Below are 114484 nucleotides of genomic sequence, written 5' to 3'. Positions count from 1 at the left end.
CCGTAGCCGAACGCCAAGTGGTCCTTGACCTTGCGGGTGACGTCGAAGGTGTCGGCGTCGGGCCCGTGCCACTCCGGGTGACGGTTGGCGGCGGCGTACGCGGCGAGGATGGGGTCCCCCGCGGAGATGGTCTGCCCGTCGGGCAGGTCGATGTCGGTCACGGCGAAGCGCATCGGCAAGTACTTGATGGCGGGCTCGATGCGCAGGGTCTCCTCCACCACGTCATCCCAGGCGGCTTGGCCGGTGCGGACGAGGTGAAGCTGGTCGGGCGAGGTCAGCAAGGCGAAGACAGCCTGGTCGATGACGTTGACGGTCGTTTCGTACCCGGCGTTGATCATGAGGATCAGCGTGTCGCGCAGTTCCACATCGGTGAAGCCCGAGCCGTCCGATTCCTCGTCGCGGGCCGCGATGAGGAAAGAGGTCATGTCGTCACCGGGGTTGCCGCGCTTGGTGGCGATCAACTGGTCGGTGCTCTCGAAGAGACGCGCGGTATTGGCCTGGGCCTGCTCAGGCGTGAGCGTACTGTCGAAGACGTTGTCGACGATCTGCCGGAAATCGTCCCGCTGGTCTTCCGGCACGCCCATCAGGTGGCCGATCACGTTGATGGGCAGCGGGTAGGCCAGTCGCTGGCGCAGATCCACCGCCTGGCCGGCCGGCACCGCGGCAAGGTCGTCGATCAGTTCGGTGACCATGGCCTCGACGGTCGGCTTCAGCTGGGCGATGCGACGTGCGCTGAAGGCGGGGGAGACCATCCGCCGTAATCGGCGGTGGTCCGCGCCGTACGCCGTGAGCATGCTCTGCACCTCGATCCACAGGGCGAGCGGCCACGTTTGGGTCGTCTCCTCGAAAGCCGGGTAGTGGGCGCGGCCGTTCTTGGAGACATCAGAGCTGGTGAGCAGGGTCTTGAGGAGGGCGGGGTCACTGACCGCCCAGGCGGACAGGCCGAGGATGTCCACGCGGGTGGCCGGACCACGAGCCCGCAGAGCCTGGTGTTCCGTGTGCCGGTCGGCGCCGTGGGGATCGATGACGAACGGGAGGGGCAGAGACATGTGTCTTCTCCTTCAGGCCTCGGTAGCGCGGTGGAGGGAGCCTCGGATACACAGTGATGACCGGGACAACCGGCTGTGTGTGACAGGAAGAGCGCACGCCGGCCCGCAGACGCGCCGCACGGCGGTTTGCCCGTCACCCGGATGGGCCAAGGCGGCATGTCCCTCATCCGCGCAGGCAGCACCGTGCGGCCCGGTGAGCCGCAGGTGGTACCGCCCCGGCTCGCCGGGCGATCCCGGCGTGGATCCCACAGGATGGTGCCGGTTGCCCAGCCATGAGAATCCGCAGGGCAGCCGCTTGCCGTATGCGGCGGACTGCCGCCCCATTCCTCACTCAGGAGCACCTCATGGCAGTGATGGCGGAAGAACTCGTACCGGTGCTGGAGGATGCGCGCCAGGCTCATGTCGCGGTCCTCGACCGGTTCCGGGCGGATGTGACGGTCACGCCGCCGGGCCCGTACCGGCAGATGCTCGAGCGCCAGGCCGCCGAAGTCCAGATCAGCGTGCAGCGCATTCGGCGCCAGGAGCGCGAACTGCACCGCCGGGGCCTGATGGGCACCGCTGTCGGTGTGACGCGGTCCGTCTCGCGGGGTGCGGTGCGCACGGTGATGCTGCCGCTGACGATCGGGTCGGTGGTGGTCCGGGGAGTGCTGCCCGGCGGGGGCCCGGCCGATGCGCGACGGCTGCTGAGGAACGCGGAGGACGAGTACGCCGCTGCGGCGCGGGCACTGGCGGCGTGCCGGGCCGGGGAGGTCCTCGCCGAGCAAGCGGACGACGAGCCCACCGCCGACCTGCTCGGCGCGCTGCGCCGCCAGGACGAGGAACTGCTTCAGGTGCTGGAGGACAGCCTCGCCGAACAAGCCCGCGTCATGGCGGCATCCACCAACGGCTTCGGCCCGGCTGAGAGCCGGAACGGCGGTTTGGCCGGCGCGGCGGCCCAGACGATGCGGACCGTCTTCGATCAGGCACAGGACGTGGCCCAGCGCGGCGTCCGGTGGGCCCGGGGTGCGGCCGAGGGCGGGGTGCGGGAGACACCCCACGCCGGTCCCATGGCCGAGGAAATCCTGGGAGCGGTCAGGCGGGAGGAGGATCTGCCGATTCCCGGGTTCGGCCGACTCGGCACGCAGGAGATCGAGAGGCGGCTGCCCTCGCTGTCCCAGTTGGAGCTGACGGTGATCGAGGGCTACGAGCGCGCGCACGCGAACCGGAAGCGCATCCTGGACGCCATCGAGCAACTGCACGAAGAACAGCCGTGGCTCGGCTACGACGCCATGGCCCCGGACGAGATCAGAGCGAGCCTGGAGGACGCTCCGTCCCACCAGGCCCGCCAGGTGCTGGAGTACGAACAGCGCCACCGGCAACGGCAAGCAGTGCTCTCCGCCGCCAAGGCGCACATCACCGGCTGACCGCGAAAGACCGTCCGTGTGTCCTCACGTCCCCGCGGGCTCCGCATCCGGGGTCGGTGCGGTCAGGTACTCCTCCGAGATCTCCTTCGGTCCGAAGGGCCACACCTTCTCCAGGCGCGCCCAGATGACGTAGGCGATACAGCCGAGGGCGAGCCACGCAAGGGACCATTCGATGGGGTGGCGGCCCGGGGAGTTCTTGTCCGCGTATCCGTAGATGGTGAGCCAGCCCGCGAGGGCGAGGAAGCTCGGCAGCGGATACAGCCACATGCGGTACGGGCGATGGAGGGTCGGTTGGCGCTTGCGGAGGACCGAGAGGGCGAGCACCTGGGCCAGCGCCTGGACGATCACCATGACCGTGGTGAGGAGTTGGATGAGCGTGGCCAGGTCGGTGTGGCGGCCGATCAGGAAGCCGATCGCCGTGATGACGCCCATGGTCGCCAGGCCCAGCGTCGGGAAGCGGTGCCGGGCGTGCAGTTTGGCGTAGGGGCGGAAGAAGACCCGGTCACGGGCGGCGTCGTAGGGAACGCGCGAGCCGCCCAGCAGACCGGTGAAGACCGAGGCGAACGCGGTGATGAGGATCAGGACGGTGACCGTGTCCGCGGCGCCCTTGCCCCAGGTTTCCTCCATGACCGCCGAGGCCACGGACGTGGAGGCGATGTCGCCCGGGTCGGTCATCCGGTGCCAGTCGATGACGCCGAGGGTGCCGATCTGGAGGAGCAGGTAGATCGCCATGATGCCGAGGATCGAGAAGACGATGGAGCGGGGCAGCGTACGGCCCGGGTCCTTGATCTCCGCGCCCATGTACGCGGTCGTGTTGTAGCCCAGGTAGTCGTAGATACCGATCGTCAGGCCGGCGGCGAAGCCGATCCAGAAGTGGTTGCTCGCGAAGTCGAAGGCGTGCGCCGGGTAGGTGAAGGCCAGGTGCGCGCTGAAGTCGGTCGCCGCGGCCACGATCACCAGGACGACCGAGGTGATCATGACCGTCCACATGACGGCGGTGATGCGGGCGATGTGCTCGATGCCCCGCCAGAGCAGGACGACCACCAGGGCGATGATGCCGAGACCTATGAGATCGCCCGTTGTCCTGCCCATGTCGGGGGCCAGGTAGCCCAGGTACTGGACGAAACCGACCACGCCCGTGGACATGATCAGCGGGATGAAGAGCATCGCCGTCCACACGAACAGGAACGGCATGAGGCGGCCGGTGCGGTACTGGAAGGCCTGGCGCAGATACACGTAACTGCCGCCCGAGCCGGGCATCGACGCGCCCAGCTCGGCCCAGATGAGTCCGTCCGCGAGCGCCAGCACGGCGCCCGCGACGAAGCCGATGATCGCCTGCGGGCCGCCGAACGCGGCGATCATCAGCGGGATCGTCACGAACGGCCCGATGCCGCACATCTGGCTCATGTTGATGGCGGTGGCCTGGAACAGGCCGACGCTGCGGACGAAACCACCGTTGGGTGGCGGACTGCCGGACATGGGTCCTCCTGAAGCAAGACGCGGGGAGAAATACGACGTGAGGGCCGACGTCTGTTGGCGGCCTTCGGACAAGGGCGGCGGGTGACCGGCCGGCGCTGGGCTCCCCTTGGCTCGCCCGGCGAGGCTTACTGGGCGATAAAGTTAAGTACCCTTACTAGATGCGTCAAGTGGGTGTCATGAATGCGTGAGAATGGTGCGATGTCCGCCGACGACGACTCCGAGCAGCCGGAACAGCCCTGGAACCGCCAGCGGTTGCGCAGCACCAACGAGCGACTGCTCCTCGACCGGCTGCGCACCGGCGCCGCCTCGCGCGCCCAACTCGCCCGCGAGACAGGCCTGTCGAAGCCGACGGTCTCCAGCGCCCTCGCGGCGCTGGAGGAGGCCGGGCTCGTCCACGAGGTGGGCACCCACGCACCGGAGCGCGGCCGGGTGGCCGTCCTGTACGCCCCCGATCCCGCGGCCGGATACGCCCTCGGGGTCGACATCGGCCGCGGCTGGCTGCGCGTGGCCGTCGCCGATCTGGACGGCGCCCTGGTCGCGCGCGCCGATGTGCGCAACCGGGCGCGCAGCTCGGGGGCCATGGCCGACCTGGTGGTCTCCACGGCACAGCAGGTCGTCGCCAACTCCGGTGTCGGCGCGGACGAGGTGGCGCACGCGGTGGTGGGCACGCCCGGCGTGTACGACGAGAAGCAGCGCCGGGTGCGGTACGCGACGCAGCTGCCCGGATGGGGCCGGGCGGGCCTCTTCGACCGGATGCGTGAGGAACTCGGCATCCCGCTGGAGGTGCACAACGACGCCAACCTCGCGGCCCTGGGTGAGTACGCCTTCGGCGTCGGCGCGGGCAGCCGCCTGTTCACGTACATCATGATCGGTACCGGTCTCGGCATGGGCGTCGTCAGTGAGGGGCGGCTGTTCACGGGCGCGCACGGCTTGGCCGGGGAGATCGGCTTCCTGCCGTGGCCGGGGCAGCAGAAGCCCCAGACGCTGGAGGACGCGGTGGCGGGCGTGGCCGTCGTCGAGGCGGCGCGGCAGTTCGGGATGACCGGGCAGCAGCTCACCGCGAAGGCCGTGTTCGACGCGGCACGGCAGGGAAATCCCCCCGCGGTGCGGGCGGTTCAGCTGGAGGGCGAGCGGATCGCCCACGCGGTCGCGTCGGCCGCCGCGGTGCTCGACCCCGATCTGGTGGTCCTCGGCGGGGGCGTGGGCCACAGCATCGACCTGCTGCTGCGTCCGGTGCGCGAGACCCTGCGTACCCTCACGCCGCTGCGGCCGAAGATCGTGCCCAGCCGGCTGGGCGAGGATGCGGTGCTGCTGGGCGCGGTGGCGACGGCGCTGGGGACGGCGCGGGACGTGGTGTTCGAGCGGCGCTCGGCGTCCTGAAGCCGGGCTGCTCCCCGCCCCCGCTCCCGCTCCCGCGGGCAAGGAAGACGCCGTCGCCGCTTTGTTTCAGGACGGCGATGCGGCACCGGGCGAGTACCGTTCTCGGCTACGCGAGTAAGGTGGCCGTCCGCTCACTGATCCGCGTTGCTCAGCCGACCGGTCCCGTCATCGCGTGCGGCCGTACCGCCGGTTCGAGCAGTGACAGTGTCCGCTGCCGCGTGTCCAGGCCGACACGGATGCCGACCGGCATCGGCAGATTCGGGCCGGCATGTCCGAACTCGACGTTGCCCAGGACCGGGATGTCACGGTCGCCGAGGACGTCGAGGACTATCTCGGCGAGGGTCGGGGACGCGTCCTGCCCCCCGAGCCCGTCGATCTCGTGCGGGACGCCCACGACCATGCCGGAGATCCGGTCGAGGATGCCGCAGTGCCGCAGTACCTGTAGGTAGTTCCACACATACGACGCCTGGCCGCCCATCTCCTCCCAGAACAGCACCGCGCCGTCGAAGCATTCGAGCGGCAGCGCGTAAGGCGTCGCCTGCGCCAGCACGATGCGATTGATCACCCCGCCGATCAGCCGGCCTTCGGCGCGACCGGCACGCCAGCACTCCCACGACGGGGTGGCCGGCAGCGCACCGATCGCCTCGTCGCCGGTCAGCAGCGTCGAGTAGAGCTTCTCAAGCACCGCTTGGCGCGCTGCGGGCGCAGCCTGCCAGTGCCCGCCGAGTCCAGGGGTGGCCACGTCGGTATGGAAGCCGACCAGGCCCGTGCGCGCGTAGAGCACCAGATGCAGCAGCGAGATGTCGCTGAAGCCGAGGATCGGCTTGGGGTCGGCAGTGATCGCCTCGAAGTCGATCAGGTCCAGGTAACCGAGCGCCGCCTGGCCGCCGTCATGCGCGATGATCGCGCGCACCTCGGGATCACGCAGGAGTCCATTGAACTCCTCGGCGATCTCCGCCGGCCGAGCCGCGCTCCACCAATGGTGCCGCCCTGCTTCGAGGAGCGGGGCCCGACGCACGCGGAATCCCATCCGCTCGAGCACGACCACCGCCTGCTCGAGGTCGGGCTCGTAAGCGGCATGGAGCGGGCCGGACAGCGAGGCGATGACGACGAGATCTCCGGGCCTCAGGGCACGAGGTCGAAGCAGTTGAGGCAGTGCGGAACCGGTCACCGGCGCAGTATCCCGACCCGCGCGACGACACGCGACACATTTACCGCAGTGCCTCGCCCCCCGGAAGGCCTGCCCTCCCGAGGGCCAAGACGCACCGTCACGCATACACGGTCTGCGTCTGCTGGTAGGCCGACAGCCCCTCGGGCCCCAGTTCACGGCCGAGGCCGCTCGCCTTGACGCCGCCGAACGGGGCCGCCGGGTCCGGGATGGAGCGGTTGACGCCGATGGTGCCGGTGCGGACCCGGTGGACGACGGCCGCGCCGCGCTCGGGGTCCGACGTCCACACCGTGCCGCCCAGGCCGAAGTCGGAGTCGTTGGCGATGCGGACGGCGGCGTCGACGTCGTCGTGCGGGATCAGGGAGAGCACCGGGCCGAAGATCTCCTCCTGGGCGATGACGGAGCTGTTGTCCACGTCGGCGAAGACGGTCGGCTGGACGAACCAGCCGCGGTCCAGGCCGGCGGGACGGCCGCCGCCGGTGGTGAGGCGGGCGCCGTCGCCGCGGCCCTTGGCGATGTACGTCTCGACGCGTTCACGTTGACGGGCGGTGGCCATCGGTCCGATCTGGGTCGCCGGGTCGCTCGCGTCGCCGATGTTCAGTGAGCCGGCCAGGGCCGTGAAGGCGTCGACGACCTTGGCGTACCGGCTGCGCGGGGCGAGGACGCGGGTGCCGAGGAAGCAGGTCTGGCCGTTGTTGAGGAGGGTGGCGCCGAACAGGCCCTCGCCGATCTTCGTCAGGTCCAGGTCCGCGTCGTCGAGGACGATGGCCGCGGACTTGCCGCCCAGCTCCAGCGTGACCGGGCGCAGCAGGCGGCCGCAGACCTCGGCGATGGCCCGGCCGGCGGCGGTGGAGCCGGTGAAGGCCACCTTGTCCACGGCGGGGTGGGACACCAGGTACGCGCCGGCCTCGCGGCCTGCCTGCACCATGTTGATGACGCCGGCCGGTACCTCGGCCTCCTCGACGGCCTCGGCGAGCAGGTAGGCGTCCAGTACGGTCTCGGGGGACGGCTTGATGACGAGGGTGCAGCCGGCCGCCATCGCGGGTGCGATCTTGAACATGGTCAGGGCCTGCGGGAAGTTCCACGGCACGATGGCCGCGACGACCCCGACCGGCAGCCTGCGGACCTCGATCGAACCGCCGAAGAGCCCGGCCGTGGTCTCCTCGAAGGCTGCCTCGCGGGCCAGCCCCGCGTAGTACCGCAGCACGGCGCTCGGGTAGCCGACCTCCAACTGCCGGGCGACCGCGACCGGCATGCCGTTCTGGGCGCTGACCCGCTCGACGAATCCGTCGGCACGCTTGTCGATCGCGTCCGCCAGCCGGTCCATCACCTCGGCGCGCCGCGCCGGCTCCCAACTCGCCCAGCCCGTGGGGTCGTCGAAAGCGGCGCGGGCGGCGGCGACCGCCGCGTCGATGTCGGCCTCGGTACCCTCGGGCACCTGGCCGAGGGGTTGTTCCGTGCTGGCGTCGACCGGGGTGATGGACGCTCCCGTGCTGGGGCGCACCCACGGCGTGGACGACGTGGCCGACGCCGGGGATGACCTCCGTGCGACGGTTCCGGTCCGTCAGGCGATGGGCAGGACCGGCTTGAGAGTGGTGCCCTTCTCGGAGTCCTCGACCGCCTGGTTGATGTCCTCGAAGGCGTACGTCTTCACCAGCTTGTCGAAGGGGAAGCGGCCCTGCTGGTAGAGGTCGACGAGCTTCGGGATGAACAGGCGCGGCACGCTGTCGCCCTCGACGATCCCGCGCACGCCGCGGCCGAAGAGCAGCGAGGACATGTCGAGCTTGGCTCGGTGCCGAGCGCGGCGGCGCCGATCAGTCCGCAGGTGCCGCCCTGGTTCAGCGCGTCGACGGCCTGCCGGAGCACGGCCGGGACCGCGGTGATCTCCAGGGTGTAGTCGACGCCGAGCCCGCCGGTGAGGTCCCGCAGTACGGCCACCGTGTCGGCGGCGGCCCCGTTGATCACATGCGTGGCGCCCAACTCCTGTGCCAGCGCGAGGCGCTCGTCCTGGAGATCGATGGCGACGACGGTCGTACAGCCCGCGACGACGGCGGCCATGACGGCGCTGATGCCGACCGGGCCCGCTCCGAAGACCGCGATGCTGCTGCCCGCCGCAGGCCTGAGTGAGTTGAGGACCCCGCCCGCGCCGGTCTGTATGCCGCAGCCGAGCGGGCCGAGCAGTTCCAGGGGCGCCGCCCGGTCCACCTTCACCACGTTGCGTTCGGTGGCCAGGGCGTACGTGGCGAAGGACGACTGCCCGAAGAAGACACCGTGTACGTCGCCGGCCTCGCGGTGCAGGGGAGTACTGCCGTCGGTGCGCGACCCCGCGAAGTTGTACGCGAAGAACTGGTCGCAGTACGCAAAGGGCGATTTCCGGGCGCTGTCCGGTCTCCTGTGAGGAGCTTTCGCTCCATGTGGCGGTGGAACGCACGGCGGCCTCCGGCGGGTGGTGCTTACGTGGTCACGCGGCACTGAGACGCGCGCTCAGCGCTGCCTGTGCGGCGTGGGGCTGTTCGCCGCCTTGTCCATCACGCCACGACCTCACCGGCGGCCAGGTCGGACGGGTGCTGAGCCAGCGGTGTCACGTCCACCTTCATGTAGGGGAAGAGGGGGAGGTTCCACAGGAGGCGGTGCAGCGCCTCGTTGTCGGCGACGTCGAAGACGCTGATGTTGGCGTACTGCCCGACGCACCGCCAGATGTGCACCCACTCCCCCGACTTCTGAAGTTCGTGGCAGTACGCCTTCTCACGTGCCACCAGGTCCGCGCGAACCTCGGGGTCGAGGTCGCGCGGAATCGCGACGTCCATCCGTACCGCGAACAGCACCGCGCATCACGCCTTGTCGAGGACGAAGTCGTACGTGACCTCGTTGCCGCTGCCGTCTCCCACAGGGGTGGGGGCCAGGATCAGTTCGGGCTTCACGGCCTGCGCGATGTCGTCCTCGACATGGCTGCCACCCTGGAAGTAGAGCTGCGTGGTGATGAGTTGGTGGCCCGGCGCCGACACCTTCAGGTGGAGGTGCGCGGGGCGCCACGCGTGCCAGCCCGCGGCGGCGATGAGCCTGCCGCAGGAGCCGTCGGTCGGGATCTGGTACGGCGCCGGCTCCATGGTGTGGATCTTGAAGTTGCCCTGGTCGTCGGCTACGACGTGGCCGCGCAGGTTCCACTCGGGCAGGCCGGGGGCGAACTGCGAGTAGTAGCCGTCGTTGTCCGCGTGCCAGATCTCCACCGCGGCGCCGGGCAGCGGTGTGCCGTCCACGCTCGTCACCCGGCCCTGGAAGAGCAGCGAGGTGCCCTCCTCGCCGTCCCGCATCGGCAGGGTCGCCTCGGCGGGCAGGCGCGGGGCGTCGGGGACGTAGTACGGGCCTTCGATGGTGCCCTTGCTGCCCTCGCGGTTCTCGCTCGCGACCTCCTCCACGACGTGCTCGACCCACACGTCCAGGAAGAGCGGCCACTCGCCGTCCTGGCCCACCTGGATCAGCCATGCCTTCAGCGCGTCGTACTCGGCGTAGGTGACCTTGTGGCGGCGGACGACATCGTGGACGGCGGTGATGAGTTCGGTGGCGAGCGTGTCCACGCGCCGGGTGTCGACGTCGGCGGCGCCGGAGTGCCGCCGGGTGCGGAACCGCTCGGTGGCGGCGGCGCCGGAGGCCGCGGCGGTGGCCTGCTCGGTGATGATGTCGGTCATTGTCTTCCCGTCCCAATCGGTGAGTTCAGCGGTCCTCGCGGTAGCGAGCCAGCTTGTCGGGGTCGATGTCGATGCCCAGTCCGGCGCCCTCGCGGATGCGCAGGGTGCCGGACTCGATGGTCAGCGGCTCGGTGAGGAGGTCGTCGGTCATGTCGAGGAAGTTGGACAGCTCGCCGGCCTGCCGGGTGGTCGTGCGATGCGCGGCGCCGAAGGCGACCGCGCACAACGTGCCGACCTGGCCGTCGATCTGATTGCCCATCACCACCTCGACACCCAGCCCCTCGCACTCGTGCAGGACGCGCTGGGAGGCGGTGAAGCCGGTACGGGCGGTCTTGATGCTGATGGCGGTGGCGGAGCCGCCGAGCAGTTCGCGGGTCACCTCGGCGGCCCGGGTGGCACTCTCGTCCGCGATGAACGGGATGGGGCTCTGGGCGACCAGCCAGCGCCTGCCCAGCACGTCGTCGGCGGGGCAGAGTTCCTCGGCGAAGGTCAGACCGAGGTCGGCCATCTCGCGCAGCGCCCGGGCCGAATCGGAGACCGACCAGCCTCTGTTCCCGTCGATGTAGAGGTCGACGTCCGGGCCGAGAGCCTCCCGCAGAGCCCGGCAGGCCGCGACATCGTCGCGGTACGGCTGGCGGCCGACCTTCACCTTGAAGGTGGTGATGCCGTACGTGTCCCGGATCCGCTCCGCCTCGGCGACCATCTGCTCGGCGGGCGCGAAGCCGACCATGTGGCTCACCCGCATGCGGTCGGTGTAGCCGCCGAGCAGTCCGGAGACCGGCATGCCGGCGGCCTGGCCGAGGATGTCCCACAGGGCCATGTCGACCGCGGACTTGGCGGCCGGGTTGCCGACGGTCCGGTCCAGGCGCTCGTGGACCGCCTCCCGCTCCAGGGCCGTCAGTCCCAGAACCTGCGGCGCGAAGATCTTGTCGATCACCGCGACGATCGACTCCTGGGTCTCGCCATAGGTGTACGGGCGCGGCGGTGCCTCAGCCGTCCCCGTCAGACCCTCGTCCGTGTGCACCCGGACCAGAACGTGGTCGGCGGTATGCACCTCACCGCTCGCGAATTTCAGCGGCTTCTTGTACGGAATGGCGAAAGGGATTGCCTCCACGTCGACGATCTTCATGCCGCTCCTTCGCCCCCCTCGACCGCTTGGGGCCCGTCAAGAAACATGTCGTTCCGCTCCAGCACTTTCAGGAGATTGAGCAGCAGGGGTGACTCGTCGTCCTCGCGCCAGGCCAGGTCCAGGCGGACGGACAGCGCGTCCTCGATTCCCTTGCACACCACTCCCTCGCGGGGCGCGGAGCGGATCGAGTCCGGGAGCACGGCGACACCGAGCCCCGCCGCGACCAGCGCCAGCGCGGCGGAGGTCTCGGTGACCTCGTAGGCGCGGTGCGGGTAGAAGCCGGAGGCGAGACAACTGCGCACGACCGCGTCGTTGACGACGGAGCCCAGCGAGGCGCCGTACATGATGAAGTTCTCGTGCCGCAGCTGCTCCACGCGGACGGAGTCCGCCTCGCCGAGCCAGTGCTCCTCTGGGACGGCGACGACCAGGGGCTCGTCGGCGATGGGGCGGTGGACGATCCCCTCCTGCCGTACCGGCGGGCGCAGGACGCCGACGTCGAGGCGCCGCTCGGTCAGCCCCGACTCCTGGGCGGGTGTGAGCATCTCGGTGTGCACCTCCAGCATCACTTGCGGCATCTCGCGTTTCACCAGCCGTGCGAGTAGGGGCAGTTGGCGGTACGAGGCGGATCCCGTGAGGCCGACCCTGAGCACCCCCTCCGTTCCCGACGCGAAGCGCCCGACCCTGGCCACCGCTTCGTCGACGGCCTTGAGGATGCGCTCCACGTCGGTACGGAACACCTCGCCCGCCCCGGTCAGGGCGACCTGCCGGGTGGTGCGGGTGAACAGATCCACGCCCAGTTCCGTTTCCAGGCGGCGTATCGCCTGGGAGAGCGGGGGCTGGGCCATGTGCAGATGTTCCGCTGCCTTTCCGAAATGACGCGTCTCGGCGACGGCCGCGAAATACCGAAGGTGCCTGAGCTCCATCGGGCTGCCCCTCTCCTGTTTCGGGGCCCTCGAATGCGCCTCAGCGTAGAGAGCGAGTCCCGTACACCACAAATACTTGATTGCAGCCTATTGAGACTCCAGGGATATCAATACCCCCCTGGGTCAACCCTGGGGAAATGCCTAGGGCCGACCTTTCATCTCGGTGTCATGGTGCTGAAAAGCAGCCGCAACACGCGGCGGTGAGCCAAGTCGCCGACACGATCCGGAAGGGACGGACCATGGCCGAAGCCCGCAGCCGTGCGCGGACCATCCTCGAAGACGCCCTCGTGGAGGACCCTGAGGACGGCGTGTACCGCGTCCGCCGCGGTGTCTTCACCGACGAGGAGCTCTTCGAGCTGGAGATGAAGCACATCTTCGAGGGGAACTGGATCTATCTCGCGCACGAGAGCCAGATCCCGGAGATCGGGGACTACTTCACCACGTACCTCGGCCGGCAGCCCGTCGTCATCTCCCGCGACAAGCAAGGCGATTTGCACTGTCTGGTCAACGCGTGCAGCCACCGCGGCGCGATGCTCTGCCGCCGGAAGACCGACAACCGCACCACGTTCACCTGCCCGTTCCACGGCTGGACCTACAACAACGCCGGCAAGCTGCTGAAGGTCAAGGACCCGCGGGACGCGGGTTACCCGGAACAGTTCAACAAGGACGGCTCGCACGACCTGACCAAGGTGGCCCGCTTCGCCAGTTACCGCGGCTTCCTCTTCGGCAGCCTCAACCCGGACGTCAAGCCCCTCACCGAGCACCTGGGCGACGCGGCGGTCGTCATCGACATGATCGTCGACCAGTCCCCGGAGGGCCTGGAGGTGCTGCGCGGCTCGTCGACGTACCACTACGACGGCAACTGGAAGCTCCAGGCGGAGAACGGCGCCGACGGCTACCACGTCTCCGCCACCCACGCGCACCACGAGGTCGCTGTGCGGGGTCATCTGGCAGGGCAGACCTCGCCGCAGGACGACTGACGGCACTCATCCCAGGAAGCTCAACGCCGACGGTCCTTTGCGCCGTACACGGTGCCGCACCATCACTCTTGGCGGAGCAGTCAGACCCTCGGCTCCGGCGACGTCGGCGCGCTGATCTCCCGCTTGAGGATCTTGCCGCTCGGCCCCATGGGCAACCTGTCCATGAGCCACACAGCCCGGGGGTACTTGTAGGCCGCGACCCGGTCCTTGACGTACTGCCGCAGTTCCTCGGCCGTGGCCTGCGCGCCCGGGCGCAGGACCACCGCGGCCGCGATCTCCTCGCCGAGCTCCTGATGCGGTACACCCACCACCGCGGCGAGGGCGACGGCCGGGTGCTCGTGCAGGACCTCCTCGACCTCGCGCGGGTAGACGTTGTAGCCGCCGCGGATGATCATGTCCTTCTTCCGGTCGACGATGTAGAGGTAGCCGTCCTCGTCCCGCCGGGCCAGGTCGCCGGTGCGCAGCCAGCCGTCCGGCATGGCAATCGCCGTCTCCTCGGGACGGTTCCAGTAGCCCTTCATCAGGTTGGGGCCACGCACGGCCAGCTCGCCGATCTCCCCGGGGGCGACGTCCTGGCCCATGTCGTCCAGCAGCCGGACCTCCACGTCCCGGATCGGAGTGCCGATCGAGCCGGCCTTGCGGGGCCGGTCGAGGTGGTTGAACGTCACCACCGGACTCGTCTCGGACATGCCGAAGCCCTCCAGCACCGCGCAGCCGAAGCGCTCCTCGAAGCCGCGCAGCACCTCCACCGGCAGGGAGGCGCCGCCGGAGACGCACATCCGCAGCGTCGACACGTCCGCGTCCGTCGAGTGCTGCAGCAGCGCCGCGTACATGGTCGGCACGCCCCCGAAGACCGTCGCCCGGTCACGGACGATGGCGTCCAGCACGGTCTGCGGATCGAAGCGCGGGATGAGCGTGAGCGAGGCGCCGCTGCAGACGGCCACGCTCATCGTGCAGATCTGGCCGAAGATGTGGAACAGAGGCAGACAGCCCACCACCACGTCGTCCGACGTCATCCGCTGAACGTGGACCTCATTGGCCTTTGTGTTGTGCCGCAGTCCGCCGTGGGTGAGCGCGGCACCCTTGGGCTTACCGGTGGTGCCGGAGGTGTACAGGAGGACAGCCACGTCGTCGTCCGCCGTCCGTGCGACCTCGGGCAACGGTTCGTGCCCGGCCAGCAGCGCGGCGAAGGAAGAAGGCTCCACCGCCGTGCGCCGTACCCCGGCGGCAGCCGCTCCCTGCGCGCCCTCCCCCGGCGCCTGGTGCCATTCGAAGAGCAGCACGGATCCGGAGTCGCTGAGGTGGTACGCGGTCTCCCGCTCCTTCAGCAGCGGGTTCAGCGGCACCACGATCGCGCCGGCGCGGAGCGCACCGTAGTAGAGCACGACGAACTCGGGGACGTTCGGCAGCATCAGGGCGACCCGGTCTCCGGGCCGTACGCCGTCGGCCCGCAGCAGCGCGGCCGCACGGGCGCTGCGTTCATCCAGTTCCGCGTAGGAGGTGATGTGCGATCCCAGCCGCAGTGCGGGACGTTCCGGCTGCCGTGCCGCAGTCCGCACCAGGAACTCCGCCAGATTCGCCATGACCTGCCTCCACGAACTCACCGTTGAAATCCGTTGTTCACGTGGCCGCCATCGTGCTTCGAACCACCGCCGACGCCTATGGACGGCGTGACACCATCACCCGCCCATAACTGTTCCCGCGAACAAGACAGGCGCATTAAGCTGCGGTGATGGACCTCCCAGAGGTGATCGCGGCGATCCACGACCGGCTTCCCGAGCTGGGTGAGCGGATCGCGGAACGCATTCGCGCGGACGTCCCCGCGTATGCGGATGAGTCGCTCATCCCGTTCGACTCGCTGCGCCGGTCCTGCACCGCCAACGCGGACCTGGTCCTGAAGCATCTGCGCCGTTCCGGCACACCGGATCCCGGACCGGCCCGGGAGACCGGCAGGATCCGCGCCGAGCAGGGCATGCCGCTGGCGGACATCCTGCACGCGTACCGGATCGGCTTCGAGTTCCTGTGGTCGGAGATTCTCACCCAGGCACGCACCCACACCACGGTCCCCGACACACAGCTGGTGGACCGATCAGCGGAGATCTGGCACCTGTTTGGGCTCTACGCCGAGGCTGTGGCAGCCGCGCACCGGGAGACCACCGCCGAGCTGGCCGTGCAACGCGGCGCCCGGCGCTCGGCACTGGTCGAAGCGCTGTTCTCCGGCGTGATCGCCGACCGCATCACGCTCTGGGACGCGGCCCGCGAACTGGGCCTGCCGGAACGCGGGCCCTACGCCGTCGTCGCGGCGGCGGCAGAGTCCCCCGGCGAGGCACCTCTGCCGGGCGTGGAAGCCTCGATGCGCCAGGCACAACTGCCCTCCGCCTGGCGGCTGTTGGCGGATCAGCAGATCGGCCTCATCGCCGTTGCCGCACCGGAGGCGGAGGCCACCGGCCTGCGCATCCTGCGCCGCGCCGGCGCCCGCGTGGGGGTCAGTCCCCGCTTCTCCTCACTGCGCGAAACACCGCAGGCCCTGCGCTTCGCCCGACTGGCCCTGGCGGGACTGCCGGGCGGCGGCCCGGGCGTCGCCCGCTTCGACGACAATCCCCTCGCCATGCTCGTCGCCGCCGCCCCCGTGGAGGCCGCCCACCTGATGAACGTGGTCCTGAAACCCGTACTCGACCTCCCGGGCCTCGAACGCACGCGACTCCTGGACACCCTGAAGCACTGGTTCGACGCCGGCGGCTCCGCCGCGACCACGGCGCAACGTCTCTACGTCCACCCCAACACCGTCCGCTACCGCCTGCGCCGCGTCGAGGAGCTGACCGGCCGTTCCCTCTCGGATCCCCATACAGTGGCAGACCTCGGAGCCGCGCTACTGGCTACTCGAAGCCCCGCAGCGGGTCGAAGCCCGGACGCCGACCCGGCGACATCGACTGCATGACCTGGCCCAGATCCTGCAACAGCGTCCGGTAGCTGAAGTGGCGCTCACCGACAGCTCCTGCGGTCCAGATGGCACGATCTTCCCAGTGAAGACTCATGCCCCCGGTAGCCGCCAGGAAAGAACATGCGACCGCGCGCAGCGCCTCGCTCACCGCATTCAGTCTTACCGGGCCGCGTCGTCCCAGACGCCTTTGACGTCGGCGTTCGCCTCCATGACGGCACCTACTGGCTGCTCTGCCCAGATGGTCTTTCCGCTGCGGTGGTAGCGGCTGCCCCACCGTCTGGCGAGCTGTGCCACGAGGAAGAGCCCACGCCCTCCTTCGTCACCTGCTTGTGCGCGACGCAGGCGGGGCTGGGTGTTGCTGGAGTCCGTGACTTCGCACACCAACGTGGTGTCGTCACGGAAGAGGCGGAGGCCGACCGCACCGCCTGCGTAGCGGATCGCGTTGGTGACCAGTTCGCTGACGATCAGCTCTGTACTGAAGGAGAGTTCGTCGAGACCCCACTCGACGAGCTGACGACCGACGCCACCGCGCGCTTCGGCCACGACCGCCGGATCGTCGGGAAACCGCCACTCCGCGATGTCGGACGCCGGCAGCGTGCGGGTACGTGCCAGGAGGAGCGCCATGTCGTCCCGGGGCGGGGAGGCGGCGGAGCGGGCCATGACCGCATGGCCGATGTCCTCGAGCGCTCTTCCCTCACGGCAGAGCACGGAAAGACGGTCCAGGAGTTCCCGGGCGCCTTGGTCAGTTCCGCCCGGATGGCGTTCCACGAGGCCGTCCGTATAAAGGGCGAGCGTCCCTCCGGGCCGCAGGTCGACCGTGGTGACCTCGAAGGGCATGCCGCCGACGCCGAGGAGAGGCCCCGGGGACACCTCGATCAGCCGGCCGGCGCCACCAGGTTCGATCACCGCAGGAGGCGGATGCCCGGCACTGGCCAGGGCACATGTGCCGGTGATCGGATCGTAGACCGCGTACAGACACGTGGCACCCATCGTGTCCACGTCCTGCGGATCTGCCTCGTCCGCGAGTTGCTGGACGAGGTCGTCGAGACGAATGAGGAGTTCCCCCGGCTCCAGCTCCAGGTCGGCCAGCGTGCGGATGGCGGTCCGCAGGCGCCCCATGGTGGCCGCGGCGTGCAGCCCGTGGCCGATGACGTCACCCACCACGAACGCCACCCGCAACGACGGCAGCGGGATGACGTCGAACCAGTCACCGCCGATGTCCGCCCCACCGCCGGCGGGCACATAGCTGCCGGCCGATTCGGCCGCCGTGGTCCTCGTCGTGCTCCGGGGCAGCAGACGCTGTTGCAGTGCGACCGCCGCCCGGTGCTCACGCGTGTACCGCCGGGCGTTGTCCAGGCTGAGCGCGCCTCGAGCGACGATGTCGAATAGAAGGTCGGCGTCCTTCTGCTCGAACCTCTCCACACGTCCCGTCCGCCAGACCGACACGAAACCGATGAGCCGCCCACGTGCGAACAGCGGAGACGACACCACAGCCTGAGCCTTCTCGGGCATCGTCAGCCGGATCAGATCCGGGTCCGCCAGGCGGTCGAGCACCTCCTGCCGGGACAGCTTGTAGAGCGCTTCGCGTTTTAGCACCGCCTCCCGTACCTCGGACATGTACGGCAGCGGTGGAATCGCGTCACCCGCCGCGAGGACGCCCTCCGGCCACACTCCATCGGCGGAGCTCACCGCCACCCGCCGCATGGGCAGCCACTCACGTGGATACATCACTTCCGGAGGCTCGTCGCCCTCCAGCAGGGCTTCGGCCACGTCGACGCTCGCCAGGTCTCCCAGAGCCGGAACCAGCACGTCGGCGATGGCCTGCGCGGTGCGGGTGACATCGAGCGAACCGCCGATCCGGGCCGACGCGTCGTGGCTGATCTCCGTACGGCGACGGGCCTTGTGCTGTTCCGTGATGTCGAGAAAGAGTGTCGCGACCCCCGTCGGGCGACCCCGCTCGTCCTCCAGCCTGAAGGCCGACACCGAGACCTGCCGCTCTTCGCCGGAGCCGTCCGGGAATCGCACGCTCTGCCGGTCGGCGATCAGCGGCACGCCGGTTTCCAGTACCCGGCCGAGCTTGGCCGCGTCGCTCTCCGCATCCTTGAGGAAGCCGGGGGTCCGACCATCGAAATCAGGGAGCGGAGGCCCTCCGCCGGTCTCCCCCGAGTGGGCATTGGTCCGTACGACATTGAGCTCGGAGTCGTGGATGGCCACCCCGATGTGTTCCTGAGCGAGCAGGGCGCGCATCAAGGACTGGGCGTGCTGCTGTTCCGCGACCTCGCGGACAGGCGCCGCCAGGAGCAGAACATCGGTGGAACCATTCACGCGCGCGGCGTCGAGCACGACCTCGACCTTCCGGCCGCTGCTGTGCCGCAACTCCGCCCGCGTACGCCGCAAGGACACCGCGTCGCTCTCCGCTTCCGGGAGACTCCAGCGCGACGGATCCACCAGCAGCGTCGAGATCGGACGACCGCAGGCTTCCTCCGCCGTCCGCCCCAGCAGATCCCTGGCGCCACTAGACCAGCTGCGGACGGTTCCTGCCGCGTCGACCAAGATGGCCGCAACGTATCCGGCGGAGGCCGGTCCCGGCTCATCGCGGTCGCCCAGGGCTACCATGTAACACCTCACGCGGGTGTGCGCGTCTCACAACACACTCACAAATAATATGGGCAAATTACGCATTTTTCTTGGGCTTGCAGAATTCTGGAGCATAGTCAGCACGACGTGCGGTCGCGGCCGCCAGAACCCAGTCAGCGGGTTCGCGTGGGCAGGCTGATGGTGGAGGGGTGGTCGGGGTCGTGGACTATCGTCTGTGTGGCGGGCTTCAGTTGGGTGGCGGTGTGCCGGGTTTCGCCGGTGCCGGGGTTGCGGTTGTACTGCGGGAACGCGCCGCTGGATATCTGGACGCGGATGCGGTGGCCGGTCCGGAACAGGTAGGCGGTGGGTGACAGCGCGACGGTGACGCGTGAGAGTTCGTCGGCCTCTGTGACGCCGGTGAGGCCGTCGCAGATGTTGGTGGAGCGGCCCGCGGGGTCGACGTCGCAGACGCGGACGAACACGTCGGCGTGGGGCAGGCTGGAGCGGAACCAGATGTCGGCGCTGACGTCTCCGATCATCTCGATGTCGTCGATGAGAGTGTCGCTGGTGTAGGTGAGGACGTCGGAGCGGGCTTCCAGTGCGGTGTTGTCGACGCGGCCGGCCTTGATGCCCGGCAGCATGCGTACTCCGCCGACTGCGGGGGTGGGGTCGGCCGGGTCGTACCGGTAGGAATCCGGTGCCGAGTCCGGCGGCGGGTCAAGGGCCAGGCGGCCGGCGGCGTGCAGGTGGAAGCGCTGCGGCGCATATTCCGGCGGGGGCCAGGCCGACAGGTCGCGCCACTGCTCCGCGCCCATGACGAACACGCGCACCGGCGCCCGGTCGGCGGGGGCTGTGCCGCGGGCATGGGCCATCCCGAACTCCAGGGTCTCCTCCAGCATGGTCTTCACGACCGGGACCGAGGTGTGCGACCAGGGGCCGATGGTGAGGCGAGGGCGACGGCCGGCAGCCTCCAGACGCGTGTAGTCGCGCAGCTGGCCGACCAGGAACACGTCGAACCAGCCGCCCACCAGGCTGGTGGGGATGGTCACGTCGGGGACTCGGTCACTGCCGTCGGTGGGGGCCCAGAACGGGGCGTCGGCGTCGTGGGCCAGGAAGTTCTGGATGATGTCGGACCGGTGGCCGAGGGCGACCTGATCGGCGCCGGAGAGAGGCAGTACGGCCTCGGCACGGCGGCGTCGGCGAGCGCCCAGCAGGAACCGGGCCATCGCCAAGCGTCGTTCCTGCTGTTCGACGAGCAGGCCCCATCCGAACAGCGATTCCAGGCCGAACGCTTCCCTTCGCAGGAACGCCAGGCCCAGCGCCGACTCGGTCACTGCGGGAATCATCGCTTTGACCTGTGCGGGCAGTTGGTCGGCCATCGCCCACTGGGTGTATCCAAGGTAGCTGGGGCCGCACAACACCAACGATCCGCCGAACCACGGCTGCTTGCACACCCATTCGACCGTGTCGATCCCGTCAAGCCGTTCACTGCGCAGCGGGTCGAAGTCCCCGCCGGAGCCGGCCGTGCCTCGACTGCTCTGCAACACCACCTGAAACCCGCGTTCGGCCAGCGGCCGGACCAGCTGCACAGCGACCACCCCGCGACGCCCGTAGGGGCTGCGCATCAGCACGGCGGGCAGGTTCTCACCTCCGGCGCGTGGCGCCCACCGGTCGGCCAGCAGCACAGTGCCGTCCCGCATCGGGACTTCGAGATCACGCTCGACCACGAGGTCCCGGGTCATCGGCGCCGGCAGACCCAGCGATTTCTGGAGGAGCAGACTGGTCACAGGCAGTGTTCTCACTGAGGTCCTCCGTGGGAGTGGGGGCAGAGCGCCGGTCGCGGTATGCGCCGGTGAGGACGGACTGGATACGCAGCAGGCGCTGGGCGAAGTCGTCGGGATCCAGCGGGTCCTGTCCGTCGACCAGCCACTCACCCAGCGCCATCGATGCCGCGCCGGTGAGGAAATCCGCCACCTCACCGGCGGCCTGCTCATCGAGGTCGCCGAAGAGCCGCCGGGCGCTGGCGAGTCGGTACGGGTGGAACAGACTGTTCACCGTCCTGATCGCGGCGTACGCGCACGAGCCGGTCAGCAGCGGACGATAGAACTCTCGGTACTCGGCGAAATGGCGGGCCAGCGTGAGCGTGGTAGGCGCGTCATCGAGATCCTGCGGCAGCCGCGGTAGCAGCTCCCGTGTCACCAGTTCGGCCGCGGCCGCGAGCAGCACTCCGTCGCGGTCTCCGAAGTGCAGGTACAGCACTCGACGGCTTACATCCGCGGCCTCTGCCAGGTCGGTCGCTGGCACAGCGGTCGTACCCCGCTCACTGACCAACCGCACGGCCGCCGACAACAACGCCGACCGGGATCGCCGCACCCGGCGGTCCCGTACCTCTGGGTTGCTTGGCAAATCGAATTCCACGACCAGATGATGCGCGCCTGTATCCGAATGCACAAGTGTTACTTTACGAGCCGATCCTCGAGCCTGGCTGCCGGGGGCACGGCCGATCACCCCCGGGGAGACGGCGGCATCTCATGAGCGGTCTCCGCGGCGGCGATTCTGAGGGCTCTTGGACGCTGCCTGGGAGAGACATGCGCTCGCCGCGGCCGGGGCACTAGGTTCGCTGCAACTCGATCACGGGGATGACCCGGCTGGTCTTGCGCTGGAACTCGGCGTACGCCGGTTGGACAGCGGACTGCTTGGCGTAGATCTCGTCCCGCTCGGCACCCGTGAGCACCCGCGCGACCACCGGGAAGGTCTCGGTGCCGAACTCGACGGTGGTCCTCGGGCGGGCCACCAAGTTGTGGTACCACGCCGGGTGCTCGTCGGCCCCGGCCTTGCTGGCGAAGACGAAAAGCCGGTCGTCCTGACGGAACGGGACCAGTGGCGCTATGCGTTCGATGCCGGACCTCACGCCGACGTGGTGGACCAAGACCAGCGACAAGCCCTCGTACACGCCGCCGACCTTCCCACCGTTCGCCCGGAACTCGGTGATCACGGCGCTGTTCCACTCGGGCGGGGAGAAGGCCCCCGGCCGGTTCAAGTCAATCGTCTCTTCCATGACACCGACCATATGAAGCATGCGTTGGTCGAATCGATGCCTAAAGCGACCATGAACATGTCCATCTGTAGCACTACGCTGGCGAGCGTGGACCTATTGGCAGAAACGCTCGCAGTAGGCGGCGTCCGAGGCACCGTCGGTGCACGGATCGAGGCGAACGAGCCGTGGGGAATCCTGTGGCCCGGAAGCGCCGGCGCGGCCTTCTACGCCGTCGCCTCTGGCACCGCCTGGCTGGAGCTGCCCAGCCACCCGCCCCGCCAGCTCATGCCGGGCGATGTCGTACTGCTGCCGAACGGGCCGGGGCACACGCTGCGCAGCGCCCCGGACGCCGCGGTGGTCCTCCAGCAGTGCACGGAAGCGGATGATGCCCGGGCCCGCGGCGGCGTGCTCCGCATTGGCTCGGGAGAGATGCATACCAATATCCTGGGTGCCTCCTACGACTACGACCCGGCGGTGTCCACACAGGTTCTCGCCACGCTGCCGGACGTCGTGCACCTTCGGGCGAACCACAGCGGCAGCGGTCTGGACGACACCGTCCGGCTGCTGTCCCGGGAACTGACCCAACCGCAGATCGCCACCGAGTTCGTCCTCAACCGACTCGTCGACATCCTCCTCGTCCAGTTGCTCCGCGTGTGGCTGACCGAGAAGCCGGCCGAAGCACGAGGAACCTGGCTCGGGGTCCTCGGGGACCCGCTGGTCAGCGTGGCTCTCACCAAACTCCACGAGGACCCCGCGAAACCGTGGACGACCGACCTGCTCGCGACGGAGTTGGCGACCTCCCGCAGTACGCTGACCCGCCGCTTCCGCGAAAGCACCGGCCGAACCCCCGGCGACTACCTCACCCGGTGGCGGATGGACCTGGCCGCCATCCGGCTCCGCGACACCAACGACACTGTGGACACCATCGCCCGCTCGGTCGGCTACACCTCCGTTTTCGCGTTCAGCCGGGCCTTCCGGCGCGTCCGCGGCGAGGCCCCCGGGCAGTACCGCCACTCAACCCGCTAGTACGACAGGGACTGGGACCGGTAGTGCCGCCAGCCGTCGATCGGGCGGAGGGGATCGTCGCCGAGGCTTGTCGCCGGCCACCGCTCGACGTCCGTGATGTGCACAGTCGCGGCGGAGACCGCGAGCAGCGCATCGCGTGCGTGGAACGCGCGGAGGATCTCCTCGTGGTCCCGGTGGGCACTGTCCAGCGCGGCACGGGTCCGGCTGCCTCGGACGATGCGTAGCCGCTGGGTGCGGGTGGAGAGCATCTGCAGAAGCATGGAGAGCACCAGGTTGCCGACCTTCGACGATGCGCAGGTGGAAGGCGATGTCGTGGGCGACGAACTCGTCGACAGTTGCGGCGGAGCGGCACCGGTCGAGGATGTCGCGGAGCTCCTGGAGGTCGTGAGGTTGCGGCACGGACGCGGCCAGTCCGGTCGCCTGGGATTCGAGCAGTCTGCGTACCTGGAGCAGTTGCAGGGCGGTACGCCCCTGCGAGACGCCGGCGGCGAAGGACAGGGTTTCGAGGAGGAGGTGGGGCTCCAGGCTGGAGATGTAGGTGCCGTCGCCCTGCCGGGTGACCCGGATCCGCATGCGGTCAGCGCCCGGGCCGCCTCGCGCAGCGAGTTGCGGGACAGCCCGAGCTGGCCGGCGAGGACGTCCTGAACCAGTTCCTCAACGGCGCGCGCCGGCCAACGTCATGACGTTGACGACGAGCTGGAGGGTGAGCACACCGGCCAGGGCGCCGAAGACGGAGCCCCTGCCGCCGTTGAGGCTCACACCTCCGATGACGGCCGCGGCGAAGACCCGGAAGATCCAGCCGCTGCCCTGAGTGGCGGAGATGGAGCCGTAGTGGCCGCTGTAGAGGATGCCGGCGAACGCGGCCAGCACGCTGCCGATGATGAGGATGATCCACACGATCCGGTCGACGCGGATGCCGAGTTTGAGCCGTCGGTACGGCCGGTCCGGACGGAACTCCGCATGCGCGACCGACGGTTGCGCCGAAGGAGCGGCGCCCGGCGGTCAGCCGATCTTGGTCATGGTCCACTGCTGAGGAGTGCCGCTGTTGGAGGTGTACTGGATCACCTTGCTGCCTTCAGTGGTGACGTTGCCGTTGTCCAGAGCCTTGCCGCTGCGGCGGTTGACGAGCTTGTACCGTCCGCCGCCCACCGAGGAGATGGCCCACTGCTGCGGAGTTCCCGTGTTGGAGGTGTACTGGATGACCGCGCTGCCCTCGGTGGCGACGTTGCCATTGTCCAGGGCCTTGCCACTGCGGACACACACCAGCTTGTAGTAGCCGTGCCCCGTGTAAGTGAGCCTCCACTGCTGGGGGGTGCCGCCGTTCTGGGTGTACTGGATGACCGAGCCGCCCTGGGTGGTGACGTTGCCGTTGTCCAGGGCCTTGCCGCTGTTGGCGGACACCAGCCGGTAGACACCCTCCGGCAGGACCGCGGGCATGCCGCTGACCTCGACGCAGACCACCGAGACGTCGGCGTTGGGCGCGGTGGCCGGCACGGTGACGTTGATGGTGCCGCCGCTGACGGTGTAGGAGAGCGAGGTGGAGGGGGCGCTCAGCAGGTAGACGCGGCTGATGGTGTTGTGGACCTCCGGGATCCGGAGCACGCCGTCCGTGGGCCAGGTGAAGACGTGGGCGAACAGCTTGCCGTCCTTCATGGTCACCTTGCCCCAGGACGGTTCGGCGGCGAAGGGGCTGCCGCTGGTGCCGTAGACGCTGTCACCGTAGGTGCTCATCCAGGAGGCGAAAGCGTTGAGGACGTTCACGGTGCCCGAGGTGAGCGTGCCGTCGCCCTTGGGACCGACGTTGAGCAGGTAGTTGCCGTCCCGCGAGACGACCGTGACGAACTCCCTCAGGAGGTCACGGACGGACCGGTAGGAGCTCTCCTTCGACTGGTTGTAGCCCCAGGCGCCGTTCATCGTGACGCAGGTCTCCCAGGGCCGGTCCATCGGTGCCGCGGGGACCTTCTCCTCCGGGCACGCGAAGTCGCCGAGGCCGAGGTCGCGCTTGACCCGCTCGTTCACTACGAGTTCGGGCTTGCGGCTGATCAGCCAGTTGTACAGGTCCTGGCCGTCCGACTTGATCCACCAGTCGTCGAGCGTGGGGGTGGACGGGTTGCCGCACCAGTCGCCGTCGAACCACAGCACGGCCGGGTCGTAGCGGTCCAGCAGTTCCTGCAACTGGGCCTTCATGTCGGTGATGTAGGCGGTGCGGGCGGACTGCGAGGCCATCGTGGAGAAGACGGTGCTGTGGTTGGCGGTCTGGGAGGAGTGGTTCCAGTCCATGATCGAGTAGTACAGCCCGAACTTGACGCCCCGGCTCTCGCACTCCGTCTTCAACTGCGCGAGCAGGTCGGGTTGGTAGCCACTGTAGTCGCGCAGGTTGTACTGCTTGGTGCCCGTGGTGTCGGTGAAGCTCGCCACGTCGGAGTTCCACATCGCGTAGCCCTCGTGGTGCTTGGCGGTGATCACGAGGTACTTCATGCCGGCGTTCTTGGCCAGCTCGGCGATGGTCGCGGCGTTGAAGGAGGTCGGGTTGAAGGGCTCGCTGACCTGGTTCTGGTAGTCGGCCTTGGCCCAGTTCTCACTGTAGAACGCCCACTCACCGTGGCCCAGGTAGGAGTAGGACCCGAAGTGGATGAACATCCCGAACCTGGCCTGGTACCACCAGTCCATCTTCGAGGGGACCGTGTACGCCTCGGCGGCGGAGGGCCACAGGGCCTGCGGCAGCCCGAAGGCCGCCACTCCTCCGGCAAGGGCGGCAGCCTTCATCAGAGAGCGTCTACTGAGGGAGGCAGAGGACATGGTGCGGCTCCATGTGTGAGGGGAGGGAGGGCAGGGCGTCAGGAGCGGAACGCCGACATGGCGCCCGTGCTCCGCGTCGCCGCCCCATAGAAGACATCGGATGGATTTATAGGAGCATGACGGCGCTCACGTCTACAGGTGAGACGAGATTGACCCAAAACGCAAAAATAAATGAGGAGTTCTGGGACACGTTCAAGCGTGAAAGGTCACCATCCGTGGGGGCCGATGCTATACATCGGAGCTCTTGAGGGGCGGCTTTCTCGATCAGAGACCCAGCACCCGGCCTCCATGGCTCAGTCGAGCTGCGGAACCTGCGGAGCGCCCCTTCCCGCCATCTGCGGGTATCCCGGCGAGCACCGGCATCCGAGAGTGGAGTGCACCCACCTCCCCCGCCGTTCCCAAAGGAGAGAGCGATGGCCGACCAGGCGGCCGGGTGCGGGTGGAGGAGCGCCAGGCATCCGGGCCTGAGGGCGCGCCGGACATCACTGTGATGACTCTCAGCCCCGTCGAGGACCGGGGCCCACGGGAGGCGGGTCGGCCCGACTCGTGGGTCTGGCTGGAGCGGGCGACCGGCGCGACGCCGTCAAGCGGCTGGGGCTCACCGGCGAGGTGACGGTCATCGCCATCGCCTCCCCCGGACCACTGGTGCCTCACCCCACCCGGGTCGGTCGGCACGCGGTCGCCCTGGTCGCCGGTACACCGGTCCCGCCCCCGGACCTGCGGGCCGGGACAGCGATCGCCCAGGAGTCGGCGCACCTGCCGACGACCCTGGAACGAGCCCGTCTCGCGCTCCGGCTGACCGACCGGGTGAACGGCCCCGGCCCGTCCCTGGTGGCGTATGACAACCTGGGAGCCCTCGCCGTCCTCGCCAAGCGGACCACGCCGCCGGAGGCGGCGGCCATCGCCGAAGTACGCCGCCTGGACCGCATTCTCGGCACCCGTCCCTGGGTGATCGACACCCTCCAGGCGGAACTCGACCATGCCAGCCCGCGGCGAGCGGCGACCGGCCTCCACGTACACCACTCGACTCTCCAGGAACGCCTGGTCTGGCTCGCGACCCAGCTCGGATACTCGGTCACGAAGCCGGGTGGACGTCAACGCGCCGCCGTCGCCGTACTTCTGTGGCGGATCGCCCACAGCGAGGACGAACTCGCCGACGACGACGGCTGAGAACTCCGACGCACCTGTCCCCCAGGCAGCCTCCGGGCATCATCCGCATCGACCGAGGGGAGGGGACCTGACCGGCGCCATCGCCGTTGCCTTCGGGCGTAGGCCGGCCGCGAGATCAGCTCTTCTTCCGCGGGTCCGGTGAGGTGGAGCATGGCGGGCCGGCGCGGAGCATGGCCTTGTAGAGGGCACGAGGTTCGGGTGAGTCGGGCAGCGGGCCGCGGGCGGGGGCCTGGAAGGACTGGAGCAACATGGCGACGACGCGGCGCCAGGCGTCGGGGGCGGCGGCGCCGGTGGCATTGACGACGCCGGCGTTGGCCATGTGGATCAGTACCAGATCCTCGGGGGTGAAGTCTTCGCGCAGACGGCCGGCGGTCTTGGCTCGGTCGATGAGCTGCACCATCGCCTCGTACGCCTCGTTGCGGCGTTTCTCCAGGGCCTTGGCGGTGGGGAAGGTCATGGTCAGCACGTCGGCGAAGCCGTAGTCCGCGGCCTGCATCGCGCAGACGGTCTCGATGAACCCGGCGAGCCCGTTCCAGGGGTCGGGGTCGTCGAGGGCGACGGCGACCGCATCGGCGTAGGCGTCCATGCGGTCGGAGAAGACGGCGTCGACCAGTTCACCCTTCGTGGGGAAGCGGCGGAAGAGGGTGGCGATGCCCACCTCCGCCTCGCGGGCCACGGATGACATGGAGGCGCCCAGGCCGTCGCGCCCGAACACCCTGCGCGCGGCGGTGACGACCCGCGCGCGGTTGCGCTCGGCGTCACTGCGCAGGAGCGGGGAAGCGGTGTCGTCGGTGTTCTGAGCGCCAGGGTTCATGGCACGCAGTCTAACGAATCGGAAGGGCCCTTCCAGTTTTGGTGTTACGCTGCCGAGACGGAACTGGAAAGGCCGTTCCACATCAGGGAACCGGAAGGGCCGTCTCAGATTGTTGGGTCGATTTGTTGATCGGACTGTCAGGAGTTGATGACCATGCGAGCCGTGACACTGCCGCGGGTGCCGGGCACTGTTCAGGTGACCGAGGTGGAGACACCCCGCCCGGAGGCCGGTGAGCTGCTGGTGAAGGTGGCCGCGTCCTCGGTGAACGGGTTCGACCTCGGCACGGTGGCCGGACACCTGCAAGGCATGATGGAGCACCGCTTCCCGCTGATCCCGGGCAAGGACTTCGCCGGCACCGTCGAGGAGGTCGGCGAGGGTGTCGAGGGCTTCACCGCCGGCGACGCCGTGTTCGGTGTGGTGACCAAGGCACACCTCGGTACCGGTTCGATGGCGCAGTACGTCGCCGTCCCCGCCGCCATCGGCATCGCCCACCGGCCCGAGCGGGTCTCGGTGCGTGACGCGGGCGCGCTCGGGCTGGCGGGCACCGCCGCCTTCGACGGTCTCGCCCTGCTCGGCCCCCTGGAGGGCAGGACGGTGCTGATCTCGGGTGCCACCGGCGGTGTGGGCGCCATCGCGGTACAACTGGCCGCGGCCCGGGGCGCGCGCGTGATCGCCACGGCCAAGCCGGGTTCCCAGGCCGACTTCGTCGCGGCACTGACCGATGCCGAGGTGACTGTCATCGACTACACCCTGGACGTGAGCGCGCAGGTCCGGGCCATCTCCCCGGACGGAGTGGACGCGGTGCTGCACCTGGCGGGCGACATGGCCGAACTGACCGTGCTCGCGCGCGACGGCGGCGCCGTCGCCTCCGCCCTGGGCGTCCCCGACGCCCCGGAGCACCGCAAGCTCCAGACCGCCATGATCCGGTCCGACCCGAGCGCCGACACCCTGTCCACGCTCGCCGGACAAGTCGCCGCGGGTGCCCTGAAGGTGTCGGTGACCTCCGTCTACGACCTTGAGCGGGCCCCCGAGGCATTCGCCGCGTTCGGCGCCGGCACCGTCGGCAAGATCGCCCTCACCGTCGCCTGACCCACCCCTTTCCCAACAGCCTTGACCGAGAAGGATTCACTGTGCCCAGCATCGCCATCGTCGGAGCCGGCCCCGGAATGGGCGCCGCCATCGCCCGCACCTTCGGCACCCGCGGCTTCGACGTCGCTCTCATCGCCCGCAACCGCGCCAAGCTCGACATACTGGCGGGCGAGCTCGCCGCCGACGGCATCACCGCCGTCGCGTTCCCCGCGGACGTACTCGACCACGACGCGCTCACCCAGGCACTCAAGGACGCCGCCACGCACTTCGGCGGCATCGACGTCCTGGAGTACTCCCCGGCCGGGACGGTCACCTCCATGACCCTCACCACCCCGTCCCGGACCAGCCCCTCCGATGTGCAGCGGGAGATGGACTTCCTGCTCTACGGCGCCATCGCCGCCACCCGGGCCGTGCTGCCCGCGATGCGCGAGGCCGGCACGGGCACCCTGCTCTACACCAGCGGCGCCGGCTCGCTCGACCCCATCCCGATGCTCGGCAACGTCAACGCCGCCCAGGCCGCGCTGCGCAACTGGGTGATCAACCTGCACAAGGAGCTGGCCGACACCGACATCCAGGCCGCGCACGTCGCCATCGGCGTATGGATCGGCGCGGGCGGCCCTCCCGGAGCGCCGACGGCCACGGCCGAGGAGATCGCCCCCCTCTACTGGGATCTGCACACGCAGCGCGACGAAGTAGAGCGCGTCTTCACCGTCTGACGCCGCGTCGGCTCCACCCATCCCCACCCGTCGTTGACCCCTGATCCGATGCGGCGTCCCCCGCCGCAGCGCGACCAAAGTAAAGGTTTCCGCTCCGATGAACGTGTTCCTGTGGATCCTGCAAGCCGTCCTGGCCGCGCTGTTCGCGGCAGCCGGCATCACCAAGACCACCCGGCCCCGCGAAAAGCTCATACCCCAGCTCCCGTGGGTCAGTGACGTCTCGACCCCTGTGGTGCGTCTCATCGGTACCGCCGAACTCGCGGGCGCCCTCGGGCTGATCCTGCCGGGTGCCTTCGACATTGCCGCTGTGCTCACGCCCCTGGCCGCCACCGGCCTGGCCGTGATCATGGTCCTGGCCATGGGTGTCCATGCCCGCCGCAAGGAACCCCAGGCCATCGGCTTCAACGCGATCCTGCTCATCGTCGCGGCGGTCATCATGTGGGGCCGGTTCGGGCCTCACGCCTTCTGACCGCCTCCCCGCCCGCCGGAGACGACCGTGGAACTGGGCATCCTCTCCCTGTCCGACCTGCAGACCGACCCCACCACGAAGGCGCTGCATGACCCGGGGCGCCGCACCCGCGAGATCGTGTCCTACGCCGTCGCCGCCGACCGGGCCGGCCTGGACGTCTTCGGCCTCGGCGAGCACCACAGCTGGGACTTCGCCGTCGCCAACCCCGCTGTCCCGCTGGCCGCGATCGCCCAGGCCACCAGCCGTATCCGCCTGGCCAGCGCCGTGTCCGTGCTGTCCACCGTCGATCCGGTCCGCCTCCACCAGGACTTCGCCTCCCTCGACCTGCTCAGCGACGGCCGCGCCGAGATCATCGCCGGTCGCAGCGCCTTCACCGAGGCGTTCCGCCTTTTTTCGGCGTCGGCCTCGACGACTACGACGAGGTGTTCGCGGAGAAGCTGCGGTTGCTGCTCGCCATCCGCGAAGACCCCGATCACGTCACCTGGAACGGTCGATTCCGTCCGGCGATGGAGGACTTGTCCGTCCCGCCGCGGCCGCGGCAGGAGAAGCTGCCGCTGTGGCTCGGGGTGGGCGGCACCCCGTCCAGCGTGGAACGTGCCGGGCGCCTCGGCCTGCCCATGGTCCTCGGCCTCATCGGCGGCGACCTCCGCCGCGTCCGTCCGGTCGTCGAGCACTACCGTGCTGTCGGCACCGCCGCCGGCCATCCCTCCGAACGGCTCGAACTCGGCATCTCCAGCCACTTCTACGTCGGGAGGACCTCCCAGGGCGCGCGCGACGACCTTTTCCCCCATTACCGCGAATACGTCCGCCCCAAGCCACCCACCGGCCGCGGCTTCCACATCTCACGCGCCGACTTCGACGCCAACTCCGGGCCGTTCGGGGCACTGGTGGCCGGCAGCCCCCAGGAGATCATCGACAAGATCCTCACCAAGCACGCGCTGTTCGGCCTCGACCGGTACCTCGGCCAGGTGGACTTCGGCGGCATGCCCGCCCCGATGGTTCACGCGTCCATAGAACTCCTCGCCACCGAGGTCGCCCCCGCCATCCGCAAGGAACTCGGCGTCCCGGCAGGACCGGCCGCATGAACAGCGCCACAGACGTGTCCATCCGCGCCCCACCGCTCCGCTCACGTCTACGGCCGGCTCATGCCCCCTCAAGCACCATCCCCCACCCTTGCGAGGAGCAGACCCCCCATGACCACCATCACCGACCCGTCCTACGTCGACCCGGCACTGATCAACCCCCGCGCGGTACGCCTCGTCGAGGCGTTCAAGGACGCCCTGATCCGCCTCCGCGACGAAGAGGGGCTGACCTTCGACGACCTCAAAGCGGGCGCCGACGTGCTGCAGAAGATCCAGGCGGTCACCGGCGGCCCGCTGGCGCTGATGGCCATGCCGCTGTACAGCGAGCTCTTCCAGGACGGCCGGGACGGCTACACCCCCTCCGACGACGTCGACAGCCCCACCTACATCCCCGGCTCCCCGCCCATCGGCAACCCCGGCACCCTGCCGATGCGACCCGACGAACCCGGAACCCCGCTGACCGCCTCCGGCCGCGTCCTGGACGGCCACGGCCGCCCGCTTGCCGACGCCAGGATGGAGATCTACCACGCGGCCAACAACGGCAACTACTCCGGGCAGTACGACGACGGAGTGCCCAAGCACAACCTGCGCGGGCACCTGTTCACCGACGACGACGGCCGCTACACCTTCACCACCGTCACCCCCATCCCCTACACCGACCGCCAGGTCGCGGCGATTGACGGAATCCCCGAGGTCGCCGCAGCCCTCGGCCGCAGCCTCTACCGCCCGGCCCACATTCACTTCGAGGTCCACCACCCCGATCTGACCACCCCCTGGTACGGCGAGATCTACTTCAAGGGAGACCCCGTAATCCCCGTCGACCTGGTCGGCGCGAAGATCGCCCATCCCGCCCTCCAGGCAGACACCGCCCTGCACGAGGACTCCCAGGACATAGCCGAAGCCGGTTTCCCGGGCCCCTACCGGACCACGGAGTTCGACTTCGTCCTCAAGACCCGTACCAGCCCCGACACCTTCGCCCCAAAAAGGGCGACGACGGCATGACCCCCGAGAACGCCGCGGCCTGGTCGCTGGCCCGGCTCAACACCGCCTACTTCCACCACTACGACCGCCGCGCATACGACGAGCTGCTCCAACTCTTCGCTCCCGACGCCGTGTACCAGGTCAACGGACGCAAGCTGCGCGGCCATGCCGAAATCCTGGAGGTGCTCAACGCGCGCCCCGGGCCCGAACTGACCGTGCGCCACCTCGTCACCAACCAGCACTTCCACAGCATCAAAGACGCGACCGCCCAGGGAACCGTCTGTGGGGTCGTGTACGGCGGACCCACCTCGATCGATGAGGGCCCCGCGCCCTACCCGGTCGCGAACGGCGGGCACATCGTCGAACTGACCGACCACTACCGGGCCGAGAACGGGCACTGGAAGATCGCCCACCGCATCGTGGACATGGTCCTCGTCCCGGCCGCCGTCTGATCGGCCCTCAGCCGCTTCCTCCACGGCCGGGAGCCCATCGGTCCGGTCCGCCTCAGGCGCGCTCGGCGTCTGTGGCTCGACCGCGACGCGATGCGTTTGCCGCTGCCCACCCACGGAGTAGCGCCTCCAGGCCGTCGGGACGAAGCGGGATGCGACGCTCTTCCTCGCCGGATTTCCGACGTACGGGAACAGCGGGTGGTTGGCCGCCCGCACATGCGGCTGCGGCCAACCGCTCGGCCCGACAGTGCCGATGGTTACGTCACCCACCGCTCTGGCGAGCGGCTGTGCGAAGCGAGTGCCACAGGGTGTCGATGTGGTCAGGCAGCGTCGTCGTCGCGCCGATAGCGACGCGAATCGCGAAGTGACCGTTGACCGATGTGTGCGTGAGGAAGGAATGCCCTTCGGCGTTGACCGCCTCCATTGCCGCCTTGGTGGCGGCGTCGTCAGGGCGACCGTCCCGGTCGACGAGGTACAGACATACGAGTGCCAGTGACGGCGGGGCGGCCAGGGCGAAGCCCGGCTCGCTCTTGATCCTGCCGGCCAGGGAGTCGGCCATGGTGACGTGGCCGCGGATGCTTTCGCGCAGGCCTTCCAGTCCGGCGCCGTGCACCACCGACCAGATCTTCAACGCACGCATACGACGGCCCAGCGGAACCTGCCAGTCGCGGTAATCGATGACTTCGCCCGATTCCGTCGCGGCGTTACGCAGGTACTCCGGCGTGATGGACAGCGCTGTCGGCAGCGCTTGGGCATCCCTCACCCACATGAACGAGGCGTCGAAGGCGGTGTAGAACCACTTGTGTGCGTCGGTGCAGAACGAGTCGACAAGGTTCACGCCGTCCAGGAGCCAGCGGAATTCGGGACACAACGCCGCGACTCCTGCCCACGCGGCGTCGACGTGCACCCACGCCTCATACTCGCGCGCTGCCAGGGCGACGTCTCTGACGGGGTCGATGGCACCCGTGCCGGTTGTTCCCACGGTCGGACAGACCATGACCGGCCTCTTTCCGGCGGCTGCGTCCTTGGCCAGCATGTCTGCCAGGGCATCCGCCGACATGGACAGCGTGCCCTGCGTGAAAGGGACGATCCGCAACGCTCGCGCGCCGAGCCCGGCCACACGCACGGCCTTGGCCAGTGACGAGTGGGTCTCGGCAGTGACGTACACGGTCTCGGTGCCGTCCACGCCATGTTCGCGCCAGTCCGGGTTGCTGCGCTGCAGCGCGGCCAGCAGCGCTGCCAAAGATGCCGACGAGGCCGAATCCTGCAGCGAACCGCCTCCGCCGCCGGCGAAAGTGAACTCGTGACCAAGGCCCAGCGCGTCCGCCAGGCCGTCGAGCAGGACCTGCTCGATCTCCGTCCCGGCCGGCGATGTCGACCAGAGCATTCCCTGCGCGCCGATGCCGCCCGATGCGATGTCACCAAGGAGCGACAGCAGTGACGCGTTCGCCGGGAAGTAGCCGAAGAAGCCTGGGTGCTGCCAGTGGAGCGACGAGGGAACGATCACGTCGTTGAGCAGGGCAACGAGATCATCGCCCAGCGCCTCGGACGGCTGCTCAGGCAGTTCGCGAGGAAGCTGAGCCTTTACGGAGCCCGGTGAGACCTTCGGCTGCACGTGCAGGGAGGGGAGCGAGGCGCGGTACTGGGCGACCCAGTCGACCAACTGGTGGCCCTGGCGGCGGAATTCGTCTGGCTCGAGATCAGGCACGCTTTGTCCTATGAGGTCGTCACCTATCATCTACAGTTGTAGATTAATAATCCCAATGTAACCCCTTACCGAGTTGCTGGGAAGGGGGCGCCATGTACACACCCCCGAGACTTATCCGCCGTGAGGTCTCGGTCTGGCCGCACCGTGCCGACCACAGCCACCAGCATGCAGCCGTCTACCCGTTGGTAAGGTGTCACCATGCCCAAGATCGTGGACCACGACGCGCGGCGTAAAGAGATCATCGAAGCTGTATGGCGCCTTGTCGCGCGGCGAGGATTCGCGGCGCTGAACATGCGGGATCTCGCCGCCGAAGCGGGGTTCACCAACGGTGCGCTAGCACGATACTTTCCCACCAAAGCAGCGATTCTGCGGGCCGCGCTGGAGCGCGCCAACGCAGCCACCGAGCAGCGGGCCGCCCGCACCATCGTCGGCGCCAACGGCGTGAACGCGTTCCGCAGGTTCTGCATCGAGATCATGCCTCTGGACGACGAGCGTCTCAACGAGGCCCGCGTTGTCATCGGCTTCTGGAACTACGCGGTAGCCGATGAGGAACTGATCGACGTCTACGACCAGGCAATATCTCGCTGGCGCGATCAGATGCTCTCGTATCTGCGCACTGCGGCTGAAGCCGGAGAGATCAACCCGTCCTGCGATCTCGATGCGTTCTTGGACCTTGTGATGGCGACGTTGATGGGGCTCCAGATCAACGCGATCTTCGCGGCCCGCCTGACCACACCCACCCGCCAGTTGCGGATACTCGACGGACTCATCGCGGGCTTGCAGACCGGCACCTCATGATCTGAGCACGCAGGAGCAGAAGTAGTCACGTGTGATGGGCGAGGATCCGCTGCCATGCCGCCCCAGCGTCCGGGTCAGACTTCCAGCAGGCGCTTGAGCCAGTCGTTCCGCGCCTGGATCGTCCCGCGGGAAATGCCCGCTCGCGGTGCCGCCGCCCCGTCATAGCCGCCCGGCCACACGTGCAGCTCCGCATTGCCACCGACCTGCCAGATCCTCGACGCGTAGGTGCTGGCCTCGTCGCGGAACGTCTCCGCCGACCCCACGTCCAGCAGCGTGGGCGGCAGCCCCGACAGGTCACTCGCCCGCGCCGGGGCAGCGTACGGCGACACGTCGGGAGCGCCCTGCCGCTCGCCGAGCAGCGCCCGCCATCCGGTGCCATTGGCGGCCCGGTCCCAGATGCCGCAACCGGCCATCTGCCACGCCGATCCGGTGTCATCGCGGTCGTCGAGCATCGGCGTCAGCAGCATCCGCCCGAGCAGCGCCGGTCCACCGCGGTCACGCGCCAGCAGCGCGATGCCGGCGGCCAGACCGCCGCCGGCACTCATTCCGCCGATGATCGGCCAGGACGTCGGAGGGGCGTCGGTCAGCGCGGCGATGGCCTCGTGGGCGTCAGGCGCCCGCAATGTAAGCAGGCGCACCTGCAGCAAGCTCGGCGCTGGGCTGGGGGTACGGCGCTCGACTGGCGCGTGCGCGTCCACAGCGACCACCGTTCGGCCTCGAGATACCGCTGCCGGTTCCGGCCGACGATGCAACCTATGAAGTTGCAAGCATCCATGGGTCGAAGAACACGTCAATCCAGGCCCACCCGAGTGTATGCTCTCGCATATGTTTTCAGGGAAGGGCAGGGCGCGACGTGATCTGGACAGCACGCGGCTGAGGGCGTGGGAGGTGGTCCGGGATGCCAGCGCGCAGGTCGTGCGCAATATCTCTCGCGATCTCGATGAGATCGCCGGGATTCCGCTCGAGTGGTATTCCGTGATCACCAGGCTGACGGAGGCCGGTGGCACCCTTTCCCAGAACGAGCTGCTGCAGCGCTCGCGGTTCAGTCAGAGCGGTGTCAGCAGGCTGGCGAAGAGGATGGAGGAGGAGGGGCTGGTCGAACGTCGGCCCTCGGAACACGATCGGCGGAACCTGGACGTGGTCCTGACCGAGCACGGGCAGGACGTCTTCCTCAGGGTGCTGGCGGTGCACCACACATCGGTGCAGACACACTTCGGCTCGCGCCTTTCCCACGAAGAAGCTGCCGCGCTGACCGTGTTGATGCGCAAGGTGCTCGACGGGCCGGAGGTCGAAGAAGAAGTCACCGAAAACCTCGAGCACTTGTTGCCGTTCGGGGAAACCGTGCTTGCCGTGACCTCTGAATCGACGCCCCTCCGAGACATCGCGGCCACCCGGCAGGCACTCGAACTTCCCCTTGTGCTCGACGCGGCCCAGCACATGACGCCGCCCGCCCTGAACGACCTCCGCGCGCACGTCCTGAGCATGTCGCGGCTGATCGACGAACCGGAGGAGTTCTTCCGGGCCGACTGGGAACTGCACCGTCAGATCGCCGCCTGCTGCCGGAACGACGTCCTGCGAACGCTCTACCTCAGCCTGCTCGACGCGATCGCATCGCATCTGAAGCACGTCATGCTGACGCACAACCTTCGGCAGTACCTGTACGAGCGTCTCGCGATCCACGCGCGCATCGTCGACGCTGTGGCGAGCGGGGAGCCGGATCTGGTCAAGGCGGCGGTGGAAGCCCACGACTACACGTCGTCCCAGCTGTACGCGGCGAAGATCTACGCCGATGACCGGCTCGCGCTCGACTCGTAACGAGCCGAGCGGGAGCCGACGGGCCGCTGGGTCCCCCCAACCAGGGCTGTGGGTACGGAGATTCACCCGTCGCCGAAAAGGCGCTCATCCCCCAGTTCGAGCATCAGAGTGACTCTGGTCGAGTCATCCAGGGCGCGCGTGATATGGCCCTTCCCTGTGGTGTCTTCCACGAGAATGATCTGCCCAGGAGGTACCGACCGCCGTTCTCCTGTGCTGACTTCTATCTCGACCTCGCCGGACAGTGGCACGATCAACTGGCGTTGCGGTGCGTTGTGCGGCGTCGTGGACGGGGCCTCCGCCTCAACGCGCCGCCAGACCGCGCCCCGCACCGCTATTTTCTCCGACCACCAGGCAACAGACGTCGACACTTCTGAACGCCGACGCCGGCCTGGTATCCGGATCTCCTCGAAGCGACTCTCGCCTGCGGCGTCGCTGTACACACGGAGAATGACCGGTTGGGTGTTTCGGTCCGTTACGTCAACTTCTGCCGCGAAGCTGGCTTGTGAGTGCTCCGAGCCGGAGGGCTGAACGCCGCTTCGGGCGTCGTCCGGATTTTCCGTCACGCTTCAGTCTCCTCTGGGCAAGGGCGTTCGACATTCGGCATTGGCTGGACGGGCCGCCTAGGTTCGCCGTCCGGCCGTGAGGGGTGGGGAGCGCAGCTCCGGAGGAACCGGGGCTGAGGCCAGGGCCGTCATCGCGCGGTGCCGGTTCGATGCGGAGCCGAGCCGCTGTTCGCCGCCCGTCTCCCCATGTCGACCGCGGCTCCGGATACCTGGCTCAGGTGAGCCTCGACCGCCTGTCCCGCGCTGAGGACATCGATGCCCGGGTGCTCGATGGCGTGTTCCAGTACTCGACGGATCGCCGCCATGCGCTCCGGGTCGACCCCGGTGACGAATGGATGGATGATCAGCGTGACCAGCCCGCCTCGATCCGCGGCCGCCTCGGTCAGCTCCATCCAGTCTTCGGCGACCTGGCCGGGCATTCGCGGGCCGTCGGGCCGTATCTCGTACTGCCAGAAGTCGATCATGTCCCAGGTCCACGGGATGCACACGAGCCCACCCGACAGCGAAGTGATCGCGGGCGTGGTGCCCGGCGCGCCGTCCCTGACGTCGATGCTGCTGTCGATTCGGTAGCCGAGGTCGCTCAGCACTTCGAGAGTGCGACCGCCCCGGTAGCCGCCGGGCGCTCGGAAGGCGACCGGATCGAAACCCGCCAGTCGCAGGGCTGCCGTGCCGTCACACAACAACTGTTCACGGGCTCGGTCGTCGAGGTCCTCCGCCCATCGTTCATGCACCCATCCGTGCAGCCCGATCTCGTGACCTGCCGAGGCGACCCGCTCGATCACGTCGGGGTGATGCAAGGCGTTCCATCCCTCGACGAAGAAGGTGGACCGCAGACGCAGGTCGGCGAACAGGTCGAGGAGAGCTGGTACGCCCCATCGGAGTCCGGGCTCGTCCGGGTCGGGGCGAGCCACACGTCGCCGGCCGACCGCGAGCGCCATACCGAGGTTGTCGACGGTCAGACAGAGCGTGCCGCGCCGGGTAGAGACAGCTGACATGCGGTTCTCCTTGCCTCTTGCTGGGCGATCCGGTGCTGGGAGTCCGTCGGAGACCGCTGCTGCATGTCCAGCGCGTGAACGACCAGTGACTGCACATTGCCCCCAATTGCGTGCGAACGATAGCACTGATGCATGCAAGCCGGTAGCCATCGGAGCTATTGTATGCCGCCGCATGCATTGGTAGCTTCCCTCTTCAGCGGTCCGGTCAACGTGCTCATGAGTTACCGCGGCCCATCGGGCGACACGGCCGGCACCGAGGAGCACGGTTCTCCAGGCGACTCCCCATGATCGCCATTCATCTTTGGTGACCGGCAGGGGTGGGGCAGACCGACACCATGAATCCACAGCGTTGAGGAGCCATACGGCAATGGACGACGGTAAGAAACTTCCCGGTTACGTTTCACTGGACGAAATCGGGAACGGAGCGCCCTATGTGCTCAGGGCCGGGGAGGGCGAGCACATCGCTGTCCGCGGCAGCCTCAGGACCTTGCTCACCCGCAAGGAAGACACCGAAGGCAACATGGGCATGACGTACTGCGAAGGCGACACCGCCCCGCCCACACCTCCCCATTACCACCACGACACGACCGAGGGTGTCTACGTACTCAGCGGTGTCCTTCGCGTCTGGCAGGACGACCGCAAGGGCACACGGATAGTCACCGATCTCCATCCCGGTGATTACGGTCTGCTGCCGACCGGTTGGGCCCACTCGTGGGCGTTCGCCGCCCCCAACACCCGATTCATCGCGTTCTACGCACCCGGCGGCTTTGAAGGCACCCTCCACTATCTCGATCCTCACGGGGCCCCCACCGCCCAGCAGTTGAGTGACACCGAGAAGCGTTTCGACGTCGTCTGGATGCCCGACTATCCCCTCGTCCACGAATCCGAGCGGACCGGCGCTTAGTAGCAAACCGGCCCCGGTGGACGCCGAAACACGGGACAGCGCCGGGGCATTCGCACAAATAACTGCGCCAGGCGAACATCTCCTCGCCTTCCGTCCGCTGCCGGCCGGGCCGCGACGACGAGGGGACAGCCACCATCTGGACCCCACATGACCGGACGGTCCCTCTCCTGGTGCCGTGAGGCGATCGCGTGGCGGCACCAGGAGCAGGAGTCACTCTCCCACCACACGGCTGTCCCGTAAGGACAGCCGGGCACGACTCACGGCCCTGACCCGGACAGCGGGTCATCTCCCTTCACGAAAGCAGAACAGCCATGTCCATGTCGCACGCCAAAGACGACGCGCGCATGCGAGCGCGTGAAGCTCGTCGAGTTGTCCTGGCAACGTTCATCGGTACCACGTTGGAGTGGTACGACTTCTTCGTCTACGCACTCTGCGCGGTGCTGGTGTTCGGTCCGCTGTACTTCCCCACGGGAGACCCGGTGGTCGGGCAACTGGGAGCCATGGCGACATTCACCGTGGGCTTTGTGGCCCGTCCGATAGGCGGCATCATCGCCGGACACTTCGGTGACCGGCTCGGTCGAAAGCGGATGCTTGTCGTCACGCTCGTGATCATGGGCATCTCGACCGTCTGTGTGGGTCTGGTGCCGACCTACGCCCAGATCGGGGCGTGGGCTCCTGCTCTGCTGGTAATCCTGCGCATCGTCCAGGGTCTCGCCATGGGCGGCGAGTGGGGCGGTGCCGTCTCGATGGCCATCGAGCACGCACCGCCGAACCGCAGAGCCCTCTACGCCTCCGCGCCTGCAGTCGGTCCGGCGTTCGCGCTGGTGCTGTCCAACCTCGTGCTGATCGGGCTGGAGTCAGCCACCGGGGACGCCTTCACCGTCTGGGGCTGGCGGATCGCCTTCGTGAGCAGCGTGGTCCTCGTCGTCATCGGTCTGATCGCGAGGCGAAAGCTGACTGAGAGTCCCCTGTTCGAGGCGTCGGTCGCCCACGAGCCGGAGGCGGTGCCCGTACTGGAGGTTCTTCGCTCGCACAGTGGCACGCTGCTCAAGACCCTGATCATCGCCGGTGTGCCGGGGATCTCCACCTACATAGTGCAGACGTACTCGCTGACCTACGGGACAAGTGCCGTCGGCTACAGCCGGTCCTCGCTGCTGTGGATCGCCATGGCCTGCGGTGTGGTCGCCATCCCCGCCGTGATCTACTTCGCGCGGCTCGCCGACCGCTTCGGTCTCCGGCCGGTTCTCGTGACGGGGGCCGCCTTGCAGGGGATCACGGCGTTGTTCCTGTTCCCGCTGTTCGACTCCGGCAACCTCCTGCTCGCCGGCCTGGGTGGCGTCATGGTGGTCACCTCCAGTTGCCTCTCCTTCAGCTGCATACCGGCACTCCTCACCGAGAACTTCCCGCCGAAGATCCGGTACACGGGCATCTCGCTGGCCTATCAGCTCGGTTCCATCGTGGGAGGTGGACTGGCACCCATCATCGCGACGGCCATTTTCTCCGAGAGCGGGAAGTCGTGGCTCATCGGCGTCTACATGGCGGCGGCGAACGCCGTGGCTCTGGTGTCCATGCTGCTGCTGCGCAAGAAGCCCGCGTGGCAGGTGAAGGCCGGCGGGAAGCCGGCCGGTGCGGCACCCGCCCAAGCCGGGGGCCGCAACCTCGTGGGTGACATCCCTGCGTCCGGTGGCTGACCGGAACAGCGCACCGAACTGACCACGCCGCTGCGGCTGACAGATGATCTGACGCTCCGTCAGCCTCAGCGGCACGGGACGAGGCGGCCCGATGGACACCACACAAGGGATTGGGGAAACACACATGGTGACCGCTGAACAGAACGAGACCTCGTACGACGTGATCGTGGTCGGTGGTGGTCCCACCGGCTCCGTCGTTGCCACCGACCTGGCCCTTCGCGCGATCAGGACCCTGGTCCTCGAAAAGACGGACGGTTCCGTCCCCGACGCACGTGCCACGGCGACCCCCGAGATCGCGCGGATACCGTGGCCGTCGATCGACGACGCCCTTTCCTCCGCGTACAGCCCCACCTCCTATCAACGCTGCCCGCAGCGATGGCTGAACCCGATCCTCGCCCGCATGGCGGGGCGACAGCCCTTGGTCGACTTCCGGTTCGGGTGGGAGGTGACCTCCTTCGAGCAGGACGACACCGGGGTCACGGTCCAGGCGACGGACGAGGAGGGCCGAACCCATGCCTTCAGGGCTCGTTACCTGCTCGCCTGTGACGGGGCCCGCAGCGGCGTGCGGGCCGCTCGACGGTATCGACATGTTCCGGGTGACCCTGATGGTGCATCGGCAGGGCGGGACCAAGGAGGACATGGCCGACGGCGTCCGCAGGCTCGGTGGCGATCGCGAGGTGTCGTTGCTACATCCCGACCGCCCGCCCTGGTCACCGCGCTCCGCACGCCTGGTTGCCCGACGGGTCCTCCACCCTCGACCTCTTCGGCGACGGAATGGTCCTCCTGTGTTTCGGTCGGCCGACGGCCGATGCCGGCCGGCTCCTCGCCGCGGCGCGTGCGCGTGAGGTCCCGTTCAGGATCGTGGAAATCGACGATCCCGCGGCGGCGGCCCTTTATGCCCGCGCCTTCGTTCTGGTCCGGCCTGACGGGATGGTGGCGTGGCGGAGTGACGACCTCCCGACCGATCCGGACTGCCTGATCGACACGGTGCGAGGCGCTCGCCCGGCGGTGGGCGACCACAAGCCCACCGCCGGGCTGTCACAGGCGTGAACGGTGCTCTGGACCATGGGAACCGCCCAGTGCGAACGCGGTCTCCACCAGGTCTTGGGCGGTTGGGTCTTCCACCCCAGGACGCCGAAGGATTCGCGGCATGCCCCCCGTGGCAGCCGACGGTCCGCGGGCGCGCGGTGTGGCGTACGCCGACAATCCAGCAGTAGGCGCACACCTTCCTTCCGAGCCGGTGCCGAGCGCTCCCTCCCTCGGCGCTTCGTACAATTTGAGTCCGAACGATAATCTCGATCCAGTGCGTCGCGGAGACGTCGAAGGGGTGTGCCCGTGCCCGGCCATCGATCCATCACCGAAGCCGAGAAACTGGCCGATGCGAAGCTCGGCGGCATCCCGATCCGCCATGAGCAGATGGCTGTCGTGGCCAACATCTACCGGGCGGCCTCGGCGGTCCGGCAGCATCTGGAGAACTCCGTACTCCGCGGATCCGATCTGACCTGGACGGCGTTCGTCGTGCTCTGGGTGGTCTGGGTCTGGGGCGAGTCGGAGACCCGGCATGTGGCTGAGGAAGCGGGGATCTCCAAGGGCACACTCACCGGGGTCACGCGCACGCTGGAGGCACGGGGGCTTGTGCGGCGGGGCGGTCATCCCACCGACGGGAGGCTGGTTCTGCTCAGCCTCACGGACGAGGGCGAGGAACTGATGCGGCGGGTGTTTCCGAAGTTCAACGAGGAGGAGGCATTCGTCGTCGGGCAGCTCGGCGACGAGGAGTGCCGCAGTGTCGCGGACGGACTGCGGCGAGTTGTGCTCCAGGTCGAGGAGCACGGCGAGGAGCGTCGGCGCGCCCTCCTGAACGGTGCCGAGCCCGCCCTGCGTCGCAGTGGTCGCCGTCCGAAGCCGAAGGCGTGAAGCGGAGCCCCACAGCGGGGGCAGATGCCCCAGCGCCGAATCAGCTGTGCCACGAGGCGAGGCGCCGCCTCCGCCACCGGCTGCGCCGGCGTCCGGCGAGGGATACGGCGGTGGGTTCTCGTGCTGTCAGTGGCGGTCGCGTGCGGCGCGTACGAGAGCGTCGAACAGTCCCTGCTGGGCGGGGTCTTCGTGGGCGGTGTCCTCGGGGTGCCACTGGACGGCGGCGAACCAGCCGGGAACTCCGGGCAGTTCGAGCCCTTCCACCGTGTCGTCGGCGGCCCGGGCGGTGATCGTGAGGCCGGCGCCCGTACGGTCGACCCGCTGGTGGTGGTAGCAGGATGCCTCCACCTTCTCGGCGCCGGTGGCCTGTTCCAGCAGCGAACCGCGCCGGATCGCCACCGGGTGCACGACATGGCGGTGCTCGCGGTCCGGGCCGCCCATGTCCTGGTGGAGGGTGCCGCCGAGGGCGGTGTTGACGACCTGGAGACCGCGGCAGATCGCGAGCAGGGGCAGGCCCAAGTCGATGGTCTGGTGGGCGACTTCCAGGTCGAAGGCGTCCTGGAGGTCGTCGACGTCGTACACGCTGTCGTGGGTGTCGGTCGCGCCGTAGCGGTACGGGGCGAGGTCGCCGCCGCCGGGGAGGAGGACGCCGTCGAAGCGGGCGAGGCGGGCGGCCACGCCGGTGGCGATGGGTTCGGCGGGGTGGACGGTGGCCGGTTCGCCGCCGCCCCGCCAGACCGCCTCGACCAGAGCGCGGGCGTTGACCTCGGCGGCGTAGCGCAGCGCGGAGGTGGAGGTGGCGAAGCGGGCGGGGATCGCGATCAGCGGTCGCGCGGGCGTCGTCACAGCTGGATCCAGGTGGTCTTGAGTTCGGTGTACTTCTCGATGGCGTGGGTGGACTTGTCGCGTCCGTTGCCGGACTGCTTCACGCCGCCGAAGGGCACGGTGAGGTCGCCCTCCTCGTAGCAGTTGACCCAGACCGTGCCGGCCTTCAGCGCGCGCGAGACCTGGTGGGCGGTGGACAGGTCGGAGGTCCACAGCCCGGCGGCCAGGCCGTACTCGGTGGCGTTGGCGAGCGCGACGGCCTCGTCGAGGTCGTCGAAGGTGAGCACGGACAGGACGGGGCCGAAGATCTCCTCGCGGGCCAGCCGCATGCCCGGGTCCACGTGGTCGAAGACCGTGGGCTGCAGGTAACTGCCGCCGGTGCCGGCGAGTGTGCGGCCGCCCCCGGCACGCAGCCGAGCGCCCTCGTCGAGGCCGGTGCCGATGTGGCCCAGTACGCGCTCCAGGTGGCGCTCACCGACCAGCGCCCCCATCTCGGTCGCCGGGTCGAGCGGGTCACCGATCCGTAGTTCCCGGGCCCGCGCCACGATGGTGTCGGTGACGCGCTCGGCGATGGAGGAGTGCACGAGCAGCCGCGAAGGGGCCGTGCACATCTCGCCCTGGTTGAAGAAGATGCCCCAGGCGGCGGTGGCGGCGGCCTTCTCCAGGTCGGGTGCGTCCGGGAGGATGATGTTGGGTGACTTGCCGCCCAGCTCCAGCCAGACGCGCTTGAGGTTGGAGTCGGCCGCGTACCGCAGGAAGTGCCGCCCGACGGCGGTGGATCCGGTGAAGGCCAGCACGTCGACGTCCGGGTGGAGGCCGATCGCCCGCCCGGCGGTGGGCCCGTCGCCGGTGACGACGTTGAGTACGCCCGGCGGCAGCCCGGCCTCGGTCGCCAGTCGACCGAGCAGCAAGGCGGACAGCGGCGAGTTCTCCGACGGCTTGAGCACGACGGTGCAGCCGGCCGCGAGCGCCGGAGCGACCTTCCAACTCGCCAGTGTGAGGGGGAAGTTCCAGGGGACGACCGCGCCGACGACACCCGCCGGTTCGCGGGTGACAAGGGCGAGCGCGTCGGGCGCGGTGTGCGGCGACTCGTCGGTGAGCTTGTCGGCCAGCTGCCCGTACCAGCGGAAGGTGTTGATCGCGGCGCGCAGTTCGATGTCGTACGCGTCCGTGATCGGCTTGCCCATCTCCAGGCTGACCGTCAGCGCCAGCCGGTGACGCTGCTCCTCCAGCAGATCGGCGATCCGCAGCAGCACCCGGCCTCGTTCGGCAGGTGCGAGGCGTGGCCAGGGCCCCGAGTCGAAGGCCCGGCGCGCGGCGGCCACGGCGGCGTCCACCTCGGCGGGCTGGGCGTCGGCCACCTGCGCCAGCACCTGCCCGTCGCGGGGCGAGACGGCCGCGTAGGACTGCCCGCCGCCGGGTTCGTCGGCGCCGTCGATGTGGTGCGCGCCGGAAAGGTCCAGGGCCTTGGCCCGGCGCAGCCATTCGTCGTGGGTGATGTCCAGCATGCGTGGCCTCCAGCTCATAGCCATGTCGTTCGGGGTCGTACGGTCAATGGGGCATGGGCGATCGCAGGCGAACTCGCGCCGTTGTAAGCGGCCGGCTGACGGCTCTTCACGCACCCCGGACTCAGGGCAAGCCCTCCGCCGGCCCGGAGGGCCCGCCACACCGCGGGGGCGGGTTCAGCCCTCGGCCGTCACCCTGCCACGGGTCAGCCGGGCGGCGATGACGCCCAGGACCAGGACCGCCGGGACGGTGAGCTCCAGCCACATCGCGGTGCCCGGCTCCCCGCCGATGAGGGTGGTGAAGTTGGCCAGGATCAGCCAGATGGCACCGACGATGCCGAGCGCACCCAGGACGGGGGCGATCAGCGTGTTCCAGGGGCGAGTGTCCAGCCGTTCCCGGCGGAAGAACACGACCACCGAGACGGAGGTCAGGAAGTACAGAAGCATGACTCCCAGCACGGCGACCCCGCTGAACCAGGAGAAGAGACTCAGCACCGGGTCCTTGCCGAGCAGCGCGAAGGGGATGACCAGCGCGAGCGAGATCACGGTCTGCACACTGCCCGCCGCCCAGGGCGAGTGGCGTCGGTTGACCGCGGTCAACCCGTGCGGCAGCAGGCCGTCACGGCCGAGCGAGAACAGGTAGCGGTTCGCGGAGTTGTGGAAGGCGAGGATGCCGGCGAAGAGGGAGGTGGCCAGCAGGATGGGCAGCGCGTCGCCCACCCAGCCGCCGAACTGCGCGGTGATCGGTGCGAAGACCCAGGACGTGGCGTCGCCGCTCTCCAGCGCTTTCCCGGCGGCCGCGGGGGCGTTCGAGGCACCATGGGCGGAGACCAGCATCCACGAGGTGAAGGCGAAGAAGACGGTGACGACCACGACGGACAGGTACGTGGCCCGGGGGACGGTCCTACGGGGCTCCCGCGCCTCCTCGCCGTAGATCGCGGTCGCCTCGAAGCCGAACATCGACGCCACGGCGAACATCAACGCTATGCCCGGTGCCCCTTCCAGGGCCGCATGGGGCGAGAAGCTGTGGGCGAAGCCCAGCCCCTCGGGACCGCCGCCCTTGAAGAAGGTCACCAGGGCGAAGACGAACAGGATGCTGAACTCGGCCAGCACGAAGACGGCGAGGATCTTGGCGCCCATCTCGATCCCGGCGGCACCGAGGATCTGGACGATCACCATGGTGACCAGGACCCAGACCCACCACGGCGCGTTCAGCCCCGTGTACTGCGCGACCAGGCCGCTGACGATGAAGCCGTACAGGCCGTACATCGCGGCCTGGACCGCACAGTAGGCGAACAGCGCCACTCCTGCGCTCCCGGAGCCGATGGGGCGGCCGAGCCCCTTGCCGATGTAGGTGTAGAAGGCGCCGGCGTCGACGACATGTCGCCCCATGGCGACGAAGCCGACGGAGAACAGCAGGATGACGGCGCCGACCGCGGCATACGCGGCGGGCGCACCCGCGCCGTTGCCGATGGCGACGGCGATGGGCGCGGCACCGGCTATGCCGGTCAGCGGCGCCTGCGCGGAGAGGACGAAGAAAAGGATTCCCAGAACACCGAGGGAGTTGGGTTTGAGCCGGCCTGAAGTGGGAGGGCTCTGCACGGTCTGTGTTGGTTCGACCGTCTGACTGTCCACGCGGATCACCTGCCTGGAAGGGGGAGAGGTTTCGTTTCGAGCCAAACGAGTTGCCTCATAGTGGGCTGGAACTATCCAGATGACAAGGGGTTGGGTGGTGATTTTCAGGCCACCGCATCGCTTGTTGCGAGGCCGTGACCGAGGTGACATGCGAGCCGAACGAGGCCCCGGTCGCCAGGCGTCCGGGGCCTCAGAACAGGCAGGTCGGCGAGTCAGTCGCCGCTGTCGCCCGCACTCTCGCCGTCGGCGTCGAGCAACCGCAGCAGGGAGCGGAGCTCCTCGATGGCCGCGTCGGTGACCTCGGGTCCGCCGCCCAGGACGAGCTGGTGCAGGACGAGACCGTCCAGGGCGGCGAAGACCAGCCGCGTCATCGCACGGTTCGCGCCCTCGGGGAGTATCCGGGACAGCTCGCGTTCGGTGGCGTCGAAGTACTCGTCGTACAGCCCGCGGATCAGCGGCAGCAGCTCCGGCCTGCGCCGTGATTCGAGCAGCAGCTCGTACTGGAAGACCTGGGTGTCCGGATCGGCCGTGACCATCTCGGACACTCCGGCCGAGAAGTCCGACACCTCGCCGGTCCCCGGCTCGACCGCGCTGACGCTCAGGCTGGTGCGCACGGTATGGGCGAGCGCCTCTTCGATCAGCGCGTCGCGGGAGCCGAAGTGGTGGACGACCAGACCGTGGGTGACCCCTGCCTCCTCCGCCACCGCGCGATAGGTGAGCTTGCGCAGACCGCCCCGGGCCACCACTCGCACGGCCGCGTTGAGCAGGGCCTCCCGGCCCTCCCCGTAGTTCAGCCGCTTGCGCGGCCCGCGGCCCTCAGGGGTCTTGGCGGCTTCGGTCATGGGTGCGACCCTACCGGCCCGTACGCGTACGGCGGCCTCGTCCCTGCCCGGCCGCCGGGACCGGCGGGCGAGGCACGGCACCGGGCGCGTCGCGGAAGGCCCGGTGCGGTTCCGTCCCCGGTGGGCATCAGCGCTTGGGGGGCCGGATACCGCGGAACTCCCAGTCGCCGCCGAGCGCGGTGGACAGGACCTCTTCCGATGCGGTGGGCTGGGCTCCGACGTCCGTACGGATCGAGGTGGGGCCGGTGACGATGTGGTTGGTGAGCCGCCCCAGGCCCTCGACCTCGACCTCGACGACGTCACCGGGCTGGACGGGGCGGGAGTTGGCCGGGGTGCCGGAGAGCAGCACGTCGCCGGGGTGGAGGGTGATGGTGCGGGCGATGTCGGCGACCAGGTAGTGCATGTCCCACTCCATCTCGTCCGTCGAACCGTCCTGTACGAGCTCGCCGTTGACGTACGTGCGCAGGTACTTGCCGTGGAAGTCCCAGTCGGTGACCAGTCCCGGGCCGAGCGGACACAGGGTGTCGGAACCCTTCACCCGCAGCATCGAACCGGCGTCGGTGTCGCGGAAGTCGTGCAGGCCGTAGTCGTTGGCGACGGTGTAGCCCGCGATGTACTCCCCCGCCTCGGCAGGTGAGATGTTGCGCGCGGTCCGCCCGATGACGATCGCCACCTCACCCTCGTAGTTGAGCCACTCGCAGCCCTCGGGGCGGACGATGGCGCCCTTGTGCGAGTTGAGGGCCGAGGTCGGCTTGTGGAAGTACGTCGGCGTCGCAGTCAGCTGGATCTGGAACTCGTCGACCCGGCTGCGGTGGTTGAGATGAACGGCGACGATCTTGGACGGCACGACCGGCGGCAGGTGCTGGGCGTCCTCGATCTTGACCCGGCGGCCGTCCCCGGCGACGAGTTCGTCACCGTCCCGGACGGTCTCGACGGCGGCTCCGTCGAGGAGGACACGGCGGTATTCGGGCATAGCGGGCCTTTCTAGGAGCGGCTGGGCGGGGAGGCGGATGCGGGCGCGCCAGTGCCGGTCCAGCCCTCGGCCGGGCGGTCGAACCAGAGGTGGACCTGGCCCGTGCCGATGGAGTTCTCGTACGCGCCGTACTGACGGGCCTCGGCGACGCATGCCTGCTCGCCGAGGGCGCCGGCCATCATCAGGTAGTGGTAGAAGCGGGCCTCGGGCTTGTGCTTCCAGAACTCGTCCATGGTGTCGAGGACCTTGTCGTGGCGGCCCTCCTTGAACCAGGCGATGCGCTCGTAGTCGGCCTCGCGGGCCTCGGGCGTGAAGATGTGGCCGGGGTCGCTCGACTCGTGGTCGCGAAGCTCGCGCAGCGGCCAGAAGGTGTGCGACAGCGCGCCGGAGGCGATCAGCAGCACGCGGCGGCCGGGGGTGGCGGCGATACCGTCCGCGAGGGCGCGGCCGAGCCGCAGGTGGTCCTCCATGTCACCGGTCTGGCAGACGCCGATGGTCATCCATCGCTTGTCGGGCAGTCCCTCGCCGAGGAACTTCCACAGGTTGATGGTGGCGTAGTAGATCGGCAGGTACTCGTCGTCGATCGCGGTGATCCAGGTGCCGTGCCTGTCGGCGAACCGGGCGATGTTGTGGGCCAGTTCGGGATCACCCGGGAAGTCGAACGGCATCCGGCACATGCCGCGCGGCAGTTCCTCGGAGGTGAACAGTCCGGCCCTGCGCTGCTGGGCGGCGACGACGAACTCGACGGTGGTGGCCCAGTGCGAGTCGAGGACCACGACGGTGTCGTAGTCGTCCCTGTCGAAGACGTCCTCGCGGAGCTGCCGCAAGCCGGTGACGAGGGTGATCTCCTTGCCCTGGTTCAGCTCCAGCCGGTCGGCCTCCGGCAGCACGATGGTGGGGACGTGGGCGAGCAGGCCCGCCCCGACGATTTCACCCATGGTTGTGCCATCCGTTCGGCGCGGTGACGGTGTTCTTGACGTCGCAGTAGAAGTCGAAGCTCCACGTGCCGCCCTCGCGGCCGACGCCCGAGTGGCGGGAGCCGCCGAAGGGCGCCCGGAGGTCGCGTACGAAGAAGCAGTTGACCCAGGCCGTGCCCGCGACGAGCCGCGCGGTGACCCGCTCGGCCCGCTCGTGGTCGCCGGTGACGAGGGTGGCGGCCAGACCGAAGCGGGTGTCGTTGGCGAGGCGCACGGCCTCTTCCTCGTCGCCGAAGATCTGGAGCGTCAGGACCGGACCGAAGATCTCCTCCTGCACGATCTCCGAGTCCTGGGCGACGTCGGTGAGGAGGGTCGGCTCGTAGTACAGACCGTCCATGCGCTTGCCGCCGATGACCGCGCGAGCCCCGTCGCCGAGCGCACGCCGCACGAAGCCGTCGATCTTCTCCAGCTGGCGCGGGTGGATGTTGGGTCCGAGGTCGGTGGCCTCGTCGCGCGGATCGCCCTGCCTGAGCCGGCTCGCCTTCTCCACGAACCGGCGGGTGAACTCGTCCGAGACCGTCTCCTCGACAAGGATGCGGGTCGCGGCCAGACAGACCTGTCCGGCGTTGTCGTACTGCTCCACCGCCAGGTCCACGGCGAGGTCGAGGTCCGCGTCGGCGAAGACCAACAGCGGTGACTTGCCGCCGAGTTCGAGGCTGAGGGGGGTGAGGTTGGCGGCGGCCGCCCGGGCGATGTGCCGGGCGGTTGGCACGGAACCGGTGAAGCTGATTCGGCGGACGTCCGGGTGCGAGACAAGGGGGTTGCCGACCTCGGCGCCGTATCCCTGCACGACGTTGAGGACACCGGCCGGCAGCCCGGCCTCGGCCGCGATGTCGGCGAGCAGTGAAGCGGTGAGCGGGGACCATTCGGCGGGCTTGAGGATCACTGTGTTCCCGGCGGCCAGCGCCGGGGCGACCTTCCACGTGGCCAGCATCAGCGGGGCGTTCCATGGCGTGATCAGCACGCACGGGCCCGCCGGGTCCCAGCTCACGTGGTTGGTGTGGCCGCGAGTGGCGAAGTCCTGATGCTCCAGCTTCAGCAGCCAGTCGGCGAAGAAGCGGAAGTTGTGCGCCACGCGCGGCATCACACCGCAGCGGTGGGAACGCAGGAGGGCGCCGTTGTCGAGCGTCTCGACGTTGGCGAGGTCCTCGATGCGCTTGTCGACTCCGTCGGCGATGGCGTGCAGGATGCGGGCGCGCTCGGCGCGCGGTGTGGCGGCCCAGGCGGGAAAGGCGGCGCGAGCGGCGGCGACGGCGGCCTCGGCTTCCGTCGCCGTGCCCCGGGAGATCTCCCCGAGGGTGCTTCCGTCGATCGGCGACACGTCGGTGAACGTCTCGACGGACGCCACGCGTTCGCCGCCGATCCAGTGCCGGGTGTCGACGGCGACGCCGGCCACCGTGGTGATGTGCTCGGTCATGTCCGGTCTCCAGGTCTTCTGCTGCGTAAGGGGGTTACTCGGCCTCGGAGGTGCCGGACTCCAGCAGTCGGCCGCCGTCCCAGACGACGCCCACCTGCCGGTAGTACGCGGCGATCGGCTCCCGGATCTCCAGCCGGGCCAGCTCCTCGGTCGGCGCCTCGAACAGCTCCAGTTCCGCGTCGCCGACCCACGGTTGTCCGGCCTCGACGGAGGCGGCGCCGGTCTCGATCAACTCGTCGAGCGCGAGGCCCTTGCCGTTCTCGATGGAGGGCAGCCAGCGGTGGTGGGCCATCGGGTGGCCGTTGACGAAGCCGTTGTTCGCGGACGGCTCGCGCAGGGTCACCACCGTCTGGGCCAGGCGTCGGTCGGCAGCGGCGAGGGTCGCGCCGAAGCGGGCGCCGGCCTCGATGCGCGGGGCCGGACCGTAGGGGTGCGGGCGCGTCTGGTGGATCGAACCGAGCTTCTTCGGGTAGCCCTGGTGCAGCCCGCGGGCGATCGCGAAGTCCTTGTCGACCCAGATATAGACGCAGCGCGAGTACGTCTGCCCCTGGTACGAGCAGCGGACGACCGCGAAGGCCTCCTTGTACTGGGCGCGCACCGGGTCCAGCAGCTCCTCCTTCGTACCGGAGCAGGACTGCCAGTCGGCCCAGATCAGCGCGACGGCGCCCGGGTCCTCCTCGGCGAGTTCCAGCGGTGCGGGCAGCAACTCCCGTACGCGTGCGGGATCGGTGCGGTACTCGATCGTGAGCAGGTCGCCGGAGTAGTGCCAGGGCGGCGAGGGGATGAGGGACGACGATCCGGTCGCCGTCTTGGGGTGGAAGTAACCACGGACGCTGGCCATGACGTTGGTTCCTTACGCGGTGAGGGCGGGCTGCTTGAGCAACTGGGCGCGGTAGCGGGCGGCGCCGGTGGCGACGGCTGGGCCGCCGAGGGCGACGACGCCGACGAGCTGCCCGCCCTCGGTGTGGTAGCCGACGAGCATGTCGCCGCCCGGATCGCCGTCCAGGACGCGGATGTCGGCGAGGCCGAGCACAGGGGAACCGAAGGACTGCAACCGAAAGTCGTGCTGGTCGCTCCAGAAGGTCGGCAGCGGCGCGAACGGCGCCAACTCGGCTTGCACACCCGTGAGATGAGCCATCAGCGCCTTGGCCGCATGCTTCGCCGTGTCGCCGGGCATCGACCAGTGCTCGACCCGGCGCGGTACGCCGTCGTAGCGGGCGTTGGGGAAGCGGGCGACGTCGCCGACCGCGACGACGTACGGCAGTCCGCCGACCCGCAGCTGCTCGTCCGTGAGCACACCGTCGGTGAGGTCGAGACCGTTGCCGTCGAGCCACTCGGTGTTGGCGACGGAGCCGACCGACTCCACGACCACATCGGCCGGGAGCACTGTCCCGTCGCTCAGTACGACCCCGGTGACGTGCTCCTCGCCCTCGAACCCGGAGACGCCCGCATCGAGAGCGAAGCGCACGCCGCGCTCCTCGTGCCGCCCCAGCAGGGCGCGGGCCGGCAGCTCGCCGAGCGGTCCGACCATGGGCAGCGGCAGCGGGTCGACCACGGTGACGTCCGTGACGCCGAGACCGACCGCCGTGGCGGCCACCTCGCAGCCGATGAACCCGGCACCGATGACGACGACCCGGGCGCCCGGCCGGGTCAGCTCGGCGCGCAGGGCCTGTGCGTCACCGAGAGTCCGTACGGTGTGACGGCCGACTGCGGGGCCCTGGCAGCGCAGGCGCCGGGGACGCATGCCCGTGGCCACGACCAGTCCGTCGAAGGGCAGCTCTTCGCCGCTGTCGAGCACGACGACCCGCTCGGCGAGGCGGGCGCTCGTGACGCTCGTCCCGAGCCGCCACTCCACGTCGGCCGCGCTCGCCTTGGGAGTGAAGGCCAGGGACTCGAAGGGCGCCTTCCCGGCCAGTACTTCCTTGGACAGAGGCGGCCGGTTGTACGGCATGTGCGGCTCGTCACCGATCACGGTGATCGCGCCGGTCCACCCGGCGCCGCGGAGTTGTTCGGCCGCGCGCAGGCCGCCCATGGAGGCCCCGGCGACGATGACGCGCTGCGTCGTCATGCCGCTCAGTCCTCGATCCGGATGGCCTGGAGCGGACAGACGTCGGCGGCTTCCTCGACCTCGTCGCGCAGGGTGTCGTCCGCGTCGCTGACGTAGGCCAGCCGTCCGTTGTCGTCCAGCTGGAAGACGTCGGGGGCCGCGAAGACGCACTGTCCGTGGTCCTGGCACTTGTTCATGTCGACGACGACCTTCATGGCCGGTCCTCCTGGAAGGTGAGTGCGCCGGGGCGGGCGGGAGAGGCGGGCGGGAGAGAGGGGGAAGCAGCGGGATGGGAGGGCCCGGCCTGTGGCCGGGCCCCTGGCCAAAGGGGTACGGGAGAACCGAACCCCTGACTCGTTTGGCTTCAAACAACATAGGAAGCCGCCACGCTCTGGTCAATACCTATCCGGATGGATAAATTCATTGCCGCACCCCCTTGCGGGAAGGCGGCCATCTCCATACCGTTTGGCTTCAAATGATTGACCGGGGCTTCACGACCGCGGCATCGCCCGGCGCCCCGGCTCCAGTCTTCGCTCCGCCACCCTCCCCCGGGCCCGAGGCCCGAGAGGTGCCCCGAATCCGCCGAGGAGACATCGGTGAGCGCTCACGACACCCCATCCGTCCGCCGGCACCAGGAGCGGCTCGCCGCCGAGGGCATCGACGTGGTCCGGGTGACCTACCCCGACCTCATCGGCACCGACCGTGCCCGCGACGTGCTGCTCGACCACCTGCCGTCGGCCTGCGAGCACGGCCTGGCCTTCTGCCGCGCCGTCTACCACACCACCCCGCGCGGCGGCGTCGTCGCGATCCAGGGCGGCATCGATGCCGGCCTGCCCGACATCTCCGTGCGACCGGATCTGAGCACCCTCGCACGGGTGCCCTGGGAGCCAGGCGTGGCGTGGTGTCTAGGTGACACCATCAACCCCGCGACCGGCGGCCCCTCCGCGGAGTCGCCGCGCGATCTGCTGCACTCGGTACTGGCCCGATGTACGGACGCGGGCCTGCGCCCGGTCATCGGCCCGGAACTGGAGTACTTCCTCCTCGAAGAGGACGCCACCGCACCGAACGGGTGGCGGCGCAGCCCCGCCGTCACCGGAGCCGTCTACACCGCCGGCCTGCGCGCCGACCCCGACAACCACCTGCTGCGTACCCTGCGGCAGCTGCGCGACCTCGGCATCGGCGTCATCACCGGCAACCACGAGTTCGACGGCGGCCAGTACGAGATCAACCTGACCCACTCCGATGCCCTGGACGCCGCTGACCGGGCCTTCCGCTTCAAGGCCGCTGTCAAGGAACTGGCGCGTAAGGAAGGCAAGTTGGCCACCTTCATGGCCAAGCCCTTCAACGACTCGGGCGGCTCCGGCTTCCACCTGCACTTCTCCTGCGTCGATGCCGACGGCCGCAACGTCTTCGACGACCCGGCCGGCGCCTTCGGTCTCTCCGACAACGCCCGGTACGCCATGGCCGGCATCCTCGCGCACGCCCCGGCGCTCGCCGCGCTGCTCAACCCGACCGTCAACTCGTACAAGCGCTTCGGGCCCGGCACCCTCGCGCCCTGGCTGATCAACTGGGGCCTGGACAACCGAAGCGCCATGGTCCGCATCCCGCCCGAGCGCGGCTTTGGCACCCGCCTGGAGCTACGGCTCGGCGACGCCAGCGCCAACCCGTATCTGGCGATCGCCGCGCTCACCGCCGCCGCCCTGCTCGGCGTCCAGGAGGGCAAGGAGCCGCCCGCACCGCTGGAGGGCTACGGCTACGACCCGGCGAAGTCCCAGGTCCTCCCGATGAACCTGACCGCCGCGCTCGACGCCCTCGAAGCCGACGAAGCGCTCACCGACCTGCTGGGCAAGGACTTCACCGCGTCCTTCCTCGCCTACAAGCGCGACGAGGCCGAACGCTTCCAACGACATGTCACCGACTGGGAGTTCGCCGAGTACTCCTACCACCTCTGAGCACCCCGCCAGGAGCACACCATGACGAGCGCCCTGAACACCGCCGACACCCACCACGCCCCCGACGACCCGATGCCGCTGCACGAAATCGACCTCGCCGACAACGACAAGTTCCTCGACGGCGTCACCCCCTGGCGCATGTTCCACACGCTGCGCCATCAAGACCCGGTCCACTGGCAGCCGGAGCCCGAGCCCAACCACGGGTTCTGGGCCGTCACCCGGCACGAGGACATCGCCCGCGTGGGACGCGACGCGCAGACGTTCACCTCCACCAAGTTCGTCAACCTCGAAGAACTCGACGACGACCAGATCAAGAAGCGCGCCTCCATCCTGGAACTGGACGGCGTACGCCATCGCGCGATGCGCAGCCTGCTTCAGCGCCAGTTCGGCCAGGGCGTCATCAACGAGTACGCCGACTTCCTGCGCGGCCTGACCGCCAGGACGCTGGACGCGGCCCTGGCCAAGGGCACGTTCGACTTCGTCGCCGACGTCTCCGCCGACTTCCCCATCAACGTCCTCGCCCGCCTCCTCGACGTCCCCCCGGAGGACAACCAGCAGCTCATCGACTGGGGCAACCGCATTATCGGCAACACGGACCCCGACTACGCCGATGTCCTCCTCCACAGCGAGGAGAGCGAGCAGTACAAGGATCTGCCCTTCCGCAGCCCGGCCTCGCTGGAGGTCTTCGAGTACGGACGGGAGTTGGTCCGCCGGCGGCGTGGCCGCACCGGCACCGACCTCATCTCCAGGCTCATCAACCAGACCCCGCGCGACGGCGTGCCGCTCTCCGCGCAGGACTTCGACAACTACTTCCTGCTGCTGGTCGTGGCCGGCAACGAGACCACCCGCCACACCATCTCGCACTCCATGCTGGCTCTCATCCAGCACCCCGAACAGCTGGCCAGGCTCCAGGAAGACCCCTCCCTCATCCCGGTCGCCGTCGAGGAGTTCCTGCGCTGGGCCACGCCCGTCTACCACTTCCGCCGCACCGCGACACGCGACGTCGAACTCGGCGGCAAGCAGGTGAAGGAGGGCGACAAGGTCGTCATGTGGTACGCCTCCGGCAACCGCGACGAAGAGGTCTTCGGCAACCCGTACGACTTCGACGTCACCCGCCAGCACAACGACCACCTCACCTTCGGCAAGGGCGGCCCCCACCTGTGCCTGGGCAACCTGCTCGCCCGCACCGAGATCCGCATCATGTTCGAGGAACTGATCCCGCGCCTGGCCGGCATCCGCCTCGCCGGCGACGTCCCCCGGGTCCGCTCCAACTTCGTCAACGGCATCAAGAAACTGCCGGTCGAGGTCACCCTCGCCTGACGGCCCGTACACAGAACCGCCTTGCCGATCAGGGTCATATCGTGGGTGGCCCGGTAGGACCAGTCACGCAGCAGTTCCCAGTCCAGTTCCCGCGTCTTCTCGTCCAGCGCGTAGGCGTTCGGGCGCGGATCACGGATGCCGACATCCGCCTCGCCGGCGCAGATAGCCGACGAAAGGCGCCGCCGGCATGCCGGCCGGGGGCTTCTGCGGATTCTCGAACCGCCCGCTGGTGTTGATCGTGGCCGAGGTGACCCTGACGGAGCCGAGATGGGCGATCGTCTTCTCGATCACCTCCGCAGTACAGCGTTTGTCGACGTCCGCCGCTCTCATCGGCTCGTCCGTCGAAACCCAGCGGGTCAGTCCCCGCTTGACCAGCCGAACGGAAACACTCATCGCGGTAAGCCCTCTCTCGGGGATGAAATCGGATTGCCGGACGCCCTGGGGAAGGGCCTTCTCGGCCTTTCCTAAATGGCGCGTCTCGGCGACGGCCGACAAATACCGCAGATGCCTGAGTCCCACCGAAACGACCACGATATCAATAGCCCCCTGGGTCAACCCTGGGGAAATGTCCGGGGCGCAACGCCAGCGGCGTGCGCACCGAGGACGAGGGCCTTACTTCATTCAGCACGGCTACTGGCTCGACACCCTGCCGGCGCCGCGTCGGGCAGAGCGCGGCCTCGAGGCATTCGCCCCGATCCGCCGGCTGCCCACTGTGGAGGCGATCAACGAGCCGGGCTTCTGGCCGTGGCAGGACATCTACGCCAACGCCCTGATGATGACCGGCCGCCTCGACGAGGCCGAGGCGTTCCTCACGCCGCACGAGGAGCTCGCCGCCCAGCGCGCCCACCGCTCCGCGGCTGTGAGACCGAGGTTCGTTCTTCGGGTTGCCCGTCGCGCACGCACTCAAGCCCCCTGACGACCGCGTAGGCCGCCGTCACATCGATCCATCGCCGGTTTTATTAGGATTCGAGGAGGTTTGCGAGCCCATTGCGAACTACGGTGATGACAGCAAGCTCGGGAGACAAGGCCACGGGAGGCGACGTGTCGGCTCATTCTGCCGGGCGCGGCAGCCGTGCCGAGGGGCTTGACCCCGTACGACTGGCGTTGCTGGCGTCCGCCGCCGAGGGGCTGTCCAACACCGAGGCCCTCGAGCTCGCCCTGCACCAGGCGACCGCCGGCCTGGGAGCCCTGGGCGGTCTCATGCACCGGTGCGATTCCGAAGGCGGACCATTGCGTCTGGTCGCGGTCAGTGGCCTTGCCCCCAGAACCGCCGAACGCTGGGCCGCCATCCCGGTGGCCGAGGACGTCCCACCCGCGTGTGCCGTGCGCCGCGCCGGCTATGTCTGGCTCGACGCGGACAGCTTGGGAATCGGGGCCGACGGCATCGCGTCCGTGCCGCTGCCCGGCCGGAACGGGCCCGTCGGCGCACTGTCCGTTTGCACAGGGGAGCCCGGCGAGCCGGAACCGGCACGGCGATCCCTCCTGCACTCGGTGGCGGAGTGGGCCGCGGGGCACCTGGACGCAGTCCCCGCTCTCGCTCCGACCGCGGCGCGAGATCCGCGGGATGGGGTCGCCCGAACCCTCGACGCCATGAGCGACGCCTTCGTGGCGGTCGACGGCGACTGGCGTATCACCTTTCTCAACAAGGTGGCTGAGCGTGTCCTCGGCATTGACCGGACAGCCATCGGGAGCGTTCTGTGGGACGTTTCCGCCAGCCACGTGCCTGGCCTGGAAGCACAGTGCCGAAGAGCGTCCGCCGAGAGAACACCGGTCAACTTCGATCTTCGCTGGCCCGCTGATCAGCGTTTCTACCAAACACGGCTGGTCCCTTTGGGGAGCGGAGGACTGACGATCTCCTTCGCCGACGTCACCGAGCTGCGGCTGCGCGAAGCCGGGCGCACGGCCGAAGAGCGGTCCGCGGCCGGGCGAACGGCGCGCATGGGTCACCTGACCGTCGCGCTCACCGAAGCAGTGTCGTCCAAGGACGTGGTCCGGGCCGTCGCGGAGCATGTCCTGCCGCCGTTCGGTGCCGACGGGCTTGTCGTCGAAACCCTGGAGGGCGGGCGCGTGCACGTGGTCGACTCCGTCGGGTACACGGCGGACTTCCTTCGCTCGATCGACGGAGTGCCGCTGGCCGCCAACACCGCGGTCACCGACGCCCTGCGCACCCGTACGCCCAGTTTCATCGAGTCCACGGCGGAGTTCATCCAGCGCTACCCGAACTTGGAGGGCCTGACAACCGGGTCCACCAAACACGCATGGGCGTTCCTCCCACTCATCGCGTCCGGTCACGCCATCGGCTGCTGCGTCGTCTCCTTCGCCCGACCGCGCTCCTTCAGCGAGGGGGAACGCACCCTGCTGACCGCTGTCAGCGGTCTGGTCGCACAGGCCCTGGAGCGAGCCCGTCTCTACGACGCCGAGCACACGCGCGCGCAACGACTCCAGCGTGACCTGCTCCCCAGGACGCTGCCCGACCTGCCCGCCGTCGCCGCCGCCGCCCGCTACCTGCCCTCAGGCCGGGGCAGCAGCGTGGGCGGGGACTGGTACGACGTGATCCCGCTCTCCTCCGACAGGGTCGCCATGGTGATCGGCGACGTCATGGGGCACGGCATCTCCGAGGCCGCGACCATGGGACGGTTGCGTACCGCTGTCCGTACTCTCGCCGATCTGGAACTGGAACCCGACGAACTGCTCGGCCATCTCAGCGAGATCGTCGGCGACCTGGGTGAGGACTACTACGCCACGTGCTCCTACGCCGTCTACGACCCGGTCACCCGGGTCTGTTCGCTGGCCCTGGCCGGGCATCTCCCGCCCGTCATCGTCCATGCGGACGGTACGGTCCACTCCCCCGACCTGTCTGTCAACCCACCTCTGGGCGCCGCGGACCCCCCCTTCGAGGTCCATGAACTGCACCTGCCGGAGGAGAGTCTCCTGGTGTTCTGCACAGACGGTCTCGTGGAGTCCGCCGACCGGGCCGTCGATCAAGGGCTGGCAGAACTGCGGTACTTCCTCGAGAAGGCCATGGCTGGCAGGTCGTACTTCTCGGCCGACTCCAGGGACGAGGCCTCACGCCGGCTCGACGCCCTTTGCGACGACATCGTCTCGGCCCTTCTGCCCCACCGCGAGCGGACGAACGACGACGCGGCCCTGCTCATCGCCCAGACCCGGAGCACGCCCGTCGGCGACATCGCCTCGTACAGCCTGTCGGTGGACCCCCGGGCGGCAGGCCAGGCCCGCCAGTACGTTCGCGCGCAGCTGGCCGCCTGGGGGCTGGAGGAGCTCGAAATGACGACTGAGTTGCTGGTGAGTGAGTTGGTCGGCAATGTGGTTCGCCACGCCAAGGGCCCCGTACGCCTGCGTCTGCTGCGCAGCCAGTCGTTGATCTGCGAGGTCTACGACGGCAGCCTTACCACCCCGCGCATCCGGCGCGCAGGTCACACCGATGAGGGCGGCCGGGGTCTGTGCCTGGTGGCCGCGCTCTCACGACGCTGGGGCACGCGTTTCCTCGGCGAGGGCAAATGCATCTGGACCGAGCAGGACCTCCCTGCGGGAACCCTCTCGTGAGGACTTGAAACCGGCGAGGTCCACTTGGGCTGCCGGGTGGTTCAGGTGAGTGTCGAAGAATGCCTCGATGCGTTGCCATGCGTCGGTGGCGGCTTCTGGGTCGGGTCCGATGCCTGCGACGCGGAGCAGTGGGTGTGCCGGGCGTGGGCCGAATTGCGTGTCGTTGAGGAAGCCGTGGCCTGCCTGGGGGTACTCCTTCACGTCGCGTATGACGTCGAGCCGGTCCAGGGCGGAGTCGAGCCTGGCCGCTGCTCCCTTGAGTTGTCGGTCGCGTCCTCCGTAGCTGGCGACGATGGGACAGGCGTCGGCCAGGGCTGTGTCCATGCCCTTGGGGGGTTGCCCATAGTTGGCGGAGGCGGCGTCGAAGATTCCGCTGCCTGCCGCCATGAGGGCGAAGGAGCCGCCCATGCAGAAATGTCCTGGTAAGCGCGGCCCGCATGGTGGGTATCAGGCAGCGCCGTTTGCCTCCGTCGGTATAGAGGTCGGGCATCAGGGTCAGGTATCCGGCGCTTGCGAGCCGCCGCGCCTGTCGGAGCATCTCGTCATTGGTGCCGAGGACCTCATGCACGAGGACGACACCGGGCCATGGGCCGGGTCCGTCCGGCCGGACGAGAAGCCCGGTCAGCCGTTGGGAACCGCCGGCCGGGGCGCGAGGTGGGTCAGGGTGACGGAAACGGGATCTGGAACGGCATCCTCCGGACGACGACATGCCGGCGGCGCGGAGCTTGTCGTCATGGCGCAGATGCGAGGCGACGGTCGCCGCACGACCGGATCACGGGATGAGTCCGGCCTCCTCGATCAGAGAACCGGGGACGTGGTAGCCATCCTGGTCACGGATTCGACCGATGTGCTTCCGCACGTCGTCGACGGTGGCGAGGGGCTCGTCGGCGGCGACGTGCCAGCCCTCGGTGACTCCCATGAAGGCGCGGGCGTAGCGGCCTCGGGCGATGGAGAAGACTTCGTGGGTGTAGGGATTTTCCTCGCTGGCCAAATAGGCGACCATCGCGGTGATCATTTCGGGCTCGGTGTGCGCCGGGGTGGTGGGTAGGCCCGCCATCATGTCCGGGTTCATGTCCGCGCCCATCCGGCTCTGGGCCATCGGCAGAATGGTGTTGACCTGGATGCCGTGGGGGGCGCCTTCGAGAGCCACCACGTTGGCCAGTCCCAGGACGGCTCCCTTGGCCGCGCCGTAGTTCGCCTGCTCGGGATTGCCGAAGATTCCGGAGGCGGAGGAGGTGAACACGATCCGGCCGTAGCCCTTGTCGCGCATCACGGCGAAGGTGGGCTGGGTGACGTAGAAGGCGCCCTTGACGTGTACGGCGAGCAAGGCCTCGATCGAATCGGGGGTGAGCTCGGTGAAGGGGGCGTTGCGGATGTTGCCCGCGTTGTTGATCAGAATGTCCACGGTCCCGAAGGCATCGAGAGCGGTCTGAACGATGGCCTTGCCGCCCTCTGGGGTGGCGACCGAGTCGTAGTTCGCGACGGCTTGGCCCCCCGCGCCGACGATCTCCTTGACGACCTGGTCGGCCATGGAGGTGCCCCCGCCGGTACCCGCGATGGTGCCGCCCAGGTCGTTGACGACCACCTGGGCGCCGCGCGAGGCGAGGGCGAGCGCGTGCGCTCGCCCCAGACCGCCGCCGGCGCCGGTCACGATGGCGACCCTTCCCTTGAACGAGATTCCGTTCACTTTGAGATCACTTCCTCACTGTCGTAGGGGCGGACGTCATCCACGGTGAGCCGCAGGGCCGACGGGCCGCGCAGGTCGGGCATCGGGCGGTAGGGCGGCGGGTCCTGCGACAAGCGGGGGTTGACCAGGCGCCCGGTCAGCTCGCGCACCGCGATCTGGCCCTCCATGCGGCCGAGTCCGGCCCCGAAGCAGAAGTGGATGCCGGCGCCGAAGCTGAGATGGCTGGTGTCGGGGCGGGTGATGTCGAAGGTGTCCGGGTCGGGGAAGCGGCGCGGGTCCCGGTTGGCCGCGGCGAGGGCGAGGATGACCGAGGAGCCTTTGGGGATGGTGTGGTCGCCGAGGGTGATGTCGTCGACGGCGACACGTGGCCGCAGGTGCACGGAGGGCTCCAGGCGCAGGGTCTCCTCGATGGCACCGTCGGCGAGGGAGGGGTCGGCCTGGAGGCGAGCCAGCTGCTCGGGGTGGCGTAGCAGCAGGAGCATGCTGTTGGTGATGAGGTTGACGGTGGTCTCGTGGCCGCCGACGAAGAGCATCGTGGCGGTGCTGAGCAGCTCCGGCACGGTCATCGGGCTGCCCGGGCCGTCGTCGTGGATCATCCGGGACAATATGTCCTGGCCCGGCGTCTTGCGAAGCCGCTCGATGTGGGCAAGGAAGTACTTGGCCAGTTCCTGCGCGGCATGGTTCCTGACCGCGGCGGCCTGCGGGTCACGCGGGTCGACCAGGAACTCCGGGCCGGCGGCCGACTCCTCGCCGAGAGAGCTGAGCGTGTCGGCGTCCTCGAGCGGAACGCCCAGGAGGTGGCAGGCCACGCGGACGGGGATCGGGTAGGAGAACTCCGAAACCAGGTCGAACTCGGTGCGCCCGGTCAGGTGGTCGATGTGGTCGCGGATGAGCTCTTCCACCATCGGCCGCAGGCTCTCGACGAAGCCCGGGCGTGCGGGCGGGCCGAAGTGGCGCTGGGCGATGCCGCGCAGCTGGTCGTGCGCGGGGTTGTCCCGCAGGAGGAACGGCGTAGGGGTACCGGGGGCCGGGGCGTTGGCACCGATCCGGCTGTCCGGGGTGGCCTTGCCGCCGTCGGAGGAGATACGCGGGTCGCGCAGCAGTGCACTGACCTCGTCGTATCCGCTGATGACGTAGGTTCCGTCGTCCTGGAGGGAGACCGGTTCCTTGCGCAACTCGGCGTAGACAGGCCAGGGGTGAGGGCGGCTGTCGGTGTGAAGAACCTGCTTGAACAGGGTGGACGCCATGGGGGGCCACTCACTTTCGGTGTGGGGGGGGTGTGGTCAGCGGACCGGCCGAAGGATGCGGGAAGTGTTCTCGTCGCAGGCGACGAACTCGGCCGGGAACGGCGCGCCTTGGCGGACGAGGGATTCGTAGTAGTGCAGGTAACGCCCGTTGTCGAAGGTGACCGCGGCGACGGTGCGGTCTTCGCGTCCGTACAGCACGCTGAAGGAGCCCTGGCCGAGGGCGCCCTGGACCACCGCGATCCGGTCGGCGATGCCGGGGTGGCCGACGCCCTTGATGTTCACGCCGAACTGGCTGGACCAGAAGGCCGGCAGCTCGGTGTGGGGGATCGGATCCTGGTCGGGGCGGCGCGTGATGTTGTGGGCGACCGTGCGGGCCTGTGTGACGGCGTTGCCCCAGTGCTCCACCGACAGCCGGCGGTCCGGGAGGAGGGGATGCGGTGCGGCGGCGACATCGCCGGCGACGTACACGTCGGGCAGGGGCTGCCCGACGTGGTCGAGAGCGCGGCACTGGTCGTCGCAGTGCACCCCGCCGCTGTCCGACCGTACGGCAGAGCCGTCCAGCCATTCGACGTTGCGCAGGGCGCCGAGTGCGACGACGGCCAGGTCCGCGTCGACGGTGTCGCCGTCCGACAGCACGATCCGCCGCAGCGCTCCGGTCTCGTCCGCCACGAAACGCTCGACGGTGGTCCCCAGCCGCAGGTCCACGCCCCTGTTCCGGGCCAGGTCCGCCACCACGCCACCCATCACGCTTCCCAACGGTCCCTGCAACGGCGTGGCCTGTGCCTCGATGAGCGTGACGTCGAGCCCGAGTTCGCGGCAGCCGGAGGCCAGTTCGCCACCGAGGAAGCCGGCGCCGATGACGGCGACGCGACGGGGCGGACGTGCCAGGCGCCGCTGGAGTTCCTCGGCGTCGTCGCGGGTGCGGACGGTGAGGACGCCGTCGATGCCGTCGGCGGCGCCGCCGGGGAAGGGACGGGCCCGGGTGCCGGTGGCGATGACCAGGGCGTCGTAGCCGACCGTGCCGCCGTCCGCCAGCCGGACCAGACGGTGGTCCGTGTCCAGCCCCGTCGCAGGGACACCCAACCGGAAGTGCGCGTCCAGGGACTGGGTGACCGGCAGTTCGAGGCGGTCGGGCGGCAGCTTCTCGCTCACGCACGCCTTGGTCAGCGGAGGCCGGTCGTAGGGGCGATGGGGCTCATCACCGATGAGGGTCAGCCGTCCGGAGAAGCCGTCCTCGCGCAGGGCCTCGGCGGTCTGCAACCCGGCGAGCGAGGCGCCGACGATGACCACGTGGCGACCCGCTTCCACGCTGGGCGTGTGGGGTCCCTCCGCGTTGTCCATGCCGACGGTGATGGCGCGCACAGGGCAGGCCAGTGCGGCGCGGTGCACCGCGTCCCGCATCTCGTCGGGCGGGTTCGGTACGTAGGTCAGAGCCTCCAGGCCATGCAGGGTGAAGGCGGAGGGAGCTGCGAACACGCACTGGCCGTAACCCTCGCAACGGTTCAGGTCGACACTTATCTTCACCGGGCGCCTCCGCTCTGCCGGGGCGTGAGCACGGGGAGCAGTACCCGGTCCACCAAGCTCTCCACGAACGCGGCATCGACCTGGCCGTCGGCGACCAGGATCTGATGCAGGGTCGCGGCCCGCGTGAGATCCGCCAGCAGAACGGGATCCGCGTCTTCGCCGACCTCGCCGCGTTCCCTGGCCCAGCCCAGGACGGTCTCCGCCAGACGGGCGTGGTGCAGGCGGACGAGTTCCTTGGCCATGCGTCCGACGCCGCCGTCGTCGGACGCGGCGACCAGCAGGCCGGAGATGTACCTGGCTGAAGACTGCGCCTGCGGTTCGCCGGTCGGCGCCAGGTTGTGCAGCAGATCACCGCGCAACGATCCCGTGGCGGTCACGTGGGCCGACTGGTCGACAACCCGCAATGCGGCCCGGCGCAGCGCAGCGGCCATCAGTTCGTCCTTGTTCGCCCACCGGCGGTACATCGTTTTCGTGCTGGCCTTGGCCCGCTCGCACACGGCGGTCAGGGTCAGCCGCTCGTAGCCGACCTCGGAGAGCAGCTCCAACGTCGCGTCCAACAGCGCGGCTTCGCGGTGGACGTCCATCGGGCGGCCTGGCGGTTTGGCTGAGGTCGGCGGGGTCATGGATGGCTCCTGGATTTCGGAAACGACATGGGTTCCTTTCCTAATTACTCCGGAGTGGTGACGGTGATGGCTGCCGAGTCGGATTCGCGCCTGCCGCCGAGTGGCTCAGGATGTCCAGGCAGGGTCGGGAGTCCCACCCGACTACAATCGGGAGGTGCGTCCCGGTTAACGATACGGGACGGCCGTCCCGGATGTCGAGTCGGAAGGTTCCCCGATGCGTTCTGACGCCCAGCGCAATCGCAAGCGCGTCCTGGAGGCTGCGATGGAGGCGTTTGCCGTCGAGGGCCTGGCGGTGCCTGTGGCCGATATCGCACGGCGGGCCGGCGTCGGCACCGGCACGGTCAGTCGCCATTTCCCGACGAAGGAATCCCTGTACGAAGCGATCGTGCTCCACTTGGTCAGTGGCATCGTCGACAAGGCCCGGGACCTCTCCGCGAAGAATGATCCAGGCAGCGCGTTCTTCCAGTTCCTGGCCCTGATGGTCGAGCAGGCGGCTGTGAACCGCGGTCTGGCCGAGGCGATCAGCGGTGCCGGGTTCGACGTGGAGGCGGTCGCCTTCCATCCCAAGCACAGCCTGGACGCTGTGGAGAGCGAGCTACTGGCGAAGGCCCAGCAGGCGGGAGCAGTACGGCGGGACATCACACGCGCCGATGTGAAAGCGCTCCTGGTCGGCTGTGTGGCCCGAGAACGTCAGGGCTGCGATCCGGAAGCCCGGCAGCGCCTGGTCGACGTGGTGTGCACGGGTCTGCGAGCCGAACCGGGCACATCAGCGGTGAGGTGATCCATGGACCATGAGGAACACGCGGAACTGGGGTCCGGCGACCGTCCGCCGAGGCTGTCCCGCGCCGCAACCGCGCTCGCAGCCCGCTGCGAGCCGCAGGTCAACGACCTCGCCCGGCGCATGGCCCGGGGCGTGTTCGAGCAGCTGCGTGGCTACGCCGAGCTGCCGGGTGACGTGAAGGACGTGGAGATCGCCGCGACGGCGCGGCACGGCATGCGGCTGTTTCTGCGCGGCGCCCCCGACGGATCTCGGTGGGACTCGCTGGAGTACTTCCAGGAACGCGCCGCCCAGCGCGCGGAGGAGGGCATGCCGCTCCACCTGCTGCTGCGCGGCTACACCCTGGGTGCACGGGAACTGTGGCGGGCCCTGCGGGAGGCGGCCGGTCCCGGCGAGCAGGAGGCCCTGGCCGAGCTGACCGAGGCGCTGTTCACCGCGGTGGACCGGGTCGTGGGAGCCGTGGCGGAGAGCTACCTCGACGAGCAGATCGCCCTCGTCGCCGAACGACACGAGCAGCGCCGCTCCCGCGCCCGGGCCCTGCTGGACGGCCGGCCGGTCATCGGCGGACCCACGCCGGACGGACCCGTGCTGGTGCTGTGCCTGCGTTTCGGCACTTCGGCGGTCACCGGCGGGCGTTCTCCGGTCACCGTCCGGCGGCTGTCGCGACGCGTTCAGGCGGCGCTGGACCGAGCCTTCGGCACGGAGGTGCTCGCCGTGCTCGACAGTGACGGCGGGCATGTCGTCGTACCGGGGATCGTCGAACCACCCAGCCGGCTCCGGGAGTTGCTGCGTGAGACGGCGGGATCGGAGCTGCGGCTGGCAGCCGATGCCGCGACCGCGATCGGCGACATCCCCCGCGCCGCACAACTGACCGCGGAGGTGGTCCGGATCGCGGCCGCCTGCGGTGTGCTGCCCGGAGTGCATCGACTCGAGGACGTGCTGCTGGAGTACCACCTCTCCCGCCCGAGCGAGGGCAGCGCCCGCATCGTCGCCATGCTCGACCCCTTGGCCGGCCGTCCCGAACTCGTCGAGACCCTGCGCACCCACCTGGAACAGCGTCAGGACCGCCGGGCCACTGCCCACCTGCTCAGCCTGCACCCCAACTCGGTGGACAACCGGCTCGCCCGGATCCAGGACCTGACCGGCCTGGACCTCGCCGATCCCCGGGACGTGGCCCTGGCTCTCGCGGCCCTGTTGCTGCGGGACGCCGACACCCGCGTCAGGGAGTGACGATCGCGAAGTCCGGGTCCGCTGATTCCAGCAGAGAGCCGAACGTGATCAGGGCGTGGGCGTCGCCGTCGAGCACCACGGCACCGCCCACGATCTCCTCGGCGAAGGTCGTCGCCCCGCCGAGAACCGTGTTCAGGGTGGTGCGGGCCAGCCGCAGCACTGTGGCGGGCTTCTCTCCCCGGGGAGCGTCCCCGGGCATCGAGGTGAGCGCCCCGTTGGACAGCAGCAGCGTCCACACCTCGCCGGTGTCGGTGAACTCCCAGCGCAGCAGCAGGCGTCCGGCCTCGGCCGCGCGCGGACCGTGGATGCGCACGGCCATGGACTGGAAGACCTGCTCGGCCGTCAAGGCGGCCAGGACATCCGGCGCCGTGGGCGTCGGCGTACCGAGGATGCCGTCGCGCAGCTCGGCGGCGCCCATCAGGTAGAAGTTGCGCCAGGGCCCGGACTCGGAGCCATGGCCCAGCCGCTCGAAGGTGTCGGCCTGCAACGCGCGGGCCTCGGGGTGGTCGGGCTCGGCGAACAGGACATGGCTGAGCACCTCCGCGACCCACCTCAGGTCCCCGGCCTCGTACGAGGTGCGCGCCTTGGCGACCACCGCGTCAGGTCCGCCCATGAACTCCACGTACCGGACGGCGGCTTCGACGGGCGGGTGCTGCCACAGATGGGCGGGGTTGCCGTCGAACCAGCCCATATAGCGCTGGTAGACGGCCTTGGCGTTGTGGCTCAGCGTGCCGTAGTAGCCGCGCGCGTGCCACGCACTGGCGAGCGGGGCCGGGAAGGTGAGCTCCTCGGCGATCTCGGCACCCGTGTATCCGGCGTTGATCAGCCGAACCGACTGGTCGTGCAGATAGGCGCAGGCGTCGCGCTGCTCCTCCAGGAAGCGGATCGCACGCTCCTGGCCCCAGGTGGGCCAGTGGTGGGAGGCGAAGACGACGTGGGTGTCGTCGGCGAACAGGCGGATCGTCTCGGTCAGATACCGCGCCCAGGCGCTGGGGTCCCGCACCAGCGCCCCGCGCAGGGTGAGCACGTTGTGCAGGCTGTGGCAGGCGTTCTCCGCCACGCACAGCACCCGCAGGTCAGGGAAGTGGAAGTTCATCTCCGCCGGAGCCTCCGTGCCCGGCGTGAGCTGGAAGACCAGCCGCACTCCGTCGACGGTCTCCTCCTGCCCGGTGCGGCTGATGTCGACCGTCGGCGCGATCAGGCCGACGCTGCCGGTCGACGTCGTCTGCCCGAGCCCGCAGCCGATCTGCCCGGCCGGTCCCTTCGGCAGCGCGGCCCCGAACATGTAACCCGACCGGCGGGCCATCGCCGTCCCGGTGAAGACGTTCTCGCTGGCGGCGTGCTCCAGGAACCCGGCCGGGGCGATGACCGGCACCCGCCCGGCCGCGACCTCGGCCGGATCGACGACGCCGCGGACGCCGCCGAAGTGGTCGACGTGCGAGTGGGTGTAGATCACGCCTGTCACGGGCCGTTCGCCGCGGTGTTCGCGGTACAGGGCGAGGGCGGCAGCGGCCACCTCGGCGCTGATCAGCGGGTCGATGACGACGACACCGCGCTCGCCCTCCACGAAGGTGATGTTCGATATGTCCAGGCCGCGTACCTGGTAGATCCCCGGCACGATCTCGTACAGCCCCTGCCGCGCCACGAGCCCGCTCTGCCGCCACAGCGAGGGATGCGCGGTCGGTGGACACTCCGCGTCCAGGAAGCCGTACGCGTCCGTGTCCCACACCACCCGGCCGTCCGCGGCCCGCACCGGGCCAGGCTCCAGCGGGGCGATGAACCCCCGGTCCGCATCGGCGAAATCCCGATCGTCGTCCCAGGCCAGGCCGCTGTCCCTGGGCTCGTGCTCGCTGCTGGTCATGGTCGTCTCGCTGGTGGTCATGGTCATCGATCCTCACACTCCCGGGCCGAGGGCGCCTGATGACGCGTCACAGTTGAGCCGCTGACACATCACAACCAGCAGCGGCGAGGCAGACGGCTCACGCGCCCATGGGCTTCCCGCAGCCCGACGGTCGCCGCGGTCACCGCACCGAGCCCAGTGGCATGACCCTGCGATACGTCTGCACCGCGATCACCGCGACCGCGAGGTGCATCACCAGCAGCGCCACCACACCGGTCACCTCTCCCTTGTCGAACAGGAAGAAGTCAGGAACGAGGGAGATGACGACGACCGAGGGGACGAGTCGGCGGAGCAGGCGTTCGGGATCCTGGGAGAGTCGGCGGACGATGCCCCATCCGACGGCTCCCGCCAGCACACCCAGGGCGGTCATGAAGACATACGACGGGGGCTCCAGCGGGTTGAAGTCATCGGGCGCGCTCATCGCGTGTGCCAGCACGGCGATCAACGCGTTCACCGAGGAGGCGAGCAGGAAGGCGATGAAAACACCTCCCGCCACCACCAGCGGGCCCCGCCGTGAAGGGAGTGTCTCGGAGAGAGCGGACATGGCAACTCCAGTTCGTGAAAGGGGAGATGGTCAGTTCGTGGGACTGCCGGTGGCGTCCAGGCGCTGAAGGAGGCGGTGGGAGTCGGATTCGGCGTCGGCGTCTTTGCGGCTGTCGAAGGCGTGTCGTGTCGCGGCGATGAGGTAGGCGAGGGCGGCCGCGAAAACCAGCAGGGCGGTCCAGTCGTTCAGGCGCAGGCCGAGGATGTGGTGGGCCTCGTCGACCCGCAGGTACTCGATCCAGAAGCGGCCGACGCAGTAGGCGGCGGCGTACAGCGCGAACGAGCGGCCCCGGTCGAGGCGGAAGCGGCGATCCGCCCACATGACCAGGGCGGCCACACCGAGACACCACAGCGACTCGTACAAGAAGGTGGGGTGGTAGGTGGCCAGGTCGGAGGTGGCCTCGGGCCGGTGCGCGGGGTCGATCTCCAACGCCCAGGGGAGGGTGGTGGCCCGCCCGTGGAGTTCCTGGTTGAACCAGTTGCCCCAGCGGCCGATGGCCTGGCCCAGGGCGATGCCGGGGGCGATGGCGTCGGCGAACATGGGCAGGGGGACACCGACCCGGCGGCAGCCGATCCAGGCACCGACGGCACCGCCGGCGATGGCACCCCAGATGCCGATGCCCCCGTCCCAGATGAAGAGGGCTTTGAGCGGATCGCCGTCCTTGCCGAAGTACGGCTCGCTGGAGGTGACCACGTGGTAGAGGCGGGCGCCGACCACACCGAAGGGGACCGCCCACAGGGCGACATCCGCCACGACGGCCTTCTCTCCCCCGCGGGCGGCCCAGCGACGGCCGCCCAGCCATACCGCCGCGGCGACTGCGAGGATCAGCAGCAGTGAGTAGCCGCGCAGCGGCAGCGGACCCAGGTGGATCTCGCCGATGGACGGGCTGGGAATGAAGGCCAGGGGCACTGGTGGTTCCTCACGGGGTGCGGTGGAGCTCGGGCGGCCGGGTGCGGGGCTGATCTTCGCCGCCGCACGGGCCCGGCGCATCGACCGATCGACGCATCGCCCGCCCACCGATCGGTGGATGCGTTCGCACTGGTCGGCTGATCCTCCGGCTGCTTGGCTGCGCGTACGCTGACGCCCATGGCGCTGCGACAGGTAGAGGAGAGGGCACGGTGGAAATCCGTGGGCCAGCATGCCTTCTTCGCCGTCGTGCTCACCCTGTCCGTGCTGGGTGCGCTGGCCGGGACGGACCTGACGACCGGCACGGCCTTGCTGCGGATCGGCCCGGCGGTGGGACTCGCCGCCTGGTACGCGTACTGGATCGCGCTGCGCGGCGGCGCCGGTCGCCCTCCGCAGCCCTACCTCCTCGGGGCGTTGGCGGCGTGGGTGGCCATGTCCGTGATGGACCCCGCGCTGCTCCCGGTCGCCGTGGCCGTGCTGGCCCCGTACTGGCTGCGACGGGCCTGGTGGTCGGCCGGCGGGGTGCTGATGCTGGGCGGCGCCTGGTCGTGGCAGCGCTTCACCACGGACGGCTCCGCCGACGTGCGAACGCTCACGGGCTGCGTGCTCGGTGCCGCGCTGGCGGTCACCATCGTCTGCTACGTCGCCACCCTCGACCACGAGAGTCACAAGCGGCAACGGCTCCTGGACGAACTCACCGCCACCCAGGCGGAACGAGCGGCGGCGGAACGTCAGGCGGGCACCCTGGCCGAACGTCAGCGCCTGGCCCGCGAGGTCCACGACACCCTGACCCAGGGCTTCGCGTCCATCTCCATGTTGCTGGACGCCGCACGCGACGACCTGCCACCCGGTTCTCCCGCGGCCCGCCGCGTCGAGCAGGCCATGCGGACGGCCCGGGACAACCTGGCCGAGAGCCGCCGCCTCGTGCAGGCCCTTCGCCCGGCGCCGCTGGAGCGCACGCACCTGGCGGAAGCGGTCCGCGAGCTCACCACCCGGCTGACGGAGGAGACCGGCATCGAGGCTTACACGGTCGTGACCGGCCGACCGGTCGCCCTGACCGCCGGCAACGAGGGCGAGTTGCTGCGGGTCGTGCAGGAGGCGCTGACCAACGCCCGGCGGCACGCCCACGCGGCGAGCGTGTCGGTCACGCTGTCCTACCTCGGTGACGCCCTGGCCATCGACATCCAGGACGACGGCACCGGTTTCGCACCCGCCGCCCGGCATGCCGGCATCGGACTGATCACCATGCGCGAGCGCATCGCCGCCCTGGACGGCACGTTCGCGCTGGAAAGCGCCGCGGGCGAGGGTACGACCGTCGCCGCCACGGTGCCGCTCCCGATCGAGCCCGCGGCCTCCGCACCGTCACCCGCGGCCGGTACCCAGCGGATGGCCCCGACGTCATGAGCACTTCGACCCCTCCCCCGATCCGGGTCCTCCTCGCGGACGACCACCCCGTGGTCCGCGACGGGCTGGCCGCCGTGCTCGCCACCCAGCCCGACCTCACGGTCGTCGGCGAAGCCGCCACCGGTGCCGAGGCAGTGCGCCAGACCGCGTCACTCGCACCCGATGTCGTCCTGATGGATCTACAGATGCCCGGCATGGACGGCACCGCCGCGACCGCCGCCATCCGCGCCGCCCACCCCCAGGTCCGGGTCCTCGTCCTGACGACCTACGACACGGACGCCGACATCACCGCCGCCATCGACGCCGGCGCGGTCGGCTACCTGCTCAAGGACACCGGACGACACGAGTTGTGCGAGGCCGTGCGCACCGCCGCCCGGGGCGGAGCGGCACTGTCCCCCACGGTGGCCGCCAAGGTCCTCGCCCATCTGCGCGGCGACCGCAGTGCCGGCCTGTCCGGCCGGGAACTCGAAGTTCTGTCCGCCGTGGCCCGCGGGCAGAGCAACAAGCAGATCGCCCGCGCCCTGCGCCTGTCCGAGGCAACGGTCAAGACCCATCTGCTGCACATCTACACCAAGCTCGACGTCGCCGACCGCACCGGCGCCGTCACCGCCGCACTGGGCCGCGGAATCATCCGCATCGACTGAACGCCGCTCACCTCTGTCCGCGGTGGCCTTCCCAGCACGGACGGTGACCCGAGAGGCGGCGCCCCGATGGTGGCACGGAGTCCGCGCGTGTCCACGGGCGGGAACCGGCGGCGCAGTGCGTTGGTCGAGCACGTGGTGGACAGGCTCACCGAGAGGTTCGCGCGGCGCACATCGTCCTTGGACCGGACGTTGGAGGGAATCGCGCCGGCCCGGGCGGGACGGTTTCCCGCCGAGGACACCATCGTGTCTGGGCGCCGGGGCGGAGTTCGTGCTCGCCAGGCGTCGACGCCCTGATGTCGGCCATGGCGAAAGTGCGGGCGTCTGCGCCCATCCCATACATCGACATCGATGCGTCAACCGACCTTCAGCGGTCCGCTCTCCCGCCCGCCCGTCCTGGTTGGGTGGCCGGGCGTCGGGCTGTCCGCGCGTCCGAGCCAGTACAGAACCGCCTGGGCCTGGTTGCGCACGCCGATCTTGCTGTAGATGCGGCTCAGATAGTTCCTGACCGTCTTGTCGGTCAGGAACAACTGCCGGGCGACGTCACGGACTTCGAGGCCGGAGGCGAGAAGGTCCATGACCTGGCTCTCTCGCTGGGACAACAGCGGACGCGATCCAGGGATGGCCTCCGACGCCGATGGTGATCTGCCCGGCTTCGCCGTCGTCGTCCGTCCCTTGCCTCGAGCCTCGATCCTGATCCTTTCGACGATTTCCGGGGCGAGGATGCCGGAGCGCTGGGCGGTGCACATCAGTACCTCGTCGAGCCGACAGGAGTGCGGTCCGTCCAGCACGTAGCTGGTGACACCGTGCTTGAAGGCCAGGCACACGTCTCCCCAGTCGAGCCGTCGTGTCAGCACCGCGGCGGGAGGCAGCTCGTCCGCCATCTCGGCCGAGAAACGGGCCAGCTCCTGCGCCATTCCGACTCCGTTGAAAAGCACGACATCGTCGCTCGAGTGGATCTCGCGAGGATCTCGCACCACGTGGACGGAGACTTCGGAGAGCGACGGACGGGGCAGGTCGTCGTGACTGACGAGCGCCACTGACAGCGTTGCCCTGCGCCCCGACGACTGGGCAGGGAAGTGATGGGGCACTTCGGCTCCACTGGTGGGGGTGGTCTGGGGCCGCGCGAGTGACTTCCCCAACGTACTTGAAGGTTCTATCAGGTTATTCATTCGTTGGGACTTTGTCGCGAGGCGACTCCCTTGGCCGGAGGGCCCGAGGTGAGACAAGACACCGGCGCGTGAGGGCAGTTGAGGATATTTGCCTCTATCCCGTCGACCGACGTGGGGAAAATCCTTGATCAAGCCGTCCCCGTGGCGGACGAACCGCCCCGAGGGAGAGGAATCGCATGCCCCCCACCACCCCCCACATCTGCCCGATACCGGGTGCGAGACGCCTGACCCGCATAACCGTGGCCGCCGGACTGACGGCCGTACTCACCACGACCGGGCTGATACCCCTTGCTTTCGTTGCCGAGGGCCACTCCTCTGCCGAGATCCCCAAGTCCGCGCATGACAAGATCGGTTCGGCGGACGCCGAGCTGCTCGCCGACGCGAAGGCCACCGGCGAGAAGAACGTCACGATGATGATCGCCACCGCTGCGGGGAAGACCGAGCAGGTCGCCGAGGAGCTGGACGCGGTCAAGGGCGGCTCCGTCGGCCGCACTTACGACAAGCTCGGCTACGTCAGGGCCACCGTGCCGACCGGCAGGGCGGACGCGGCCATCGACGCCGCCGTCAAGCTGTCCTCGGTGCACGGCATCGACCTGCGCGAGGAGATACAGCTGGACGATCCCTTGCCCGCTGCTCCCAAGGTCAACGGCGCTGCGGTGGAGGCGACTTCGCAGACGTATCCCGGGCCCGGCAAGGACACCCCGGCCGAGAACCCGTACAACCCGTCCTCCGAGACGGGCGCCGTCGACTTCGTGAAGAAACACCCGACGGCGGACGGCCGCGGTGTCACCATCGGTGTCCTCGACACCGGAGTGGACCTCGCGAGCCCGGCGCTGCAGAAGACCACCACCGGCGAGCGGAAGATCGTCGACTGGGTCACGGCCACCGACCCGATCGTCGACGGCGACGGCACCTGGCGCGCGATGACGACCGGCGTGTCCGGGCCGGCCTTCACCTATGGTGGCCAGAGCTGGAAGGCCCCTTCGGGCTCGTACCGCGTCAACGTCTTCCGTGAGTCCGTCACCGAGGGCGGCAAGGTCGAGGACGGCCAGAGCGACGGCGACGCGAACCGCGACGGTGACACCACGGACAGCTGGGCCGTGCTGTACGACCCGGCGGCCGGCACGGTCACCGTCGACCTGGACAACGACCACGACTTCACCGACGACGAGCCGATGAAGCCGTACAAGGACGGCCACCAGATCGGCTGGTTCGGCACCGACGAACCCGAGACCGACATCGCCGAGCGGCAGCCGTTCGTCGTGGAGATCCGCAAGGACGTACCCATGGACCCGCTCGGCGGCGACTGGGTCGGCAAGAAGTCCGACTTCGTCAACATCGGCGTCGTCAACAAATACCACGGCACCCATGTCGCCGGTATCGCCGCGGCCAACGGCCTGTTCGGCGGCAAAATGAACGGCGCCGCGCCGGGGGCGAAGATCGTGTCGTCCCGCGCCTGCATCTTCGGGGACGGCTGCACCAACGTCGCGCTGGCCGAGGGCATGATCGACCTGGTCGTCAACCGCGGCGTCGACATCGTCAACATGTCCATCGGCGGCCTCACCGCGCTCAACGATGGCAACAACGCGCGCGCCGAGTTGTACACGCGCCTCATCGACACCTACGGCGTCCAACTCGTGCTGGCCGCAGGCAACTCCGGCCCCGGCGCCAACACGATCGACGACCCGGGCCTGGCCGACAAGGTGATCTCGGTCGGCGCCGCCGTCTCCAAGGAGACCTGGGCCGCCAACTATGGTGCCGAAGTGGAGAAGCCATACGGCCTGTTCACCCTCTCCGCCCGCGGCCCCCGCGAGGACGGCGGGTTCGCACCGACCCTGGTAGCGCCCGGCTCGGCGGTCTCCTCCAGCCCGTCCTGGATGCCCGGCGCCCAGCTCTTCGAGCAGTACACGGGCTGGAACCTGCCTGCCGGCTACACCATGTACCAGGGCACGTCGATGGCGTCCCCGCAGACGGCGGGCGCGAGCGCGTTGCTGCTGTCCGCTGCCAGGCAGCAGGACATCGACCTCACCCCGGTGAAACTGCGCACGGCGCTCACTTCGACCGCCCGCCACGTCAAGGGACTTCAGGCGTACGAGGAGGGCGCGGGCCTGCTCGACGTCCAGGCTGCCTGGAAGGAGATCAAGGAGGGAGCGGACGCCCACGAGTACACCGTGCAGGCCCCGGTCGACACCGCACTCGACCAGTCGCTGAAGACGCCCGGCTTCGGTACCGGGATCTACGACCGCGAGGGCGGTCTCGAGGCCGGCGAGAAGAAGACGTACGAGGTCACCCTGACGCGTACCTCCGGCCCCGACGGCCCGGTCCCGCACACGCTGCGGCTGGAGAACAACACGTCCCGCACCTTCTCTCTCCTCGACTCGCAGACTGCGGCACTGCCGCTGAACAGTCCGGTGACCGTGAAGGTCCAGGCCGCGCCGACGTCCGAGGGCATCAAGAGCGCCCGCCTGGAGATCGATGACCCGACGACCGTGGGCGTCGACGAGCAGGTTCTGACGACCGTGGTGGTCTCCACGCCGGCCGAGTACACCTACTCCGCCTCGGGATCGACGCAGCGCAACAGCGCGAACACCTACTTCGTGACCGTCCCCGAAGGCGCGAGGACCCTGGAGGTCAGGCTCGGCGGCCTGAAGGACGGTAGCCGGACAGTGGCGAGCGCGATCCAGCCGTACGGCCTGCCCGTCAAGGACGACGACCCCGCCACGCCCGATGTGGCCGCGTACCCGGACCCGCGGGCCGGTGTGTGGGAGATAGTGGTCCAGTCGACCTACGCTTCCAAGCTGCTCGACAATCCCTACGACCTGGACGTCACCGTGTACCGCGCCTCCTTCGACCCGGAGCCCGCGACCGTGGCGGAGGCCGAGGCGGGCACACCGGCCGCCGTCTCCTGGACTGCCGAGAACGAGTACGCGCCGGTGAACGGCACCCTCAAGGGCGGCCCGCTCGGCTCATCGCGGACCACACGTCCCACCATCGCCACCGGCGACACACAGACCACCAATGTCGAGGTGCCCGAGGGCACCACGTCACTGGACGTCGCCATCGGCAACCCTTCGGACAAGGCCACCGACCTGGACCTGAGGGTGTACGACGCCGACGGCGACCTCGTCGGCATCGACGCCGACGCCGACGCCGAGGAGTCGGTCTCCGTGCCCCGTCCGCCTGCCGGCACCTACACCATCGAGGTGCTGGGCTTCGACGTCCCGTCCGGCTCCACCGCCTACGACTACCGCGACGTGTTCTCCTCCACCGCCCTTGGCTCGCTCACCCCGGACGACGCGGGACCGGTGCGGCTCGGCACGGGCGCCTCGGCGATCGTGTCCGCACACGTCACGGCCGCGGCCGCGGCACCGGAAGGCCGCGCGCTCTTCGGCCAGGTGCACCTGCTCAACGACCGCGGGACCTTCGTGGGCAAGGGCACTGTCAAGATCGGGAAGGTGACGCCGTAGACGCGGGTGACGCCCCCGCCTCACGCCCGCCCGGCTGAGGCACCAGCCCACCTCCACGGCAGTGCCCGGGACGGCTTCGACCGCCCTGGGCACTGCACCGTCTCTCTTACTTGTATCGGGCATCGCCGGCCGACGGGCTGGGCGGAGGACAGGGCGTAGTACTGCGGTACTAACGGGCCCCGCCGGATTCGGTTCCGCGGTACGGGATGGTCGCCCGGTACCGCTCCTAGGTTGAGATCGCGGGTCAGTCAGGACCGGCTCACCCAATGATCTCTTCTCCTGGTGGGAGTAATCCGTGGCCACCTTCCTCTATCGGCTCGGCCGGCTGGCGTTCCGGCGACGACGCATCGTCGTGATGCTGTGGGTCGCCGTCCTGGCCGCCATAGGCATCGGCGCGATGAGCGCGCCCGGCACATCCTCGGGGGCGTTGAGCGTTCCGGGCACGCAATCGCAGCGGGCGATCGACCTGCTGCGGAAGGAGTTCCCGCAGGCTTCCGCCGACGGCGCCACCGCGCGTGTGGTGTTCGAGGCGCCCAGCGGGCAGACGCTCACCTCCGCCGCCAACAAGGCCGAGGTCGAGTCCCTGGTGGCGCAGTTGGAGAAGTCGCCGCAGGTGTCGGGCGTCTCCGATCCCTTCGCCAGCGGCCTGGTCAGCAGGTCCGGCACGATCGCCTACGCCCAGGTTTCCTACAAGGTCGCCCAGAGTGACATCAGCGGCGCGGCCCACACCGTCCAGACCGAGGTCGTGGCCCAGGGCGAGAAGGCCGGTCTGAAGGTGAGCCTGGGCGGCAACGCCGTCAAGGACAAGGCCGCGAGCAAGGCGGCCGAGCTGATCGGCGTCGGGGTCGCCGCCATCGTCCTGGTGATCACCTTCGGCTCACTGATCGCGGCCGGCCTGCCCCTGCTCACCGCGATCCTCGGGGTGGCCGCGGCCATCCTGTCGGTCACGCTCGCCACACACTTCTTTGACCTGGCCTCGTCCGCCACGACCCTGGCACTGATGCTGGGCCTGGCCGTCGCCATCGACTACGCCCTGTTCATCGTCTCCCGCTACCGCAACGAGATCCGCGACGGCCACGAACCCGAGGAAGCGTGCGGACGCGCCCTGGGCACCGCCGGGTCGGCGGTCGTCTTCGCCGGCCTGACCGTGATCGTCGCGCTGAGCGGCCTGAGCGTCATCGGCATCGGCATGCTCACCGCTATGGGTCTGGCCTCCGCCTTCGCCGTGGCCGTCGCCGTGGTCATCGCGCTGACCCTGCTGCCCGCCCTGCTCGGCTTCGCCGGTACGCGGATCATGCAGGGCAGGCTGCTCACCCGCCGTATGAAGGCGCTGGAGCGCGGCGAGGGTGAGTCGATGGGCGTGCGCTGGGCGAGGTTCGTCACCCGCAACCCGGTCAAGGTGCTCGCCGTCTCGGTGGCCGGCCTGGCCCTGCTGGCCATCCCCACCATGTCCCTGAAGATGGCCCTGAACGACGACTCCGGAAAGCCCCCCGGCACCACCCAGCGCATCGCCTACGACACCCTCAGCGAGGGCTTCGGGCCGGGCTTCAACGGACCGCTCACCGTGGTCGTCGACGCCCGGGACAGCGACAGTCCCAAGGCCGCCGCCCAGGACGCGTACACCATGCTGGGCAAGCTGGACGACGTCGCGGCCGTCCGTCCTCCCTCCTTCAACCAGGCCGGCGACGTGGCCCTGCTCGGCGCCGTCCCCAAGAGCGCCCCCACCAGTGAGGCCACCAAGGACCTCGTGGACGAGATCCGCGATCACGGCGCCACCCTGCACCAGGACACCGGCGCCGACCTGATGGTCACCGGCCTGACCGCCGTCAACATCGACGTCAGCACCAAGCTCTCCGACGCCCTCATCCCCTACCTGGCCATCGTCGTCGGCCTGGCCCTGATCCTGCTCCTGCTGGTCTTCCGGTCGATCGTGATCCCGCTCAAGGCCGCCCTGGGCTTCCTGCTCAGCGTGGTCTCGACCCTCGGTGTCCTGGTCGCGGTCTTCCAGTGGGGCTGGCTGAAGGGCCTCTTCGGCGTCGACCAGACCGGACCCATCGTCAGCCTCCTGCCCATCGTGCTGATCGGCGTGGTGTTCGGACTCGCCATGGACTACGAGGTCTTCCTCGTCTCCCGGATGCGGGAGGAGTACGTCCACGGCGCCGAACCCACACAGGCCGTCGTGGAGGGTTTCCGGCACAGCGGCCGGGTGGTCACCGCCGCCGCGGTCATCATGGTCTCCGTCTTCTCCGGATTCCTCCTCGACTCCGAGATGCTGATCAAGTCCATCGGCCTGGGGCTCGCCGCCGCCGTGTTCATCGACGCCTTCGTCGTCCGGATGACCATCGTCCCGGCGCTGATGGCCCTGCTCGGCCACCGTTCCTGGACCCTGCCGAAGTGGCTGGACCGCATCCTGCCGAACGTGGACGTCGAGGGCGAGAAGCTGCGCCACGCGCTCGAAGCCGAGCAGACGGTCTCCGCGCCCGAGCCCGTACTCGCCGGTGTCGCCGCCGGGGTCCACGCGGGCTCGGACGGCCGCAGCGCCCCCCACGCCTTCAGCGACCTCCACGCTTCTGGTGTCACGGATGCACCGGCACCTGCCCCGCAGACCCCGGGGAAGGCACGACGACTGTCCAGGTTCAAGCAGCGCCTCGCACGGGGCGGTGACGCCACCGTCCCCGCCGACACGACCGAGTCGGAGGCGCCGGTACGCAGGAAGCTGCTGAAGAACCCGATGCGCAGGCGTTGACGAGGGCGAGCCGCAGCACCGGCTTCCGCACCGGCTCCTGACGTGGCGGCCGCCTCTCACCGGCCGTCTCCCCTGCCCCGCCCGTCGGCCCGATCCCCCGGGGCTGGCGGGCGGCCTGACATTGCGAAGGGCCTACCCCCGTGCCCGCACCGAGTGCCCCCGTTCCCGCCCCATGCCCGGACGAGCGCCAGTTCCTTCAGTCGCTGACGAGCGATCCCGAGCAGCGGGTGATCGCCTCGGTCGTCTCCCGGCTCGCCTCCTGGCGGCGGGCCGACCGGGCCCGTCCCTGGGTCCGGCGGTGGGGAGTCCCGGTCTTCTGTCTCGCCGTCGGTAGCGACGCCTACACCAATCCCCACAACGTCGGTAATCCCCAACTGCCCCTCGTCCTCGCCTTCTGCATCCCACTGCTGTGGCGGGAACGACGCCCCATGCTGGTTTTCGCCCTCACCACGGCCGTTTCCGTCGTGTCCCTTCCTCTGGATGTGCTGACCGGCGCCGAATTCGCCCGGGTGGTCGCTCTCTTCAATGTCGGCCGTCACTGCACGCCGCGCCGGCTGGCCGTCGCCACCGGCGTCACCCTCGTGCAACTCGTCACTTGGGCCTACTTCTTCTGGCGCGGCCGGCAACTGGAGTACGTCACGCGTCCGGAGCCTGTGACCTTGGTGGTGATGGTCGCCGTGGTGGCGTTCGCGGCACTGGGCCTGCTTGTGCGGCTGGCCTACGCCTACATCGACGCCCTGAAGAAGCAACGCGACCAGCAGGCCCGTCTCGCCACCGCGCAGGAACGCGCCCGCGTCTCCCGCGAGATGCACGACATCCTCGGCCATACCCTCGCCGTCATCGTCGGCCTCGCCGACGGCGCCGCCGGCCTCACCGAGACCAAGCCGGAACGCGGCGCCCAGACCCTCCGCACCATCAGCGCCAGCGGCCGCGACGCCCTGGCCGAACTGCGCCGCCTGCTCGCCGTCATCAGCGACGACCGCGAAGGTCAGGGCCGGTCGCACGACGTCCCGCTCGCCCCGCAGCCCGGCCTCGCCGACCTCGACGCGCTGCTCGACCGGGTCCGCGCCGCCGGCCCCACCGTCGCCCTGCACGCGCACGGCGACCTCACCGAACTGGCCCCGGGACTCCACCTGTCCGCGTACCGCATCATCCAGGAGGCCCTGACCAACACCGTCAAGTACGCCGCCTCCGACACCTCGGTCCACGTCTCCATCGCCGCCGACCCCCACATCGTGCGCCTCACGGTCGAGGACACCGGCCCGTCCCGTACCCCGCGGGCACGCCGTGGCCGGACGGGCAGCGGCCGGGGGCTGGTCGGCATGCGCGAGCGCGCCGTCCTCTACCGGGGCGAGGTCACCGCCGGCCCCAACCCGCACGGCGGCTGGACCGTCCACGCCACCCTCATCCCCAACCCGCCGGTCAACTCCCCGGAGAGAGAGTCGGCTTGACAGCGCTCTCATCGCTGCACCCATACGACTGGAGCGCTGCGCGCCGGAGTCGGCGGCTTGCCGCTCAAGAACGCCCCCCAAGTCGACGCGCCTTCCTACCGCGGTACTACTCCGCACTCCCGTATTCGGTCCCGCGGTGCCGATGACATGCGTGTTTCCCCGCCTAGTTTGACGGCAGGGTCACACACGCCTCGTCCCCACCGCGATCCGGGCAAGCCTTCCCCCCTCCCCCAGCCGGCCCTGCCGGTCCCGCTCCGGGCACCGCCGCCCATCGCGCACAGCCGCCTGCGGTGCGGTGCGAGCCCAGCAGTTGTTCATCCGTGACGACGACAGGAGAAACCCATGGGACCGTATGCACGCGCAGGTCTGGCCGGGATCGTGAGCTGCGGTGTTCTGCTCACCGCCGTCCTCATCGGACGTCCGGACGGCACCGGCACCGGCACCGGCACCGCCAAGGACGAGCGACCGCAGCCGGGGCCCTACGTCGCTCTCGGCGACTCCTACACCTCCGGCCCGAAGATTCCCCGACAGTCCGGGACACCGGTCGGCTGCGACCGTTCCGACCACAACTACCCCGCGGTCGTGGCACGCCAACTCGGCGTCACCGCCGCCGACTTCCGTGATGTCAGCTGCAGCGGTGCCACCATCACCGACCTCACCGCGCCGCAGAAGACGTCCAACGGCACCAACCCCGCCCAGCTTTCGGCCCTCTCGACGCGGACGCGGCTGGTCACCCTCGGTATCGGCGGCAACGACATCGGCTTCGGCTCGACGGTCACGAAATGCGTCACGATGGGCGTGATGTACGGTGCGGTCGGCAGCGACCGCCTCTTCTCCGGTGATGCGCCCTGCAAGAAGCAGTACGTCGACGGCGGCACCGACGAAGTGGCCCAGAAGATCCAGGCGGCCGGCCGGCAGTTGTCCGCGGCGCTGGCCGAGATCGAACGGCGTGCGCCGAAGGCCCGGGTCTATGTCGTCGGCTATCCGGCGATCCTGCCCGCCGAAGGCAGAGGCTGCGGGAGGGAACTGCCTCTCGCGCCCGGTGACGCGACCTATCTGCACGACAAGGGGACGCAGCTCAACGCCATGCTGAGCGGGCAGGCCGAGGCCGCCGGAGCGACGTACGTCGACACCTACTCCCCGTCCGTCGGCCACGACGCCTGCTCCGCTGAGAACACGCGCTGGATCGAGCCCGTTCGGCCCAGCAGCCCGGCTGCCGCCGTCCATCCGAACGCGCGCGGCGAGCAAGGCATGGCCGACGCCGTGCTCCGTGCGATCGGCGGCTGAACGCCCGCAGGAGGCAGGGGACTTCCAGCCGCCGGCGACCGGCCTGTCCGCCCACCCGGCCCCACCGCGCTCGTCCCCGGCATGCCCCCACACAGGAAGAACCCCGGCAGCATGCCCACCGTTCTCATCGTCAACGACCAGAAGCTGCAACGCCTCGGCTACCGCCTCCTGCTGGATTCCGAGCCAGACCTGACCCCGGTCGGCGAGGCGGCCGGTAGTGCCGAGGCGGTCCGCATGGCCGCCGCCCTCCGCCCGGAAGTACTCCTCATGCAAATCTTCAAGCCCAGCACGGACTCGATCGACGGCTCGGCGCACTCACCGAACGTGAACGTCAGGTCCTTGCCGCGGTGGCCGTCGGCTGGAGCACCACCGAGATCGCCGCACACTCCTAGTACCCCGGTACTAGTCGGCGCCGCCGTGTTCCCGCCCACAGTGCCATAGCGCCGGTCGATACCGCTTCTAGGTTGGACCCGGGCCTGGTCCGGCCCGTCCGCGCAAAGACCTCTCAGAACCCGAGCCCTTGTCGGCCGTACGATCGCGGAAGAGCGGTCGGTCCCGGTCGGTCCCCCAGTCGCCGTTCGCCTGTCCGTTCCCCCGGGACCGGCGAGCGGCTCGCCTGCACCGCGAAGGGCACAGATTTTGACCCCCACGACCCCACAGGATTCCCGGCCCGGTCGACACGTTCCCAGCCGACCCGAGCTGCCCGAGGCACTGACGAGCGACGCCGAGCAGCGTGTGATCGTGTCGATCATCGCCCGGCTGTCTTCCTGGCGGTGGGCGGACCAGACCCACCCCCGGGTCCGGAGGTGGGGCGTACCGCTGTTCTGCGCCGTCCTGGGACTGCCGTCCGTACTGAACCCCGTCGGAGAATCCGGGGTCGCCGAAGCACTGGTCCTCCCCGTCGCCGTGGCCGTTCCGCTGCTGTGGCGGCAGCGCAGGCCCATGCTGGTCTTCTCGCTCATCACCGCCGCCGCCGTGGTGATGGCCTCCACAGGGTCCCTCCATGACGCCAACGCCAGTGCCGACGTCGCCCGCATCGTGGCCCTGTTCAACGTCGGCTGCTTCGGCACCCCCCGCCAGCTGCTCATCGCCGTCACCATCTCCCTGATGCAGCTGGTCGCCTGGGCCGCCACGCTGTGGAACGACGGTCGGCTGGAGTACGCCACACGCCCGGAAATCGTCATGCTGCTGGGGGTGGTGACGGTGACGGCCATCGCGGGCCTCGGCCTCGCCCACCGCCTGGTCAACGTCGTCATCGCCGCCCTGCAGAAGGAGAAGGACCAGCAGGCCCGCCTCGCCGTCGCCCAGGAACGCGCCCGCGTCTCCAAGGAAATGCACGACATCCTCGGCCACACCCTCGCCGTCATGGTCGGTCTCGCCGACGGCGCCGCCGGCCTGACCGAGACAAAGCCCCAGCGCGGCGCCGAGACCCTGCGGATCATCGCTGACAGCGGCCGCGGCGCCCTCGCCGAACTGCGCCGCCTGCTCGCCGTCATCGGCGACGACAACGACCGGCCGAATGATGCCCCGCTCGCCCCGCAGCCCGGGCTGGCCGACCTCGATCCGCTGGTCGAACGCGTCCGTGCCGCCGGCCCGAGCCTCACCCTCAGCACAGACGGCGACCTCACCGCCCTGGCGCCCGGTCTCCAGCTCGCCGTCTACCGCATTGTCCAGGAGGCCCTCACCAACACCCTCAAGTACGCCGCCGCCGACACCTCCATCAGCGTCCGGGTGGCTGTCGGCTCTGAGACGGTCCACGTGGATGTCGAGGACAGTGGCCCCCTCCACGCACCCCGCTTCCGCAGACGGAGCGCAGGAAGCGGCCGCGGTCTGGTCGGCATGCGCGAGCGCGCGGCCATCTACCAGGGCCAGGTCACCGCCGGGCCCAACCGCGAAGGCGGCTGGAGCGTCCACGCCCGCCTCCTGACCACCCCGCCATCCCCCACTCTCGGCTTCTCCCCCACTCTCGGCTTCGCTCGAGCGGGGGGACCCCCACGACCGGGAGGACCCCCATCCGCGACCACAACGGAGAACCCCCTCGCATGACCACCGTGCTCATCGTCGACGACCAGGCCCTGCAACGCCTCGGCTTCAGCATGCTCCTGGAACAGCACCCCGACCTCACTCTCATCGGCGAAGCCACCCACGGTGCCGAAGCCGTCCGCAAGGCCGCCGAGCTCAAACCCGACGTCGTCCTCATGGACGTCCGTATGCCGGGCATGGACGGCATCGAGGCCACCAGACGCATCGTGGAGTCCGGCGGACGCTCCCGCATTCTGGTCCTGACCACCTTCGACCTCGACGAATACGCCTACGACGCCCTGCGCGCCGGAGCGTCCGGGTTCCTGCTCAAAGACGCCCTGCCCGACGAGCTGGTCTCCGGCATCCGGGCGGTGGCCGCCGGAGACGCCGTCATCTCGCCCGGTCTGACCCGCAAGCTCATCGATGCCTTCGGCAGCCGTCTGCCGGGACACACGCCCGAACAGCAACGGCAGCTGGCCCGCCTCACCAACCGCGAACGCGAGGTACTCACCGCCATCGCGACCGGCTGGAGCAACACCGAGATCGCCGAACGCCTCTCCCTCGCCGAATCCACCGTCAAGTCGCACGTGAGCAGCATCCTCACCAAGATCGGGGTCCGGGACCGGGTCCAGGCCGTGATCTTCGCCTACGACACCGGCCTCGTCAGACCCGCCTGAACCGGGCCGGAGGACGTCGTACCCGGCTCGGGCGCCGGTTCCTGGGCTTCAGATGGCGGGCGGCGCCTCCTTCGCCACAGCAGCGAGCCCCCGATCGCCAGCAGAGCGACCAGGGCGAGGGCAGGGCCGCCCAGCGTGAGAACGCGCTGGAGCGAGGTCGCGGCGGCGTATCCGAGACCCGCTTCCGCTGTGGCCCACACACAAGCGGCGACGACGCTGTACGGGGCGATGCGGCGGTAGGGCAGGCGGGTGACGCCCGCGGAGTGCGGGGCGAGGGTGCGCACCACCGGCAGGAAGCGGGCCAGGAAAACCGCTCGGCCGCCGTGGCGCGTCATCAGCGTCTCGGCCTGGTGCCAGGCGGCACCCGGTATGCGACGGCCCATCCGGCCTCCGCGCAGCCGGTCACCGAGGAACCTGCCGGTGCGGTGGGCGAGGAAGTCACCCGCCACCACGGCACCGGCCGCGGCAGCGATCACGAAGGGAAGGCTGATATGGCCGGTGCGGGCCAGTGCGCCGGCGGTCAGGAGCAGGGTGAGCGTGGGGATGAAAGCGCCGACGAGAAGGATCGACTCGGCCAGGACAGCGGCGGCCACCACCGCGTACGCCGAGGCCGGGGAGATGTGGCCGAGGATGTCGGAGAGCGCGTTCACCGCCGCGCCTCGACGGACTGCGGTGTGGGCTGGTCCGCGGAGACGAGGGGTCGTCGCAGATGCCAGACGTAGGCGGGGGGAACGTTGGCCCATACCGTCCAGCGGTCCGTGGCGTAGGTGTGCTGGTAGGCGGCCATGATGTCGTCGACGGCGGCGTGGCGGCGGGCTTCGGCTCGCGATGCCGTCAGGGCACGTGCCTTGCGGGTGCCGAGGTAGGCGAAGTAGGTCAGTGTGCCGCCGGGGTGGAGCAGCTCCAGGTAGCGGGCCATGATGCGCTCGACCTGCACGGGCGTGAAGTTGGTCAGCGGCAGGCCGGAGACGATCACGTCGTACCGCTGGTCGCTGTCGAGCTGCTCGACGTAGGTCTGATGCACGTTCACCTGCGCGGGTCTGGCAGCCAGGTCTGGATGCGTGGTGACGAGACGGCGCAGTCGCGCGGCGAAACGTGGGTTGGCCTCGACGATGTCCAGGCGGCTGGCGCGGGGCAGGTCGGGTATCAGGGTGCGGGTGACCGCGCCGGTGCCGGCACCCGCCTCCAGGACCGCCAGCGGGCGGGGCGCCTGAGCCCGTACCGGATCGGTCAGAGCGCGGGCCAGGGCCTTTCCACTGGGGGCTATGGCACCCGTGGTGCGCAGATCACGGGCTGCCTCGATCAGGAACATCCAGCCTTCGGCATTGCGCTGCGCCAGGACACGGTCGTGGGAGGTGGTCCAGTCGTTCATGGAATCGACGCTAGAAAGCCGCGTCCGGCATGGGATCCGCCGTTCTGCGACCGCGTCCCTCTACGAAAGCAGGGGGAGAACATCGCCGACTGCCGGACGGAACGGCGCACCGGTCTGCCTAGCATGGGCCAGGTGAGCAGCGGAGAAGGCCGCAGATGGGCGGCCTACGGGCGGGGCGCACTCGTGGCGTTGTGCGTACTGGCCGCCGCGCTGAACGACATCGCGTTCGACGGGCACTACCTGGCCCCGGTCATCACCGCGGCGCTGGTGTGCGGAACGGCCCTGCTCGTGCCCCGGCTGCGATGGCCCCTCGCGCCGCTGTTGGTCACCGTGGCCACCGCATGGTGGGGATGGCCGTTGCTGCCGCTGCTGGCAGTCGCCCTGTTCGACCTGGCTGTGGATCGCCGGGCGCGGGTGGCGGTGGGATGTGCCGTCGCCGCCCTGGGCGCCAACCTGCTCAGCTACCGGGCCACTTCCCTGTGGACGGCGCAGTCCTACGCGTCCACGCTGCTCCTACCCGTGCTGGCCGTGCTCGTCGGGCTGTGGCTCGGTGGCCGGCGCCGCCTGCTCCAGGCACTGGCAGCCGACGTCGAGCGCCTGCACATCGGGTCGCAGTTGCGCGAGGAAGCGGCCCGGATCGCGGAACGGTCCCGTATCGCCGCCGAGATGCACGACGTCCTGGCCCATCGCCTGAGCCTGATCGCGCTCCACACCGGCGTGCTGGCCACCAAGGGCGACACGCTGCCCGCACCGGTCGCGGAACGGCTCGGTCTGCTGCGCACGGCGTCCGTCGAAGCCCTCACCGATCTGCGCGACGTTCTCGGTGTGCTGCGCGACCCCGACGCCACGCCAACCGGCGCCGCACTCACCCCGGTGATGAGGGACGTAGCGGAACTGGCGGACGAGGCCCGCGCGGCCGGCCAGCATGTCGAGCTGACCACCGACGGCCTTCCCGAACAGGCTCCCACCACCCACCGCCTGGCCGTGCACCGCGTCGTCCGGGAAGCCCTGACCAACGCCCGCAAGCACGCCGACGGTGCTCCGGTGACCGTACGCATCGACTACCGGCCGCCCGCCACCCTCGTCGAGGTCACCAACCCCCCTGGCACTCCCCGCACGGACGCCGTCGGCAGCGGCTACGGACTCGTCGGCCTGCGCGAACGCGTGACCGCCCTCGGCGGCCACCTGAACGCCGGACCGGCCGGCGCGGGCGCCTGGCGACTGGCCGCCCGCATCCCCCACCCCCTCGGCGTCGAGCAGAACGGCACCCGCACATGATCCGCACCATGATCGTCGACGACGACGCCCTGGTCCGCCTCGGCCTCACCGACCTCCTCGAAGGCGACCAGGGCATCGAGGTAGTGGCCCAGGCCGCCGACGGCCTCCAGGCCGCCGAGCAGGCCACCGCCCACCGCATCGACGTCGCCCTCGTCGACGTGCGCATGCCCCACATGGACGGCATCGCCGCCACCGCCCGCCTGCGAGCCCTGCCCCACCCCCCGAAGGTGATCACCCTGACCACCTTCGACCTCGACGAATACGTCTACGACGCCCTCGCCGCCGGAGCCGACGGGTTCCTCCTCAAGGACACCGACCCGGCCGAAATACTGCGCGCCGTCCACCTGGTGGCCGCCGGCTCAGCCATGCTCCACCCCACCGCGGCCCGCCGCCTCATCGACCGCTACCACGCCACCAACCAGCCCCAAGTCACCGCGGCACAGGACCGGTTGGAGCGACTCACCCCCCGCGAACGCGACGTACTCGCCCTGCTCGCCCAGGGCGACACCAACGCCGACATCGCGACCCGTCTGGCCATGCGCGAGAGCACCGTCAAGGCCCACGTGAGCCGCATCCTGACCGCGTTGGAGGTCACCAACCGCGTCCAAGCCGCCCTCGTGGCCCGCGACGCCGGCCTCACCACCAGACCCGAGCATGTTGTCACTGCCAAGTCGGCATCATTGCCGCCGGGTAGCGCGAGCCGGCCGATCCGTGCGGCAGGATCTCCTGGACGCGGGCGAGGTCCTCGGATGGGAGCGTGACCTGCGCGGCAGCCACGTTCTCCGCCAGACGCCGCGGGCTGCGGGTGCCCGGGATGGGCACGATGTCGTCGCCCTGTGCGAGCAGCCACACGTCCGCCGAGGCTGCTTCGACGGGCAACTCCGAGGCGGCTTCAGCCCCTTGGACGCGCAAGATTCCACGAACTCGCGCGCTTCCGACATGGGCACCCAGAAGACGGCCGCGCCCGATCTGGAGACGAGCAATGGAGTCAGCCGCTCATCTACTCGATCGGCGGGCGGCCATGACCCGGCGGCGCTGCTGACGTCGGGGTTTCGCGCAGGGCGACGTGGACTGCGGGACCGGGCCGCCCCTCGCGTAGGGAGCCATAGGATGCACCTGTGAGCAACAACGGCCGCGAGGGCGGCGCCCCGGGTGATCCGCGCCTCCGCATCCTCGGCTCCGCGCTCGAGGTGTTCGCCGCTCGGGGATTCCGTGCGGGGAGTCTCAACGACATCGCCAAGGCGGCCGGGCTCACCCGGGCCGGGCTGTTGCACCACTACCCGAGCAAGCAGGCCGTACTTCTGGCCCTGCTCGAGCAGCGGGACGCCGAGCTGCGTCGCACGACCCGCACGTCCGGCCTCACCCTTCTGGAGCTGCTCAAAGAGCTGGAGCACCTCACCGGGCTGATCCTCGCCAATCGCGATCTGGTCCAGCTTGCGCACATCCTGACCGCGGAGGCGTCCGGCGAGGCGCATCCGGCCAGGGAGTGGGTAGCACGGCGGTACGTGGCGCTGCGCGCCGAGCTGGCCGATGCGGTGCGGCTGTCCGTCGAGACCGGTGAGCTGCCCCCCGAGCTGAACCCCGACGACTTCGCGGCCCTGCTCCTGGGCGCCATCGAGGGGGCGGAGAACCAGTGGCTGGTCAGTCCGGAGGAGGTGGACCCGGCGGCCGTCCTGAGGCAACTGCGCGCGCTTTGCTCTGCCGTCCGCTCCGGCTGAATTCGGGCCCTGCCGTACGCCTGGGGCTGTGGCGGCGGCCCGCGGCCGGTCAGGCGAAGGCCAGCCGCATGCGCCCGGGGCCGTGCTCACCCTCCTGTCCGTCGGGCAGAACCAGTACGTACGGCAATGGGCTGTCCACCTCGACGCCGGCCGTGTCGAAGGACACCGACAGCAGGCCCGCCGGGGTCGGCACCGCTCCCTCGGCCCGCTCCAGCACCTGGTAGGCGGGGGCGATGCGGGCTCGGCCGAAGCCCGGCTCGCCGGGCGTGACACCGAGGACGTGGGTGACCAGGTCGCGGGTCGGGGTGGCACTCCAGCCATGGACGGGGGATCCCCAGCCCCAGCACTCACCGAAGGTGTCGTATCCGTCGTGGAGGAAGACGCTCCAGCTGCGTAGGGAGCGGACCAGATCGGCGGTCCTTCCGGCGAGGGCTGCCGCGTCGTGGACGAGGTAGCTGAGGAAAGGCTCGGCCCGCACGACTTCTTCCTCCGCGTCCCAGTCGACGCGCCGGACACCGCGCAGTTCGTCGAGGATCTTCTGTTGGTCGTAGGTGCCGTCGCCTCCGATCCAGGACCGGGTGACCAGCCGTTCGGGGTCCATGACACGATCGATGATCCGGTCCCAGCGGTCCACGGGTGCGAGACCGGAGACGATCGCGGCGGCGCCTGCGGCTTGGGAGGTGGCGAGCTGCGGTGTGCCCCGCACGATGTGGTCGCGATAGGTGCCGCGCCCTTCGTCCCAGAAGATGTCGAAGCCGGTACGGGCCCGCTCCCACAGGCCGGCCGCCCACGCCGCGTCGCCGCGGTTGTCGAGCAGGGTGCTGATCTCGGCGTATTCGCGAAGGCCACGCGCCCACAGGGCGGTGAGGATGGAACTGGCACCGGTGGCGAACACGCTCGACCAGTCCACCAGGTTCCACTCCGGTACATCGCTGAGGATGCCGTCGGCGGTGAGATAGGGCTGGTACCAGGCGAGCACCCGCCGTGCGGTGGGAGCGAGCTCCGCGAGCCGGTCGCGGTCGGCGGTGTACCGGTAGAGGTTGTGGACACCGTGCAGCCAGTGCAGTGACCAGTCAGGAATGGTGGTGCCGCCGCCTTGCTCGATCTCACCGACCACGCTCATCGGAAGGATGCCGTCCGCGCGGGGTGAGTTACCCAGTTCCAGGTACCTCCAGGCCAGCCGCCAGTCGGTGGAGGTGGTCAGGTGCACCATCTGATGCACCACGCCGTCGCCGACCCAGGCGCGCTGCTCACGGGTCGGGCAGTCGGTGAAGGCGTCATGGGAGTTGAGTGCCACGGTGCGCACTCCGGCGGTGTACAGGGCGTCGAGTTCCGGGTCGCCGCTTCGGAAGTACGCGTTGCCGACGCGCGGGTAGAGGTGTTCGCGCACCGTGATCCTGTCGATGCGGACCGGTCCGTCCGCGCTGACCAGGGCGTGGATGTAGCGGAATCCGTTGACTTCGACGGCCTCGAAGCTGTCGTCGAAACCTCGGGCGGTGTAGCGGGCGCCGGTGTTCGGGGCCGACAGCGCCTCCGGCACACCGGGAGCATGTGGCGCCTCGCGGTACATCAGGTCGATGCGAGCACCCCGGGGTGCGTCAAGGTCGAGGGTGACGAGGCCGCACACGATCCGCCCCATGTCGACGACCAGGTGCTGGGACCTGCCGGGGCCGGGGTTCAGCTCCAGCGGGAAGGGGGCCCGGAACGTGGCCGGCCCTCTTGGTCCCGTCGGTCCGGACAGATATGCGCGGACCCGCACGACAGGGTGTGGGTCGTCGGGGGTCACGACGGGTGCGGTCACCATGGCGACGGCTGCCGTGAGCCGGTCGCCGTCGAGCGGTCCGATCGGCCGGGGCAGCAGTGGTCCGTACGGGTCGGTGGGCGGCTGGGTACGGGCCAGGGAGCCCAGGTGGGTGGCGGGGACGAGCTGCGCGGGGTGCCAGGCGGCGTCCGATGCGCCGGTTTTCCAGTCGGCGGGCAGCTCGCGGGCGTCGAGGCATTCAACGGGTATGCCGTCGATGCCGGACGAGGGAGCCAGCTGCCAGGCACCTGGGTCCAGCACCTGCCAGCTGCCATCGGTCGCCAGCAGCCGGTCGCCCAGGTCGGCTTCGAAGAGCAGGACTGCGTCCCGGCCGAGGGTGGCGTTCGCGGCGGCGGGCTGCCAGAAGGCGTTGGCGTGCCCGTAATAGGTGACCAGGACCACCAGGGTGTTCTCGCCGGGGACCACGAACGGTGCGAGGTCCAGGTCGTCGTAGGTCAGCCGCCGGGGCTGGGAACGTATGGGGCCGCGCCCGGCCTCCCGGCCGTTGACCAGGACGACATAGCGGGAGTCGGCGGTGATTCTGGCCGGGATGGCGTCCGGTACGGCATCGAGGGTGAATGACGTACGGAACAGATACCGGCCGAAGGGGGCGCGGGAATCCGGTGGCGCCAGTCCGGCGCCGGTGTTGGGCCGCGGGGGCTTCGGTCCGATCCAGTGCGCCTGCCAGGCGGGGTTCCGCAGAACCGCGGGGGCGGGACGAGGAGTGGACGGCAAGGCGCTGCCGGGGGTGGACGAGGCTGCCATGTGGTCGATCACGAGAGGGAGACTCCGATGTGGTTCGCCGAGTCACGAGGGGTTCAGGTCGGTCGGACACAGGTCGGACGGGCGCGGATACGGGCAGCGGCGTGGCCGGTTTCCGCCCATCTGTGGCACAGTAGAGCACACTTCCCAACCAGTTGGTAGGTTGAGAAGCGGTCATTGCACGAGAGGGGTGGCCGACCCGTCCAGGGCCTTTGAATCGTTTTAAGCACCTACACCAGGGCGTGCACTGTCCATCAGGCGTGGACTGACAGCTCCGTCGCCGAGCTGGCGCGAGAGGGGGCCCGTGTGAAGGTCACGTTACGACCGGGGTGGCAAAAACGTTTCAGAAGGGGGGCTTGTTTCAGCCACCCGCCACAGCTAAGTTACGGGCCATCTCGCACGGACCGGGCCGCTACCGCGCACCGTCCTCGAGGTGGCTGAAATGTTCGACGAGCGGCACCGTCCATCGTCCGGGACATCCTCAGCACCTCCATTCCTCACGCAACAGCCAAACCCCAAACATCTGCGCATCAGCGCATCTGCATGTCTCCATGTCCGGCGTTAGTGACGGACATGCGGTCGGCATGCCGAGCAAAGGAGCACCTCATGGTCGACATGGATCGCCGTGCGTTCGGCAAGGGCATGCTGGGACTGAGCTTCGGAGCCCTGCTGATGGGAGCGGCAACCGGCTGCTCCACTTCCGAGAGCGGCACCGGCGGCGGTACCGGATCGAACGTGCTGACGCTGGCGCTCGACTCCCCGTACGGCTCGTTCGACCCGGCCAAGCAGGGAAGCGCCTATGCGGTCGTCCTGCCTTGGCAGGCCTGCTTCGACACCCTGCTCAGATGTGAGCCGGACGGCACCATCTCGCCCAGCGCGGCCGAGAGCTTCACCGCCAACGACGACAACACGGAACTGACACTGAAGCTCCGCCCCGGGATGACGTTCACCGACGGCACGGCAGTGGACGCCGCCGCGGTCAAGGCATCGCTGGAGCACATGAAGAACGGTGGCGGTTCCGATTCCAGTCGGCTGGCCGACGTCACGGTCACCGTCAAGGACAGCTCCACGGTGGTGCTCACCACTCCCAAGCCGAACGGCCTGCTCCCCACCTTCCTCTGCCTGGCCCCCGGCATCCTGTCCAGCAAGAAGTCGCACACCGCAAAAGACCGCGACACCAGACCCGTCGGCTCCGGGCCCTACACACTGGACGTGGCCAACACCACCATGGGCTCGACGTACACCTTCGTACGCAACGAGGACCACTGGAACAAAGCCGCGTATCCGTACCACAAGGTCGTCATGCGAGAGATGACCGACATCACCGCCCGCGTCAACGCGTTGAAGTCGGGTCAGGTCGACGGCTCGCCGGTCACATCCCAGACGAGTGCCGAAGTGAAGGGCTCTGGTCTGGTCCTGCTGGAGAACTCGGTCAACTGGGCCGGGCTCTTCCTCAGCGACCCGGACGGCAAGGTCATCCCCGCACTGAAGCACGTGAAGGTGCGCCGGGCCATCAACATGATCTTCGACCGCCCCGCGATCCTCAAAGCCCTCTTTCAGGGCAATGGCAAGGTCACCAACCAGATCTTCCACGCCGGGAGCGACGCCTACCTGGCCGACATGGTCGATCACTATCCGTACGACGTCGCGAAGGCCAAGGCCCTCATGGCAGAAGCCGGTTTCGAGCGGGGCTTCAGCTTCGAACTTCCCGTGATCCCCGGCCAGGACTTCGCCACTCCGCTGATCGTGCAGCAGATGGCCCTGTTGGGCATCAAGGCCAAGCGCGTCGAGCTCCCGGCCAACCAGGTCCTCGCCGCGCTGCTCAGCGGCAAGTACCCCATCTTCTTCCTGGCCATTGAGTCACGCAGCCCTCTGTGGGACGTAGTACAGGCCGTGCTGCCGGGGGCGATATGGAACGTCAACCACGCCTCCGACTCCGAGCTGCAGCCGCTGCTGGACAAGGCGCAGGTGCTCGACGGCGCCGCGGCCAAGGAGAACGCCCAGGCCATCAACAGATGGTTGATCGACCAGGCCTGGTTCTGCCCGTGGGTTCTGCCGACCAACTTCTACGCCACGGACAAGCAGACGTCCGCCGAGCCGTACGTCGGCAGCGTGGTCCCGTATCTGCACAGCTTCAAGCCGTCGGCCTGACGGCCCGGGAGGGAAAGAGCCATGCTCAGGTTCGCGGTGCGGCAGACGCTGTCGAGCATCGTCCTCACGATCGTGGTGACAGCGATCACCTACGCACTGGTGTTCAGCGACGGCACCGGCATCGCCCGGCGTGTCCTGGGCCAGAGCGCCACCCAGGCCCAGGTCTCCGCGAAGGTCACGGAGCTCGGTCTCGACCAGCCCGTGGCCGTCCAGTACGCCAAGTGGCTCGGCGGCCTGGCCCGAGGAGATCTGGGCGCCAGCTACTTCACCGGCGAGCCGGTGACGAACATGCTGGCCACCCGGGTTCCCGTGACGCTGGCGATCATCCTGCCGGCGCTCCTGCTCACCCTGATCCTGAGCGTTCTCATCGGGGTGACCGCCGCCGTGCGCGGCGGTGCCGTCGACCGCTTCCTCCAGGTGGTCGGCGTCCTGGGGGCCGCCGTCCCGAACTTCGTGGTGGCCATCGCGCTGATATTCGTCTTCGCCATCGCTGTCCCCCTGTTCCCCGCCACCGGTTACGTGTCGCCGGACGTCGATCCGATGGGCTGGGCCAAGTCCCTGGTACTGCCCGTGCTGGCGGTGCTGATCGGTTCGATCGCCGGCGCGGCCCAGCAGTTCCGCGGAGCGGTCATCGATGTCCTGCGTCAGGACTTCGTCCGTACGCTCCGGTCCCGGGGCATCAGCGAACGGGCGGTGATCTTCCGCCATGTGCTGCGCAACGCCGCTGGGCCGGGCATGACGATCCTCTCGCTGCAGACGGTCGCCCTGATGGGCGGCGTCGTGATCATCGAGCGGGTGTTCGCGCTGCCGGGTATGGGGCTGCTCGCCGACAGTTCGGCCCTCCAGGGCGACATCCCGGCGGTCATGGGATCGGTGCTGTTCAGCATCGCCGTCGTGGTCGTCGTCAACATCACCGTCGACCTGCTGGTCGGCTGGCTGAATCCGAAGGCGCGCCTGTCATGACCATCAAACGCCTGTTGCGCAATCCGCTGGGTCTGTTCAGCTCCGTGGTACTCGCGCTGATCGTGCTGCTCGGCCTCTCCTCACCCTTCCTCGCCCCGCACGACCCGAATGAGGCGCGGCTGCAGCTGACCAACGCTCCACCGCTGACCGGCGGCTATCTGCTCGGCGGTGACCAGTCCGGGAGGGACGTCCTGTCCCGGCTGATGCACGCCACGCTCGGCACGCTGACGGCATCGCTGGTGGTGCTGGTGGTGTCGCTGGCGCTCGGCGTCACCGCAGGCCTGGTCGCGGGGTATTTCGGCGGCCGGTTCGACACCGTCGGTTCGTGGGTGTCCAACACGGTCATGGCCCTGCCCGGCTTCGTGCTGCTGATCGCCCTGTACACGGTGATCGGGCCGTCGATTCTGATCGCGATGGCGATATTCGGTGTGCTGATCGCACCGTCCTACTACCGGCTGGTCCGCAACCTGGTGCTTGGCGTCCGGCAGGAACTCTACGTGGACGCGGCCAAGGTGGCAGGCCTGTCCGATGCCCGGATCGTCTCCCGGCACGTGCTCCGCGCGGTCCGGGCACCTGTCACCGTGCAGAGCTCGTTCGTACTGGGCGCGGGCATCGCCATCCAGGCCGGCCTCGAATTCCTCGGCCTCGGCGACCCGACCTCACCCTCCTGGGGCGGAATGCTCCAGGACGCGTTCAACAACATCTACATCGCCCGGCTCAACGTCGTCTGGCCAGCACTGCTGATCACCGCGACCACCCTGTGCCTGGTGCTTCTCGGCAACGCCCTGCGGGACGTCCTGCAGACCGGGCGGGCCCAGGCGCAGCCGCTCCGGCCGAAGGCCGTCGCACGGCTGCGGGCCGCCCGGCCGGCGCCGGCCGAGAGCGTCGCGGAGGCGGCAGACGCGCTGCTGAGCGTGCGTCACCTGGTCGTCGGGTATCCCACCGCCGACGCGCAGGTCAAGACGGTCGTCCATGGCGTGAGCCTGGATGTGCGCCGCGGTGAGATCCTCGGCCTCGTCGGCGAGTCGGGGTCGGGCAAGTCCCAGACCGCCTTCTCCGTGCTCGGCATCCTTCCGCGTGACGCGGTCGTCCTCGGCGGCGCGATCACCTTCGACGGCCTCGACCTGCGCGACGAGAAAAACCTGCGAGAGGTGCGCGGCAGACGGATCAGCTACGTGCCGCAGGAGCCGATGTCCAACCTCGACCCCTCGTTCACCATCGGCGCGCAACTCGGCTACGGCCTGCGAGCCGTCAAGGACGTCGGCAAGGCTGAGGCCCGCCGGGAGCTGACCGAACTGCTGGGGCAGGTCGGCATCAAGGATCCGCGGCGCGTCTTCGACTCCTATCCGCACCAGATCTCCGGCGGCATGGCGCAGCGCGTCCTGATCGCCGGAGCCGTCGCTGCCGGCCCCGACCTGATCATCGCGGACGAACCCACCACCGCGCTGGACGTCACCGTGCAGGCCGAAGTGCTCGACCTGATACGCGCCCTCCAACAGGAACGAGGCATGGCCATGATCCTGGTGACGCACAACTTCGGCGTCGTCGCCGACATCTGCGACCGGGTCAGTGTGATGAGGCAGGGAGCCGTGGTGGAGACCAACGACACCCTGGACCTGTTCCGGACGCCCCTGGACGCGTATACGAAGATGCTCCTGAATTCGATGCTGGACGGCTCCGTCACCCGCGAGCCCTGGACGAGGTCGGCATGACAGAGGACGCACTGCTACGCATCTCGGATCTGCGTGTCGCCTACCCGGGCCGCGGATGGCGGGGCACACCCATCGACGTGCTCAAAGGGATATCCCTGCACATCCGGCCTGGTGAGACCCTCGGCCTGGTGGGCGAGTCCGGCTCCGGCAAGACCACGGTCGGCCGTGCCGCCCTCGGTCTCGCGCCGGTGACCGGCGGTTCCATCCGCCTCGGCGGTGTCGAGTTGACCGCGCTGAGCACGAAGGAGCGCCGCCGCACCGCCCAGGAGATCCAAGTCGTCTTCCAGGACCCCTACTCCTCCCTCAATCCCTCCATGACCATCGAGGAGATCCTCACCGAACCCCTGCTCGGGCAGGGCCGACAGACGGGGCGCGACAGGGTGCGCCAACTACTGGACCGGGTCGGCCTGCCCGCCGACGCCGGGCAGCGGCTGGCGAAGGAGTTCTCCGGCGGCCAGCGGCAGCGCATCGCCATCGCCCGGGCTCTGGCCCTCCAGCCCAAGCTGATCATCTGCGACGAACCCACCAGCGCACTCGACCTGTCCACCCAGACCAAGGTGCTCGACCTGCTTCTGGAGATCCAGGAAGTCACCGAATGCGCCTACCTCTTCATCACCCACGACCTCGAGGTGGTGCGCAGGATGAGCCACCGGATCGCGGTACTGCTGCACGGCGAGATCGTCGAGGAGGGTGACGCCCGCCAGGTGTGCGACCAGCCACGGCACCCGTACACGCAGCGCCTGCAGATGGCCGCACCCGTGGCCGACCCCGAACGGCAGCGCGAACGCCGACTGGCCCGGCAACGGCTCATGACGGCACAGGAACCGCCCCGCGTGAAAGGAAGCGCGACCGCCTCGCGGGCACCAGGGATGTCTTGACTGATCCCCGGTGCCGGTGCTGCCAGTTCGCCGCTCGCCGGGCTTGAAGAGAGTCCGCAGGGGACACCTGGTGCCGGACACCGGGTCAGCTCCGGACCGTCGCCGCGACCGGCAGCACCGCCTCCGGGGACTCGGGCAGTGTCTGGCCGCCGTCGACGGTGATGACCTGGCCCGTGATGAACGACGCCCGCTCACTGGCGAGGAACTCGACCGCGTCGGCGATTTCCTGAGGCCGTGCGAGGCGGCCCAGCGGGATCGTCGCCGTCATCTGCGCGAGGTAGGCGTCGCCCATGCCGTCCAGGCCCTCGGTCGCCACGTTTCCCGGGGCCACCGCGTTCACGGTGATTCCGTACGGCGCGAGCTCCAGCGCCGCCGTGCGCATGAAACCGAGCTGGGCGGCCTTGCTCGCACCGTAATGGCTCCACCCCGGGAACCCGGTGACCGGGCCGGTGATCGACGAGGTGAACACGACCCGGCCGCTCGCCGACGCCCGCAGCAACGGCAGACACGCCGCGACGGCCAGTATCTGGCTCTCGACGTTCACCGCGAAGACCTCGCGGAGGTCGGTGTACGTCATCTCCGCCAACGGCCTGCTCGGAAAGACGCCCGCGTTGAGGCACAGCACATCGAGGCCGCCGAGCAGCGACGAGGCCGCCGCGGCGAGTTGCTCGGACGAGTCCGGCACCGCCGAGTCGAGGGCGACCGCGTCGACGGTCTGCCCCGCCCGTGTCGCCTCGGCACGGAACTTCTCGACGGCGCCGTCCGCGACGGTCCGTCCGGTCAGCAGAACGTCGTGTCCGGCGCGCACGAATGTCGACGTGATGGCGGCGCCGATGCCGCGGGTGCCGCCGACGACGGCGACTTTCCTGGTCTGGGGGCTCATGGCGTTCCTCGTTTTCCTGTATGCCCGATGTCTCTGAGTCGCGATGCCTGGTGTGGTCGCGATGCCTGATGTGGTCGCGATGTCTTATATATCCGAGTCGCGGCCGTCACACGGCCCGGTTCCGTGTCACCAGCACGACTCCCACGGCGAACGACAGCGCCACCGCGCCGGCCATGGCCCACGCCACGGCGGTGCCGCCGACGAGCAGGGGGAAGTTGTCCACCACCAGGACGGTCACGCCCAGCAGTCCGGCCAGGGCGAGCGCGGGGGCGACGAGCGTGCGCCAGCGGGAGTGAGCCGTGGCGTGCCGGGCGAAGTACACGATGACCGCGACACTCGTCAGCGACATGAGCAGCAGCAGCCCGAGGGTGGCGGCTCCCGACAGCCACGCGTAGATCTGCGTCACCGGGTCCAGCCCGGCGGCCGCGACCGCTACGAGCGCCACCGCGGAGACGGCGCTCTGCACGAGCGACGACCACGACGGTGCGCCGTGCGTGGGATGGATCCTGCCGAGCCGGGCCGGGAGCACCCGCTCGGCGCCGAGCGCGTACTGGTAGCGGGTGACGACGTTGTGGAAGGACAGCACGCAGGCGAACAGGCTGGTCACGAGCAGCACTTGGATGATGTCGCCGAGGACGGGCAGGACGTAGTCGCCCGCGAGGGTGACGACGAGTCCCTCCGGGTCGGCGGTCGAGTCGGACACGACGCGGGTGACACCCGATCCCATGGCGATCGCCCACGAGGAGAGCGCGTAGAAGAGCCCGATGGAGATCACGGCGATGTAGGTGGCTCGGGGGATCGTGCGGTGGGGATCTCTGGTCTCGTCGCGGAACACCGCCGTCGCCTCGAACCCGATGAAACCGAAGAACGCGAACATCAGCCCGATGCCGGGGTTGCCCTCGCTCGCCGACACCGGCGAGAACGGGCTCCAGGTCAGCGAGGAGTGGCCGCCGCGTGCGATCACGGCCACGTCGAGGATCAGGATCACGGCGACCTCACCAACCAGCAGCAGCCCCAGCACCTTCGAGCTGAGCTCGATGTCCCGGTATCCGAGCCAGGCCACGAGCAGCGCGGTCAGGCCCGTCCAGACCCACCAGGGAGTGCTGATTCCGAAGTAGTGGTCGAGCGCGTTCGTCGTGGCGGCTCCGCAGTACGCGTACACCGAGATCGCCAGCACCGCGTACGAGAACAGGGCGAGGGTCGCGGAACCGGTTCCGGCGAACTTGCCGAGCCCGGCCCGTACGTAGGTGTAGAAGGCGCCGGCGTTGTGGACGTACCTGCTCATGGTCGTGAAGCCGACGGAGAAGACGGTGAGGACGACGGCCGCGATCAGGTAGTGGGCCGGTACCCCGGTGCTCTGGCTGGTACTGAAGACGAGCGGCACCGTGCCGCCGACCACGGTCAACGGCGCGGCGGCCGCGACGACCATGAAGACCAGGGAGCCGACACCGAGGGTGCGTCGGAGGGCCGGGGCGGACGGTGTGAGGGCGGTGGAGGGACCGGTGGCGAGCGTGGGTTCCGGTGTCATGGGAGTACCTCCGGGTTGTTCGGCGCTCCGGAGCCGGAGTCACGGTTCGTCGAGGAGACGTGGAGTTCGGTTCGGTCCGCCCGGAAGAGGTCGTAGGAGAACTCCAGGGGCGCGCCGTGCTGGTCGTAGGACGTGCGCGTGATCGCCAGCAGCGGCTGGCCGACCGACACGTCGAGGTGGTCCGCGTGGTGGCTCTCGGCGAGACGGACGCGGATGCGCTCGGACACCTCGCAGGCCGTGACGCCGTACAGGTCGCCGAACACCTGTGACAGCGAGCCGGTGAGATCCTGGTCGAGGATTTCGGGGAAGCGCTCCGCCGACACGAACAGCCGCTCCCACGACAGCGGCACCCCGTCGGCGAGCCGCACCCGCTCGATCGCCACCGTCTGCGAGCGGGCCGGCAGGCCGAGCGCGGCGCAGATCTCGGCCTCGCCCTGCCGCACCCCGGTGGACACGACCCGGGTCGCGACCTCGAAGTGCTGATGCCGCAGGAAGGCGGGGACGTTCACGTCGATGCCCGGCTGCCGGGCCACCACGCGATCGTGGCCGTCCGCGAGGCGGCTCCAGCTGTAGGCGGGCCAGTTCGGGTTGGGGCACAGCGCGAACGTCCCCCCGGCCTTGCCGCGCGTCCGACGCACCTCACCCGCCGCTTCGAGCCAGGCCAGGGCTCGCCGGACGGACTCCCGGCTCGCGCCGAAGTGTTCCGACAGACGGCGTTCGGGGGGCAGCCGGCCGCCCATGCGGACCTGACCGCGTTCGATCATCGACAGGACACCCTCCGCGACCCGTCCGGCGGCCGGGCCGAGCCGGACGCCGGATGGGTCAGCGCCCATCGGAGCAGCGTCCATCGGGTCAGCGCCCATCGGGTCAGCGCTCATGGCGTACGTCGGCGAGGTAGCCGTCGGCGAGGTAACGGCGCGCGAGTTCCACCGACTGCGCCGCGAACGTCGGCCGCAGCGAGGCCGCGAAGTCCGTGTCCCCGCGCTTGTGGACCCACGCGACGAGCATCAGCCTGCGCAGCATCACCAGGGCGGGGACGGCCCGTACGTCCTCGTCCCGCAGCGGCCGCCGCGACTCGTAGCCACGCAGCCACGCGGTCACCCAGCCGTCGACCCGGAGATCGTGTTCGACGAACGACAGCGAGCACGCCAGGTCGTACAGGAACCAGCCGGTGCCGCAGTCGTCGAAGTCGATGAGGCGCACCGCGTCCGGGGCGACGAGCAGATTGGCGGCACGCAGGTCGCCGTGGATCAGGCCGAAGACGGCCTCGCTCCTGCCGTATGCGCCGAGTTCACGGGCCAGCTTCTCCTCGGCCAGCCCGAGCACCTCGGTGCCACCGCGCGTTTCGCGCACGTCCGGGTTGTCCCGCCAGCGTCCCCACAGCGAGGCCGCGCCGATCAGGTTGTCGAGGTCCCAGTCGGGCCGGGTGAAGACGTCCGGCCGTTCCCATCGCAGCGCGTGCCGGTGCAGGGCGGCGGTTTCCCGGCCCACGAGCTCCATCACGTCCGCGAAGTCCGTGTCCGTGGCGTCGGGCTCGGCGCCGGGCGCGAACTCGAACAGCGCGGCGTGCTGGAGAGCCCCGCCCGCGCCGGGGAAGCTCACGGCCGGTTCGCCCGACGGGGCCGGCACCACCGCCGGTGTGAGGACCGCGCCGTCGGCACGCAGCCGCTCGATCCACATCAACTCGCTGCGGATCTGCGGCAGCGTACGGAAACCGGGCCGGTGCAGGCGCAGGACGAGCGGTGCGGGGGCGTCGGGGGCCTCGGGGGTGTCGGTGAAGGTGCACAGATAGGTCGCGTTCTCCGACAGGCTGAGCAGACGGGCGTCGGCCAGAGCCGCGTCACGGCCGAACGCGGCGAGCGCGGCGGTGACCTGCCGGTCCCAGGTCAGGCCGGGACGCGCGGTCACGAAAGTGCCGGCAGAGGTGTCAGACATGGGCGGCGGCCACCTTCCGTACGGCGTCCCGCAGGCGCGCGAGGATCTTGTCGGTCTCCCGCTCGGTGAGCAACAGCCCCGGCTTGAACTGGAGGACGGCCGGGTCGAGCGTGGAGAAGATCGCCCATACGCCCTGCCGGTAGAGCTCGGCCATGACCGGCTTCGCTCCGGTGGCGCCGAACTCCAGCCCGATGACCAGGCCCTTCTGTCGTATCCCGGTGAGCGCGTGCGGCAGTTCGGCGCGCAGGTCGGCGAGTCCCGCGGCGAACTGGCCGATGCGCCGGCGGACGTTCTCGCGGGTGTCGGACCGCTGGGTGATCTCCAGGACCTTGACCGCGACGGCGCAGCCGAGCTCGGCGCCCCCGAAGGTCGCCATGTGGGCGAAGCCGTCCTGTTCCAGCCAACCGCCCGCCGCCGTGCCGAGCAGGGCGGCGCTGATCGGGTAGAGACCGCCGCTGAGCCCCTTGCCCGTCACGAGGATGTCGGGGGTGACGCCTTCCGCGTACACGCCCCACAGCTCGCCGGTCCGGCCGAGGCCGGTCTGGACCTCGTCGGCGATGTAGAGGGTGCCGGTGGTCTGGCACACCTGCTTCACACCGGCCAGGTAGCCGGGTTCGGGCAGCGGGAAGCCGTAAGTGGCCGGAACGGTCTCCATGATCACCGCGGCGATGTCCTCCCCGGCGAGTGCCGACGCCATCGCGTCGAGGTCGTTGAACGGCACCTGGACGAACTCGGCGGGGTTGTCCGACCGGAACAGCTGCGAGAACCGGGAGTCCCCGGTGGCGACGGCCAGTCCGGTGTGCCCGTGGTAGGCCTTCATCACCGACACGACCTTTCGCCGCCCGGTGGCGTACCGCGCGCTCTTCAGCGCGACGTCGACCGCCTCAGCTCCGCTGGAGCCGAAGACGGCCTTGTCGGCGCCGGGCGTCGCCTCGACGAGCCGCCGGGCCAGCGCCGCACGGCCCGGCGTGGGGAAGTGGTGGTTGCCGATGTCGAGGTACTGGGCGGCACGCGTGAGCGTGTCCACCAGTTCGGGGTTGCGATGCCCGAGGTTGTAGGTGCCGCCGTTCAGATGGACGTCGATCACCTCGTGGCCGTCGACGTCGGTCAGCCGGTACCCGGACCGTTCCCCGATGACGAGCGGGACGCCCTCGTCCTGCCAGAACGACGTCTTGTCCGGATTCCAGTACCGCCGCGCGTCCGCGAGAACCTCCGCTTTCGACGCATACCCGTACATGGACAGCTGCTCGATCCCCAACGTCCGGCCTCCTCGCTGTTCCGGCGAAGGATCCCCGCCGGCGGCTCCGTGAACGGCTCCACGGTCGATCGGGCTGTTTGCGTCCGCATGTGGCCGGCGGTTCGCACGCGTAACACTTGTGGTCCGGTTGTGGTCCGGTATCCATCCGCCGGCGACCGACGATCGACGTTCTGGCATGCATGAGGCGTGCGACAACTGATCACCGAAGACAGCGAAAAGGCCCAGGTCGATGACCTGGGCCTTCATCATGGAGCTGGTGACGAGAATCGCACTCGCCCTACGGCGCCCGCCGAAACGGCCCCTCGACAGGGTCCCTGTGCCTCAGGGCGAGGTGACGGTCGGGGACCCGACCAGGGTGCCCGTCCCGGTGGGCACACCCGGCGGGATCTGGGTGCGCGGCCCCTCGGTGGCCGCGGTGTACCGGACCGCCATCGGGACGATGCCCGAGTGGGGCCGACTTACTGAGTTGGGTCCACAACGCGCTTGCCTCGGGCGTGGCCGGTCTCGACCGCGCGGTGGGCGTCCTGGACGGCGGTCAGCGGATAGACCTGCTCGACCACCGGGCGCAGTTCGCCGCGGTCCACGTAGCCGACCAGGGCCTCCATGTCGTCGCGCCGCATCTTCTCGGACATGAAACGCATCCGGGGACCGGGGAGCAGCACGGAGAGCAGGGCGAACGGCAGGCCCTTCATGGTCATGGTGACGGCGCGGCCACCTCTGCGCACCATCCGGTGGTACTGCCGCGCGGAGCCTCCGTGACAGTCCACGAGCGCGTCGAACTCTCCGGTCAGCGCGCCGGGCTTGATCGAGTCGTAGTCGAGTACCTGGTCCGCTCCGAGCTCACGGCAGAAGTCGGCGTTGCGGGCACTCGCGACGGCCGTGACGCTCGCGCCCATGGCCTTGCCGAGCTGGACGGCGGTGCTGCCGACTCCACCGCTGGCGCCGACCACCAGGAGCCGCTGGCCGCTCCGCAGCCGCAGCCCGTCCCGCAGGGCCTGCAGAGCGGTGAGGCCGACGGCGGGCAGCGCCGCCGCCGCTGCGAAGTCGACGCTGGTGGGCGCGGGCGCCATCTGCTCCGGTTTCGCGACGAGGTACTCGGCGACGGCACCGGTCTTGCGCATGCGGATGCCCAGGAAGCCCCATACCCGCTGCCCGGGTTCCAGACCGTCGACCCCCGGGCCGAGCGCGGCCACCTCTCCCGCGTAGTCCACACCGGTCCCGCGGGGGTAGGAACCCAGCCGGAGCCGTCGCAACTGGACGTCGATGGGATTGACGCCGGCCGCGTGCACCTTGACGAGTACCTGGCCGCGCGCCGGGATCGGCACAGGAAGATCGCGGATCTTCAGCACCTCCGGACCGCCGGATCGGTCGAACTGAGCTGCTCTCATTGTGCCGTTGGGCATGGTCATGTTCCTGTCTGTGGTGTCGAACGCGGGGTCGGCCATGTGTTCACAGACTCCGATGTGGTGGCCGACCCCTGCATCGGTGAGGGCCTGGTCCAAGCGGGCGATCTGCTCGGGGAACAGGGCACAGCGATCCGCCCGGCCGGAGGTGGATCGCGGCGGCGTCAGACCGGGTCCTCGGTCTGGATGCCGCGGACCACGTCGAGCGCCTCCTTGACGTGCTGGTCCGTGTTGGTCAGCGAGTTGAAGACACGCAGGACCGTTCCCTGGCGGTCGATGACGTAGGTGACCCGGCCCGGGATGAAGCCCAACACGGTAGGAACGCCGTACTGCTTGCGCACCTGTCCCGTCTCGTCGCTGAGCAGCGTGAAGGGCAGTTCGTGCCGGCCGGCGAAGGCCGCGTGCTTGCCCACCGAGTCGGAACTCACGCCGATGACCTCCGCCCCGGCGTCGGTGAAGACCTCGTGGCTGTCCCGGAAAGCACACGCCTCGGCTGTACAGCCGCGACTTTCGTCCTTGGGATAGAAGTACAGGACGACCGCCCCTACGCCGAGTCGGTCGTACAGCCGGACCGATGCACCGGATTGCGACGGCAAAGTGAAGTCGGGTGCTTTGTCGCCAACCTGTATGCCTCTTGCCATGTCCGTCTGCCTCATTTGCTCCGCCGCAGACAGGAGAGTGCTGCGACTGTGGGTGGGTGAGAAATCGGGTGTACCGACGACGTGGGTCGCCACCACTCACGCAGCCGGAAGGCCTTTGGGCGCGTCTCCGGGAAGGGCGTGGACGATCTCGGGCTTGTCACGCTCGGTGTGGGCGGTCCAGTAATGCTCGGCGATGGTGTCGGCCTCGGTACCGGGGCCACTGCCGATGAAGACGCTGATGGCCACATGTGCGGCGTGGATGCCTTGCTCGGCGAGCTCCACGTTCAAGGTCATCGCATAGTTGCGCAGCGAGGCGGCGGCGACGCCGATGCTGGCGAAGGTGCCTCCCCTCGGCTGTACCGAGGAGCCACCGGTGGAGAACAGGAGCGTGCCGCTACCGCGCTCCAGCATCCCCGGGAGTACCTGGTTCACGGCGGCGACGGCTCCGTAGAGGTAGTGGTCGATCTGTGGCTGGAGGTCCCCGGCCGTCGCGTCGGCGGCAGCGACACCGGCGAGGCCCCGGTCGGCCGGCGAGTACTCCAGCACGTCGACGGGACCGAAGCGGTCGGCCGCGGCGGCGAGCGCGGAACGCACGGTGTCCGGACGCATCACGTCGGCGGCGAAGCCCGCGGCCTCGACTCCGTCTTCCACGAGTTGCGCGGCCAGGGCTTCGACCTTCCCCAGGGTCCGGGAGATGAGGGCGACCTGGAAGCCCTCGGCTCCGAAGCGGCGGGCGATGGACAGGCCCATGCCGGGGCCGGCTCCGACGATGGCGATGACGGGCATGCGATGAGCTCCTGTTCGAGTGGTGAGGAAGAGGACGAGCGGATGAGTACGGCCACCTGTGGGCTGTGGCCATGGAGGGGAGGTGGGGGATGCCGGCCCTCCCCGGGAAGAGTCGGCACCGCTCGCGCAGCACGAACATGAAGCCGTCGGCGGCCTGCGGTCACCCGCCGGGCGAACTGCCGGTGCCACGACTCAGTCGGGGGCTCAGGGCGTGTCTTCGGGAAGCTTGCCGCCCGCGGGGCCCCGGACGGCACCGTCGGTCAGTTCCTTCACCCGGTGTGCGGGCACCGGGACTCCCCCGACCTCGAGGTACCGCCGCCTTGGCTCTTCGTGGCCGGCTCCCTCCGGCGGCTGGCCCGGAAGGTACGGCTGCACGTAGACCGGGGTGTTGGGTTCGCTGCGCCAGCTTTCGGCGAGGGTGCCGATGTCCACCGTGTCGTAGCCGAGGCTGTCCAGCAGCCGGGCTGCCTCGGCCTTGGCGGTCGGTCGATCGCCTGCGATGGGCAGGGCGCTGCGCTCGGGGGCGCCGGCGGGGCGGGCGAAGGTGAGCAGACAGCTGAAGACGATGTTGTTGCCCGCCTTGACCACATGGGAGCCGGCCAGGTGGCGCTGCACAAGGGCGCTGGAGGTCAACTCGCCGGAATCCAGCTCGGTGATGTGGCCGTCGCGGTCGGGATAGTAGTTCATCGTGTCGATCACGGTCTTGCCCGCCAGGGCGTCGACGGGCAGCTTGTCGTAGGCGCCAAGCGGAATGGTGGCCACGACCAGGTCGCCGGCCTGGGCCGCCTCGGCCGCGGTGGCCGCGCGGGCGCGGGAGCCGAGTTCGGTGACGAGGTCGGTGAGGGTCTCAGGGGCCCGGGAGTTGCTCAGGACGACATTCAGGCCGGCGTCGACGGCGAGGCGGGCCAATGTTCCGCCGATCATGCCGGCGCCGATGATTCCGAGGGTTTCCGTCATGGCGTCATGTCTCCTGGTACGTCAACAGAGCTGTGTAGTGGGTTGCCTGGGCGGGGCTTCGAAAGGTCAAGGCGGACACGGGTCCGGTCACGCAGCGCGGACGCGAGAGGGCCGCCTCCCGCTGCGACCCGAAGGCACGCGGGCGGTTCTCGGCCGGCCCACGGCTTCCTCTCACCCATGACCGGACCAGGCGCGAAGACGTCGTCACGGGCGGGGCCCGCAGTGCCCGCAGAAGCACGTTTCATCCCGGACTCCGGATGCGACTGGGCGGCGGTCCACACCCCGTGAGCAAAGTCGAGGGGGTCCTCATGTTGGCCATCGTAGCAGCGAACATGAGGACCCCCTCACGTTGAGTACCCTTGAGGCATGTCCACTCATCAACCATGCGGCGACGCCGCGACGGGCCGCCCCCTGCGGCGTGACGCGCAACGCAACCGGGACGCCCTGCTCTCGGCGGCTCGCACGTGCCTGGCCGAGCAGGGCATCGAAGCCTCGCTGGAGCAGGTGGCCAAGCGAGCGGGTCTGGCCATCGGCACGCTGTACCGCCACTTCCCCACGCGACTCCACCTGGTGCAGGCGGTGTTCGCCGACAAGCTCGGAGCCTGGCGAGAGGCCGCCGAGAGGGCCGTGGCCTTGGACGACGCGTGGGAGGGGTTGTGCCTCTTCCTCGAGGCGATGTGTGAACTCCAGGTCGGAGACAGGGGATTCCAGGACCTGGCCGGCATACGACTGCCGGAGACCGCGTGTCTCGCCGGGGCGCAGTCACGCATCCATGAACTCGCTGTCCGCATCGTGGAACGTGCACAGGAGCAGGGAACGCTTCGCTCCGACGTCACGCCCGAGGATCTCGCCTTCGTGATCTGGTCCAACGCGCGCGTCACAGAAGCCACTCAGGACATCGCACCCGAGGCTTGGCGCCGCTACCTGCACCTGCTGCTCGACGGATTCCGCGCCGAGCGGGCACATCCGCTTCCCCAACCGCCTTTGAGCAAGGACGAGTTGTACCGCGCCATGCTCCGCCTCGGCGGTGATGGCGACTTCACCGGGTGAACGACGGTTCTCTGCAGCCGCTCGAAGATCGGTCTCGCCCCTCGCCCGGTCGGTCGGCCTTCACAGTCGTCGCGACCCACGCCCGCTCAAGATCTGGCACCTCACCACGCGCCAGGTGACAAGTAACCCGCCAGTAGCTTTCGGATCGAAGGTCGTCCCGCGAAGAGGCAGGGCGACCTTCTTGCGTCCGGCTCAGGCTGCGTCTTGGCTTCGACCCTGCGCTGTCCGGGCTCCGTGGCCGGGTCGCCGGTTTGACCGGATGCTGCCTCCGTTTTACTCTCGAATGCGTACGGAGGCAGCATCCGTTTTGATGCGGCCGCGGGATCATGGCAGGCAGGAGGGCGCATGAGCGCCGGTGAACAGCGGGGACGCAAACCCCGCGCGGACGTTCAGCGCAACCGCGCGGCCCTTCTGGAGACCGCGCAGCGTCACTTCCTGCGGCACGGGGTCGGCACCTCCCTGGAGGCGGTGGCCAACGAGGCGGGCGTCGGGCCCGCCACCCTGTACCGGCACTTCCCGCTCACGATTCCCTGCGACATCCTCATCTCCGCCACCGACCAGTACGTGCGAGCCGCGCAGCTCACCGGGCGCGTGCGCGCGTCGGTGCGGGGGCACGACCTGTTCCTCGCGGCCTGCTCCGTGGCCTGGATCAAGGGCACCGGCACCGGGGAGGAGTCGCTGGACCGGCTCCGCACACTCATCGCGAGCGGCTACCGCCAGCAGGACATCCAGGCCTAAACCGCCGGCACCCCTGCCCCGACCCCGCAACGCCAGACGGCACCACCGCACGGCCATCCCATCGCGCAGCCCTCAGGGGCGTGGCACAACCATTCAAGGAACAAATCATGAAAATTACTGTCATAGGCTCCGGTGCCATCGGCGGGAACCTCGCCGCCAAGCTCAGCACGGCCGGTCACGACGTCCAGGTGGCCAACGCCCGCGGCCCCGAAGCCGTCCGGGCAGAAGTGCTCGAGTCCGGGGCCCGCGCGGCGGACCTCGCCGACGCCGTCCAGGACCGGGACGTCATCGTCCTGTCCATCCCCTTCGGGGCGGCGGGCCAGCTGGCCGGCCTGTTCGCCTCGGTCCCCGCCGAGACGGTGGTCATCGACACCGCGAACTACTACCCCGGCATGCTCAGCGAGCCGATCGAGGCCGTGGACAACGGCCAGGCGGAAAGCGTGTACACCGCCGAGCAGCTCGGCCGCCCCATGGTCAAGGCATGGAACGCCGCCCTGGCCGAAACCCAGCGGACCAAGGGGGTTCCGGCCGGAACACCCGGCCGCCTCGCCATCCCCGTCGCCGGCGACACCGAGGAGGCACGGAAGGTGGCCATGCACCTCGTGGACGACACCGGCTTCGACCCCTACGACGCCGGCACACTGGCCGACTCCTGGCGCCAGCAGCCCAACGGCCCCGCCTACTGCACCGAACTCACCCTCGACGAACTGCCGGCAGCCCTGGCCGCGGCCGACCGCGCCAAGGACGCGGCCATCCGCGACAGCCTCCCGCAACGCTTCGCCGCCCTCGGCGCCAACCCCACCGTCGACGACGTCGTCGAGATGAACCGCGCCGCCCACCGCTGAGTCACCCGACGCCACTCTCGTCCACTCAACGACACGAGAGCGGCAGCGCCGGCACGCCACGCACACACACGACGAACACGAAGAGCGCACAGTCCCCCGCACTGCGCCCTGCAGTCTCGGCACGCCACCGCCTGCGAGCATCCGCACGCCTGCCGGTACCCGCAAGGGTGCCTCCCGCGGCCCGGCCCTTACGCCGGCCGCCTCCTCGCATGGCTGCCGTACTGCGCTGTGCGGCGGTGCCGCCGTGGCGGTGACTGCGCGCCATGGAGAGGAACCGCCTTGCCCAGCACCGCATCACCCTTCACCGACATCGCACGCTCGCGACACTCCCCCCGGCGGTTCCTGCCCACCGCCCTGTCCCCCGCGGACATCCGCGGCGTGCTGGAAGACGCGCAGACCGCCCCCTCGAACAGCAACACCCAGCCGTGGACGGTGCACGTCGTCTCGGGTGCGGCACGGGACGCCCTGGCCAAAGAGCTGCTCCGGGCCGAGGAGGAGGGACGGACCTCCCCGGATTTCACCGATGGCTACGGCGAGGGCCTCTACCACGAGCGGTCGCAGGCCCTGGGCGCGAGTGTCTACCGGGCCCGGGGTGTCGAGCGCTCGGACCGGGACGGCAGAAGGGCGGCGGTCCGCGAGAACCTGGAGTTCTACGGCGCTCCCCATGCCGCCTTCCTGTTCATGCCGGCCCTCGGCGACGGGGTACGGACGGCCGGCGACATCGGCATGTACGCGCAGAACTTCCTGCTCTCGCTGGCGGCCCGGGGGCTGGCCGGCATCCCGCAGACCGTACTCGGCGTCTACGCCGACACCGTCCGCGAGTGCCTGGGCGTCCCCGCGGAGCTCAAGCTGCTGTTCGGCATCTCCTTCGGCATGGCTGACCCGGCGGCACCGGTGAACACGCTCCGCACGGAGCGGGTTCCGCTGCGGCGGAGCGTGGTCCCGCATGACACCCCCGGAGTCCTCGACAGGCCGTAGTTCCTCCGCCCGCAGGAACCATCCGGCGCCTGGGCCCGGGCCGGCATTCGGCCGGCCCGGGGCCCGCTCGTACGATCCCACCCCCTTTGACAATTCGGAGGATGCCTCCGTATTCTCGATAAGATAAGCGGAGGCATCCTCCGGTTTTCATCGCCTCGTCTGGAGAAGTAACCGTGACAAGCCGACAGATGATCCTGGGCATGCAGTTCAGCGGCGGATACGGTGCCGCACCCGGGGCCTGGCGGCTGCCGGGTGCCAACCTGAACAGCTACACGGACATGGACCAGTTCGTGCGTTACGCGCAGGCCGCCGAGCGCGGCAAGATCCAGCTGCTGTTCATCGCCGACACCCCGGTCCTGGACGTCGACCTCGACCACCACTCCCCGCACCACATGATCGACCCGCTGCTGATCCTGACCGTCCTCGCGCGCGAGACCGAGCGGATCGGCCTGGTCACCACCGCCTCCACCACGTTCACCGAGCCCTACAATCTCGCCCGCCAGTTCAAGGCACTGGACGTGATCAGCCACGGCCGGGCCGGATGGAACGCGGTGACCACCTCCGACCCCGCCGCCGCGGCGAACTTCGGCGCGACGATCCCGCCGCGCGCGGAGAAGTACGAGCGTGCCCACGAGGTCATCCAGATCGTGCAGGCACTGTGGGGCAGCTGGGAGAAGGGCGCCTGGCTGCTCGACGTCGACAGCAAGCGGTTCGCCGACATGGACAAGATCCAGCCGGTCAACCTCCAGGGCAAGCACGCCGCCTCCCGCGGCCCGCTGCCCATCCCCCCGTCCGAGCAGGGCCAGCCGGTCATCTTCCAGGCAGGCGGCGGCAGTTACGGCCTGGAACTCGCGGGCCGTTACGCCAGCGGCGTCTACGCCAACCCGTACACCATCGAGGACGCCCGGGCCCAGCGCCAGTCCCTGCGAGACGCCGCCAAGCGCGCCGGACGCGACCCGGACGAGGTGAAGATGCTCGCCGGCTTCATGCCGACCATCGCCCCCTCGCGCCGGGCCGCCCTTCAGCGGCGCCGCTTCCTGGACGAGGTCGTCGACCTCAACCAACGCGTCCGCTACCTCGGCACCATGATCGGCCTCCCGCTCGGCCCCGGCCGGCTCGACGAGCCGCTGACCGCGGACCAGCTCGCCGACGCCATGCCCAGCCCACATGACCCACGCTCCGCCCGCGCCCTCGAAGTGGCCCGGGAAGGCTGGACGCTGCGCGATGTGCTCGCCCACGGCGTCATCGACTACCACCCGGTGGTCGCCGGCACCGCCGCCGACGTGGCTGACCACATGCAGCAGTGGTTCGAGGCAGGGGCCTGCGACGGCTTCTCGATCGCCATCGACAGCTACCACGACGGCTTCGACGCCTTCGTCGACCAGGTCGTCCCGATCCTGCAGGAACGCGGCCTGTTCCACGACGACTACGAAGGCCCCACCCTGCGCGAGAACCTCGGCGCCCACGAGCAGTACGGACTCGACCCGCGCCTCACGAAGCCGGCCCGGTCATGACCACCACCACGCAGCCGATCACCGCCCAGCCGTCCGACACCGCGACCCCGCAGGCGTTCCGCGACGCCATGGCAGCCGTCGCCGCCCCGGTCGCCGTGGTCACCGCCCTGGATGGCGATCGCCCTCACGGCTGCACCGTCAGCGCCTTCGCCTCCCCTTCCCTGACACCCCCGATGGTGCTGATGTCGCTGGACAACCGCTCCCAACTCCTCGCAGGAAGCGCCGGGTTCATCGAAGGACGGTGACGCGCAGGGGTGCCCGGAAGGACAGCAGACCCAGCACCGGTGATTCGGTCCCACCCTGCTCCAGCCGCACTCCCGGCAGGCGATCGGCCGCCGCCCGCAAGGCCACGGCCGCCTCTGTGCGCGCCAGGGACGCGCCCGGGCAGCGATGACGGCCGACGCCGAACGCGAGGTGGTGGCGGATGTTCGTCCGGTGTGGACGCATCCGCTCCGGGCCGGGGAAGATCTCCGGGTCGGATCCGCTGCCCAGCAGCATCAGCAGCAATTGGGCACCCTCCGGGAGGCTCACGCCGCCCAGTTCGGTCGCGCACGCGGTGATCCGGCGCCAAGTGGCGACCGGCGGTTCGCGCCGCAGCACCTCCTCCACCCAGGCCTCGGCCAAACCCGTCTGCCGAGCCACGCGCTGCCACAGGCCGGGCTCGGTGAGCCCTCGCTGCAGCACTGTGGCGAGGAGTTGCCCGGTGGTGGACTGGCCCGCGATGAAAACGAAGAAGCAGGCGGCCACCGCGGTCTCGACGTCCAGCGGCTCGCCGCCCGGCAGGCGGTGACGGGCCAACGCCCCGATGAACGAGCTGGGCGGGGCAGTGCCGCCACGCACCGTGTCGGTCAGCCACTGGTGGAACTCCCCGACGGATTCCGCCAGTTCCAGTTGCCTGTCCAGCGCGGGCCTGCCCCAGAACAGCTCCAGCGAGGCATCACTCCAGCGAATCAGGGTGGCAGGGGCAACCCCGTGGATGCCGAGGAGTTCCATCAGCACCCGGCACGGCAGAACCTGGGCGAAGGAGGTGAACAGCTCGCAGCGGCTGGTGGCGTCGAGCTCCGAGCGCGCCGTGTCGAGCAACTCCTCGGCGACGCGCCGGATCATCGGTACGGCTGCGGCGACGCGCTCGGCGTTGAAGAACCGGGTCACCAAGCGGCGCAGTCCGGCGTGGCTGGGGGTCCCGTTGTTGGCGAGCGCGGGTGGGAGTGTGAAGCCGGCCCGGGCGAGAACTGGCAGCACGGCGACCGGCAAAGGGGTGACGGCGCGCAGGGCGTTGTCCGGACGGAACACGGCCGGGTCGAGCAGTACCCGGCGCACATCGTCGTAACGGCTGACCAGCCACAGCCCGGTGGCGGCGTCGTGGTGCACCGGAGACTCGGACCGCAGGGCAGCCAGCCAGGGGTACGGGTCACGGACGAAGCCGTCGCCGAACAGATCGAGCACGCCGAGCGGGTCACGTGCGCCCGAGGCTGCGGGGCAGCCCACCGGACCGGTGCCGACAATTGCGCCGTCGGGTGCGGAGGCATGCGATGCCGGGGAAATCACGGCCGGACGCTAACACGCCGCACGCACAGCCCCCGGCTCAGTGTGCGCGTCATCACTCGGTCACGCGCCGGAGTCCGCAGGCCAACCTCGTCGCGACCGTCGCCGGCTCGAGCACGGGCGAGCTCTACACATACCTGAGCGAGATCGCACAGGGACCCTTGCGTACGGACCGACGGAGCGACCGTGGTCGGGTGCTGCACAGTCGACGGACGACCAAACGGTGCTCATGCCCGTATGCCGTGCAGCGAGGTCCACAACCGGTGGCGCGGGAGCAGTGCTGCTGCGGAGGCTCGCGAACGCTGGAGCCGGCCCCGCCGTCACCACACGGACTGTGATCCACCGGGGTCTCCTACCGGCGGTTCGCCGCGCCTGGTCTGGAGACGCTGACCGGCTGTGGCGTCGTCCACGGCTCAGCCAGGGACCGCCGATCCATGGATGAACCGTCCTCTCCCGCCCCTGCGCGGGCGCCTCTACGGTCGAGGCTGCGGGCGCTCACCGGCCCGCCGTACCGAAGGAGCAAGACCCCCATGAAGATGACCGGCAACACGATCCTGATCACCGGCGGCACCTCGGGCATCGGCCTCGGTCTGGCCCTGCGTCTGCACGAGGCCGGCAACAAGGTGATCGTCGCCGGCCGGCGCAAGGAACTCCTCGACGAGATCACGGCCGAGCACCCGGGCATCGACG

At 69.5% G+C, this 114484-nt stretch carries 98 protein-coding genes and 11 pseudogenes (1 of these 109 cut by a window edge); 51 read left to right on the top strand and 58 right to left on the bottom strand.

Features of this window, described 5'->3' with window-relative positions:
* Nucleotides 1-1049: the 5' portion of a cytochrome P450 gene (locus AB0I77_RS39955; RefSeq protein ID WP_363287725.1), read on the bottom strand. 181 nt of this gene lie to the left of the window's left edge; only the first 1049 of its 1230 coding nucleotides appear in the window; its start codon is at nt 1047-1049; the stop codon falls past the left edge of the window.
* 344 nt (nt 1050-1393) lie between these two features.
* Here AB0I77_RS39955 and AB0I77_RS39950 point away from each other — a divergent pair, with 344 nt between their 5' ends.
* A complete protein-coding gene (locus AB0I77_RS39950; RefSeq protein ID WP_363287724.1) occupies nt 1394-2452 on the top strand; it encodes a hypothetical protein in 1059 nt (352 codons plus the stop codon).
* 24 nt (nt 2453-2476) lie between these two features.
* Here AB0I77_RS39950 and AB0I77_RS39945 read toward each other — a convergent pair whose 3' ends face one another.
* A complete protein-coding gene (locus AB0I77_RS39945; RefSeq protein WP_363287723.1) occupies nt 2477-3931 on the bottom strand; it encodes an APC family permease in 1455 nt (484 codons plus the stop codon).
* Nucleotides 3932-4129: 198 nt separating this feature from the next.
* Between AB0I77_RS39945 and AB0I77_RS39940 the strand changes: the two genes are divergently transcribed.
* The gene (locus AB0I77_RS39940) at nt 4130-5311 is read left to right on the top strand and encodes an ROK family transcriptional regulator (protein ID WP_363287722.1); all 1182 of its coding nucleotides are present in this window, start codon (nt 4130-4132) and stop codon (nt 5309-5311) included.
* 148 nt (nt 5312-5459) lie between these two features.
* Here the strand turns inward: AB0I77_RS39940 and AB0I77_RS39935 are convergent, their stop codons facing one another.
* From AB0I77_RS39935 to AB0I77_RS39920, 4 genes and pseudogenes are all read right to left on the bottom strand, one after another.
* Nucleotides 5460-6482: a S66 peptidase family protein gene (locus AB0I77_RS39935; RefSeq protein WP_363287721.1), complete on the bottom strand. Its 1023-nt coding sequence runs from the start codon at nt 6480-6482 to the stop codon at nt 5460-5462.
* 97 nt (nt 6483-6579) lie between these two features.
* Nucleotides 6580-7983, bottom strand: a complete 1404-nt coding sequence (locus AB0I77_RS39930) for an aldehyde dehydrogenase (RefSeq protein WP_363287720.1) — start codon at nt 7981-7983, stop codon at nt 6580-6582.
* A 60-nt stretch (nt 7984-8043) separates the two neighbouring features.
* Nucleotides 8044-8256 (bottom strand): hypothetical protein, encoded by a 213-nt coding sequence (locus AB0I77_RS39925; RefSeq protein WP_363287740.1) that lies wholly within the window; start codon nt 8254-8256, stop codon nt 8044-8046.
* A gap of 74 nt (nt 8257-8330) precedes the next feature.
* A pseudogene (locus AB0I77_RS39920) lies at nt 8331-8537 on the bottom strand (zinc-binding dehydrogenase); the annotation flags it as partial.
* Here AB0I77_RS39920 and AB0I77_RS39915 point away from each other — a divergent pair.
* Nucleotides 8497-8877 (top strand): hypothetical protein, encoded by a 381-nt coding sequence (locus tag AB0I77_RS39915; protein ID WP_363287739.1) that lies wholly within the window; start codon nt 8497-8499, stop codon nt 8875-8877. The pseudogene AB0I77_RS39920 and the gene AB0I77_RS39915 overlap by 41 nt on opposite strands.
* Nucleotides 8878-9007: 130 nt before the next feature.
* On the opposite strand, the gene catC is transcribed toward AB0I77_RS39915, so the two are convergent.
* From catC to AB0I77_RS39895, 4 genes are read right to left on the bottom strand one after another with little or no spacing between them, the layout of a single operon-like run.
* Nucleotides 9008-9304 (bottom strand): muconolactone Delta-isomerase, encoded by a 297-nt coding sequence (gene catC / locus AB0I77_RS39910; RefSeq protein WP_363287719.1) that lies wholly within the window; start codon nt 9302-9304, stop codon nt 9008-9010.
* Between the two features lie 6 nt (nt 9305-9310).
* Nucleotides 9311-10165, bottom strand: a complete 855-nt coding sequence (gene catA, locus AB0I77_RS39905) for a catechol 1,2-dioxygenase (protein ID WP_363287718.1) — start codon at nt 10163-10165, stop codon at nt 9311-9313.
* 25 nt (nt 10166-10190) lie between these two features.
* Entirely contained in the window at nt 10191-11294 is a 1104-nt protein-coding gene (locus tag AB0I77_RS39900; protein WP_363287717.1) for an enolase C-terminal domain-like protein, read from the bottom strand.
* Nucleotides 11291-12217 (bottom strand): LysR substrate-binding domain-containing protein, encoded by a 927-nt coding sequence (locus AB0I77_RS39895; RefSeq protein ID WP_363287716.1) that lies wholly within the window; start codon nt 12215-12217, stop codon nt 11291-11293. Before AB0I77_RS39895 ends, AB0I77_RS39900 begins: the two co-directional genes overlap by 4 nt.
* 239 nt (nt 12218-12456) lie before the next feature.
* Here AB0I77_RS39895 and AB0I77_RS39890 point away from each other — a divergent pair, with 239 nt between their 5' ends.
* A complete protein-coding gene (locus AB0I77_RS39890) occupies nt 12457-13197 on the top strand; it encodes a Rieske 2Fe-2S domain-containing protein (protein ID WP_363287715.1) in 741 nt (246 codons plus the stop codon).
* 80 nt (nt 13198-13277) lie between these two features.
* On the opposite strand, the gene AB0I77_RS39885 is transcribed toward AB0I77_RS39890, so the two are convergent.
* Nucleotides 13278-14780 (bottom strand): long-chain fatty acid--CoA ligase, encoded by a 1503-nt coding sequence (locus AB0I77_RS39885; RefSeq protein WP_363287714.1) that lies wholly within the window; start codon nt 14778-14780, stop codon nt 13278-13280.
* 149 nt (nt 14781-14929) lie between these two features.
* On the opposite strand from AB0I77_RS39885, the gene AB0I77_RS39880 reads away from it, so the two are divergent.
* Nucleotides 14930-16135, top strand: coding sequence for a helix-turn-helix domain-containing protein (locus AB0I77_RS39880; protein ID WP_363287713.1), 1206 nt, complete (start codon nt 14930-14932; stop codon nt 16133-16135).
* A gap of 162 nt (nt 16136-16297) precedes the next feature.
* On the opposite strand, the gene AB0I77_RS39875 is transcribed toward AB0I77_RS39880, so the two are convergent.
* The 4 genes from AB0I77_RS39875 to AB0I77_RS39860 all read right to left on the bottom strand — a co-directional run bounded on the left by AB0I77_RS39875 (nt 16298) and on the right by AB0I77_RS39860 (nt 21773).
* On the bottom strand, nt 16298-18754 hold the full coding sequence (locus AB0I77_RS39875) for a SpoIIE family protein phosphatase (RefSeq protein WP_363287712.1): 2457 nt from the start codon (nt 18752-18754) through the stop codon (nt 16298-16300).
* 134 nt (nt 18755-18888) lie between these two features.
* Nucleotides 18889-20502 (bottom strand): CocE/NonD family hydrolase, encoded by a 1614-nt coding sequence (locus tag AB0I77_RS39870; RefSeq protein WP_363287711.1) that lies wholly within the window; start codon nt 20500-20502, stop codon nt 18889-18891.
* Nucleotides 20429-21166: a helix-turn-helix domain-containing protein gene (locus tag AB0I77_RS39865; protein ID WP_363287710.1), complete on the bottom strand. Its 738-nt coding sequence runs from the start codon at nt 21164-21166 to the stop codon at nt 20429-20431. Before AB0I77_RS39865 ends, AB0I77_RS39870 begins: the two co-directional genes overlap by 74 nt.
* 160 nt (nt 21167-21326) lie before the next feature.
* Nucleotides 21327-21773, bottom strand: a complete 447-nt coding sequence (locus AB0I77_RS39860) for a nitroreductase/quinone reductase family protein (protein ID WP_363287709.1) — start codon at nt 21771-21773, stop codon at nt 21327-21329.
* 87 nt (nt 21774-21860) lie between these two features.
* Between AB0I77_RS39860 and AB0I77_RS39855 the strand changes: the two genes are divergently transcribed.
* A complete protein-coding gene (locus AB0I77_RS39855) occupies nt 21861-22778 on the top strand; it encodes an AraC family transcriptional regulator (protein ID WP_363287708.1) in 918 nt (305 codons plus the stop codon).
* On the opposite strand, the pseudogene AB0I77_RS39850 reads toward AB0I77_RS39855, so the two are convergent.
* The 3 genes and pseudogenes from AB0I77_RS39850 to AB0I77_RS39840 all read right to left on the bottom strand — a co-directional run bounded on the left by AB0I77_RS39850 (nt 22775) and on the right by AB0I77_RS39840 (nt 25577).
* Nucleotides 22775-23351: pseudogene (locus tag AB0I77_RS39850) on the bottom strand (FCD domain-containing protein). The gene AB0I77_RS39855 and the pseudogene AB0I77_RS39850 sit on opposite strands and share 4 nt — an antisense overlap.
* Before the next feature lie 99 nt (nt 23352-23450).
* Nucleotides 23451-23696: pseudogene (locus AB0I77_RS39845) on the bottom strand (ABC transporter permease); the annotation flags it as partial.
* Between the two features lie 84 nt (nt 23697-23780).
* Nucleotides 23781-25577 carry an alpha-L-fucosidase gene (locus AB0I77_RS39840; RefSeq protein WP_363287707.1) on the bottom strand — a complete coding sequence of 599 codons (1797 nt, stop codon included), beginning with the start codon at nt 25575-25577 and terminating at the stop codon, nt 23781-23783.
* A gap of 546 nt (nt 25578-26123) precedes the next feature.
* Here AB0I77_RS39840 and AB0I77_RS39835 point away from each other — a divergent pair.
* Complete coding sequence (locus AB0I77_RS39835) at nt 26124-26747, top strand: helix-turn-helix domain-containing protein (protein WP_363287706.1); 624 nt, start codon at nt 26124-26126, stop codon at nt 26745-26747.
* Between the two features lie 115 nt (nt 26748-26862).
* Here the strand turns inward: AB0I77_RS39835 and AB0I77_RS39830 are convergent, their stop codons facing one another.
* Complete coding sequence (locus tag AB0I77_RS39830; RefSeq protein WP_363287705.1) at nt 26863-27561, bottom strand: helix-turn-helix domain-containing protein; 699 nt, start codon at nt 27559-27561, stop codon at nt 26863-26865.
* 153 nt (nt 27562-27714) lie between these two features.
* Between AB0I77_RS39830 and AB0I77_RS39825 the strand changes: the two genes are divergently transcribed.
* From AB0I77_RS39825 to AB0I77_RS39795, 7 genes and pseudogenes are all read left to right on the top strand, one after another.
* Nucleotides 27715-28650, top strand: a complete 936-nt coding sequence (locus tag AB0I77_RS39825) for an NADP-dependent oxidoreductase (RefSeq protein ID WP_363287704.1) — start codon at nt 27715-27717, stop codon at nt 28648-28650.
* Between the two features lie 41 nt (nt 28651-28691).
* Complete coding sequence (locus tag AB0I77_RS39820; RefSeq protein WP_363287703.1) at nt 28692-29366, top strand: SDR family NAD(P)-dependent oxidoreductase; 675 nt, start codon at nt 28692-28694, stop codon at nt 29364-29366.
* Nucleotides 29367-29463: 97 nt separating this feature from the next.
* Nucleotides 29464-29835, top strand: coding sequence for a DoxX family protein (locus tag AB0I77_RS39815; protein ID WP_363287702.1), 372 nt, complete (start codon nt 29464-29466; stop codon nt 29833-29835).
* Nucleotides 29836-29862: 27 nt separating this feature from the next.
* Nucleotides 29863-30183: pseudogene (locus tag AB0I77_RS39810) on the top strand (LLM class flavin-dependent oxidoreductase); the annotation flags it as partial.
* Nucleotides 30184-30257: 74 nt separating this feature from the next.
* Nucleotides 30258-30920, top strand: a complete 663-nt coding sequence (locus AB0I77_RS39805; RefSeq protein WP_363287701.1) for an LLM class flavin-dependent oxidoreductase — start codon at nt 30258-30260, stop codon at nt 30918-30920.
* A 108-nt stretch (nt 30921-31028) separates the two neighbouring features.
* Nucleotides 31029-31919: a hypothetical protein gene (locus AB0I77_RS39800; protein WP_363287700.1), complete on the top strand. Its 891-nt coding sequence runs from the start codon at nt 31029-31031 to the stop codon at nt 31917-31919.
* The gene (locus AB0I77_RS39795; protein WP_363287699.1) at nt 31916-32350 is read left to right on the top strand and encodes a nuclear transport factor 2 family protein; all 435 of its coding nucleotides are present in this window, start codon (nt 31916-31918) and stop codon (nt 32348-32350) included. The genes AB0I77_RS39800 and AB0I77_RS39795 overlap by 4 nt, the downstream gene beginning before the upstream one ends.
* 259 nt (nt 32351-32609) lie before the next feature.
* On the opposite strand, the gene AB0I77_RS39790 is transcribed toward AB0I77_RS39795, so the two are convergent.
* On the bottom strand, nt 32610-34055 hold the full coding sequence (locus AB0I77_RS39790; protein WP_363287698.1) for an aminotransferase class V-fold PLP-dependent enzyme: 1446 nt from the start codon (nt 34053-34055) through the stop codon (nt 32610-32612).
* A 198-nt stretch (nt 34056-34253) separates the two neighbouring features.
* On the opposite strand from AB0I77_RS39790, the gene AB0I77_RS39785 reads away from it, so the two are divergent.
* Nucleotides 34254-34853 carry a TetR/AcrR family transcriptional regulator gene (locus AB0I77_RS39785; protein ID WP_363287697.1) on the top strand — a complete coding sequence of 200 codons (600 nt, stop codon included), beginning with the start codon at nt 34254-34256 and terminating at the stop codon, nt 34851-34853.
* Between the two features lie 74 nt (nt 34854-34927).
* Here AB0I77_RS39785 and AB0I77_RS39780 read toward each other — a convergent pair.
* A pseudogene (locus AB0I77_RS39780) lies at nt 34928-35410 on the bottom strand (alpha/beta hydrolase fold domain-containing protein); the annotation flags it as partial.
* Between the two features lie 268 nt (nt 35411-35678).
* Here AB0I77_RS39780 and AB0I77_RS39775 point away from each other — a divergent pair.
* On the top strand, nt 35679-36668 hold the full coding sequence (locus AB0I77_RS39775) for an FCD domain-containing protein (protein WP_363287696.1): 990 nt from the start codon (nt 35679-35681) through the stop codon (nt 36666-36668).
* Nucleotides 36669-36730: 62 nt separating this feature from the next.
* Here the strand turns inward: AB0I77_RS39775 and AB0I77_RS39770 are convergent, their stop codons facing one another.
* Both AB0I77_RS39770 and AB0I77_RS39765 read right to left on the bottom strand, forming a co-directional pair.
* Nucleotides 36731-37231, bottom strand: coding sequence for a hypothetical protein (locus AB0I77_RS39770; RefSeq protein ID WP_363287695.1), 501 nt, complete (start codon nt 37229-37231; stop codon nt 36731-36733).
* Nucleotides 37232-37359: 128 nt separating this feature from the next.
* A complete protein-coding gene (locus tag AB0I77_RS39765) occupies nt 37360-38226 on the bottom strand; it encodes a polysaccharide deacetylase family protein (protein WP_363287694.1) in 867 nt (288 codons plus the stop codon).
* Between the two features lie 367 nt (nt 38227-38593).
* On the opposite strand from AB0I77_RS39765, the gene AB0I77_RS39760 reads away from it, so the two are divergent.
* The 5 genes and pseudogenes from AB0I77_RS39760 to AB0I77_RS39740 all read left to right on the top strand — a co-directional run bounded on the left by AB0I77_RS39760 (nt 38594) and on the right by AB0I77_RS39740 (nt 42735).
* Nucleotides 38594-39130, top strand: a complete 537-nt coding sequence (locus AB0I77_RS39760; protein ID WP_363287693.1) for a quercetin 2,3-dioxygenase — start codon at nt 38594-38596, stop codon at nt 39128-39130.
* Between the two features lie 344 nt (nt 39131-39474).
* Nucleotides 39475-40821, top strand: a complete 1347-nt coding sequence (locus tag AB0I77_RS39755) for an MFS transporter (protein WP_363287692.1) — start codon at nt 39475-39477, stop codon at nt 40819-40821.
* 91 nt (nt 40822-40912) lie between these two features.
* Nucleotides 40913-41389, top strand: a pseudogene (locus tag AB0I77_RS39750) (FAD-dependent monooxygenase); the annotation flags it as partial.
* Between the two features lie 95 nt (nt 41390-41484).
* Complete coding sequence (locus AB0I77_RS39745; RefSeq protein ID WP_363287691.1) at nt 41485-41871, top strand: hypothetical protein; 387 nt, start codon at nt 41485-41487, stop codon at nt 41869-41871.
* Nucleotides 41872-42156: 285 nt separating this feature from the next.
* Nucleotides 42157-42735 carry a MarR family transcriptional regulator gene (locus AB0I77_RS39740; protein ID WP_363287689.1) on the top strand — a complete coding sequence of 193 codons (579 nt, stop codon included), beginning with the start codon at nt 42157-42159 and terminating at the stop codon, nt 42733-42735.
* A gap of 126 nt (nt 42736-42861) precedes the next feature.
* On the opposite strand, the gene AB0I77_RS39735 is transcribed toward AB0I77_RS39740, so the two are convergent.
* The 10 genes from AB0I77_RS39735 to AB0I77_RS39690 all read right to left on the bottom strand — a co-directional run bounded on the left by AB0I77_RS39735 (nt 42862) and on the right by AB0I77_RS39690 (nt 53171).
* On the bottom strand, nt 42862-43581 hold the full coding sequence (locus tag AB0I77_RS39735) for a gamma-glutamyl-gamma-aminobutyrate hydrolase family protein (protein WP_363287688.1): 720 nt from the start codon (nt 43579-43581) through the stop codon (nt 42862-42864).
* Nucleotides 43578-45068, bottom strand: a complete 1491-nt coding sequence (locus AB0I77_RS39730; RefSeq protein ID WP_363287687.1) for an aldehyde dehydrogenase — start codon at nt 45066-45068, stop codon at nt 43578-43580. The genes AB0I77_RS39735 and AB0I77_RS39730 overlap by 4 nt, the downstream gene beginning before the upstream one ends.
* Before the next feature lie 174 nt (nt 45069-45242).
* Entirely contained in the window at nt 45243-46700 is a 1458-nt protein-coding gene (locus AB0I77_RS39725; RefSeq protein WP_363287686.1) for an APC family permease, read from the bottom strand.
* A 212-nt stretch (nt 46701-46912) separates the two neighbouring features.
* Complete coding sequence (locus tag AB0I77_RS39720) at nt 46913-47542, bottom strand: TetR family transcriptional regulator (RefSeq protein WP_363287685.1); 630 nt, start codon at nt 47540-47542, stop codon at nt 46913-46915.
* A 127-nt stretch (nt 47543-47669) separates the two neighbouring features.
* Nucleotides 47670-48515 (bottom strand): fumarylacetoacetate hydrolase family protein, encoded by an 846-nt coding sequence (locus AB0I77_RS39715; RefSeq protein ID WP_363287684.1) that lies wholly within the window; start codon nt 48513-48515, stop codon nt 47670-47672.
* A gap of 11 nt (nt 48516-48526) precedes the next feature.
* Nucleotides 48527-49453: a 3,4-dihydroxyphenylacetate 2,3-dioxygenase gene (locus AB0I77_RS39710; RefSeq protein WP_363287683.1), complete on the bottom strand. Its 927-nt coding sequence runs from the start codon at nt 49451-49453 to the stop codon at nt 48527-48529.
* Nucleotides 49446-50909: an aldehyde dehydrogenase gene (locus AB0I77_RS39705; RefSeq protein WP_363287682.1), complete on the bottom strand. Its 1464-nt coding sequence runs from the start codon at nt 50907-50909 to the stop codon at nt 49446-49448. The genes AB0I77_RS39710 and AB0I77_RS39705 overlap by 8 nt, the downstream gene beginning before the upstream one ends.
* A 34-nt stretch (nt 50910-50943) precedes the next feature.
* On the bottom strand, nt 50944-51750 hold the full coding sequence (locus AB0I77_RS39700; protein ID WP_363287681.1) for an acetoacetate decarboxylase family protein: 807 nt from the start codon (nt 51748-51750) through the stop codon (nt 50944-50946).
* Nucleotides 51751-51762: 12 nt separating this feature from the next.
* Nucleotides 51763-52977, bottom strand: coding sequence for an FAD-dependent oxidoreductase (locus AB0I77_RS39695; protein ID WP_363287680.1), 1215 nt, complete (start codon nt 52975-52977; stop codon nt 51763-51765).
* Nucleotides 52978-52982: 5 nt separating this feature from the next.
* Complete coding sequence (locus AB0I77_RS39690) at nt 52983-53171, bottom strand: ferredoxin (RefSeq protein WP_363287679.1); 189 nt, start codon at nt 53169-53171, stop codon at nt 52983-52985.
* A gap of 381 nt (nt 53172-53552) precedes the next feature.
* Between AB0I77_RS39690 and AB0I77_RS39685 the strand changes: the two genes are divergently transcribed.
* Complete coding sequence (locus AB0I77_RS39685; protein WP_363287678.1) at nt 53553-54908, top strand: glutamine synthetase family protein; 1356 nt, start codon at nt 53553-53555, stop codon at nt 54906-54908.
* Nucleotides 54909-54929: 21 nt separating this feature from the next.
* The gene (locus tag AB0I77_RS39680) at nt 54930-56228 is read left to right on the top strand and encodes a cytochrome P450 (protein WP_363287677.1); all 1299 of its coding nucleotides are present in this window, start codon (nt 54930-54932) and stop codon (nt 56226-56228) included.
* A gap of 129 nt (nt 56229-56357) precedes the next feature.
* Here the strand turns inward: AB0I77_RS39680 and AB0I77_RS39675 are convergent, their stop codons facing one another.
* Nucleotides 56358-56783, bottom strand: coding sequence for a hypothetical protein (locus AB0I77_RS39675; protein WP_363287676.1), 426 nt, complete (start codon nt 56781-56783; stop codon nt 56358-56360).
* A gap of 10 nt (nt 56784-56793) precedes the next feature.
* Between AB0I77_RS39675 and AB0I77_RS39670 the strand changes: the two genes are divergently transcribed.
* Nucleotides 56794-57144, top strand: a complete 351-nt coding sequence (locus AB0I77_RS39670; protein ID WP_363287675.1) for a hypothetical protein — start codon at nt 56794-56796, stop codon at nt 57142-57144.
* 125 nt (nt 57145-57269) lie between these two features.
* A complete protein-coding gene (locus AB0I77_RS39665) occupies nt 57270-59792 on the top strand; it encodes a SpoIIE family protein phosphatase (protein WP_363287674.1) in 2523 nt (840 codons plus the stop codon).
* Here the strand turns inward: AB0I77_RS39665 and AB0I77_RS39660 are convergent.
* The 6 genes and pseudogenes from AB0I77_RS39660 to AB0I77_RS39635 form a co-directional block, all read right to left on the bottom strand.
* A complete protein-coding gene (locus tag AB0I77_RS39660; RefSeq protein WP_363287673.1) occupies nt 59709-60200 on the bottom strand; it encodes a dienelactone hydrolase family protein in 492 nt (163 codons plus the stop codon). The two genes, AB0I77_RS39665 and AB0I77_RS39660, sit on opposite strands and share 84 nt — an antisense overlap.
* 115 nt (nt 60201-60315) lie before the next feature.
* Nucleotides 60316-60501, bottom strand: a pseudogene (locus AB0I77_RS39655) (hypothetical protein); the annotation flags it as partial.
* A 63-nt stretch (nt 60502-60564) separates the two neighbouring features.
* Nucleotides 60565-61479 (bottom strand): SDR family NAD(P)-dependent oxidoreductase, encoded by a 915-nt coding sequence (locus AB0I77_RS39650; RefSeq protein ID WP_363287672.1) that lies wholly within the window; start codon nt 61477-61479, stop codon nt 60565-60567.
* On the bottom strand, nt 61476-62726 hold the full coding sequence (locus AB0I77_RS39645) for a cytochrome P450 (RefSeq protein ID WP_363287671.1): 1251 nt from the start codon (nt 62724-62726) through the stop codon (nt 61476-61478). Before AB0I77_RS39645 ends, AB0I77_RS39650 begins: the two co-directional genes overlap by 4 nt.
* 36 nt (nt 62727-62762) lie before the next feature.
* Nucleotides 62763-64250 carry an FAD-dependent oxidoreductase gene (locus tag AB0I77_RS39640; RefSeq protein WP_363287670.1) on the bottom strand — a complete coding sequence of 496 codons (1488 nt, stop codon included), beginning with the start codon at nt 64248-64250 and terminating at the stop codon, nt 62763-62765.
* Entirely contained in the window at nt 64247-64873 is a 627-nt protein-coding gene (locus AB0I77_RS39635; RefSeq protein WP_363287669.1) for a TetR/AcrR family transcriptional regulator, read from the bottom strand. The genes AB0I77_RS39640 and AB0I77_RS39635 overlap by 4 nt, the downstream gene beginning before the upstream one ends.
* A gap of 214 nt (nt 64874-65087) precedes the next feature.
* Here AB0I77_RS39635 and AB0I77_RS39630 point away from each other — a divergent pair, with 214 nt between their 5' ends.
* Both AB0I77_RS39630 and AB0I77_RS39625 read left to right on the top strand, forming a co-directional pair.
* On the top strand, nt 65088-65654 hold the full coding sequence (locus tag AB0I77_RS39630; protein WP_363287668.1) for a helix-turn-helix domain-containing protein: 567 nt from the start codon (nt 65088-65090) through the stop codon (nt 65652-65654).
* Nucleotides 65655-65657: 3 nt separating this feature from the next.
* Nucleotides 65658-66881 (top strand): helix-turn-helix domain-containing protein, encoded by a 1224-nt coding sequence (locus AB0I77_RS39625; protein WP_363287667.1) that lies wholly within the window; start codon nt 65658-65660, stop codon nt 66879-66881.
* Here AB0I77_RS39625 and AB0I77_RS39620 read toward each other — a convergent pair.
* From AB0I77_RS39620 to lgt, 3 genes are all read right to left on the bottom strand, one after another.
* On the bottom strand, nt 66871-68742 hold the full coding sequence (locus tag AB0I77_RS39620) for an alkyl sulfatase dimerization domain-containing protein (protein ID WP_363287738.1): 1872 nt from the start codon (nt 68740-68742) through the stop codon (nt 66871-66873). The genes AB0I77_RS39625 and AB0I77_RS39620 overlap by 11 nt on opposite strands.
* A gap of 160 nt (nt 68743-68902) precedes the next feature.
* The gene (locus AB0I77_RS39615; RefSeq protein WP_363287666.1) at nt 68903-69325 is read right to left on the bottom strand and encodes a DUF6069 family protein; all 423 of its coding nucleotides are present in this window, start codon (nt 69323-69325) and stop codon (nt 68903-68905) included.
* Between the two features lie 30 nt (nt 69326-69355).
* Nucleotides 69356-70234 (bottom strand): prolipoprotein diacylglyceryl transferase, encoded by an 879-nt coding sequence (lgt, locus tag AB0I77_RS39610; RefSeq protein ID WP_363287737.1) that lies wholly within the window; start codon nt 70232-70234, stop codon nt 69356-69358.
* A 177-nt stretch (nt 70235-70411) separates the two neighbouring features.
* Here lgt and AB0I77_RS39605 point away from each other — a divergent pair, with 177 nt between their 5' ends.
* Nucleotides 70412-71635, top strand: a complete 1224-nt coding sequence (locus AB0I77_RS39605; protein ID WP_363287665.1) for a sensor histidine kinase — start codon at nt 70412-70414, stop codon at nt 71633-71635.
* The gene (locus tag AB0I77_RS39600; protein WP_363287664.1) at nt 71632-72279 is read left to right on the top strand and encodes a response regulator transcription factor; all 648 of its coding nucleotides are present in this window, start codon (nt 71632-71634) and stop codon (nt 72277-72279) included. Before AB0I77_RS39605 ends, AB0I77_RS39600 begins: the two co-directional genes overlap by 4 nt.
* 353 nt (nt 72280-72632) lie before the next feature.
* Here AB0I77_RS39600 and AB0I77_RS39595 read toward each other — a convergent pair whose 3' ends face one another.
* Nucleotides 72633-73193: a response regulator transcription factor gene (locus tag AB0I77_RS39595; RefSeq protein ID WP_363287663.1), complete on the bottom strand. Its 561-nt coding sequence runs from the start codon at nt 73191-73193 to the stop codon at nt 72633-72635.
* Between the two features lie 431 nt (nt 73194-73624).
* Here AB0I77_RS39595 and AB0I77_RS39590 point away from each other — a divergent pair, with 431 nt between their 5' ends.
* The 8 genes and pseudogenes from AB0I77_RS39590 (at nt 73625) to AB0I77_RS39555 (ending at nt 85098) form a co-directional block, all read left to right on the top strand.
* Nucleotides 73625-76915 carry a S8 family serine peptidase gene (locus AB0I77_RS39590; protein WP_363287662.1) on the top strand — a complete coding sequence of 1097 codons (3291 nt, stop codon included), beginning with the start codon at nt 73625-73627 and terminating at the stop codon, nt 76913-76915.
* 295 nt (nt 76916-77210) lie between these two features.
* Entirely contained in the window at nt 77211-79661 is a 2451-nt protein-coding gene (locus tag AB0I77_RS39585) for an MMPL family transporter (protein ID WP_363287661.1), read from the top strand.
* 140 nt (nt 79662-79801) lie between these two features.
* The gene (locus tag AB0I77_RS39580) at nt 79802-81112 is read left to right on the top strand and encodes a histidine kinase (protein ID WP_363287660.1); all 1311 of its coding nucleotides are present in this window, start codon (nt 79802-79804) and stop codon (nt 81110-81112) included.
* Between the two features lie 342 nt (nt 81113-81454).
* Entirely contained in the window at nt 81455-82399 is a 945-nt protein-coding gene (locus AB0I77_RS39575; RefSeq protein WP_363287659.1) for an SGNH/GDSL hydrolase family protein, read from the top strand.
* Between the two features lie 111 nt (nt 82400-82510).
* A pseudogene (locus tag AB0I77_RS39570) lies at nt 82511-82675 on the top strand (DNA-binding response regulator); the annotation flags it as partial.
* A gap of 68 nt (nt 82676-82743) precedes the next feature.
* A pseudogene (locus AB0I77_RS39565) lies at nt 82744-82791 on the top strand (hypothetical protein); the annotation flags it as partial.
* A 349-nt stretch (nt 82792-83140) separates the two neighbouring features.
* On the top strand, nt 83141-84445 hold the full coding sequence (locus AB0I77_RS39560) for a histidine kinase (protein ID WP_363287658.1): 1305 nt from the start codon (nt 83141-83143) through the stop codon (nt 84443-84445).
* Nucleotides 84442-85098, top strand: a complete 657-nt coding sequence (locus tag AB0I77_RS39555) for a response regulator transcription factor (protein WP_363287657.1) — start codon at nt 84442-84444, stop codon at nt 85096-85098. The genes AB0I77_RS39560 and AB0I77_RS39555 overlap by 4 nt, the downstream gene beginning before the upstream one ends.
* Here the strand turns inward: AB0I77_RS39555 and AB0I77_RS39550 are convergent.
* Complete coding sequence (locus tag AB0I77_RS39550) at nt 85068-85748, bottom strand: VTT domain-containing protein (RefSeq protein WP_363287656.1); 681 nt, start codon at nt 85746-85748, stop codon at nt 85068-85070. The genes AB0I77_RS39555 and AB0I77_RS39550 overlap by 31 nt on opposite strands.
* A complete protein-coding gene (locus tag AB0I77_RS39545; protein ID WP_363287655.1) occupies nt 85745-86470 on the bottom strand; it encodes a methyltransferase domain-containing protein in 726 nt (241 codons plus the stop codon). Before AB0I77_RS39545 ends, AB0I77_RS39550 begins: the two co-directional genes overlap by 4 nt.
* 210 nt (nt 86471-86680) lie before the next feature.
* Here AB0I77_RS39545 and AB0I77_RS39540 point away from each other — a divergent pair, with 210 nt between their 5' ends.
* Together AB0I77_RS39540 and AB0I77_RS39535 are read left to right on the top strand one after the other, a co-directional pair.
* The gene (locus AB0I77_RS39540; protein WP_363287736.1) at nt 86681-87748 is read left to right on the top strand and encodes a histidine kinase; all 1068 of its coding nucleotides are present in this window, start codon (nt 86681-86683) and stop codon (nt 87746-87748) included.
* A pseudogene (locus AB0I77_RS39535) lies at nt 87745-88389 on the top strand (response regulator transcription factor); the annotation flags it as partial. The gene AB0I77_RS39540 and the pseudogene AB0I77_RS39535, both read left to right, overlap by 4 nt.
* 19 nt (nt 88390-88408) lie before the next feature.
* Here AB0I77_RS39535 and AB0I77_RS39530 read toward each other — a convergent pair.
* Nucleotides 88409-88597 (bottom strand): annotated as a pseudogene (locus tag AB0I77_RS39530) (aldo/keto reductase); the annotation flags it as partial.
* Between the two features lie 269 nt (nt 88598-88866).
* Here AB0I77_RS39530 and AB0I77_RS39525 point away from each other — a divergent pair.
* Entirely contained in the window at nt 88867-89466 is a 600-nt protein-coding gene (locus AB0I77_RS39525) for a TetR/AcrR family transcriptional regulator (protein WP_363287654.1), read from the top strand.
* 49 nt (nt 89467-89515) lie between these two features.
* On the opposite strand, the gene AB0I77_RS39520 is transcribed toward AB0I77_RS39525, so the two are convergent.
* Nucleotides 89516-92032 (bottom strand): family 78 glycoside hydrolase catalytic domain, encoded by a 2517-nt coding sequence (locus AB0I77_RS39520; protein ID WP_363287653.1) that lies wholly within the window; start codon nt 92030-92032, stop codon nt 89516-89518.
* A gap of 603 nt (nt 92033-92635) precedes the next feature.
* On the opposite strand from AB0I77_RS39520, the gene AB0I77_RS39515 reads away from it, so the two are divergent.
* Genes AB0I77_RS39515 through AB0I77_RS39500 form a run of 4 tightly spaced genes read left to right on the top strand, consistent with a single transcriptional unit; the run spans nt 92636 to nt 97733 of the window.
* Nucleotides 92636-94180, top strand: a complete 1545-nt coding sequence (locus AB0I77_RS39515; protein WP_363287652.1) for an ABC transporter substrate-binding protein — start codon at nt 92636-92638, stop codon at nt 94178-94180.
* Between the two features lie 21 nt (nt 94181-94201).
* Nucleotides 94202-95143: an ABC transporter permease gene (locus AB0I77_RS39510; protein WP_363287651.1), complete on the top strand. Its 942-nt coding sequence runs from the start codon at nt 94202-94204 to the stop codon at nt 95141-95143.
* Nucleotides 95140-96855 (top strand): dipeptide/oligopeptide/nickel ABC transporter permease/ATP-binding protein, encoded by a 1716-nt coding sequence (locus AB0I77_RS39505; protein ID WP_363287650.1) that lies wholly within the window; start codon nt 95140-95142, stop codon nt 96853-96855. The genes AB0I77_RS39510 and AB0I77_RS39505 overlap by 4 nt, the downstream gene beginning before the upstream one ends.
* Nucleotides 96852-97733, top strand: a complete 882-nt coding sequence (locus AB0I77_RS39500) for an ABC transporter ATP-binding protein (protein WP_363287649.1) — start codon at nt 96852-96854, stop codon at nt 97731-97733. Before AB0I77_RS39505 ends, AB0I77_RS39500 begins: the two co-directional genes overlap by 4 nt.
* An 85-nt stretch (nt 97734-97818) precedes the next feature.
* Here the strand turns inward: AB0I77_RS39500 and AB0I77_RS39495 are convergent, their stop codons facing one another.
* The 9 genes from AB0I77_RS39495 to AB0I77_RS39455 all read right to left on the bottom strand — a co-directional run bounded on the left by AB0I77_RS39495 (nt 97819) and on the right by AB0I77_RS39455 (nt 107124).
* Nucleotides 97819-98616 (bottom strand): SDR family NAD(P)-dependent oxidoreductase, encoded by a 798-nt coding sequence (locus tag AB0I77_RS39495; protein ID WP_363287648.1) that lies wholly within the window; start codon nt 98614-98616, stop codon nt 97819-97821.
* A gap of 106 nt (nt 98617-98722) precedes the next feature.
* The gene (locus AB0I77_RS39490; RefSeq protein ID WP_363287647.1) at nt 98723-100144 is read right to left on the bottom strand and encodes an APC family permease; all 1422 of its coding nucleotides are present in this window, start codon (nt 100142-100144) and stop codon (nt 98723-98725) included.
* Entirely contained in the window at nt 100141-100977 is an 837-nt protein-coding gene (locus tag AB0I77_RS39485; RefSeq protein WP_363287646.1) for a GntR family transcriptional regulator, read from the bottom strand. The genes AB0I77_RS39490 and AB0I77_RS39485 overlap by 4 nt, the downstream gene beginning before the upstream one ends.
* Nucleotides 100978-101011: 34 nt before the next feature.
* The gene (locus AB0I77_RS39480; protein WP_363287645.1) at nt 101012-102079 is read right to left on the bottom strand and encodes a phosphotransferase; all 1068 of its coding nucleotides are present in this window, start codon (nt 102077-102079) and stop codon (nt 101012-101014) included.
* A complete protein-coding gene (locus tag AB0I77_RS39475) occupies nt 102072-103337 on the bottom strand; it encodes an aminotransferase class III-fold pyridoxal phosphate-dependent enzyme (RefSeq protein ID WP_363287644.1) in 1266 nt (421 codons plus the stop codon). The genes AB0I77_RS39480 and AB0I77_RS39475 overlap by 8 nt, the downstream gene beginning before the upstream one ends.
* 458 nt (nt 103338-103795) lie before the next feature.
* Nucleotides 103796-104740, bottom strand: coding sequence for an NAD(P)-dependent alcohol dehydrogenase (locus AB0I77_RS39470; RefSeq protein ID WP_363287643.1), 945 nt, complete (start codon nt 104738-104740; stop codon nt 103796-103798).
* Nucleotides 104741-104904: 164 nt separating this feature from the next.
* A complete protein-coding gene (locus tag AB0I77_RS39465) occupies nt 104905-105381 on the bottom strand; it encodes a peroxiredoxin (RefSeq protein WP_363287642.1) in 477 nt (158 codons plus the stop codon).
* A gap of 96 nt (nt 105382-105477) precedes the next feature.
* The gene (locus AB0I77_RS39460) at nt 105478-106167 is read right to left on the bottom strand and encodes an SDR family NAD(P)-dependent oxidoreductase (RefSeq protein WP_363287641.1); all 690 of its coding nucleotides are present in this window, start codon (nt 106165-106167) and stop codon (nt 105478-105480) included.
* Nucleotides 106168-106371: 204 nt separating this feature from the next.
* Nucleotides 106372-107124, bottom strand: coding sequence for an NAD(P)-binding domain-containing protein (locus AB0I77_RS39455; RefSeq protein WP_363287640.1), 753 nt, complete (start codon nt 107122-107124; stop codon nt 106372-106374).
* Between the two features lie 366 nt (nt 107125-107490).
* On the opposite strand from AB0I77_RS39455, the gene AB0I77_RS39450 reads away from it, so the two are divergent.
* The 6 genes from AB0I77_RS39450 to AB0I77_RS39425 all read left to right on the top strand — a co-directional run bounded on the left by AB0I77_RS39450 (nt 107491) and on the right by AB0I77_RS39425 (nt 112494).
* A complete protein-coding gene (locus AB0I77_RS39450; protein WP_363287639.1) occupies nt 107491-108174 on the top strand; it encodes a helix-turn-helix domain-containing protein in 684 nt (227 codons plus the stop codon).
* A 345-nt stretch (nt 108175-108519) separates the two neighbouring features.
* Complete coding sequence (locus AB0I77_RS39445; protein ID WP_363287638.1) at nt 108520-108912, top strand: TetR family transcriptional regulator; 393 nt, start codon at nt 108520-108522, stop codon at nt 108910-108912.
* 107 nt (nt 108913-109019) lie between these two features.
* Nucleotides 109020-109757 (top strand): NAD(P)-binding domain-containing protein, encoded by a 738-nt coding sequence (locus AB0I77_RS39440; protein WP_363287637.1) that lies wholly within the window; start codon nt 109020-109022, stop codon nt 109755-109757.
* A gap of 279 nt (nt 109758-110036) precedes the next feature.
* Nucleotides 110037-110735 (top strand): nitroreductase, encoded by a 699-nt coding sequence (locus AB0I77_RS39435; RefSeq protein WP_363287636.1) that lies wholly within the window; start codon nt 110037-110039, stop codon nt 110733-110735.
* Between the two features lie 173 nt (nt 110736-110908).
* Nucleotides 110909-112249: an NtaA/DmoA family FMN-dependent monooxygenase gene (locus AB0I77_RS39430; protein ID WP_363287635.1), complete on the top strand. Its 1341-nt coding sequence runs from the start codon at nt 110909-110911 to the stop codon at nt 112247-112249.
* Nucleotides 112246-112494 (top strand): flavin reductase, encoded by a 249-nt coding sequence (locus AB0I77_RS39425; protein WP_363287634.1) that lies wholly within the window; start codon nt 112246-112248, stop codon nt 112492-112494. Before AB0I77_RS39430 ends, AB0I77_RS39425 begins: the two co-directional genes overlap by 4 nt.
* Here AB0I77_RS39425 and AB0I77_RS39420 read toward each other — a convergent pair.
* Nucleotides 112478-113797 (bottom strand): cytochrome P450, encoded by a 1320-nt coding sequence (locus AB0I77_RS39420; protein ID WP_363287633.1) that lies wholly within the window; start codon nt 113795-113797, stop codon nt 112478-112480. The two genes, AB0I77_RS39425 and AB0I77_RS39420, sit on opposite strands and share 17 nt — an antisense overlap.
* A 527-nt stretch (nt 113798-114324) precedes the next feature.
* Between AB0I77_RS39420 and AB0I77_RS39415 the strand changes: the two genes are divergently transcribed.
* On the top strand, nt 114325-114484 hold a 160-nt coding region (locus tag AB0I77_RS39415), incomplete at its 3' end, for an SDR family NAD(P)-dependent oxidoreductase (RefSeq protein WP_363287735.1).

The sequence above is a fragment of the Streptomyces sp. NPDC050619 genome (assembly GCF_040654815.1).
In the GTDB taxonomy this organism is placed as follows: Bacteria; Actinomycetota; Actinomycetes; order Streptomycetales; family Streptomycetaceae; genus Streptomyces.
Note: the sequence above shows the minus strand (reverse complement) of the source record. Positions and strands in the feature narration are given on the sequence as shown.

Excerpts from the sequence above, each read along its gene's own strand:
- AB0I77_RS39950 (WP_363287724.1), top strand. The coding sequence starts at position 1,394 with ATGGCAGTGATGGCGGAAGAACTCGTACCGGTGCTGGAGGATGCGCGC.
- AB0I77_RS39945 (WP_363287723.1), bottom strand. The coding sequence starts at position 3,931 with ATGTCCGGCAGTCCGCCACCCAACGGTGGTTTCGTCCGCAGCGTCGGC.
- AB0I77_RS39940 (WP_363287722.1), top strand. The coding sequence starts at position 4,130 with ATGTCCGCCGACGACGACTCCGAGCAGCCGGAACAGCCCTGGAACCGC.
- AB0I77_RS39925 (WP_363287740.1), bottom strand. The coding sequence starts at position 8,256 with ATGTCCTCGCTGCTCTTCGGCCGCGGCGTGCGCGGGATCGTCGAGGGC.
- AB0I77_RS39915 (WP_363287739.1), top strand. The coding sequence starts at position 8,497 with ATGGCGACGACGGTCGTACAGCCCGCGACGACGGCGGCCATGACGGCG.
- catA (WP_363287718.1), bottom strand. The coding sequence starts at position 10,165 with ATGACCGACATCATCACCGAGCAGGCCACCGCCGCGGCCTCCGGCGCC.
- AB0I77_RS39900 (WP_363287717.1), bottom strand. The coding sequence starts at position 11,294 with ATGAAGATCGTCGACGTGGAGGCAATCCCTTTCGCCATTCCGTACAAG.
- AB0I77_RS39895 (WP_363287716.1), bottom strand. The coding sequence starts at position 12,217 with ATGGAGCTCAGGCACCTTCGGTATTTCGCGGCCGTCGCCGAGACGCGT.
- AB0I77_RS39890 (WP_363287715.1), top strand. The coding sequence starts at position 12,457 with ATGGCCGAAGCCCGCAGCCGTGCGCGGACCATCCTCGAAGACGCCCTC.
- AB0I77_RS39885 (WP_363287714.1), bottom strand. The coding sequence starts at position 14,780 with ATGGCGAATCTGGCGGAGTTCCTGGTGCGGACTGCGGCACGGCAGCCG.
- AB0I77_RS39880 (WP_363287713.1), top strand. The coding sequence starts at position 14,930 with ATGGACCTCCCAGAGGTGATCGCGGCGATCCACGACCGGCTTCCCGAG.
- AB0I77_RS39875 (WP_363287712.1), bottom strand. The coding sequence starts at position 18,754 with ATGGTAGCCCTGGGCGACCGCGATGAGCCGGGACCGGCCTCCGCCGGA.
- AB0I77_RS39860 (WP_363287709.1), bottom strand. The coding sequence starts at position 21,773 with ATGGAAGAGACGATTGACTTGAACCGGCCGGGGGCCTTCTCCCCGCCC.
- AB0I77_RS39840 (WP_363287707.1), bottom strand. The coding sequence starts at position 25,577 with ATGTCCTCTGCCTCCCTCAGTAGACGCTCTCTGATGAAGGCTGCCGCC.
- AB0I77_RS39830 (WP_363287705.1), bottom strand. The coding sequence starts at position 27,561 with ATGAACCCTGGCGCTCAGAACACCGACGACACCGCTTCCCCGCTCCTG.
- AB0I77_RS39825 (WP_363287704.1), top strand. The coding sequence starts at position 27,715 with ATGCGAGCCGTGACACTGCCGCGGGTGCCGGGCACTGTTCAGGTGACC.
- AB0I77_RS39815 (WP_363287702.1), top strand. The coding sequence starts at position 29,464 with ATGAACGTGTTCCTGTGGATCCTGCAAGCCGTCCTGGCCGCGCTGTTC.
- AB0I77_RS39800 (WP_363287700.1), top strand. The coding sequence starts at position 31,029 with ATGACCACCATCACCGACCCGTCCTACGTCGACCCGGCACTGATCAAC.
- AB0I77_RS39795 (WP_363287699.1), top strand. The coding sequence starts at position 31,916 with ATGACCCCCGAGAACGCCGCGGCCTGGTCGCTGGCCCGGCTCAACACC.
- AB0I77_RS39785 (WP_363287697.1), top strand. The coding sequence starts at position 34,254 with ATGCCCAAGATCGTGGACCACGACGCGCGGCGTAAAGAGATCATCGAA.
- AB0I77_RS39775 (WP_363287696.1), top strand. The coding sequence starts at position 35,679 with ATGTTTTCAGGGAAGGGCAGGGCGCGACGTGATCTGGACAGCACGCGG.
- AB0I77_RS39765 (WP_363287694.1), bottom strand. The coding sequence starts at position 38,226 with ATGTCAGCTGTCTCTACCCGGCGCGGCACGCTCTGTCTGACCGTCGAC.
- AB0I77_RS39760 (WP_363287693.1), top strand. The coding sequence starts at position 38,594 with ATGGACGACGGTAAGAAACTTCCCGGTTACGTTTCACTGGACGAAATC.
- AB0I77_RS39755 (WP_363287692.1), top strand. The coding sequence starts at position 39,475 with ATGCGAGCGCGTGAAGCTCGTCGAGTTGTCCTGGCAACGTTCATCGGT.
- AB0I77_RS39730 (WP_363287687.1), bottom strand. The coding sequence starts at position 45,068 with ATGCTGGACATCACCCACGACGAATGGCTGCGCCGGGCCAAGGCCCTG.
- AB0I77_RS39720 (WP_363287685.1), bottom strand. The coding sequence starts at position 47,542 with ATGACCGAAGCCGCCAAGACCCCTGAGGGCCGCGGGCCGCGCAAGCGG.
- AB0I77_RS39715 (WP_363287684.1), bottom strand. The coding sequence starts at position 48,515 with ATGCCCGAATACCGCCGTGTCCTCCTCGACGGAGCCGCCGTCGAGACC.
- AB0I77_RS39710 (WP_363287683.1), bottom strand. The coding sequence starts at position 49,453 with ATGGGTGAAATCGTCGGGGCGGGCCTGCTCGCCCACGTCCCCACCATC.
- AB0I77_RS39705 (WP_363287682.1), bottom strand. The coding sequence starts at position 50,909 with ATGACCGAGCACATCACCACGGTGGCCGGCGTCGCCGTCGACACCCGG.
- AB0I77_RS39700 (WP_363287681.1), bottom strand. The coding sequence starts at position 51,750 with ATGGCCAGCGTCCGTGGTTACTTCCACCCCAAGACGGCGACCGGATCG.
- AB0I77_RS39695 (WP_363287680.1), bottom strand. The coding sequence starts at position 52,977 with ATGACGACGCAGCGCGTCATCGTCGCCGGGGCCTCCATGGGCGGCCTG.
- AB0I77_RS39690 (WP_363287679.1), bottom strand. The coding sequence starts at position 53,171 with ATGAAGGTCGTCGTCGACATGAACAAGTGCCAGGACCACGGACAGTGC.
- AB0I77_RS39680 (WP_363287677.1), top strand. The coding sequence starts at position 54,930 with ATGACGAGCGCCCTGAACACCGCCGACACCCACCACGCCCCCGACGAC.
- AB0I77_RS39670 (WP_363287675.1), top strand. The coding sequence starts at position 56,794 with ATGTCCGGGGCGCAACGCCAGCGGCGTGCGCACCGAGGACGAGGGCCT.
- AB0I77_RS39660 (WP_363287673.1), bottom strand. The coding sequence starts at position 60,200 with ATGGGCGGCTCCTTCGCCCTCATGGCGGCAGGCAGCGGAATCTTCGAC.
- AB0I77_RS39645 (WP_363287671.1), bottom strand. The coding sequence starts at position 62,726 with ATGGCGTCCACCCTGTTCAAGCAGGTTCTTCACACCGACAGCCGCCCT.
- AB0I77_RS39635 (WP_363287669.1), bottom strand. The coding sequence starts at position 64,873 with ATGACCCCGCCGACCTCAGCCAAACCGCCAGGCCGCCCGATGGACGTC.
- AB0I77_RS39630 (WP_363287668.1), top strand. The coding sequence starts at position 65,088 with ATGCGTTCTGACGCCCAGCGCAATCGCAAGCGCGTCCTGGAGGCTGCG.
- AB0I77_RS39625 (WP_363287667.1), top strand. The coding sequence starts at position 65,658 with ATGGACCATGAGGAACACGCGGAACTGGGGTCCGGCGACCGTCCGCCG.
- AB0I77_RS39620 (WP_363287738.1), bottom strand. The coding sequence starts at position 68,742 with ATGACCAGCAGCGAGCACGAGCCCAGGGACAGCGGCCTGGCCTGGGAC.
- AB0I77_RS39615 (WP_363287666.1), bottom strand. The coding sequence starts at position 69,325 with ATGTCCGCTCTCTCCGAGACACTCCCTTCACGGCGGGGCCCGCTGGTG.
- AB0I77_RS39605 (WP_363287665.1), top strand. The coding sequence starts at position 70,412 with ATGGCGCTGCGACAGGTAGAGGAGAGGGCACGGTGGAAATCCGTGGGC.
- AB0I77_RS39600 (WP_363287664.1), top strand. The coding sequence starts at position 71,632 with ATGAGCACTTCGACCCCTCCCCCGATCCGGGTCCTCCTCGCGGACGAC.
- AB0I77_RS39595 (WP_363287663.1), bottom strand. The coding sequence starts at position 73,193 with ATGGCGCAGGAGCTGGCCCGTTTCTCGGCCGAGATGGCGGACGAGCTG.
- AB0I77_RS39590 (WP_363287662.1), top strand. The coding sequence starts at position 73,625 with ATGCCCCCCACCACCCCCCACATCTGCCCGATACCGGGTGCGAGACGC.
- AB0I77_RS39575 (WP_363287659.1), top strand. The coding sequence starts at position 81,455 with ATGGGACCGTATGCACGCGCAGGTCTGGCCGGGATCGTGAGCTGCGGT.
- AB0I77_RS39555 (WP_363287657.1), top strand. The coding sequence starts at position 84,442 with ATGACCACCGTGCTCATCGTCGACGACCAGGCCCTGCAACGCCTCGGC.
- AB0I77_RS39545 (WP_363287655.1), bottom strand. The coding sequence starts at position 86,470 with ATGAACGACTGGACCACCTCCCACGACCGTGTCCTGGCGCAGCGCAAT.
- AB0I77_RS39520 (WP_363287653.1), bottom strand. The coding sequence starts at position 92,032 with ATGGCAGCCTCGTCCACCCCCGGCAGCGCCTTGCCGTCCACTCCTCGT.
- AB0I77_RS39515 (WP_363287652.1), top strand. The coding sequence starts at position 92,636 with ATGGTCGACATGGATCGCCGTGCGTTCGGCAAGGGCATGCTGGGACTG.
- AB0I77_RS39510 (WP_363287651.1), top strand. The coding sequence starts at position 94,202 with ATGCTCAGGTTCGCGGTGCGGCAGACGCTGTCGAGCATCGTCCTCACG.
- AB0I77_RS39505 (WP_363287650.1), top strand. The coding sequence starts at position 95,140 with ATGACCATCAAACGCCTGTTGCGCAATCCGCTGGGTCTGTTCAGCTCC.
- AB0I77_RS39500 (WP_363287649.1), top strand. The coding sequence starts at position 96,852 with ATGACAGAGGACGCACTGCTACGCATCTCGGATCTGCGTGTCGCCTAC.
- AB0I77_RS39495 (WP_363287648.1), bottom strand. The coding sequence starts at position 98,616 with ATGAGCCCCCAGACCAGGAAAGTCGCCGTCGTCGGCGGCACCCGCGGC.
- AB0I77_RS39490 (WP_363287647.1), bottom strand. The coding sequence starts at position 100,144 with ATGACACCGGAACCCACGCTCGCCACCGGTCCCTCCACCGCCCTCACA.
- AB0I77_RS39485 (WP_363287646.1), bottom strand. The coding sequence starts at position 100,977 with ATGGGCGCTGACCCATCCGGCGTCCGGCTCGGCCCGGCCGCCGGACGG.
- AB0I77_RS39480 (WP_363287645.1), bottom strand. The coding sequence starts at position 102,079 with ATGTCTGACACCTCTGCCGGCACTTTCGTGACCGCGCGTCCCGGCCTG.
- AB0I77_RS39470 (WP_363287643.1), bottom strand. The coding sequence starts at position 104,740 with ATGCCCAACGGCACAATGAGAGCAGCTCAGTTCGACCGATCCGGCGGT.
- AB0I77_RS39465 (WP_363287642.1), bottom strand. The coding sequence starts at position 105,381 with ATGGCAAGAGGCATACAGGTTGGCGACAAAGCACCCGACTTCACTTTG.
- AB0I77_RS39460 (WP_363287641.1), bottom strand. The coding sequence starts at position 106,167 with ATGCCCGTCATCGCCATCGTCGGAGCCGGCCCCGGCATGGGCCTGTCC.
- AB0I77_RS39455 (WP_363287640.1), bottom strand. The coding sequence starts at position 107,124 with ATGACGGAAACCCTCGGAATCATCGGCGCCGGCATGATCGGCGGAACA.
- AB0I77_RS39450 (WP_363287639.1), top strand. The coding sequence starts at position 107,491 with ATGTCCACTCATCAACCATGCGGCGACGCCGCGACGGGCCGCCCCCTG.
- AB0I77_RS39445 (WP_363287638.1), top strand. The coding sequence starts at position 108,520 with ATGAGCGCCGGTGAACAGCGGGGACGCAAACCCCGCGCGGACGTTCAG.
- AB0I77_RS39440 (WP_363287637.1), top strand. The coding sequence starts at position 109,020 with ATGAAAATTACTGTCATAGGCTCCGGTGCCATCGGCGGGAACCTCGCC.
- AB0I77_RS39425 (WP_363287634.1), top strand. The coding sequence starts at position 112,246 with ATGACCACCACCACGCAGCCGATCACCGCCCAGCCGTCCGACACCGCG.